Here is a 97,167-nt window from a genome sequence, read left to right as displayed (position 1 = left end):
CAGCGCCGCGGTCAAGTGCGGCGTCAAGCGCTTCATCTTCTCCTCGACCGCGGCCGTTTACGGCAATCCCGATTCCACGCCGGTCGCCGAAGACGCACCGACGCGGCTGCTGTCGCCGTACGGCGCCTCGAAGCTGATGACCGAAATCATGCTGCACGACATCGCGCCGGCCTATGGCATGGAATTCGTCGTGCTGCGCTATTTCAACGTCGCCGGCGCCGATCCGCAGGGCCGCACCGGCCTCGCCACCATGGGCGCGACGCATCTGCTGAAGATCGCCGTCGAAGCCGCCACCGGGCGGCGCAGCAAGATCGACGTGTTCGGCACCGATTACCCGACTCCGGACGGTAGCTGCATCCGCGACTTCATCCATGTCAGTGACCTCGTCCAGGCGCACCGTGCAGCACTGGCCTACCTGCGCGATGGCGGCCCCTCGACCACCCTGAATTGCGGCTACGGCCGCGGCTACTCGGTGCTGGAAACCATCGAGGCGGTCCGGCACGCCTCCGGCCGCAATTTCGCGGTTCAATATGCCCCCCGCCGCGACGGCGACATCATGACCATGATCGCCGACACCAGCCGGATCCGCGCCACGCTGGACTGGGCGCCGCAATATGACGATCTCGAAACCATCGCCCGGCACGCGCTGGCCTGGGAAGAGAAGCTCGCCCGCGAGCGCCATGGCATTGAATTGCTGGCCAAATCGGCCTGACGCCAGCCTTCCCTGGACCGATTTTGGCTTGAAATACCCCCATTTAGCGGGCAATGAGACGGCTGTTTCGCAAGCCGACTCTGACGCCCCGGCAAATCCCTGCCCGGCGCCGTCGCTGGAACGCGGATGGCCGATATTCCTCGCAAAATCACCGACGACCCCACCGGCGCCTGGGCGCTGATCCGCCGCCTGATCACGGAACAGGCGGCCGCCTACTGGCGCCGCTATGTGATCGCGTTTGCGCTGATGGCGATCTCGGCCGCCACGACCGCTGGCGCCGCTTACATGCTCGGCGAGGTCATCAACCAGGCCTATGTCGACAAGGACATCAACCGCATCGCGCTGTATTCCGGCGTCGTCGTGCTGATCTTCCTGATCAAGGGCGTGACGACCTACGGTCATACCGTGATCCTGTCGCAGATCAGCAACGCAATCCTCGCCAACAACCAGCGCCGGCTGTTCGCCAAGCTGATGAACGAGAGCATCGGCTTTTTCTCCGAGCGGCATTCGTCGGAATTCCTGGCGCGGCTCACCGCCGGCGCCAATTCGGTGACGCAGGTGCTCAGCCTGCTGATCAACGCGGTGGGCCGCGATCTGCTGTCGCTGATCGCGCTGGTCGGCGTGATGCTGATGCAGGACCCCTATATGGCGCTGCTCGGATTCCTGGTGGCGCCGCCGGCGATGCTGGTGCTGCGCAAGCTGGTGAAGCGCATCAAGGGTCTCGCGCACAACCAGTTCACCGGGACCGCCGACATCATGGAGACCATGCAGGAATCGCTGCAGGGCATCCGCACCGTGAAGGCATTCACGCTGGAACAGACCATGCGCGAGCGCATGGAAGCCAGCATCACCGCGGTGGAGCGCAACGCCAACAAGATGGCGCGAGTCTCGAACCGCTCCAGTCCGCTGATGGAGACGCTGGGCGGCTTCGCCATCGCCGGCTCGCTGCTGTATGGCGGCTACAGCGTGGTGGCGATGGGCGCCACGCCCGGCCAGTTCTTCTCCTTCGTCACCGCCTTCCTGCTCGCTTATGAACCGGCCAAGCGGCTGGCGCGGCTCAACATCGACCTCAATTCCAGCCTGATCGGCGCACAGATGTTGCTGGAGATCGTCGATAGCCCGGCCTCCGAGCCGAACGACGACGACAAGCCACCGCTCAAGCTCACCGACGCACGCGTCGAGTTGCACGACGTCACGTTCCGCTACCGCCCCGACGAAATCGTGCTGAACCGCATGAGCTTCGTCGCCGAGCCCGGCCGTGTGACCGCGCTGGTCGGCCCGTCCGGCGGCGGCAAGTCCACCGTGCTGGCGCTGCTGCTGCGGCTCTACGAGGTCACCGAAGGCGATATCACCATCGACGGCCAGTCGATCTCCAACGTCTCGCGCCGCTCGCTGCGGCAGCAGACCGCTTATGTCGGTCAGGACGTCTATCTGTTCCGCGGCACGATTCTGGAGAACATCGCGTTCGGCAAGGTCGGCGCCACCGAGGACGAGATCGTCGCCGCCGCCAAGGCTGCCTGCGCGCATGATTTCATCATGGGCTTTCCGCTCGGCTACCAGACGCCGGTCGGCGAGCACGGCGCGCAGCTCTCCGGCGGCCAGCGCCAGCGCGTCGCCATCGCACGCGCGCTGGTGAAGAACGCGCCGGTGATCCTGCTCGACGAGGCCACCGCGGCGCTCGACTCCGAGTCGGAAAAATCGGTGCAGGAAGCCATCGAGCATCTCTGCCGCAACCGCACCACCATCGTCATCGCGCACCGCCTGCACACCATCATGCATGCCGACGCCATCCTCGTGATCGAGGGTGGCGAGATCGTCGAGCGCGGTCGTCATGACGACCTGCTGCGCCAGAGCGGTCGCTATGCCTCGTTCTTCAAATTGCAACATCGTGATGCCAGTCCGCTGGCCCCGCTCGACGCTCCGGCGTAACACCTGTCGTCGTCATTGCGAGCGAAGCGAAGCAATCCAGCTAGCCCGCATTACAAGAACTGGATTGCTTCGTCGCTTCGCTCCTCGCAATGACGGTGAGTGTCGTTCAACCCTTTGAGAGCCGTCCATGACCGCATCGTTCGTTATCGCCCCTCCGCCGCAGGCCGCCATCGCCGTTCAGGGCGACGACAAGAAATTCCCGGTGCGCCGCGTCTGGTGCGTGGGCCGCAATTACCTCGAGCACATCCGCGAACTCGGCAATGACGAGCGCAACCCTCCCTTCTTCTTCGCCAAGCATGCCGACATGATCGTGCCGGACGGCTCCACGATCCCCTACCCGACCCTGACCAAGGACATGCAGCACGAAGTCGAGCTGGTCGTTGTGCTGAAGAGCGGCGGCCTCAACATCTCCGCCGACAAGGCGCTCGACCACGTCTGGGGCTACGGCGTCAGCGTCGATCTCACCCGCCGCGATCTGCAGACCATTTCGCGCAAGAAAGAGCAGCCCTGGGAGATCGGCAAGTCGTTCGACATGTCGGCGCCCACCGGCGCGCTGGTGCCGGCCGCAAAGGTCGGCCATCCCTCGAAGGGCAAGATCTGGCTGTCGGTGAACGGCACCGAGCGGCAGAAGGGTGATCTGTCCGAGATGATCTGGAACATCGCCGAGATCATCGCGAAACTGTCGCTGCAGGTCGAACTCGCCGCCGGCGACGTCATCCTGACCGGCACCCCGGCCGGCGTCGCGGCGTTGCTGCCCGGCGACAAGGTCGAATGCGGCGTTGACGGCATCGGCACGCTGAAGTTCGAGATCGCTGCTGCGAAGTAAAGCTCGACCGTTTCCCGGACGCGGTGCAGTGGCGATGCGCAGCATCGCTGCTGTACCGCAGATCCGGGATCGTCACGAACGCTCTCGATTGACCCGGCCCCGGATCTGCGGAGCACCACGCCGCCCCAACGATGCTACGCATCGTCAGGCGACGTAGTGCACCGCCTCCGGGGAACGAGACCACATCATTCCGGCCAGTAAATCTCCGGCACCGGTCGCGAAAAGCTGATGCGGCCGTGTTTCATGGCCATCAGCGGCTGCGCCAGTTCGGCGACTGCGGCGGAGGCGCTGGCACAATCCAGCACGACGATATCGGCCGGGTTGCCGACCACAATCCCATAGTCCTTCAGGTTCATCAGTCTCGCCGGCCCCGACGTCACCATGTCGAGGCACGCCGCCAGTTCATCGGCCTGGCCTGCCTGCGCGACATTGGCGTAGAGGTTGGCCATCCGCACCAGCGAGCAGTCACCGAACGGCGTGAACGGGTTGAGCACGTTGTTGGTGGAGATCGAACAGGTCACGCCATCGGCCAGCAGCAGATGCGCCGGCGCCACGCCGCGCGGCACCAGATGGTCGGCATCGCGCCCCATCAGATAGAGATCGGTCGCCGGCAGCACCGTGACGGCAACGCCGGAGCGCGCCAGCTTCATGCCGACGGTCTTGAGCGCCGCCGCATCGAGTGCCGAGAGCTTGCTGACATGGCCGATCGCCACCCGACCGCCCCAGCCGGAGGCATCGGCCTGCCGGCAGACTTCGTCGAGATGCATCCAGCTAGGATCGAGATCGAAATCGAGATGGAAATCGATATCGAGGTCGTAACGCCCCGCAAGTTCAAAGATGCGCGCGATCTGACCGTTCGGGTCGGAGTCGATATAGGGCACGCCGCCGATCGAGCCGGCGCCGTTTTCGCAGGCCTCGACCAATAGTTCGTCGCAACCGGGGTCGTTGAGCAGGCCCTCCTGCGGAAACACGCAGAGTTCGAGATCGATCGCCCAGCCAAAATCCCGCTTCAGCTTCGCAACGGCGTTAAAACCCTTCAGGCCGATCCGCGGATCAACCTCGACATGGGTGCGCATCCGCGTCGTGCCCTGCACGATCGCCTTCTCCAGCGTGCGCTTGCCGCGCGCATAGATGTCGTCCTCGGTGAAATCCCGTTTCGCGGCGGCGACCGAGGCGATCACCTGCTGCAGCGTGTTGGTGCGGCAGGTGCAGCGCTCCGAGATGCAGGACTTGTCGAGATGGATATGCGTCTCGATGAAGCCGGGCACGAGGAGCCGGCCATCGAGCGCGATATCGCGCGAGGCTTCGCGCGCCGCCATATCGGAGCGCGGCTGGATCGCAGCAACGCGGCCATCCAGCACGCCGATATCGACGGGATCGGCGCCCGCGCCGGCAATGCGCCCGTTGCGCAGGACGTAGTCGAACAACATGTAAAGCCTATCTATGCGGTTGAAGCGTCAGCCGTCGATGCCGTGACGGGTGAGGATGCGTTCGGCGCTGTCGTTCCAGACGTCGGTCTCGACGATCTTGCCGCCCCGCACGACGAAGCGATCGACATAGCGGTTGCCTTCGAACGGCGTGCCGTCCGGCCATTCGCCATACAGCGTGCCGATATTGTAGACGATGGTTTCGCCATTGCCGGGAGCGACGTCGCTGCGCTCCATCTTCTTCTTCACCCACTTGTAGCGCTTGGCGTTGAAGCCCGCGGTCTCGCGCGGATGCGACATTTTCCGCCCGCCGGTAAAGGTGATGACGACGTCATCGGTCATGAAGCCGGCCGCCGTTTCCGGATCGGGGATCATCGAAGCAACGAGATAACGTTCGACGATATCGGCAGCCTGCGCAGTTTCCTCGCTCGGCGTCGCCAGCATTGTGATCGGTTCGGGCATGATCGATTCTCCTGAATGAACAAACTAGCTAGCAGCAACCCTGGGTGCAAAACCATTGCGACACGGCGCGCTCGAACGGTTTCCAGGCGTGTTCCAGCTCACGGTATCGCGGCACATTGCTACGGTACATCGCGCGCAGCTCGATTTCCATTGCGTCGAGATCGACGCCGGTAGGCTTTCCATCGCGGCTGATGGTTCGGCCGTTGACGACGACATCGCGAACGCAGCTGGCGTTACCGCGGGCAAACAGCATCGTGAGCGGGTCGACCGGCATGATCGCGTCGCGGTCAAGTTGGCCGATATCCAGCACGGTGAAATCCGCCGGCGCACCGGCCTGCAGTGCACCGCTGCCGGGCGCGCCAATCGCGCGACGGCCGTTGCGCACCGCGAGCGCCAGAAATTCCTCGTTGCTCCAGGTGCGCTCGAAGCCCTGCCCGTCATGCGCCATCCGCACCAGCCGCATCTCGCGGATCGCGTCGTCGTCCTCGTCCAGCGCCACGCCGTCGATGCCGAAGGTGACCGGGCAGCCGCGGCGATGCGCATCCGCAATCGGCGCCCGGCCGGAGCGCAAGTGAAGATTGGAGGAGAAATTCGTGACGATGGTGGCGCCGGATTCCGCGATCAGATCGAGTTCGTCGGGCCGCGCGTGGATGCAATGCGCCAGCGTCAGCCGCGGCGACAGCAGGCCGATCTCCTTGAGGTAACGCACCATGCCGCCGGGAAAGGCACGGTCGGCCCAGGCGCGCTGGTAGATCGTCTCCAGCAGGTGCATGTGCACCCGACGGCCGGTTTCGGCGGAGCGCTCGGCAATCGCCTCCAGCAACGGCTGCGAGCACCATTGCACGCCGGCCGGGCCGAACTGCACATCGACCATCGGCCCGGCAATGGCCGCGTCGATCGCCTCGACCTGCGCAATATAATCCGCCGGCGGCATCGCCGGGCGGACGAACATTTTTTCGATCGTACTGCGATCGGCTGCCGGCAGAGACAACAGCACGTCTGTCTCGTCGCCATAGACGATCGGGTTCTGGTCACGCACCGCCAGCGCGAAGGCCAGCCGCACGCCGACATCGCCTGCCGCCCTCGCGATGGCTATCGCTTCCTCCACGATCGGCATCGTGCCGCTCGGTCGTGTGTAGTGGATCATCGCACCGCCACAGCCTGCCCGCACCGAGCGCGCCAGCGACACCGCCGCCGCGAGATAGGGATCCGGCGGCGTGCCGAACGCAGAGCGCGCGATCCAGGTCTCCAGCGGCATGCCCGACGCGCCGAACGAAGTCATCGACGGCCGGGCATGGTCGTGGGCATTGATCAGCGCCGGAATGACCAGCGTGTTGGCCGAAATCTCCCCGGCATCTGCCGCGATGTCCGTGATCAGGCCGCCGTCATGATGGACGGCTGCCCGAGCCACGACGCCGCGATCGGTGCCGGTAAAGATGTTGGTCGCCAACAAACGCTGCGTCATTCCGAAACGCCGTCTCAGTTCGCGGTGTAGGTCAGTTCACGCTCGGTGCGCGCCGGCAGGAACTCTCGCGAGAACACTTCCTTGGTGCTCGGGACACGCTTGAGGTCGTAGCCTTCGACCACCATGCCGATGGCGCGGGTCATGCGCTCATCCTTGATGTCGCCGACGCCGATTTCCTTCATCTCCGGCGACACGATCAGCTTGTCGAATGAATACTGCAGGCGGCGCTTCTCGACGGGCACATCGACCAGGTTGTCGAAATTGACGACCGAGGCCATCGCGGCGTTCTGGTCCTTGGCAACTGCGATCATGCCCTTGTTAATAGCGCGCACCAGACCGGCGACGGCCTTCGGATTTTGCGCGATCATCTTCTGCGAGACCATGACGCCGTTGGAGTACAGGTCCATGCCGTAGTCACCGAATGCGAACCACTTGAAGTCCTTGTCGGGGTCCTGGCGGTTCAGCACGAGGTTGAAGTAGCTGGTGATGTTGAAGACCAGAGCGGCGTCGATGTCGCCCTTGATCAGCATCGGCTCCTGAAGGTTCGGCGCCATGTTGGTCACCTTGATCTTCTCGCCTTCCAGCTTGTTGTTGCGGATGAAGATCGGCAGCAGCCGCGTCGTCGGCGTGCCCTGCGCACCGCCCAGCGTATGCCCCTCGAAATCCTTGATCGAGTTGATGCCGCTGGTCTTCTTGGCGACGATGGCGAAGGGAGGCTGGTTCCAGATCATGTAGACCATGACCGGGGCATCCTGCGGACGCGTCGAGGCGTTCTGGATGATGGCGTTGACGTCGCCGAAGCCGGCATCCCATGCGCCGGACATGATGCGCGTCACGGTGGCGCCGGAGCCTTCGCCCTGGTCGATGATGACGTTGAGGCCTTCTTCTTTGAAGTAGCCCTTGTCCTTGGCGTAGAAGAACGCTGCGTCGCTGCCCTGGGTCTTCCAGCCCAGAGTGAACTTGATCGTGGTTTCCTGGGCGAAGGCCGCGCCCGAAAGCAGGACGCTGCCGACCAGAACCGCACTCAATCGCTTTAACATGACATTCTCCTGCTTGGTGAAGGTGAGAGTTAGGTGACGACGAGATCGTTCTTGCGTGTGGCCCAACCGGTGACGCGGGCCTCGATCAGAGAGAAAATGACGTAGAGCGCGACGCCGAGGATCGCGAGGATGAACAGGCACGCGAACACCAGCGGCACGTTGAAGTTCGACGACGCGCTCATCATCACGTTGCCGATGCCCCGGTTCGACGCCACCGTTTCCGCCAGCACCGCGCCGACAAAGGCGTAGCTGACGGCGACCTTCAATGAGGCGAAGAAGAACGGCATGGTGCGCGGCAGGCCGACGTTCCACAGGATGTCGAGCTTGCTGGCGCCGAGCGCCTTCAGCACGTCCTCGAGTTCGGGCTCGGTGGTCGCAAGCCCCGTGGCGATGTTGACGACGATCGGGAAGAAACAGATCGACAGCGCCGTCAGGATCGCCGGCACCGTGCCGGAGCCGAACCACAGCACGAAGATCGGCACCACAGCCACTTTCGGGATCGAGGAGAAGCCGACCAGCAGCGGATATGCCGTGTCGTAGGCCACTTTCGATACGCCGATGATCGCGCCGAGCGCGACGCCGAGACCGACGCCGAGCACGAAGCCGGCCATCGTGGTGCCCAGCGTCTGCAGGATATGCGGCCACAGGATCGGGAATTTGGCGATCAGGGTTGCGATGATCTCGGTCGGCTTCGGCAGCACCAGATCCGAGACGCCCGACGCCATGCAGAACAACTGCCAGCCAATGAAGAAGATCGCGATCAGCGCGAACGACCAGATCTTCTGGCGCAGAGCGAGATTCATCATGACGTGCCCTCCAGGCTTGCGTCGGAGGGATCATCCGAGGATTCGACACCTCTGATATCGACGATCAGATCGCGAAGCCGCTGGTTGAGCGCCACGAATTCCGGCTCGAAGGTCATCTTGATGGTACGCGGCCGCGCAAAGGTCACCGCGCTGTCGTCGATCACCCGGCCCGGCCGCGGGCTCATCACGCAGATCCGGCTGGCGAGGAATGCAGCCTCGCGCAAATCGTGGGTGACCAGCAGCACCGTGGGCTTATGGGCCAGCCAGAGGTTCTGCAGGATGGTCCACAGTTCTTCCTTGGTGAACTGGTCGAGCGCGCCGAACGGCTCGTCGAGCAACAGCATCCGCGGCTCGTGGATCAGCGCGCGGCACAGATTGGCCCGCTGCAGCATCCCACCGGAGAGTTGCCAGGGAAACTTGTTCGCGAAGCCTTTCAGCCCGACCTGCGCCAGCAGTGCATGGGCCTTGTCGCGGAAGGCGAGCTTGCGCTGCTTCTTGAACTGCGAGCGGAACGGCTCGACGATCTTGAGCGGCAGCATGATGTTCTGCTCGATCGTCAGCCACGGCAGCATGGTCGGATTCTGGAACGCCATGCCGACGCGCAGCGCCCTTGCCGCGACCTCGCGACCGCCGACGACCACCACGCCGGACGTCGGCCGCACCAGCCCGCTCACCAGCCGCAGGATGGTCGACTTGCCGCAGCCGGACGGCCCGACCAGCGCGAGGAACTCGCCGTCGGGGATCGACAGGTTCGTTTCGGCCAGCGCCGGGGTCGCGGTCGGGCCGCGCCCGAACGTGACCGAGGTGGCCGACAGTTCAATCGCCGTCTGCGCCTTGGTCGGGGCAGCCGCGGGTTCGCCAACAATTTGCATACTGTTCATGGAACAAAGTGCATGCAATTGCGGTGCCAGCTCCGCCCCGCTGGAATTTCCGATCGTTTCGGAATAACGCTGTGCGTAGTGAAAGTTCTTTGGGCATCGCAGGGTCAACCTGCATGCAATTCGGGCGCATGGCCTTCCAGCCCGCGGCGCTATCGTGGAGCCTATGGACTTGGATACGACGAAGCCATTGAAATCAGCCGACAAAGTCGGGACGATCTGCCGCGCGTTGCGGCGCGCGATCATTGAGCAGGCGCTGGAGCCCGGCGCCAAACTGCCCGAGGACGCGCTCGGCGAACGTTTTGGCGTCAGCCGGACCATCGCCCGCCACGCGCTGGGCCAGCTGGCTTCCGAGGGGCTGGTCGAGCTGCGCCGCAACCGCATCGCGGTGGTGGTGACGCCGAGCTGGCAGGACGCCCGCGATACTTTCGATATCCGGATGGAACTGGAACGGCTGGTGGTGCGGCAGCTCGCCGGGCGGCTGAGCAAGGCCCAGGTCGCGCGCCTCAAGGCCCATGTCGAGGCCGAGAGCGTCGCCCGCGACGGCCCCAACCCGGTCTCGATCCGGCTCGCTACCGAATTCCACGTGCTGCTGGCGACCATGACCAACAGTCCGGTGCTGCTCCGTTACGTCAGCGAGATCGCCTATCGCTGCTGCCTGACGCTGTCGCTGTACAGCCGGCCGCATTCGGCCGAATGCGGCGTCACCGAGCACATGGCGATCATCGACGCGCTGGAGCGCGGCGACGCGGCCGGCGCGGTGGCCTTGATGCATTCGCATCTCGACCTCGTCGCCAACCGCGCATTGGTGACGCCGACCCCGGCCCGCGGCCGCGACCTGCTCGACGTGCTGGCGCCCTATGCCGACGAGAGCCCGGAGATTGCGGCCAAAGCACCCCTCCCCGCGATGAAGCCGCGCATCGTGCGCTGATTACGCCGGCAGCAGACCGGCCGTGCGATAGCTGTCGATCAGCGCGTCATAGAGCGCGATATCCGAACGGCTCCTCGCCATCAGCTGCGCGCCGGCGATCGCGGCGAAGATGGCGCGCGCGCGTCTTTCGCTATCCCCGGAACTCACCACGACCGCGGCAGCCAGAACCTTGCTCAGCCACGCCACATTGACGTCGGCAAAGGTCTGGACCTCTTTCTTCACGGCTTCCGGCAGGTCATCCACTTCGGCGGCCATGAAGCTGCCGAGGCACATGCGATTATCGCGCTCAAGCGCCCAGCGAAACGTCTCGGGATATCGCCGCAGCGCGCGGAGCGGATCCGGGGAATCGGCCAACAGAGTCTCCAGGGCAGTCGCGGTATCCTGCCAATAGCGCTTCGCGACCGCGGCGCCGAGATCGGCCTTGCTCGGGAAGTAATGGTAGATGCTGGCAGCCTTGATGCCGACTTCGGCCGCGAGATCGCGGAAATTCAGGCCGTTATAGCCATGCGCCTGCGCGGTCCGCCGGGCGGCTGCCAAAATGGCCTCTTTGGAATTCGAACTCATTTGCCGCCTCAATATCGCAACCTACCAAGTGATAGATAGACGTTGACAGCAGGATTTCAAAGCTCTATTGATCACCTATCAACTGGCAGGTAGGTAAATTGATTATGAGTACAGAGATCCTCGGTTTCGACGCGACAGGACCAGCCAAAATGACGATTTACGATTGGCCCACCGGTCCCTATCCGGCTCGCGTCCGTATCGCCCTGGCGGAGAAGAACCTGCGATCGCGCGTCGAGTTTGTGAGCGTCAATCTGTGGAGCGGCGAGCACAAGAAGGCCGAGCACCTCGCCAGGAACTACTCCGGCACGCTGCCGGTGCTCGAACTCGACGACCGCACCTTCATCGGCGAGTGCACGGCCATTACCGAATATCTCGACGCGCTCGACGGCACGCCCACGCTCACCGGCACGACGCCGCGCGAAAAGGGCGTGATCCACATGATGAACAAGCGCGCCGAGCTGGAGCTGCTCGACGCCATCAGCGTCTATTTCCACCACGCCACACCGGGGCTTGGACCCGATGTCGAGACCTATCAGAACGCCGAGTGGGGTTTTCGTCAGCGCGACAAGGCGCTGCGGGGCATGCACTACTTCGATGGCGTTCTGAAAACCCGGCCGTTCGTAGCCGGTGGCGAATTCTCGATGGCCGACATCACGGTGATCGGCGGCCTGATTTTTGCGGGGCTGGTGGAGTTGCGGATACCGGCGGAGTGCGAGGCGCTTCAGGCATGGTGGGCAAAGATGCAGGCGCGTCCCAGCGTCAAGAACCGGGTGACGATGTCGGAACAGGCAGACGCGGTTGTATGAGATCGCTGCCTGATGAAGCCCGGATTATGCTCGGACTTTCGCGTGTAGTGGCCGACGGCACGTGCAACACGCTTGTCGAAAACAAAAAGCCCCGGATTGCTCCGGGGCTTTTGTATTGGCAGCGTTGGTTCGCCGAAGCGGTCGCGCTCAGTAGCGGTAGTGATCGCTCTTGAACGGACCTTCCTGCTTGACGCCGATGTAGCTCGCCTGCTCCTTGCTGAGCGTGGAAAGCTTGACGCCGATCTTGGCGAGATGCAGACGCGCAACCTTCTCGTCGAGCGACTTCGGCAGCACGTAGACTTCCTTCTTGTACTTGCCATCCTTGTTGTTGGCGTAGAGTTCGATCTGCGCCAGCGTCTGGTTGGTGAAGGAAGCCGACATCACGAACGACGGATGGCCGGTCGCGTTGCCGAGGTTCACCAGGCGGCCTTCCGACAGCAGGATGATGCGGTGACCATCCGGGAAGGTGATCTCGTCGACCTGCGGCTTGATGTTGTCCCACTTCAGGTTCTTCAACGTGGCGATCTGGATTTCGTTGTCGAAGTGGCCGATGTTGCAGACGATGGCCCGGTCCTTCATCTCGCGCATATGCTCGATCGTGATGATGTCCTTGTTGCCGGTCGCGGTCACGAAGATGTCGGCGCGCGGTGCGGCGTCTTCCATCGTGACGACTTCATAGCCTTCCATCGCGGCCTGCAGGGCGCAGATCGGATCGACTTCGGACACCAGCACGCGGCAGCCGGCGTGGCGCAGCGACGCGGCCGAACCCTTGCCGACGTCGCCGAAGCCGGCGACCATCGCAACCTTGCCGGACATCATGACGTCGGTGCCGCGGCGGATGCCGTCGACCAGCGATTCACGGCAGCCGTACAGGTTGTCGAACTTCGACTTGGTGACGCTGTCGTTGACGTTGATCGCGGGCCACAGCAGCTTGCCGGCCTTCTGCATGTCGTACAGGCGATGCACGCCCGTGGTGGTCTCTTCCGAGACGCCCTTGATGGATTCGGCGACGGCCGCGAAGTAGCCCTTCGGCTTCTCCTTGAGCTGCTTCTTGAGCAGCGCGTAGAACACTTCCTCTTCTTCCGACTCCGGCTTGTCGAGGAAGGCGGTGTCGCCGTTCTCGGCGCGCAGGCCGAGATGCACGTACATGGTGGCGTCGCCACCGTCATCGAGGATCATGTTGGGATAGCCGCCACCGTGCCAGTCGAACATCTTGGCGGTGTAGTCCCAGTATTCGGTAAGGCTCTCGCCCTTGATCGCGAACACCGGAATGCCGGCGGCGGCGATCGCGGCTGCCGCATGGTCCTGCGTCGAATAGATGTTGCAGGACACCCAGCGCACGTCGGCGCCGAGCGCAACCAGCGTCTCGATCAGCACGCCGGTCTGAATGGTCATGTGCAGGGAGCCTGCGATGCGGGCGCCCTTCAGCACCTGCTTCGGGCCGTATTCCTCGCGGGTGGCCATCAGGCCCGGCATTTCCGTCTCGGCGATCGAAAGTTCCTTGCGGCCGAACGGCGCGAGCGCGATGTCCTTGACGATGTAGTCGGTGAAGCCCTTGGGCGCGGTCATGGGGTAATCCTTGTTGGAGTTGTCGTTCCGGGGCGCGCGCGCCTTCGCGAGCGAACCCGGAATCTCGACATGATAGTTACTTCTGGGTTCCGGGTTCGCATGCGCAAGAATGCGCATGCGAACCCGGAACGACGGATGAATCAGACGTTGCTCTTGAGCGCGTCGACGAGGTCGGTCTTTTCCCACGAGAAGCCGCCGTCCGCGTCCGGGGTACGGCCGAAGTGGCCATAGGCGGAGGTGCGGGCGTAGATCGGCTTGTTGAGGTCGAGATGCTTGCGGATGCCGCGCGGCGTCAGGTCCATCGAGTCGGCAACCGCCCTCTCGATCACATCGTCGGCAACCTTGCCGGTGCCGTGGGTGTCGACATAGATCGACAGCGGACGCGCCACGCCGATGGCGTAAGCGAGCTGCAGCGTCGCCCGGTCGGCGAGGCCGGCCGCAACGATGTTCTTGGCGACGTAACGCGCGGCATAGGCCGCCGAGCGATCGACCTTGGTGGAATCTTTACCGGAGAACGCACCGCCGCCGTGCGGGGCTGCGCCGCCGTAGGTGTCGACGATGATCTTGCGGCCAGTCAGGCCGGCGTCGCCATCGGGACCGCCGATGAAGAACTTGCCGGTCGGGTTGATGTGCCAGATCGTCTTGTCGGAGATCCAGCCGTCCGGCAGCGCCTTGCGCACATAGGGCTCGACGCAGTCACGAACCTGCTGCGAGGTCATGTCCTCGACCAGATGCTGATGCGAGACGACGATCTCGCGCACGCCGACCGGCTTGCCGTTCTCGTACTGCACGGTGACCTGGCTCTTGGAGTCCGGACCCAGCACCTTTTCGATACCGGCGTGACGGGCTTCCGAGATCAGGCGCAGGATCTTGTGCGCGTAATGGATCGGGGCCGGCATCAGCTCGGCGGTCTCGTTGGTGGCGTAACCGAACATGATGCCCTGGTCGCCGGCGCCCTCTTCCTGGTTGGTGCCGGGCTGCAGTGCATCGACGCCCTGCGCGATATCGGCCGACTGCGGATGCAACAGGATTTCGATATCGGCGGTCTTCCAGTGGAAGCCGGCCTGCTCGTAGCCGATGTCCTTGATCGCGGCGCGCACGACGGCCTCGATCTGGTCATTGGTGACGGAAGCGGGACCGCGGGTTTCACCGGCGATCACGACCTTGTTGGTGGTGGCCAGCGTTTCGCAGGCGGCACGGATCGCCCAGGGGTCCATGCCGGCCTTCGCGCCTTCGCGGAAGAACAGATCGACGATCTCGTCGGAGATCCTGTCGCAGATTTTGTCGGGATGACCTTCGGAAACCGATTCACTGGTGAACAAATAAGACGCGCGCATCAAGCAACCCCTTTTCCGCCCGTGGCGGCCTTTCATCGAATGATCAGGAATGTCAGTCGCGACGCCGCGAGATGACGTAGGACTCATCATAGAACCAGAGCCCGTTATGCTTGCGCAGAACGTCCCTGGTGGCATCCAGGTAGCGACCGCTCTGGGTGACTTCCGTCAAGCGATCATCCTCAATCTGGGCCACGTAAACGGCCGCGTTCCACGCTGCAAAAGCCGTCGAAGTTCCGATCAGGCCGGTGACCTCGTTCGGCAACGCTTCCATCGCGTACCGAAAAATCGACCGGTGGTCGGAATAGGCATTGAAGTTCAGATCGCGCCCCGCGGAGCCCAACTCGTATTTCACTGCGCGCAATAGCTCATGACGGCTCACAGCGAAAGGGTTTTCTTTGGGCCAGACGGCTTGGACGATCTCCATCCCGGGGTCCTGCCCATGCGAATGGATACCGATCAGGCGCCCCCCGGCCCGCAGCGCCCGCGCCAACGGCGCGATGATCCGCTTGGCCCGAAACGTCACCGAAGACTTCGCCCGGTAGGGCTGCGAGGCGATCACCAGGTCGAAATTGGCCTCGGTGCGGCCGGCCCGCGGGATGATCGAATCCAGCAAAAAGCGGTGATCCTCGCGGTAAACCACCAGCGCCACCGGCCTTTCATAGGTCGGCATGCCCGATCGCGGGTTGATGCTGGCGCGCCAGTTATCCTCAAGAAACGCTCCAAGTTCGGCGATCTGCGTCTCGAACTCGCCGGAGGAGGCTCCGCGCAGCGCCACCTCGTGCCAGATCATGCCGGCCGCCGCCGTGGGCGATGCAGGCGTCAGCCAGGGCGCTTCGGCGTAGTGCATGTTGGTCAGCACGAACACCGTAGCCGGGTGCTCGAACAGCCGGTCCGGAACCTTGTCCAGCGTCAGCCGGACGTCCTCGAGGCTCAATTCCTTGCCGGCGATGTAGAACGGCATATGCGGAAACCGGCCGTGCATCGTGCGCATCACCCGCGCCAGAACGGTGCCGTCGCCGACGCCGGCATCGAATACCCGCAAGGCCGGCGGCCGCGGATGGATGCTGCCCAGTTCGAGCCCGACCCGCTCGGCGATCACGCGCTTTTCGGAGCAGGTGTGGACGAACAGCAGGTACTTTTGGCGGTTTTCGAAAAACCGGAAATTACTGCGCGGATCGCGGCGCTCGAGCGGCATATCGAGCCGGCGCGGCGGCGGCGCGCCCTCCGGCATCGAGGCGGCGATAAAAGCGTGGATGCGGTCCAGCGTATCGATCGTGATGCGCTTGCCCTCGCGCAGTCGATTGACCAGCTTGCCGTCATTGACGGCATGACGGCCGAACGTCGATTCCGCCATATCGACCTGGCGGCAATAGTCCTGGATCTGGCCGAGCAGCTGGTCGTGTTTCATGAGGCGGACTTCTCAGGGCGGGGAAAGTGGGCAGAATGATGTCTGGCCCACTCCTTAGCACGCTCTGCCCACCAATGATATCCAGCCTGATTTGGGCCCACACCGTCGTGTGCGAGTCTTCCACATCTGCTATGACTATGACCCAACGCAACGACCCTGCCCGCACTCTCAAGACACAGGTTTTTCCATGCGTATCGCGATGATTGGCACCGGCTATGTCGGCCTGGTGTCCGGCGCCTGCTTTGCCGACTTCGGACATTACGTCACCTGCGTCGACAAGGACGCCAGCAAGATCGACGCCCTGCACCGCGGCGAGATCCCGATCTTCGAGCCCGGCCTGGACGCGCTGGTCGCCGCAAATGTGAAGGCCGGCCGGCTGGATTTTACCACCGACCTCACCGGCCCCGTGGCTGAGGCCGACGCTGTGTTCATCGCCGTTGGCACGCCGTCGCGGCGCGGCGACGGCCATGCCGACCTGTCTTATGTCTATGCCGCCGCGCGCGAGATCGCCGCCGTGCTGAAGGGCTTCACTGTCGTCATCACCAAGTCGACCGTCCCGGTCGGCACCGGCGACGAGGTCGAGCGGCTGATCCTGGAGGCCAATCCGGCGGCCGATGTCGCGGTCGCCTCCAATCCGGAATTCCTGCGCGAGGGTGCAGCGATCCGCGACTTCAAGTTTCCCGACCGCATCGTGGTCGGCACCTCCGACGAGCGCGCCCGCAAGGCGATCGGCGAGATCTACCGGCCGCTGTCGCTGAACCAGGCGCCGGTGATGTACACCGCGCGGCGCACCGCCGAACTGATCAAATACGCCGCCAACGCCTTCCTCGCCACCAAGATCACCTTCATCAACGAGATCGCCGATCTCGCCGAAAAGGTCGGCGCCGACGTGCAGGACGTCGCCCGCGGCATCGGTATGGACAACCGCATCGGCTCGAAGTTTTTGCACGCTGGTCCCGGCTTCGGCGGCTCGTGCTTTCCCAAGGACACCCGCGCGCTGGTCAAGATCGCGCTCGACCACGACGCACCCCTGCGCATCGTCGAGGCCGTGCTGGGGGTCAACGACAACCGCAAGCGCGCGATGGCGCGCAAGGTCTCGCATGCGCTGGGCGGCAATATCCGCGGCAAGACCGTCGCGGTGCTCGGCCTCACCTTCAAGCCGGACACCGACGACATGCGCGAGGCCCCGTCGATCCCGCTGGTCACCGGCCTGCTCGACATGGGCGCCCATGTGCGCGCCTTCGATCCGGTCGGCATGGAGGCGGCGAAACGCGAGCTGCCCGAGATCACCTATTGCGATGACGCCTATGACTGCGCCGAGGGCGCCGACGCGGTGGTGATCGTCACCGAATGGGTTCAGTTCCGCGCGCTCGACCTGTCGCGCCTGAAACTGGCGATGAAGCAGCCGATCGTGATCGACCTGCGCAACATCTACCGGCCGGAAGAAATGGCCACCGCCGGATTTATCTATGAAGGCGTCGGACGCGGGAAGGTGTGACATCGATCAAGAGTCGGTGCTCTCAGATTCTAACTTTGATGTACCTTCAACAGTAAGCGGAGTGGCTGGCGTGGGATCGATCAGAGACGCGATCCAAAATTGCGGCGGGACCGGCAACCGATAATGTCGACAGGCTGTTAGCACCACCGGCCAATAGCCAGATTTGTTCGCGCTCAGGGCGGCAAAACCTTCGCTGGATTGGCAGGCTTCGGAAATCGTTTGCAGTAGCTCACTTCCATCCCCAGCAAGCGGAAGATCGACCAGTGCGGCACCATGGCTATCATCGTTCAGATACAGATAATCTTCGCTTTCCTTCTCCGGAAGCCAAAGTTGCAGAGTGCAATGCTGCAAACCACCCACCTTTAGAGCAGTAAGCAGGTCTAGCGATTTACGGTCCTTGAAAGCGGCGAGCCAGGCAGCCAGAAGTGGAATAAGAACACTACCCTGCAAGGCGTCCTCGCGATATTCTTTGGTTGAGTTTTTTGGATGATCAATCAGATCCTGATAGTCCGTGAATCTGCATGGATATCGGCCGCTCGAGCGCACCGCTAAGTCAAGCCTTTGAGCCATCTCCTGAAGCCAAGCGTGGATATCGCGGTTGGACGCACCACTGCGTACGGCAAACATCAAGAACAGCCCCACTTCAATCGCCTGCTCATCTAGAAGCGGCAAGAACAGTACGGGATTATTGTTGATCATCTCCATGCCGGCATTGACCAGTCCGTCCAGAGCAGCTTGCAACTTGGGATCCGTCGGACGGCCGAGGGAGCCAGCCCAGAGCATCCAATGCCCTGTCATAGCCAGCCGACCCAACATGTCGAACATTTTAAGATTTACATCAACTGATGTGCGGGTAACTACCGCAACTGATAGAGTATGACGGCGACCAACATACGGCAGAATTTTTTTGTCCATCAACAGCGCACCAATCTGAATGTGGAGGTTGATGGCATGCTGGACGACGGTAACGACGGCTCTCGCATTCGCAGTTCTTTTGTCGATGAAGGGTTTGACCATTTCCCATAAATTAAGCAGCACCAATTCGCTACTGCGATAGGGTGCGTCAAGGTTGTCAATATCGCGGGCCCAGACAAACAGCACCCAAAGACAAATGTACATTTGTCGCGCGGCTCTTACGGCTCCCTTCTCTGTCTTGAAGCCAGTTCTTAGAGCCTTAAGCAGTCGCGCAAAATGCTCGTAAGAAATCTCAGGCTGATCGACCATCGCGACGGCCTTCTGGAAACTCGACCGCAGCGGCTTGGGTAGCAACTCTTCCCTTAAAACTCCGGTAAGGAGCAGTTCCGCAATTTTATCTCCATTCCACTCTTCGAACGAAATCTTTCCTTTGGTATGCCGCTTAGTGAACTGGGATAGTAGCGAGCGAGCACTTTCATGAACGTCCCCACCAAAGCAAAGAACGATCACAATCTTCAGGCTCTGATATGGAGCCGGTATCCGGACGGGAATGTATTCATCAATAATTTCATTGAGCGAAGAACGCACTTTTTGGGAATTACCATCCCATTCCTGGCGCGTCAGATCGCCAGGCTTTACAGTAAACAAATATAGCTTTTTCTTGCCGTTGGCGTCCTTACCAACTGCAGCAACATCGACACCGCGTTGGGCAGTACCACGCCCTGGGCGAGAAATTACGTTAAAGCCGAGTTCGCTCAGGAGATCTGGCAAAATGGCATCAAGCTCTTCGCGCTCTTTGAGGGACGCCACATAGTCGCGAATTAGGAGTTTCATTTGCGCCTTACGCTCCGAAGGGTAAGAAGCATTACACTTAGGCCAACTGGATCGATGACCTCACACCTTGGTAGCTCGAAGGAATGGCTGAAGGAATGCAGGTCCATACTTACAGGACGCCGTTTTCTGCCCGGCTCCTGTACATAGGTGATAGAGCGACGCCCGTATAGAAGAACGGAGCGGTGCACCAGATTGAATAATACCGAATGTTTCTCGGCGTCTTTTCGGATTTTTCTCATTACATCATGCGCGTGCCGCCGCTCAACGCTGCGCTGATACTCGGAGGGGCGCAACTCCTTGATCGGCTGGTCTATTTCAAGACCCTTAGCATAGGCGGCTGCAGCTTTAAGCGCAGCCTTGACTGGACCGTGGGCTAAGTCACCATTCTTGATAGTCTTTAGGTACTCGAACGCCTTTCCGCCGTAGTTCAATAACAACGGATCGAACAGCAAACTTCCGATGATTTTTGCTGTTGCTCGGTCACACCCACGTAGACAAGCAACAAGTATGGAGGCGGCAACGACATCGTTAAGAAACAGCCATCCTAGTGTTTTGTAAGCGAGAAAAATGTGATCCGCTCCGTTCAATCCGAGATCACCTGTGGTGTTTTGGAATGGAGCGGCATGCTCGCCAGCAGTCACAATCTGCTGAGCAGCTACGCCCAAATTAGAGTTGTCGGTGCTAAGCCAACGTACCAGTAGCCTAAACAGGCGATCCCGATCGCCGCTTGCCAAATCGTGCCTTACACTCTTGAATTGTTTCAGCTCAAAACCGTCATCACGCGCGAGGATTTCACAGAGAAAATGTAGAGCCAGATCTCCATTTGGAGTTTCTAGCAGCGTTTTTAATGCCTGGTCGACTTCATTTACTACGCCCCCTAGCGCCGGGTCGACCGTCTTCAACGCGTCCAACATGTACTTTATAGAGGAACGATCGAAGAGCTTAGCGTGTAGCCAGAGGGCTCGCGCTAGATTGAACTGCAGACCGGGCGTCGGCGATACCGTTGCTGCAACGATCGCCTTTGGTAGATAGACTGCGGCCAAATCAAGATATTGACAACAGATATTAAGCAGCGACATTAGAGCATTGTATCGCGGGGTTTCATCATAAGCAGCATCGACAAATGGCAACAAAACGCTAATGCTGTCTTCGGCATCTACCACGTCGACTGGTTTAATGCGGCCAAGAGCGAACATCGCTGATAACCGCCTCTCGTCGGAGTGTTTCTCAACGAACGAACGCGCCAACGTCGCATCGCCCAAGGCTGTAAACGCGAAGGTGACAAAGGCGGAGGCTTGAACGTCGCCGGCTTCAGCTGCGGCGATTATTGCATCGGATCGAGTGCGATCGGCAGCACACCAGTCGCGAAACGCTTCATAGGGTCGGTTCGCCATTAAATCGGCACCACCCCTCACGACCAAAGCCTTCACCGCTTGCATCAACAGAAGCGCTTGAGTCTGCAGCCGAGGAATCGCCTTGCAGAAAAAGTCCTGTCTTACAAAAAATTCAGACGTGGAGAGTGAATTGAACTGCGCGGTTTGCGTTAGAGCAAGCAAGTCGATCTGGCCAGCATTGTGAAGAGAAACGGAGCGATCGAGAAGCGAAGCCTCGATTCCATCGATATCGAAGCGGTCGATGTCATCGAGTAAAGCTCCAGACTGACAGCGGGAGATGATTTCGACATCGGAGAGCGCGGCGGAATACATGTGATTCTCCTCGCCTCAGTTGTACGACAGTTTGCAATTTTCGCTACTTTTAGTTGAATTACTCAATTGCGGCACCGACACAAACGACATGCGCGAAGCGCCGTTAATCCCGTTCGTCACCGGCCTGCTCGACATGGGCGCCCATGTGCGCGCCTTCGATCCGGTCGGCATGGAGGCGGCGAAACGCGAGCTGCCCGAGATCACCTATTGCACGGACGCCTATGACTGCGCCGAGGGCGCCGACGCGGTGGTGATCGTCACCGAATGGGTTCAGTTCCGCGCGCTTGACCTGTCGCGCCTGAAACTGGCGATGAAGCAGCCGATCGTGGTCGACCTGCGCAACATCTACCGGCCGGAAGAAATGGCGGCGGCGGGGTTTGTGTATGAGGGCGTCGGACGCGGCGCGGTCTGACACCCGCGATCACGGCAGCAGGTCTGCGGGCACATCTGCAAAAGTGTAGTCGCGCGGCCGGTTGCGGCGAAGCACGCCGCGAAGCTGCCAGGTGGCGAACACGGCAAAGCCGATAATGAACGCGACACCGGCGAATTCGCCGGTGACGAGCGCGCGGACCAGCAGCGCCACCATCGCCACGCCGACCAGAACCAGCGCGGCCACGATGGTCCAGTACAGCCCCGGCCGCAGCCCGCCATGCAGCGACGCATCGCTGCCGGCCGCTTCCATCTGCCGATGCAGTTCGAGGATAAAGCCGCGATAGCCGGCCTGCGGCTGCATCAGCGCCACGGTCTGCTTCGAGGTCGACATGATGACGATCCGGCTGCCGTCTTCATGCCGGAGATCGCAGCGAAACCGCTTGGCCTGCATCCCCATCGGCCGGTACGACAGCCGCACTTCCGCAATGTCGCGATAGCGCCATAGCCCGGCCTTGCGCCCGGTGCGCCACGACAGCCCGTCCGCGGCAAGTTCATAGAGATGCGCGGCGCCGACAAGCGACGCCTTGTAGGCGTAGGCATGGTCCGGCGCGGCGGCGGCGGCCACCGGCGCGTTGCGTCCCTTGAAAAGCGTCCTGAACAGAGCGTGTCCTCGCCAGCCACCGACAGGCGCTTGCTTGCGCGGCTGCCCCGGTGTCCCTTACAAGCCACGGAGACGCCCGCGTGCGCAAGACACCGCGCCGCAGCGCCGCAGCATGGGATCATCGATGGCCGAAACCAGCTATTTCCCGCGCCGCCTGATTCTCGCCGGCGCGATGATGTCGGGACTTCTACTGGCGCTTGCCGTGCATATGCTCGGCCAGCGCTTCGGATTGGACCTCGGCAGTCTGTGGCGCAGCGATGCGCAGGAATTCATGCCGGCCGGCGCCGCGATCGCGTGGTGGCTGATTGCTGCGATGGGCTTCGTCGGCGGCTACGTCACCGCGACGCTGCTGCACAGTGCCGCCTCCGGCGCGATCCCGCCGCGGATGCGCCAGTTCCTGATTGCGGTCGGTGTCCTGGTGCTTGCCGGCGCCGGACAAGCCGCCTCCGCGCCAAGCCCGGTCCCCACCGTCGCCGGCGTTGTCGCGGGTGTTGCCGCGCTGCTGCTCGGCGGAGTGATGGCCTTCTGCGGCGCGCATTTCGCGCTGCGAAAAGCGTAAGGCTGACCTGCGCGGCTATCCGGGAACCTGCCGTTCCCGCCTCTTGATGTGCGTCATGGAAAATTTGTCCTGGGCGCCTATATGTCCATAGGAGATCGGCGGCAGCGGCAAGATGGCGCGCCGCGCGGTACCATCCCCGGGCTTGTCAAGGGCTGCACACGGCGCTGTTTTTGCCGTAAGGGTTTCCCAACATGTATGAACTTCGCGTAAAGTGAATTGGTCGCCCATTGCCATCTTCTGACCCGATCGGCTTTCCACCTGTTCGCGCTCCGACGGGAGGACGAATGCAACGTATGATGACCGTGCTCGGGCGCGGTTTCAGGCATTACATCGGCTGGAAGCGGCTCGGTGTGGTGGCGAGCATCGCGATCATCGGCCTGGCGATCTCCCATCTGGTCCGCACCCTGAAGGGCGTGGACATGGGCGTCATCCTGTCCGCGATGGCCGAGAAGCCGCCGCACCAGATCGCGCTGGCCGCTCTGTGCGTGCTCGGCGCCTTCGGCACCCTGACGTTTTACGATTTCTTCGCGCTGCGGACGATCGGCAAGACCCACGTCCCCTACCGCATTGCCGCGCTTTCCTCCTTCACCAGCTACACCATCGGCCATAATCTCGGCGCCACGGTTTTTACCGGCGGCGCGATCCGGTTCCGGATCTATTCGGACTACGGGCTCAGCGCGATCGACGTCGCCAAGATCTGCTTCATCTCCGGCCTGACGTTCTGGCTCGGCAACACCTTCGTGCTCGGCATCGGCATGATCTGGCACCCGCAGGCAGCATCCGCGATGGACCTGTTGCCCGACGCGATCAATCGTCTGATCGGCTTCGCCGGCCTCGCCGGCATCGCTGCCTATCTGGTCTGGCTGTCGGTCGGCAAGCGCCGTCGCGAACTCGGCCAGAACGGCTGGAAGGTCGTGCTGCCCTCGGCGCGGCTGACGCTATTGCAGATTGCCATCGGTGTGGTCGATCTCGGCTTCTGCGCGCTGGCGATGTATCTGCTGATGCCGAATGATCCCGGCATCGATTTCGTCTCGCTGGCCGTGGTGTTCATTCTCGCCACCTTGCTCGGCTTCGCCAGCCATGCGCCGGGCAGCCTTGGCGTGTTCGACGCCGCGATGCTGGTGGCGCTGCCGCAATTCGGCAGGGAGCAACTGGTGGCGACGCTGGTGATGTTCCGCATCCTGTATTTCATGATTCCGTTCGCCGTCGCGATCGGCATCATGGGCGTCCGCGAACTCTGGCTCAATGTCGTCATTCCCTGGCAGAAGGGCCGCGCCACCGCGCAGGCCGAAGAGCTCGCCGCAGCGGCAGCCCGCAGCGTGACGACCCGGCCGGTGAAGCGCCAGGCGCAGCGCTGACCATGAGGCTGTGCCAGACAAGCGCACGGCCCTCGCTTCAACCTCTTACTTCCGCCCCATATGTGACGTTCATCGCGCCATGATCTGTCAACGCATCCTACGCCTCCTCACCCGCTCCGCTTTGTTGCTTGCCGCCTTCGGCGCCCTGCCGGCCGACTGGGCCGCAGCGCAGGCGGTCAACGGCCCCCTGCAGATCAGCTGGGAGGTCCGCAACCGCTTCCGGCTATTTCGCGAGGAGCGCGACTTCCAGCTCCACGCCGACACGCTGCGCAACCGCACGATCCTGGCCTCGGAACAGGCGCTGGGCGTGCAGAGCGACGGCCGCGGCTGGGCACGCAACACCGTCAACAGGTTGTGCATCGACATGGCCGGCAAGGTCAGCGAGCCCTGCACGCGCGACGCCGTCAAGGAGAGCTACCTGACGCCGACCGAGCATCCGGTGACGGTGCGGCTCACCGGCGAAGTCCCGGTTGGCGCGGTCTGCGCATGGACCTTCGATGATGGCGACGGCCCGCGGCAATCCAATTTCGACTGCGCCGAGCCGGTCAATTTCCGCGCCGCCTACGGCAAGCGCACGGTGGCCATCGTTGACGTCACCAGCGGCGCCGAAGCGCCGGTGCGCGTGTCCACCGAAATCGCGGTGCGCGACGTGCTGATCGCAGGCCTCGGCGATTCCATCGCCTCGGGTGAAGGCAACCCCGACCGCCCGGTGGCGCTGTCCGACGAAGGCTTCTGCTTCCGCTCCTATATCGGTTCGGATGTCGGCCAGTTCTATCGGCCGAGCCGCGCCGGCTTCAAGGGTGGCCGTGCCTGCGAAACCTATGATTCCCTGCAGGCCTGGCAGGCACAGGGGGCGCAGTGGCTGAGTTCGCCCTGCCATCGCTCGTTGTACAGCTACCAGACCCGTACCGCGCTCGCGATGGCCGTGCAGTACCCGCATATCGCCGTGACCTACCTGCCGCTGGCCTGTTCGGGCGCCACCATCGCTGAAGGGTTGCTCGGCAAGCAGCAGGCCAAAGAGTGCCTTACCACGAAGACTGCGACCAACTGCCAGGGCAGCGTCAACGCCCAGATGATCGAACTGCGCGAGGCGATGGCTGCCGCACGAAAGCGCCAGCCAAACCGCAAGCTCGACCTCGTGCTGCTCTCGGTCGGCGCCAATGATATCGGCTTCTCCAATCTTGTTGCCGATGTCATCGTCGACAACGACACAGAACGCGCGCTGTTCAAGCGTAGCGGCATTCTCGGCTCGGTGGACGATTCCCGCAGCGCCTTGACCCGCGACCTGCCGGCCGGCTTCGGCAAATTACGCGAGGCGCTGAAGCCGATGCTGTCAGGCGACCTGTCGCACGTGATCTTCACGGCCTACGCCAATCCGACCTTCTCCAACGGCGCGCCCTGCCCCGGCGGCCCCGCCGGCTTCGACGTGCACCCGTCCTTCAACGCCAATCCGCGGCGGCTGGCGAATGTCGCCAACTTCGTCGAAAACGAATTCCTGCCGCAACTGAAGGCGATCGCGCTGTGCCAGGGCGGCGTTCTGTGCCGCAATCCCGAAACCGATCGCATGACCTATGTCGATGCGCATCAGCAGACCTTCGCCATGCACGGGTTTTGCGCGCGCGCGGCGTCCGATCCGGAGTTCGACCGCGCCTGCTTCTCCGCCAAGGGCCAGAGCTTCGATCCGGACATCGTGGCGGCGGCATCGCAGCCGATGCTGTGCGGCCTTGGCGCCAGTCAGTTCCGCCCGTATCTGCCGCGCGCCCGCTGGATCCGCGACGCCAATGACAGCTACTTCTCGGCGATGACCTATCCGCAGGCCATGTCGGCGGCGATTCAGCCGTCCGATATCCATGACGCCACCTGGGGCATCCTTTCCGCCGTCTATGGCGGCGCGATTCATCCGACCGCCGAAGGCCACGCCGCGATGGCCGACGCGGCTCTGCCGGCCGCCACCGCCGTGCTGCGCCTCGGCGCCGAGGCGGAGGTCACCAGCGAGCCGTTGGGCGCGCCGGCGCAACTGCGATAGATTCACGGTTTAGAGGTTTTTGGATTTAGCCTACTCGCCGTCCTCATGGTGAGGAGCGCACCATTTGGCGCGCGTCTCGAACCATGAAGCGTTTGTCGCGCGTCTCCAGCGAATGGCGTTGCCATTCGCTGGAGACGCGGTCGAAGACGACCTCTCTTCAGGATGAGGAATTCTTGCGGAGAGAATGGCCCATCTCAAAACGAAGATGCTGTAGCGAACGGCAAACGCCGCTGTCCTTTCTCCCTCATCTGTACTTGGGAGAAAGAAAGGACAGCGGCGTTTCAACGATGGCTACGAACTTAGTGCGGAACAGGACCGGGCGCGGTGTTCTTCTTCGCCACGGCGACCGTCGGCTTCGCAGGCGCGACCGGTTTCATCGCGGCGGCCTGGGCCGGCAGGTATTTGGTGATCACGGCGGGATCGAGCTGCGCGGTCATGGTGTCGGGCAGCCGGTACCAGACCTCGTTCTTGCCGAGCAGCGCAATCCCCCAGTAACCGCGCACGGTGAGTTCCTGGCCGTCCTCGCTGACGCTCATCTTGGCCTTGTAGATCTTGCCGTCACGCGGATCGAGAATGTTGCCGTTCTCGTATTTCAGGCCGTCCTGCTTCATGTCGCGGATGAAGGAGATACCGAGCACCGGCGCGTTCTTGCGGTCATCGACGCATTTGGCGCAGGTGTCGTTGGCCGGCTCGTCCGGACTGGGGAAGGTCTTGGCGATGGCGCCTTCAAATACGCCGCCGCGGTCCAGCATCAGGACCCAGACCACAGGCTTGCCCTTTTCGACCTTCTGCCAGAGCCCGGCCGCGCTCGGCTCGGCCGCTTTCAGCGGACTGGAGAGTGCCGCCAGAACGGCGAGACCCGAAGCCACCGTGATCGCCAGTCTGGAATGAGCCCGTACCATCGTCGTCCCCTGGAAAAGCGCAATCACATTCATGCGGTTGCATCCATCATCCACGCTTGTTGCAGCGTGCCGAGCTTTAGTGGCTTTTGCAAGATTGCCGCAGATTTCCGATTGTGACAGCTGCCACATTTGCCACAACACGGTGACGAGCCGCATGGCATCTCGCGCAATCGCGCGGTACGGTCGGTAAACCCGGAGACCCATTCGTGAACGCACCCGCCCGCTCGCCGCAGCCCTTGCTTGAGAACTATCCCTACCGCCTCACCGACAATGTGCGCTTCGCCGATCTCGATCCGAATCAGCACGTCAACAATGCGGTCTATGCCAGCTATTTCGAGACCAGCCGGGTGATGCTGGTGAAGGACTTGCGCAACGGCCTGATGCCGACGGGGCTGAGCTGGGTGCTGGTCCGCCTCGATATCCATTATCGCGCCGAACTGCACTGGCCCGGTACGATCGAACTCGGCCTCGGCGTCAGCAAACTCGGCCGCACCTCGGCGACGTTCTCGCAGGTGGTGTTCTCGGAAGGCAAATGCGTGGCTTCGGCAACCTCGACTACCGTGATGGTCGGCCTCGAAAGCCGCGCGCCGACGGCCATTTCCGACGAAGTAATCGCGCGGTTCCAGCCCTGGATGCTGCGCGAGACGATGGCGCCATGATCAGCCGCGCGCTGCTCGCCTGCGCGATCCTCTGCGGGGCGATACAGGCCGTGCGGGCCGATGAACTGCACCGCGAGGACCTGCGGATTCCGATGGCCGCCGCAGGCCCGCGCGGCCTTGAAGCGATGCTGTTGCGGCCATCCGGCAGCGGACGCTATCCGCTGGCGCTGATCAGCCACGGCGCGCCGCGCGACGTCGCCGACCGCGCCGGCATGACGCCCTCCCGCAGTTATTCGCAGGCCGCCGAATTCGCCCGCCGCGGCTTTGCCGCGCTGGTGGTGATGCGGCGCGGCTACGGCCAGTCCGACGGCACCTACGCCGAGAACAGCGGCCCGTGCGACCGCCGCAACTACATGATCGCCGGCAAGGCGTCCGCGACGGATCTGCGGGCGGCGATCGCTGCGATGGGGCAGCGCGCCGATGTCACGACACAGGGCATGATCGCGGTCGGCGTCTCCGCCGGTGGATTCGCCAGCGTGGCGCTCGCCGCCGATCCGCCGCAGGGTCTGGCCGCGGTGATCAACTTTGCCGGCGGCCGCGGCTCGCGCGCCGACAACGACGTCTGCAGCGAAGCGGCGCTGGTCGAGGCCTTCGCCAGCTACGGCCGGACGGCGCGCGCGCCGATGCTGTGGATTTATGCGGCGAACGACAAGTTCTTCGGCCCCGACCTCGCTCACCGGCTGCACGGCGCCTTCACAGCCTCAGGTGGCCGCGCGCAATTCATCGATGCGCCGGCCTTTGGCAGCGACGGGCATTTCCTGTTTTCGGCAACCGGAATTGGAATATGGACGCCGATGGTCGATCGTTTTCTGCGTGAACAGAATCTCGGCACCCGCGACCTGATCTCCCTGCCCGTCGTCAATCTGACGCCACCGGCACATCTCAGCGACAATGGCCGCGCCAACTTTGCGACCTATCTGCGCAGCGGTCCGCACAAGGCCTTCGCGGTATCGCCGAAGGGCGCGTTTGCGTTCCGCACCGGAATGCGCAGCCCGGCAGAGGCGGAAGCCGAGGCGTTGGCCGCCTGCGGCAAATATTCGGGGAATTGTTCGATCTACGCGACCGACGACCGGCTCGCGCCGAAGCCCGTCGCGCGTTAGGCCTGACGCTCCGGCGTCATGATCACGAGGCCATCGAGCGCATCGGTGATCTTGATCTGGCACGACAGCCGCGAGTTCGGCTTGATGTCGTAGCCGAAGTCCAGCATGTCCTCTTCCATCGGGGTCGGCGCGCCGACCTTCTCGCGCCAGGCTTCATCGACATAGACATGGCAGGTCGCGCAAGCGCAGGCGCCGCCGCATTCGGCTTCAATGCCCGGAATCGAATTGCGGATCGCCACTTCCATCACGGTCGAGCCGGTTTCGGCTTCGATGGTGCGGGTTTCACCGGAATGATCGACAAAGTTTATCTTGGCCATGATGCTCGCGCTGCCGGAAGGAAGATACCGGTGTCCTATAACGGCTCGATCCGGATCGCGCCAGCGGGCCGGCGCGAAAAGCTGGGCGAAGCGCGGCGTTCAGGAGCGCCTGAGAATACCGTCAATCGCCGAGCGCGCCTCGGCCACCGCGTCGTTCAGCGCCATCAGGGCCTGCCCGGCATCGCTTCCTGCGGTTTCAAGCCATTCGGCGGCTTCCGCGACACGGAACGCGCCGACACCTTGCGCCGAGCCCTTCAGCTTGTGCGTCAGGGCGGCGACATTGGATGGGAGGCTGGACAGTTCATCCAGCAGACCGACGGCTTGCGCCGCGAACATCGCCAGTACCTCGCGCTCCAGCGCGGCATCGCCGAGCGTCATGCGATGCAGATGCGCACGGTCGATCGGACCATCATCGGGAGCGAGCGGCGGCGACGGCATCCATTGAACCTGTTCGATGTGCAACGCCATGATGATGACCCAGATGACCGTCCGCCGGGCGATCCGGCGGCGATTTTCGGCAGCCAACCACAGAATTGGTTAACGGAACGTTTCGCGTACATGACGTCGGTTCGACGTGTTTTTGACGAAGTTTCGCCACGGTTGAACGAAGAACCCCGGTTATTTAAGTAGCAGCAAGGTGTTACCGGCCTGCGCTGTTAACGATGATTAAGAATGTCTTAACCGAATCCATTTCATTCGCGCGACCAAGCCAATAGGATGTTTGCGGAAGTAGCGGACAAGCCGAGCGACCGGCAGTTCGTAACGATTCTCGCGGGGTACACCAGGGCAAGTTCCCTTGTGTAGCGAGTGATCGGGCGGTGTTTCCGGATGCGTAAACAAGGGGCGTGGGACAGAACATGGCAAACATTACAAAGAAGGCCAAGGATCCGACGGAAGTTGCGCTGTCTGCCATTCAGGAAGCACTGAACATCAGCGATGCACCGATGACCGATCGCGATCCATCCGCTGTTCGCCACGACAATACGGTTTCCAGCACGGCCTATGACGAAAGCGCCTTCGAGGCGCGCATCACCGACCGTCCGAGTTTCGACACGCCCGACGAAGCGCGCTTCTCGCGCCGCCCGGCCAATGACGACCGCGAAACCATCGGCCAGATCCTGCAAGCAATCCAGAAGGGCCGCCCCGCCCGCAACGTTTACACGCTCGCCACCCTGTTCGCCGGTGTCTGGATTGTCGGCGCCGGTTTGCTCACCATCGCGTTCCTGCCGTCGCTGCAGGCCTTCATCGGCCAGGGCTCGGGCGGCACGCTGGCGCTGGCCGGCCTCGCCGTGTTGTTCTTTGCACCCGTGCTGTTGTTCTACTTCCTCGCCAGCCTCGCCTGGCGCGGCCAGGAACTGCGCATGATCGCGCAGTCGATGGCGCAGGTCGCGATCCGCTTTTCCGAGCCCGAGGGCGCGGCCAGCGATTCGATGGTCACCGTCGGTCAGGCGATCCGCCGCGAAGTCGCGGCGATGGGCGATGGCGTCGAGCGCGCGATCGCACGCGCCGGCGAACTCGAGGCCCTCGTCACCAACGAAGTCTCCGCACTGGAACGCGCCTACTCCGACAACGAAGTCCGCATCCGCGCGCTGCTGCAGGACATCGCGCATCAACGCGACAATCTGGTCGGCCAGGCCGAGCAGGTCCGCAGCGCCATCTCCGGCGTGCAGATCGATCTGCGCCACGACATCGCACTGATTTCAGATGCGATCGCCTCGCGCGTCGATGAAGTCGCCAAGTCGATCACCGGCGCTCTCGAAGAGCGCGGCTCCCACATCACCAATGCGCTCAGCAATGCCGGCGACAACATGATCCTGGCGCTCGGCGAACGCGGCGGTGACCTGCTCGACCGGCTCGAAGAAGCCAGCGCGGAAACCACCCGTGCGGTGCTCGATGCCAGCGAACGCCTGACCACCAGCCTGAATTTCAAGACCGGCCATGTCCACGACGAATTCGTCGATCTCGCCGACCGCGTCCACGAGATGCTGAACGACCGCATCGACCGCATCACCAACGATTTCGAGGCGCGTTCCGCGGGCATCGTCGATCGCGTTTCGGATCGCACCGAGCAGGTCCACGACTCCCTGAAGAATTCCAGCGACTCCCTGCTGCTCGAACTGGAACTGCGCAGCAGCGATCTGGTCAGCAAGATCGACGACGCCGGCAATCGCTTGGCCACCCGCATCCTTAACAGCGGCGACAAGGCCTCCGAAGCGCTCGACGTCACCGTCAACGCGCTGGTCGCCAGGGTCGCCAGCCAGACCGAAACCGCGCACGACACGCTCGCGCTGCAGATGAACTCCTTCGACGAACTGGTCCGCGACCAGGGCTCGGAACTCGCCGAGAAGTTTTCGCGCGACAGCGGTACGCTCGGCGCGCTGATCACCCGCCACATCTCGGAATTCGACCGCACCGTGAAGACCTTCGGCGGCGAAGTCGTCGATCGCCTCGGCCAGCGTACCCAGGACATCAACGATACGCTGAAGAGCTATGTCGACACCTTCGACACCCGCGTGACCTCCAACAGCGGCGCCATCAGCGCCTCGCTGGATGCGCGCCTGGTCGAATTCGAAACCACGTTCGGCTCGCGCGTCTCCACGCTCGACACGTCGCTCGACGACAAGATCAAGACGTTCGACGAGAGCGTCGATGGTCGCCTCAAGAACCTCGAACAGGCCTTCGACGCCCGCGCGCAGTCGGTCACCGCAACCATTGAAGACCGGCTCGAGAACCTCTCGGTGTCGCTGTCGGACGGCGCGGTCCAGGCCGTCAATTCGGTCGATGCCCGTCTCACCCATCTCGCGTCCACCCTGACCGACGGCGCCAACCTGGCCGTCAGCACGGTCGACGCCCGCCTCACCCACCTGACGTCGTCGCTGACCGAAGGCGCCGTGCAGGCGATCCACGCGATCGACGACCGCCTCAGCTACTTCACCACGACGCTGACCGAAGGCACCACGCAGGCCATCGACGCGATCGACCGCCGCATCGGCGATGTGACCGAAGCGATCGACCACCGCAGCAACTACCTGACCGACAGCATCACCGCGCGCTTCCAGTCCATCCATCAGGGCTTCGAGACCCGGGTCAGCGTCGTCGCCGGCGAGATCGACACCCGCGTCGGCCAGTTCGAGGACCTGCTCGGCTCGCGCATCGAGGCCGTCGCCGGCCGCATCGAGACGTCCGGCCGCAGCGCCAGCGATTCGCTGATGGCGCGTGCCGAAGAACTCTCGTCCGGCATCAAGAGCCACGTCGAGGACGCCGAACGCTCGCTCACGCATCTCGTCGTCTCGACCAGCGAGACCATTCAGGCCGGCACCCGTGCCGCGCAGGAATCGCTGCTCTCCATCTCCGGCGATGTCGGCGGCCAGCTCAAGCAAACCGCGAGCGAAGTCGAGGCCACGTTGACCGCGGTCGGCGCCAACGCCGCCAGTTCGATCCTGTCGAGCGCCCGCGAAGCCCAGACCACGCTGATCGACTCCTCCACCGAGGCATCGCTGCAGATCAAGTCGCTGTCGGCCGATGTCGAACGCACCCTCATCGCTGCCGGCGCCGCCACCGCGGCCTCGATGCTCGGTGGGGCACACGACGCGCAGTCGACGCTGGTGGCCACTTCCACCGCAGTCGCCGGCCAGATCGAATCGCTGTCCGCCAACCTCGAGCGCACGCTCACCCTGGCCGGTACCAACACCGCAGCCTCCTTCACGACCGGCGCCCGCGAAGCCCAGTCGACCCTGCTGGCCACCTCGACCGAGGTCGCCAACCAGATCCAGTCGCTGTCGGCCGACGTCGAGCGCACGCTCACCGCCGCCGGTTCGGCGACCGCCGACTCCGTTCTCGCCGGCGCCCGCGCCGCGCAGAGCACGCTGGTCTCGGCCTCCAACGACGCCTCGCAGCAGATCCGCAGCCTTGCCGCGGATGTCGAACGCACGCTGATCGCCGCCGGCACCGCCACCGCGGAGTCGATCCTGGCCAGCAGCCGCAACGTGCAGTCGTCGCTGATCGACGCCTCGTCGGAAGCCTCCACCCACGTCCGCAATCTCGCAGCCGATGTCGAGCGCAGCCTGACCAGCGCCGGCAGCTCCACCGCCGACGCGATCATCGCCAGCGCCCGTGAAGCGCAGTCCACTCTGGCCGCGGTCTCGACCGAAGCCGCCGACCACGTCCGCAACCTCACCGCGGATGTCGAACGCAGCCTTACCGCCGCCGGCAACGCTACCGCCGAGTCCATCGTCGCTGGCGCCCGCGAAGCGCAGACCACGCTGGTCAATGCTTCCGCGGATGCCACCAGCCAGGTCAAGTCACTGGCCACCGACGTCGAACGCAGCCTGACGGCTGCGGGCGCCGACGCCGCCGCAGCGATCCTCGGCAGCGCCCGCGAAGTGCAGGTCTCGCTGACCTCGTCGTCAGCAGACAGCGCCAGCCAGATGAAGGCGATCTCCGCCGATATGGAGCGTTCGCTGACGGCCGTCACCGCCAACACCACCGAGAACATCCAGGCCAGCGCGCTTGCCGCGCAGACCTCGCTGGTCGCGGTCTCCAACGAGATCACCACCAAGATCAAGACGACGTCGTCGGAGATCGAGCGTTCGGTGTTCGCCGCCTCGGGCAGCTTCGGCACCACGATGACCGGCAAGACCGACGAGATCGTCACCTATGTGCAGCAGCAGACCGATCGTCTGTCGCAGATGGTCGATGCCAAGCGCGGTTCGCTGGTCGATGCGCTGGGCTCCAAGGCCAATCAGCTCACCGTCGATATCGACCGCGTCACCGCCGATGCGCTCAAGGCGATCGAGAGCCGCGGCCAGACCTTCGCCCAGACGATGGTCACCAACTCCTCGGATGTCGCCCGCAGCATCACCACCGCCGGCGAACTGGCCTCCGGCGCCGTCAACAAGTCGCTGAAGGATCTCGAAGCCAGCTCGCGCTCGGCCATCGAGCAGTCGCGACAGGTTTCGATCGCGGCCGTCACCGAGATGCAGGAAACCAGCAAGATCCTGCGCACCGACACCGTCGCTCTGTTCGAGCGGCTGCGCGAGGGCAACATCCTGCTGCAGGAAGTCCTCACCGGCGCCCACGACAACCTCAACTCGCTGGAGCGCGCACTCGTCACCCGCGTCGCCGACTTCGTGTCGACGATGAACGACGTGACCTCGCGCAACGGTCTGGCGACGCAGACGCTGGAAGACCAGCTCACGGTGTTCACCACCAAGACCTCCCGTGCGCTGGAAGATCTCGGCTCGCTGTCGACTGAATTCGAAAGCCACGGCCGCGCGCTGGTTGATGCCTCGGCCCTGGTCGAACAGAGCAACCGCAACACCACGGTCTCGGTCAACGAACGCAAGTCCGCACTGGAATCGCTGGTCACCACCATCGACGCGCGCACCAACGATCTCGATGAGCGCCTGACCCGCTTCACGGGCCTGCTCGACGACTCGCTGGCCGCGGCCGAAGAACGCGCCCGCGACATCGCCCGCATCGTCGCCGAAACCGCTGGCGCCGGCTCGACGGCGATCACCCGCCAGTTCGAGGCTGTGCGCACGGCCGCCGAGGAAGAGCGTCGCCTGACCTCGCAGTCGATGAACGAGATCTACCAGCAGGGCACCCAGGAAGCCGATGCGATGTTCAAGCAGTCGGCCGACAAGTTCGCCTCGATGGTGGCGAGCATGAAGTCGATGGCTGCCGAGATGCACAACGAGCTGGAAAACACCCGCGGCGAATTGCGCCGTGGCGTGTTCGAGATGCCGCAGGAGGCCGCCGAGAGCACTGCGCAGATGCGCAAGGTGATCGTCGACCAGATCGAGGCATTGGCCGAGCTGAACCGGATCGTTGCCCGGCACGGCCGCGGCGTCGACGTGGTCACGACCAACCGCGCCAGCGTGGTGCGTGAGGAAGAGCCCATGATGGCGACGGCAAGCTCGCGCAGCGAACAGAGCTCGCGTAGCGAACAGAGCGCGCGCAGCGAACCGGTTGCACGCCAAGAGTCGGCGCCGCGTCCCGCCCCTCGCGCCCCGATCGGCAGCGCGTCGAGCCTGCCGATGCCGGATATCGGCAGCCCGCGCCGCACCGAAGCGCCGCCGGTGGCCCCCGCCGGTTCCGACCAGGGCCGCGATGGCTGGCTGTCGGACCTGCTCGGCCGCGCCGACCAGGACGAGGAAGACCGCGAACCGCAGCGCCGCGCGCCCGCTCCGCAGCCCGCAGCCTCGGCCAATCCGCTGGAGTCGCTGTCGCTCGACATCGGCCGGCTGATGGACCGCACGCTGGCTGCCGAGATGTGGGATCGCTACCAGCGCGGTGAGCGCAAGGCCTTCAGCAAGCGGCTCTACACGCCGGCTGGCCAGAAAGCCTTCGACGAAGTCAGCCGCAAGTATCGTTCCGACCGCCCGTTCAAGCAGACGGTGGACCGGTACATCACCGAGTTCGAACGACTGCTCGACGAAGTCGCCCGCGACGAACGCGGCCCGGCGGCGCTGCGCGGCCACCTGACCTCGGAAACCGGGCTGGTCTACACCCTGCTCGCGCACTCCGCAGGACGCCTCGGATAGGCTCGGCGCATATCAGAACGAAAAAGCGGAGGCAGCGATGCCTCCGTTTTTTTGTGTAGTTGATGTCGGAAACGTGTGACGCCCGGCGGCCAATGGTCTCCCTCCCCTTTGCAGTGAGGGTCGGCCGAACGGAGGACGATGCGACAGCATCGTTCGGAGTGGAGGCCGGGGTGGGAGTGCCGCGGGCTCCGGCGCCTGCGGCACCCCCACCCGACCGGCCTTCGGCCGGCCACCCTCCCCGCAAGGGGGAGGGAAAAGAGACGGCGCCCGTGGCAACGCTTGCACCTGAAATATTAGCGCCAACCGCGCCTACAAAAAGCCAATGCGCTGCACGAAATGGCGGGTTTGCCCGGCCGCGATATGCATCACGCCGGGCTTGTCGGCGAATTCGCCGTCGAAATCCGCGGGGCTCGCCCAGCCCTGCCACGGCTCGATGCATAGAAACGGCGCGCCGGATGGCTTCGACCAGATGCCGAGTTCGTGGAAACCCTGCCAGTCCATCGCAATGGTCGGCCCACCCGGCCCGCTATAGCTCAGCGAGGTCGAGGCGAGTTGGTCGATGATGACAGCGTCCTCGGCAAACAGCGCCTCCGACAGCGCCAGCGCGCCGCCCTGCACCGGCGAGGGTTCGGACTGCGCACGCAGCAGCCCACCATCGAGACGGCGGATCGGCGCCGGCTCGGCCACGCCGAAAACGATGCTGTGGTCTTCCTTGTCGGCGCCCGCGACCAGCGGCCAGTTGAACGCCGGATGGGTGCCGATCGAGGCCGGCATCATCTCGTCACCGCTATTGGTGATCGCGTAGCGAATGACGAGATAGTCGCCTTCGGTCGCGTAAGCGACGTCGAGGCGAAACGCGAAAGGATATCTGGCGCGACTGGATTCATTGTCGCTCAGCGACAACGCGCAGGAAGCCGGCCCCTGCCCGGCCCAGGCAAAGCGCTGGTCCCTGGCGAAGCCGTGCTGGGTCATTGCATAGGACTGGCCGCGGTGACGCAGCACGTCGCCCTTGAGGCGACCGACGATCGGAAACAGGATGGGCGCGTGGCGGGGCCATTCGGGGCCGGCCTGCCACATCACTTCATGGCCGTGGATATTCTTCAGCGAGCAGAGTTCGGCGCCGTCCGCCTTGATGGTTGCGGTGATGCGCCCATTGCCGATGGTGTGACGGTCCATGTCATCCATAGATGCCATCCATGCGTCGCCCCCCGGTCACTACCGCCGTTTTTGCTCGGGCGCGGGGGCCGGCGTGCTGCCGTTGCCGGCGCCAAACAGCAGACGCGTCGGGTTGCGGTCAAGATTATTCACGGCGCGACTGATATCGCTCAGCGTGCGGCGGCCATCGAGGATCAGTGCGCCGGACCGCCTGTCGAGATTCTCGGTCAGCTCATGAAACGATTTCACGGCTGCCGTGAGTTCGCCGCCGTCCTTGCCGCCGGCCAGTGCATCGAGGCCGAGCAGGATGTTGTCGGTGCGCGCCACCACGCTGTCCGCCTTGCCCATGATCCCGTCGGTCTTGCCCATCACGCTGTCGATCTTCAGCATGATGCCGTCGATGACTTCGGAGTTGCGCGCCAGCGTCGCGGTAAAGGTCTCGACGTTGCGCATCGAGTTCTTCAGCGACTCCTGGTTCTCGTTGACCATGCGGTTGACGTTCAGCAGCGTCGCCTTGATGGCCTGTGAAATGTCCTGCACGGAATCCGGATCCGCGGTGAGCACGGGGACGCCGTCGGCATCCAGCGGGGTAGCCGGCGCGCTCTCGTCGCCGCCCTTCAGCGAGATCGCGGCAACGCCGGTCAGTCCCTGGAATTCGAGGCCGACCAACGTGTCCTTGCGGATCGGCGCGCTGTTCTCGACCATCGTCAGCGCGACCACGCGACGCGGATTGTCGAGCTTCACCGAGACCACCTCGCCAACCCGAATGCCGTTGAAGGTGACGCTGCCGCCGTTGCGCAGGCCGGAGGCAGAGCCTTCGAACACGATGCGCAGCGGAGCGCGCTGCTTGGTCGAGTGCAGATTCTGGAACCAGAGGACAAAGCCGAACGCCGCGGCAACCACCGCCAGCGTGAAAGTTCCGATCAGGACGAAGTTCGCCCGCGTTTCCATCAAACCAACTCCAGTATAACTAAGCGAGGACGGCGCGCGCGCGCTTGCCGTGGAAGTATTCCTGTAGCCAGGGATGCTGCGAAGCCAGCATGTCGTCCATCGTGCCGTGTGCGATGATCTTGCCATCGCCCAAAACCGCGATCCGGTCACAGGCAGTATGCAGGCTGTCCAGATCGTGGGTTACCATGAAAACGGTCAGGCCCAAAGTTCGCTGCAGCGTGCGCACCAGTTCGTCGAACTCGCCGGCGCCGATCGGGTCGAGCCCGGAGGTCGGCTCGTCGAGGAACACGATTTCAGGATCGAGTGCCAGCGCCCGCGCCAGCGCCACGCGCTTGATCATGCCGCCCGACAGTTCCGACGGCATCCGGTCGGCGACGTCGGCCTTCAGACCGACCATCGCCAGCTTGGCAATCGTGATCTCGTCGAGCAGTCGCTCGGATACTTTGAGGTATTCGCGGATCGGGAATTGCACGTTCTGCCGCACGCTGAGCGAGGAGAACAACGCGCCGTGCTGGAACAGAATGCCCCAGCGCCGCTCCACGCCGCGACGCTCCACGGTATCAGTGGCATCGAGATCAATGCCGAACACCTCGATGTTGCCAGAGACCTTCGGCACCAGCCCGATGATGGTCCGCATCAACACCGACTTGCCGGCGCCGGACGCGCCGACGAAGCCGAGAATCTCACCGCGGCTAACCTCCAGATCGAGGCCTTTGAGCACACGCCGTTCGCCGAAGGCGACCGTGAGGTCGCGGACGCGGATGATCGGGTCTTTCGTCGCAGCCAGCATGGTCAGATCCCGATCGCGGCGAAGAAGATCGCGAACACGCCGTCCATCACGATCACGAAGAAGATTCCCTTCACCACCGACGAGGTGGTGTGCTGGCCCAGCGATTCCGCGCTGCCCTGCACGGCCAGTCCCTCGACGCAGGCGACGATGCCGATCACGGCAGCCATCACCGGCGCCTTCAGCATACCGACGGTAAAGTGGTTGATCGAGATCGCATCGCGCAACCGCGCCAAAAACGCTTCCGGATCGACGCCGCCATAGGTCCATGCCACCAGCCCGCCGCCATACAGCGCAGCGATGCCGCCGAGGAAGGTCAGGATCGGCAGGCCGATCACCAGCGCGATCATGCGCGGCAGGATCAGTACTTCGATCGGATCGAAGCCCATGGTGCGCAGCGCATCGATCTCTTCGCGCATTTTCATCGAGCCGAGTTCGGCAGTGTAGGCGCTGCCGGAGCGGCCGGCGACCATGATCGCCACCAGCAGCACGCCGAGTTCGCGCAGAACCAGCACGCCCAGCATGTCGACGACGAACACGTCGGCGCCGAACTGGCGGAAATGAAAGATGCCCTGCTGGGCCACGATGCAGCCGATCAGGAAGGTGATCAGCACCACGATCGGCACGGCATTCCAGCACACCTGTTCGAGGTGGTGCACCATCGAGGTGAAACGGAAACGCGACGGATTGCGGATCACGCGCGCCAGTGCGGCAAGCACCGCGCCGATCATGCCGACCAGCGCGATAACGGTCGCGCCGACGCCGAACACGCTGCGGCCGATCAGGTCGAGCGTGCCGGTCAGCGGCGACGGTTTCGCCTGCGGCGCCGTCGCCGGCTGCACGCGACGCACCTCGTCGACCAGGCTGGAATAATTCGCCGACAGACCGGCGATCTCGGCCTCGGCCCCGCCGTTCGTCAGGCTACGGCGCAGCCGCTCGATCAGCCAGGCGCCGAACGTGTCGAGTTTGGAGACTTCGGAGACGTCGATGAAAATATGGGGGCGGCTGCCGGTCAGCTTCTCGGCATCGGACACGATCTGCTCGAGCGCCGGCGCGAAACGTGCCGTCCACGACCCCGAAGCGCACAACGCCAGACCATCGCCCTTGGCGATCTGTTCAAGTATCGGGCCGCCGTTCACACCTTGCTCCTGCATCTGGCCGCGCATCCGCGCAACCGGCCTTCCTGGCTCGATTCCAGACCTGTCAGACACTGATAATGCGACTCAAACAAGTTCGACCGGTCCTGATAGTCTTATACGCAGCTACGGTTCTATTCTGTTAACGCAAAGGTGGTCCGATACACCGCCTCTGGCACCACGAGACATTCCCTTGCCTGACCTCAAAATACCGGCCCCCGCCCTCCTCAGCGCCCGAATCGAACGCTGGCCGATCGCCGGCGCTTTCACCATCAGCCGCGGCGCCAAGACCGAAGCGGTCACCGTGGTCGCCGAGATCAGCCGCGGCGATTTTACCGGCCGCGGCGAATGTGTGCCCTATGCGCGTTATGGCGAGACGCCGGAAGCGACCCTGGCCGCCATCCTGGCCATGCAGGATCGCTTCAGGGGGGGCATCGACCGTCAGGCCTTGCAGGTGCTGATGCCGGCGGGCGCCGCCCGCAACGCGCTGGATTGCGCCCTGCTCGATCTGGAAGCCAAGGCGGCCGGACGGCGTATCTGGGACCTGCTCGGACGGGTCGCCCCACACCCCTGCACCACCGCTTTTACGATCTCGCTCGGCACACCCGATGCGATGGCCGCGGCGACGGCGAAAGCCGCCTACCGCCCGCTGCTCAAGATCAAGCTTGGCGGCGAAGGCGACGCCGCCCGCATCAAGGCCGTGCGCCGGGAAGCGCATGAGTGCGAGCTGATCGTCGATGCCAACGAGGCCTGGACGCCGGAAAATCTCGAACGCAACCTCGCCGCCTGCGAGGAAGCCGGCGTCACCCTTGTCGAGCAGCCGCTGCCGGCCGGACAGGACGACGCACTGGCCGAAATCCGCCGGCCGATGGCGGTCTGCGCTGACGAGAGCGTGCATGAATTGTCCTCGCTGCTCGGCCTGCGCGGCCGCTACGACGCCATCAACATCAAGCTCGACAAGGCCGGCGGCTTGACCGCGGCGCTGGCGATGGCCGACGCCGCACACGCGATGGGCTTCGAGATCATGGTCGGCTGCATGGTGGCGACCTCGCTGTCGATGGCCCCGGCCATGCTGATCGCGCAACAGGCGCGTTTCGTCGATCTCGACGGCCCGCTGCTGCTCGCCGGGGATCGCGACGGCGGCTTGCGCTACGACGACAGCACGATCTATCCGCCGGACGCCACGCTCTGGGGCTGATCGGCTGCGGCATAGGGCGTATCCGCGCGGTGCCGGCCGAACCACATCGTGGCGGCGCCGGCCAGCGCCAGCACCGCCATCGCGTAATAGGCGCCCTCGCCATAACGCGCATAGATCAGCCCGGAGACCACCGCCGCCGAACTCATCACGATACCGGTGCAGGCGGTGAGATAGCCCTGCGCGGTGGCGGTGAGGTGGCCGGGCACGTGGCGCACCAGCAGACCCATGATGCCGACCTGCGTCAGCCCGTAGGTCAGGCCGTGCATCAACTGGATCACCGAGAGCACCGCGATATCCGGCTGCTGCGCCGTGATCACCCAGCGCGTCAGGCCGCTGAGGCCGCCGAGCACCACCAGCAGCGCCGGCGACAGCGTGAAGCGCGGCGACAGGGCGAACACCACGATCTCCGCGATGACGCCAAGTGACCATAATCCCGCGATGGTCAGCCCGCCCACCCCCGCCCCCTGCCAGCTGATCGATGCGAAGGTGTAATAGGTCGCGTGGCTGCCCTGGATCAGCGCCGACGCCGCCATGATGGTGAGGAAGCCCCGCTCGCGCAGCAACGACGTGGCAGGGAGCATTACGCGCGCCGGCCCCGGTGCCGAAATCGGCTGCAGCCGCAGGCTGGACAGCGCGCCGACCGTCGCCATGCCGGCGATGATCCAGATCAGGTGCTTGGCCGCGATCACCTCGACCAGCAGCCCGCAGGCCAGCGCGCCGACCACGAAGGCCGCCGATCCCCACAGCCGCATCGGCCCGTAGTTCAGGCCATAGCGCGCCACGCCCTTCAGCGCGTAGCCGTCGGTCAACGGCACCAAAGGCGTCCAGACACAGGCGGTGAGCGCAAAGGCGATCAGGATCAGCACGGGCGTATCGAGCAAGCCGATCACCGAGAAGCCGAGCGCAGCGAGAAACGCCGTCGCCATCATCGCGCCGCGCAGCGCACGATGCTTTTCCGCGAGGCCCGTGATGAAGGGCAGCACCGTGAAGCGCGTCACCGACGGCACCGCTGTGATCAGACCGATCCAGGAGGGATCGATGCCGACCGCCTTCAGCCATACCGGAAAGAACGGCAGATAGGTGCCGACCGTGCCGAACACCGCGGCATAGAACAGCGCCAGCCGTGCGGCGAACCGCCGACCCGGCATTTGCGAAGCGATCAGGGCAGCGGATTCGGCTATCATCAGTTCCAGTGCGATTCGCTGGGGGTCGTGCTGACCGTACATACCGCGCAGCGATCTGCGCCGCGAGTTTATCCATGCCCGAAGAAGCATTTGCCCTGTCGCCGATTTCCGCCCGCCCCAACGTGCCGGGCGAAGCGGACTATGACGCGATCCGTGAAGCCTTCATGGAGACGGCGCGCGGCCGCTGGTTCCTCAACGAATACGCCAAGCGCAACCGCCACACCGACACCGGCATGGTGATGGAAGCCGTGGCGCGCATCGAAGCCAGCCTCAAGGCGGAGAAGCAGGCCCCCAAAGCTGTCAGCCTCAGCGACGCCCTCGGCGCAATCCGCACCGCGATACGCCAGGCCAAGGCCACCGCCATCGAATCGCTGCCGCGGCCCGAGGCCGACGACACCCTGACCGCAGCCCACAACGGCGCGCGGATCGTGCGCGAGATCGCCTGGACCTTGCGCGAATGCGGCGCGGACGCCCGAATCTGCGATCTGCTGGACACCCAGGTCAAGGCGATCGAGGCCGGCCAGCAGAACGCCAACAGCGACGGCCGAGAGACCGTGCTCGCCAGCTATGACTTGCTGATGCAGCGGATCGAACAGCTCGTCGATGGCAGTGCGACGAGCGCAAAGGCGGAAACGCCGCCCGCGACTGAGAAGCCCGTGCCGCCGGCCGCGGAAGCGCGCGCCTCGGTGACGCCGCTCTTCAAGGCGCCGGAGCCGGTCGTCGAACAGGCCGTGGCACCGAAGCCCGCTGAAGCCGCAGCCCCGATCGCGGAATCAACCACCGGAATCGCCGCCATCATCGCCGAAGTATCATTGGCCCAGGCGGTCGAAGAAGTGGCGATCGCCGAGCCCGGGATTTCCGAGACAGAGATTTCCGCGCCAGAGACCGCTGCGCTTGACGCCGAAGCCCACGACCTCGCCGTGCTCGACTTGGTGGCGATGGAAATGGCCGTGCAGGATTTCAGCGAGCCCGAGACGGCGGAGCTGGAAATCGACGAACCGGTGATGGACGAGCCGGAAATCAGCGGGCTGCATCCCGCCGAGACGGAAGTGACGCCAACTTACGCCGCGCCGGCGGCAACGTCGGCAGCCATCGCTTCGGCTCCGGCTGTACAAATCGCAGCCGTCGTGCCGGAACCGCAGCCCGAACTGGCCTATCATCCCTCGCTGGGCGCAGCGCTGATCGCCAATGGCGTGATCTCGAATCCCAACGCGCCGGCCGCCGATCCCCTCGCCCCGATCCGCCGCATGACCCAGGCCGAAAAGATCGCGTTCTTTTCGTAGAGTTCAATTCACCGCTCGCCAAGAACTTCGGCGTCGCCACTACCAGCTTTGACAGTGTCCGGACCCAAGCAAGAGCGAGGGAGGGCTCGGCCTGAGCCCGGCCCTGCACTTCAGCCAGCGTTGATAACCTTCGCGTACAGATCCGCATCGACGTTACCGCCGGACAACACGATCACCGCTACCTTGCCGCGTGCGTCGATCTTGCCGGTCATCAGCGCCGCCAGCGCCACGGCGCCGCCGGGTTCGACCACCAGCTTCAGATCCCGGAACGCAAACGCCATCGCTCTGCCTACTTCCGCATCCGTCGCGCTGACGCCACCGGCCAGCAGGCGGCTGTTGACCGCGAAAGTGAGTTCGCCGGGCATCAGGGCCATCAGTGCGTCGCAGAAGGTCTTGCCCTCGTTGCTATGCGCCACCGGTCGGCCGGCGCGCAGCGACAGCGTGTGATCGTCGAAGCCGGCAGGCTCGGCGACGATGATCGCGGTATCGGGAAACTTCGCCTTCACGGCCATCGCGATGCCCGCGACCAATCCGCCGCCGGAGGCCTGCGCCGCGACGATGTCGGGCGTAAGCCCCAGTGCAGCCATGTCTTGCGCGATCTCGCGGCCGACGGTGCCCTGCCCGGCCATCACGAACGGATCGTCATAGGGCTTCACCAACGTCGCGCCACGCTTGCCGGCGATGGCGGCGGCGATGGCTTCGCGGTCTTCGGTATAGCGATCGTACAGCACGACTTCCGCGCCGTAGCCCTTGGTGCGCTCGCGCTTCGAGAGCGGCGAATCCGCGGGCATTACGATGGTCGCGTGCATACCCAGGATCTGCGCCGCGGCGGCGACGCCCTGCGCGTGATTGCCCGACGAGAACGCCACCACGCCACCGGCGCGCTCGGCCTGCGGAATCGACGACAGCTTGTTGAAAGCGCCGCGGAACTTGAACGAGCCGGTTCGCTGCAGCACTTCGGGCTTCAGGAATACCCGTGCACCGGTCAGCGCATCGAGCGAGGGGGACGTCAGCAGCGGCGTGCGCACCGCATAGGGAGCGATGACGGCAGCGGCGGCATCGATATCGGCGGCTGAAATCGGCAGAGGGGAATTTGTCATCCCGCGTTGTATCGCGCGACACTGCGGGCGATCAAGTCGCGGCGGAGGGCTGCTTTGCAAGCGCTTCCGGGTCGCCGCTGAGTTCGGCGCGCACCCGGCTGATATTGCTGACAAAAGCCCGCGCGGAGGCTTCCCATGTGTGACTCGCGGCAAACCGCAGGCAGGCCTGCGGCAGCAATTTCAGCGCACCGAGACAGGCCTCCTGCAGATCCTCGCTGAGGACGCCGACCGGAGCCGCCCCGATCACGTCGCGCGGTCCCGTCACCGGAAATGCTGCCACCGGAACGCCACTCGCCAGCGCCTCCAGCAGCACCAGGCCGAACGTGTCGGTCTTGCTCGGAAACACGAATACGTCAGCGCCGGCATAGGCCGCGGCCAAAGCCTCGCCCTGCAACGCGCCGAGGAAGAACGCTTTGGGATATTTCGCCTGCAGCGCAGCGCGCGCCGGGCCGTCGCCGACCACGACCTTGCTGCCGGGCAGATCGAGTTCGAGGAAGGCTTCGAGATTTTTCTCGACCGCGACGCGACCGACCGACAGGAACACTGGCTTCGGAAAACCCAGATCGACCTTGCGCGGATGAAACATCGAAGCATCGACGCCGCGCGACCACAGCACCACGTTGCGAAAGCCGCGGCTGCGCAATTCATGGACCAACGCCGGCGTCGCCGCCATGACCGCGGAACTGGCACCGTGGAAACGACGCAGCGCCGCCCAGATCCAGGATTCCGGGATTGGCAACCGCGCCGAGATATATTCCGGAAAGCGGGTGTGGAAGCTCGTGGTGAACGGAATCCCGCGGCGCCGGCAATAGCCGCGCACGGCCATGCCGATCGGGCCTTCGGTGGCGATATGGATATTGTCGGGCCGCGCTTTCTCGATCAGCCCCGCGATCTCGCGACGGCCGGGAAAGGCAACGCGCAGATCGGCGTAACTCGGCAGTGCAAAGGTGCGAAACGATTGCGGCGTGAGAAAACTCACCTCGACGCCGAAACCCCTGGCGGCTTCCGCCATCATCGTCAGGGTTCGCACCACGCCGTTGACCTGCGGGTGCCAGGCATCGGTGGCGACGAGAATGCGCATCACGCGGCCTTTGCGGCGACGGCGCGCACCGGCGCGGCACGGTGCAACGGATCGGTCCAGGTGATGATCTCGAAGCGGCCGTCTTCATGCTCGACGAGCGCCGTGCAGCTCTCGACCCAGTCGCCGCAATTCATGTAGCGGATGCCGTGCTCGTCGCGGATCGTCGCATAGTGGATGTGGCCGCAGATGACGCCGTCGGCGCCTTGCCGGCGGGCTTCGGTGGCCAGCGTCTCCTCGAACGCGCCGATGAAGTTGACGGCGTTCTTGACCTTCAGCTTGGCCCATTGCGACAGCGACCAGTACGGAACGCCGAACCATTTCCGGAAGGCATTGACGAGACGGTTCATCTGGATCGCGAAATCGTAGGCCTTATCGCCGAGATGGGCGAGCCAGCGCGCGTTCTGCACCACGAGATCGAAGATGTCGCCGTGGATCACCAGATAGCGCCTGCCATCAACGCCCTCGTGGATCGCGGTCTCGACCACGTCGATGCCGCCGAAATGCGTGCCGTAATAATTGCGCAGGAATTCGTCGTGGTTGCCGGGCACGTAGATGATCTTGGCGCCCTTGCGCGCCTTGCGCAGCATCTTCTGCACGAAGTCATTGTGGGATTGCGGCCAGTGCCAGCCCGACTTCAGCGCCCAGCCATCGACGATGTCGCCGACGAGATAGATGGTGTCTGCGTCGTGGGTGCGGAGAAAATCCAGCAGCCGGTCGGCTTGCGAACCCCGGGCGCCCAGATGCACGTCGGAGATAAACAAGGTGCGAAAGCGTCGTTCGTTGCCTTCACTCATCACGTCTGTTTCCATATTGGAGCGACTAACAGAGCCTCATGACGCCTTGATGACGCTACGCCGCAAGCGCGGCCGCGCGTTCAAAAGTCACCAGCGTATAGATACCGAACGGCGCCAGCTTGCGCCGTTCCAGCAGGATCGATTCCGAATGGGACTGCGACCAGGCCTGCAGCCGCGCGAACGGAAACTCGGGCCGCAGCCCCATCGCGCGCGTCTTGACCGCGGCCCAGCGCTCCACCGCAGCGGCGAGGCCGGTTTCCGAATAGAGGTGGTTGACCAGAATGATCCGGCCACCCGGTCGCACCACGCGGTGGCATTCGGACAATACCTGCTCGGGATTTTCCACCAGCGTGATGACGAACTGCGCGACGACGCAGTCGAACGTCGCATCCGCAAACGCCATCGCATGCGCATCCATCTGCTGCACCGATTTGACCCAGGGATAACGTCCGCTCGCCATTTTGGCGCGGGCCTTGTCCAGCATCGGCGCGCTGAGGTCGATGCCGGTAATTTCGGTGGTCGCGTCGTAATCGTCGAACGACAATCCGGTGCCGACGCCAACTTCGAGGATTCTGCCGCCGACCCCGCGTGCTGCCGCGGCCGCCGCACGGCGGCCCTTCAGCATCACCGGCCCGCACACCGCGTCATAGATCGGCGCCCATTTGGCATAGGCGTTCGCCACTACGGAAGTATCGAGATCCAGCGTCGCCATGCGGCCACCCGTTCAGCAGGTCCGGAAGAATCGGACAATTCGATGCTGATCGGGTGGTATCAAGTCCGTGCGACATATCGACGACAGGATGTCGCAGATATCAATGACGAGGCCAGTTCCGTGGTCGATGGCAGATTTGACAAAGGCCGCGCTTCAGGGATCGAGCGACGCCACGTAAGCGGCCAGCGAAACGATGTCGTCTTGCGACAGCCCCTCGACCATTGGCTTCATCAACGCGCTCAGGTCTGACGTCCGGGCCCCGTGCTGGAAGTCGTACAGCTGACGCGCCAGATAGCTCGGCGACCGCCCTGCAATCCTGGGAATATCGGCAACCCCTCTGAGGTCCTCGCCGTGGCAGGTGGCACAGGGCTGGACGGCGCCGTTTGCGACAGCCGCCAGAGCCTTCCCCCGTTTGATGCTTCCAACAGGTACATAAGCGGTGAATTGCGATCGCGTGTCGCGGAGTTCAAATTGCACGACATCGTCAGGCACTTCGATGATGCGCGGACCGAGCGGCTCGGTGCCGCCAGCCGGCTGCTTGGCGAAAAACAGCCGGGCAACGTAGGTCTCGGGCACGGAATCGCTTTCGATGACCTTGATATTCTTCTTGAGCGTCAGCGCTGAAAAATAGTCCGCCGCAGTTTGCGATTCGGCTTCAGTCATGGCCTTGGCCACCGCGACCATCAGCGTCACAGCCGTCCTCGGCGGACCGGAGAATTTCCTCGTGCCATTTTTGAAATCGGCGATCTGCTGAACCATATAGGCCGCGGGCAACCCGGCGAGGCTGGCGTTTTCGGGCCCTCCCGCACCGTCCGCACGATGACACGATCCGCACGCCCGAACGTCGGGCTTGCGTCCCAGCGCGACGATCTCCGGCATCGGCGGATGATCGTCGGGATGCCAGTCCGGCGCCAGGAACAGATTGCGGGACTGCACCGAACTGTACGCCGCCGCGCTTCCCGGAAGACGCTGCAACACGTCATCGGCAGGCGGCGGATTGAAAGTAGTATCCCACGGATAGGCCCAGAAAAGGATCGATTCCGGTGGCGGCGTTGCCGACGGCGCAGATACGTTCGGCGCCTGTGCGCACGCGTTTCCGGAGATGAGCAACGTGAGGCTTCCACCTAGCACAAGCACCAGTCGGGCAACCGACTCTAACGCAGGTTTCAGGCGCATAAATCACCGCCTATCCTTCAAAAATGCGTTTTTGTTCAATAGTATCGAAATGAAAAAGCGAAGCGAAAGGCAGATCAAATCTCGCTAACCGAGATGCACACAGTCGCAACTTGTAGGTGCAATAGCAATCCTTTTCGAGTCGAAGCTCGGCAGATGGGCGCGTTGAGTTGCAGCACCGACGCCGATCAGCGGCGGTCGGCTTCAGTAATAAGCGTGGAAGTGATGCACCGGGCCGTGGCCGTGTCCGACGCTGAAACGATCGGCCTCGGCGATGGCTTGCGTGACATAGGCCTTGGCAAAATTCACCGCGACTTCCATCTCGCCGCCCTTCGCCAGCGCCGCGGCGATGGCGGAAGACAGCGTGCAGCCGGTGCCGTGGGTGTTTGATGTCGCGATGCGCTGCGCCGGCAGCGCCACCAGTTTGTCGCGCGTCACGAGATAATCGATGCTCTGCGCACTGGTCCCGTGGCCGCCCTTGATCAGCACCGCCTTGCAACCGAGCGCCAGCAGGCGCTGGCCCTGCGCTGCGATGTCAGCTTCGCTGACGGCGATCGGCTCGTCGAGCAAAGCGGCGGCTTCCGGGAGATTCGGCGTGATGATGTCGGCCAGCGGAATCAGCGTTGTTCGCAAAGCCTCGATCGCCTCGGGCGCCAGCAGACGATCGCCTGAAGTGGCAACCATCACCGGATCGAGCACCACATGCTTCGGCGTCCAGCGCCTCAGCCCGGCGGCAATTGCCGCGATTACGTCGCGCTGCGCGACCATACCGATCTTCACGGCGCCGACGTCGAGATCGTCGAACACCGCATCGATCTGTTCGGTGACAAAGCCGGCCGGCACCGGATGCACGCCGGTGACGCCGCGCGTGTTCTGCGCGGTCAGCGCGGTGATCACCGAGGCGCCATAGACGCCCGACGCGGCGAAAGTCTTGAGATCGGCCTGAATGCCGGCGCCGCCCGAGGAATCCGAACCGGCAATGGTGAGCGCAACGGGCGTGGACATCGGCAAACTCGCATGAACCCCGGCGGATGCCGCCTGATCCGGCAGTCCTAGCCCGCCCTGCATGGAGCGGCAACCACGCCGGCTGGCCGGCTTGCCACGGCCCCCTGTTTTGGGCTTGATGGCGGCCAAATCGCATATCTCCGGAGAATCCCGATGGTCCCCTTCTTTGTCCAGTTCAAGTGCAAGCTTGGCCAGTCCTATGCCGTCGCCAATGCACTGGCCGAAGCCGAAATCGCTTCGGAAATCTATTCCACCGCCGGCCACTACGACCTGCTGGTGAAATTCTACGTCGATAACGCCACCGATATCGGCCATTTCGTCAACGAAAAGGTGCAGACCATCCCGGGCATCCAGGACACCCATACGATCATCACCTTCAAGGCGTTTTGAGATCGAGCACGGACTTTGAGGTCGTCATGCCCGGCCCTGTGCCGGGCATCCACGTTCTCGCAGGACATCGTGGATGGCCGGGACAAGCCCGGCCACGACAGCCTACACCGCCATCTTCCGGTGCAGTACCGGCACGCCGCTGAGGCCCTCCGCCGCGTCGATGATAGCGTTGGCGTCGATGCCGTGGTGACGGTAGAGATCCTGCAGCGTGCCGGTCTGGCCGAAATGCTCGACGCCGAGCGCTTCCTGCCTGTGACCGCCGACGCTGCCGAGCCAGCCCAATGTCGCCGGATGGCCATCGATCACGCTGACGATGCCGCAATCGCGCGGCAGCGGCGCCAGCAGTTGCTCGATGTGGCTGCGGTGCTGCGGGTTGCGCCTGTCGCGGCGAATTTTTCGCGCGGCGGTCCAGCCGGCGTGCAGCCGGTCCGCCGAGGTGATCGCCAGCAGGCCGATGTCGCGGTGGCTGTCGCCTAGCAGGCCGGTGGCCTCGATCGCCTCCGGCGCCAGCGCGCCAGTATAGGCAATGACGAGGTCGCAATTGGCGCCCGGTTGGCGCAGCCAGTAGGCGCCGTCAGTGATGCCCTGCTGCAATTCAGGCGTCATCATGCGGGCGGGCTGTTCGATGGTCCGCGTCGACAGCCGCAGATAGACCGCGCCGCCGTCCTCCGCCTGCATATGCGCAAAACCCCAGCCCATGATGACGGCGAGTTCATCGACAAAGGCCGGCTCGAACGACGCCAGCCCGTCTTGCGCGATGCCGATCAAGGGCGTGGCTATCGACTGGTGCGCGCCGCCTTCCGGCGCCAGCGTGACGCCGGACGGCGTCGCCGCCACCATGAAACGGGCATCCTGGTAGCAGGCGTAGTTGAGCTGATCGAGCGCGCGACTGATGAAGGGATCGTACAGGGTCGCGATCGGCAGCAGACGGACGCCGTTGATCGACGACGACAGGCCGAGCGCCGACATCAGCAGAAAGAGATTGCTCTCGGCAATGCCCAGTTCGATGTGCTGACCCTTCGGCGAGAAGTCCCAGTTGAAAGTCGAGGGAATCTTCTCGCTGCGGAACAGGTCGGCCTTCTCCGCGCGCGCGAACAGCCCTCGGCGGTTTACCCAGGCGCCGAGATTGGTCGAGACCGTGACATCCGGCGAGGCCGTGACGATGCGCGACGCCAGTTCCGTATCGCCGCGCGCCAGTTCGTTCAGCACCAGGCCAAAGCCCTGCTGCGTCGACATCGACGGCGCCGGCTTGAAGGCGAGATGCGCGGGCACCTCGATGGCATCTGCGCTCAGCCGCCGCTTGCCCTGCTGGTTGAACGGCGCGGCGTCGAGGAACGCATCCAGCGTCGAAGCGTCCTGCGTCAGGCCCTCGTATCTGTCCCATTCATGGCCGGGGCGGATGTTCTGCGCCTCGCGCCATTTTTCCATCTGCGCCGGCGTCATCAGGCCGGCATGGTTGTCCTTGTGGCCCTGGAACGGCAGGCCGACGCCCTTGATGGTGTAGGCGATGAAGCACACCGGGCGGTCATGGTCGATCGCCTCGAACGCCTCGATCATGCTGGCCATGTCGTGGCCACCGAGATTGGACATCAGCGCCAGCAATTCCTCATCGCTGCGCGCCTCGATCAGCCGGGACACCGCGCCCTGATCGCCGATCTCGTCGTTGAGCCGCTTGCGGAACGCCGCGCCGCCCTGGAAGCACAACGCCGCATACATCGCGTTCGGGCAGTGATCGATCCAGTGGCGCAGCGCCTCGCCGCCGGGCTCGGCAAAGGCCGACTGCATCAGCCGGCCGTATTTCACGATCACCACGTCCCAGCCGAAATTGCGGAACATGGATTCGAACTTCTCCCACAGGCCTTCGCGGACCACCGCATCCAGACTCTGGCGGTTGTAGTCGACGATCCACCAGGTATTGCGCAAGCCGTGCTTCCAGCCTTCCAGTAGCGCCTCGAAGATATTGCCCTCGTCCATCTCGGCGTCGCCTACCAGCGCGATCATGCGGCCTTCCGGCCGGTCCTTCATCCAGCCGTGCGCGGACACGTAGTCCTGTACCAGGGAGGAAAACAGCGTCTGCGCGACGCCGAGCCCGACCGAGCCGGTGGAGAAATCGACGTCGTCGATGTCCTTGGTGCGCGACGGATAGCTCTGCGCGCCCTTGAAGCCCCGGAAATTCTCCAGTTTCTCGCGGGTCTGGTGGCCGAACAGATACTGGATGGCGTGGAACACCGGCGAGGCGTGCGGCTTCACCGCGACGCGGTCCACCGGCTTCAGCACAGAGAAGTACAGCGCCGACATGATCGTTGCGAGCGACGCGGATGAAGCCTGATGGCCGCCGACCTTGAGGCCGTCGGCGTTGGGGCGGATGTGGTTGGCGTTGTGGATGGTCCAGGACGACAGCCACAGCGCCTTGCGCGCCAATGCCGTCAGGGTTTGCAGACGTTGGGGCTCGATCGGCATGGCGCTCTCGCTTGCTGCGTGTTGATTACCCGCAGTCTAGCAGCGCCCCCGGGCGAAACTTCTCAAAGACACGCGACAAAGGCAGCTATATTGGGATAAATGGATGGTTCAAGCTTCCATTTCCCGGATTCATCCCAATGCCCGCGCTTGATGCCATCGACCGCAAGATTCTGGCCCAGCTCCAGGCCGACAGCCGCATGACGATGCAGGAGCTCGCCGAGAAGGTCGGGCTGTCGGTTTCGCCGTGCCACCGCCGCGTCAAGCTGCTGGAGGAGCGCGGCGTCATCACGCGCTACATGGCGCTGGTTGACCAGAAATCGCTTGGGCTGCACGTCAGCGTGTTCATCTCGATCAAGCTGGTCCGGCAGAAGGAAGAGGACCTCGAACGTTTCGCCAAAGCGATCTCCGGCTGGGAGGAAGTGCTGGAATGCTATCTGATGACCGGCAACCGCGACTATTTGCTGCGCGTGGTGGCGGCGGACCTGTCGTCCTACGAGACGTTCCTGAAGACCAAGCTGACCCGGCTCGACGGCATCGCCTCGATCGAATCGAGCTTCGCGCTCAGCCAGGTAAAATACTCGATCGCCCTGCCGGTGTGATGGCGCACGTCGCCTCCCCCGCCGACTATCCTGCGCGCTTCACCCTGGTATCCTTGCCGACCACCACGTTGCGGTAGTGCGCGATCGGTTGCGGGCGGCCGATCAGGTAGCCCTGGACCTCCGCGCAGCCTTCCGCAGCCAGGAACGCCAGTTGCCCCTCGGTCTCGACGCCTTCTGCGATCACCGGCAGATGCAGCGAGCGGCCGAGCCCGATGATGGCGTGGATGATCGCGGCGGATTGCGGGTTGTTGTCGATCTTGGCGACAAAGGTCTGGTCGATCTTGATCTTGTCGAACGGAAACGACTGCAGGTAGCTCAGCGACGAATAGCCAGTGCCGAAATCGTCCATCGCCACGCGGACGCCGAGTTCCTTGATCCGGCGCAGGATCGAGACCGCGCGGCCGACATCCTCGATCATCACGCCTTCGGTGATCTCGATCTCGACACGCTCCGGGCTGAGACCGGTCTCCATCAGCACGTTCATCAGCATGGCCACGACATCGCCACGACGGAAATCCACCGGCGACAGGTTGATTGCGATCGACAGGTCATTGGCCCAGCTCGCCGCCTCGCGACAGGCCTCGCGCAGCACCCATTCGTCGATCGCGCCGATCAATCCGGTCTCCTCCGCGATCGGAATGAAGATGCCGGGCGACACCAGGCCGCGCTCCGGATGATGCCAGCGGATCAGCACCTCGAAGGCAACGATGACGCCGTCAATCGTCGCCTGCGGCTGGTAGTAGAGTTCAAACTGCTTGTTCTCGATCGCCACCACGAGGTCGCGCTGCAGCAGGCGTTTCTCGCGGATGTCCTGATCCATCTGCGCCTCGAAGAAGCGAATGGTGCCACGGTCGGCTTCTTTGGCGCGGTACAGCGCGAAATCAGCATGCGCGACCAGATTTTCGACATCATCGCCGTCCTGCGGGAAAATACTGATGCCGATGGTGCAACTGACCTGGATCGAGCGGCTGTGGATCTGCATCACATTGTTCAGCACCGCCGACAGCCGGGCGCACAGATCCTCCGCGGTCCGCGGCTCAGCGCCGAGCAGGGACACGATACAGAACTCGTCGCCGCCGGGCCGCGCCAGGAATGCGCCGTTGCACGCATTCTTCAGCCGCTTCGCCAGCTCCGCGATCACGGCGTCTCCGGTGGCCTGCCCGAAGGCGTCGTTGATCTCCTTGAAGCGGTCGATATCCAGCCGAGCCACCGCAAATGAATTCTGCCCTGCGGAGGCCTCGATGAATATCTGCGCCAGATGCTCGTTCAAGGCGATGCGGTTGGGCAGATCGGTGAGAAGATCGTGCCGCGCCACGTGCACGATGCGGGCTTCGCTCAGCTTGCGCTCGGTGATGTCGGCATGGGTCGCCAGCCATCCGCCTGATGTCATCGGGCGGTAGCGAACGTTGATAATGCGGCCGTCGGACAATTCGGCGGTCTGGCTGCTCGGCACGCGTTCGCCGATCGCACCGCTCAACAGCTCGACATAACGGTCCATATTGACGAACTGCATACCCGCGGCACGCCGCGCCGCCATCGCCTGCTCGACCGTAGCGCCGACGAACAGTCCGCCCGGCGGCAACCGATACATCCGAACGAAACTGTCGTTCCACAATTCGAGCCGACCTTGCGCGTCGAACATGCAAAGGCCCTGGCCCATATTGTTGAGCGCAGCGTCGAGCTGCATGTTGCGCTTGGTCATACCGCGCCGGTTGCGACGGTCGGACATCGCACCGATCAGGCCGGTGATCACCACCGCGGCCGTGAAGGCGGCGATCGCCGCCGACAGCGCGACCGGCGACAACAGGCGCATATCGTCGAACATCCCGGCCTGACGGACCAGATCGATCGCGCCCATTCCCACGAAGTGATGCAGGATGATCGCCAGCCCCAGCAGTGACGCCGCGGCGGTTACGTTGAGCGGCGTGGCGCGGCGCTGGGCGACCATCATCGCCATCGCACCGAACAGCACGCCGATCAGGATCGAGGCCAGCACCAGACCGGATTGCCAGACGATGACCGCGGGAATCCGCAGCGACGCCATGCCCATATAATGCATGCAGCCGATTCCAGCGCCGACCAGCGCGCCGCCGGCCACCCCACCCTGTCGCGTTTCCGCAAACAGCGCGACGGCAAAGCCGGCAGTCGTGATCACCGTCGCCGCGATCAGCGAGCAGGCGGTGATCATCGGATCGTATTGCACGGGAAAGCCCGGCGTATAGGCCAGGATCGAGATGAAATGGGTAGCCCACACGCCGAAACCCGTCACCGTGCCGGCGACAATCAACGAGACAATGCGGGGTCGATTTCGTACCCGGCGCGCGCGCTGAAACAGCGTGATCGCCGTCAGGCTGGTGAGAAAACACACAGTCGCCGCCAGCAGCACCAGCCACCAGTCATGCTGCGTCTCAATGCAATTCCAAATTCTCAGCATGCCCACCAACGCGTGACGTTTCCCGTCCAACGTAGCGCAAGCATCGCTCGCAATACTTAAGCTTCACCGCAAAACGGCAGGGAGCGCAGGTTATTCTTAAGCTTCACTAAATCGCACGCAGCGAAAGGCAGCACCGCCCGTCAGTGCGTAGCATCATACGACGGGTTCGGATTTAACTACCGCGGCCGTCGCAGCCATCGAGCACAGGCCGCGCTTTTTCGCACGCCAAACGAATATAAATATTAAATTACAACCCAAAATATATAGGCCACCAAAGCTGCCGGGACAGCATCGGTGCTCGCTGCGACCCTGTCGAAGACAGCGGCGACCTACGCCCCCGGATAGGGCTCTGCCGGCATTGCGATGGCCGCGCGCCTGACGCGTTCGCGGTGGGCGGTGTAGACACCGCTGGAGATGATGATCGCCGCCCCCCCGAGCGTCCACAGGTCCGGCAGTTCGCCGAAAATCAGGTAGCCGAGGATAGTGACCCACAACAGCTGGCTGTAGGAAAACGGCGCCAGTACCGAGGCATCCGCATAACGAAATGCGCGCACCACGATCCAGTGACCGATGGTCGATGACACGCCGATTGCACAGCCGATGCCGATTTCGGGCCAGCTCGGAGTGACCCAGACGAAGGGCACAAACACCGACAGGATCAGGAAGCCGACCAGTGCCGCGAACGCCATGGTGGTGACGGCGCTGTCATGTCCAGCGATACGCCGCGTCAGCACCAGCGCACCGGCCCATCCCAGCGCGGAGAGGATCGGCAGGATCGCAGCCGGGTCAAACGCGGCGCTGCCCGGTCGCACGATCACCAGAACGCCGATCAGCCCGACGATGGTCGCAGCCCAGCGCCGCAGGCCGACCTTCTCGCCGAGAAACACGATCGACAGGCCGGTGACGAAGATCGGCGCCACGAAGGCGGTCGCGGTCGCCTCCGCAATCGGCAAAAAGCGAAGCCCGTAGATGAAGAGGATCGACGACGCCAGCATCGCCACGCCGCGCAGCACCTGGACGCCGGGGCGCGTCGAGCGCATCGCGCCCGGCGTCGCCAGCACCACGGGCAGCATGATCAAGACGAAGAACGCAAAGCGCAGCCACGCGATCTCGACCGCCGGCAGTCCGCGCGACAGATATTTGGCCATGGAATCCGACGAGGCCAGGAAGATCGTCGAGGCCATCACCATCACGATGCCCCGGAAAGGCCGATCGGCGTGGCCGGTCAGCACAGCGGCGACAGCGTTTTTCGGCGGCGGAACATGGCTCGTCACAGGGGGGGACCGATCGAGTGCTGGCGGGGCCCCGTGCAGTACGGCTCCCGAATCAAAGGCGAAGGCACCAAACGACGATCGCGGTTCCGCGACAAGTGACGATATCAGGGAGCTATCATGCACAGGCGATCGCGGCCGGATGTCATGCCATAGTGCGTTGCAGCGAGGGCGCTGCCTTACAGCATCGGCAGGCTGGACGGCTCGCGGCCAAGCGGACAGGCCTTGTCGATCTCCGCCAACTCGTCCTCGTCGAGTGTCAGCTTGCCTGCCGCTGCATTGTCGGCGGCATGCACCGCTGACGACGCCTTGGGGATCGCGAACACCGAGACGCTTCGCGTCAGAAACGCCAGCGCGACCTGGCGCGGGGTCGCACCATGCGCGGCGGCGATCTTCGCCAGCACCTGCCCGGCCGCCGAGCGGGCCCCCGGGAAATCATTGTGGCCGAACGGCGAATAGGCCACCACGGCGACGCCGTTCTGCTCGCACCACGGGATCACGCGATGCTCGATCGCGCGTTCCTGCAGATGATACAGCACCTGGTTGCAGGCGATGGCGCCACGCCCTGCCACCTTGGAGAGCGCGGCCAGATCATCCACGTCGAAATTGCTGACGCCCCACGAGCGGATCTTGCCGGCGCGCTTCAACTCCTCGAAGCCGGCGACCGTTTCGGCGAGCGGCGTCTGGCCGCGCCAGTGCAGCAGGTAGCAATCCAGCCGGTCGGTCTGCAGCCGTTGCAACGAGCGTTCGCAGGCGTTGATGGTGCCACGCTTCGAGGCGTTGCCCGGCAGCACCTTGGACACCAGGAACACCTCATCGCGCCGCCCCTTGATGGCTTCGGCGATCACCAGCTCGGCGTCGTCATACATCTCGGCGGTATCGATATGCGTCATGCCGAGGTCGAGGCCGGCACGCAACGCGGCGGTGGCGGCTGCGCGATCGCCGCGGTCGATGTACCAGGTGCCCTGCCCGATCACGGAGACGTTCGGGCCGTTGCCGAATTTCTGCTGTCGCACCAGAGCCTCCGCTGCCCGCGACCGCAATCTGGCGACCGGGATCAGTGTCTAGCGGATTTTGGGAGCGATGTCGCGGGGCTCGCTCTTTCTCGTCATCTCGGGCGCGTTCGCACAGCGAACGCGCCGACCTTCACGTCCGACGTCATTCCGGGGAGGGAGCAGCGCAAGCTGCGAGCGAACCTCAGCCGCTCCGATTGGAGCGGGGGGAATCGAGATGGCGATGAACACCTCGGGATTCCGGGTCTGCGCTCCCGCGGGCTCGCCGACGAAAGCGCATCCCGGAATGAGAGCGATGGGATCAATGGCTGATCATCCACGGCCGCGCGGTCGGAAAACTCTTCGCGCCGCTCTTGCTCTGCTTCACCAGCCGCGACGGCTTCTTGCTCGAGCAGCATCCGCAGCCGGCGCCGTGCGACGCCTTGTACTCGGCGGAGGTCTTCGGCGCGTGCGAACTGCGCTCGTTGGTGGCGTGGGCCTTGCGCTTGTCGGAAGGCATGCAGAAGAACGCCGGCGCCGTCAGGATCACGCGCGGCGCCTCGACGGTGCAGCCCGGGCAATCATGCGGCTCGTCGCATTCCGCCATCGGCCGCATCTCGGTGAACGGGCCGCAATCGTTGCAGAGATATTCATAGACCGGCATGAGCTTGCTCGATTCAATGCGATGAAAGAAAAGAGGCTGCGGGACGGCGACGTGATGTCCCGCAGCCCAAGGCGTTACTTGTCCGGCGACAGCGGCATCTGGATCGAGCCGTCGATGTGCTTGATCGGGCCTGCCGAGGACGGATTGATGTCGAAGTCGAAGATCTGCGTCGGCAACCAAAGCGTGGCGCAGGCGTTGGGTACATCAACCACGCCGGAGATGTGGCCCTGCACCGGCGCGGTGCCGAGGATCGAATAGGCCTGCGCGCCGGAATAGCCGAACTTCTTGAGATACTCGATGGCGTTCAGGCAGGCCTGGCGATAGGCTATGTGGACATCGAGGTAGTGCTGCTTGCCGGCCTCGTCGACCGAGATGCCCTCGAAGATCAGGTAGTCATTGTAGTTCGGCGTCATCGGCGACGGCTTGAACACCGGGTTCTTGATGCCGTATTTCGACACGCCGTCCTTGATGATATCGACCTTGATGTGCAGCCAGCCGGCCATTTCGATGGCGCCGCAGAAGGTGATCTCGCCGTCGCCCTGCGAGAAGTGCAGATCGCCCATCGAGAGGCCGCCGCCGGGCACGTAGACCGGGAAGTACACTTTCGACCCGCGCGACAGATCCTTGATGTCGCAATTGCCACCGTGCTCGCGCGGCGGCACGGTGCGCGCTCCTTCGGACGCCGCCTTGTCACGGGCTTCGCCCTTTAGCCGACCCATATGGGCGGTCGGGCCGAACGGCGGATTGGCGAGGCCGGGCACACGGGTCGGGTTGGTGTCGATCAGCGCCTGCTCGCGCTCGTTCCAGGTCGCCAGCAGCTTCGGATCCGGCAGGCAGCCAATCAGACCGGGATGAATCAGCCCAGCGAAGTTCACACCGGGAATGTGGCGCGACGAGGTGTACATGCCCTTGAAGTCCCAGATCGACTTCTGCGCCAGCGGGAAGTGATCGGTGAGAAATCCGCCGCCGTTTTGCTTGGAGAAGAAGCCGTTGAAGCCCCACTGCGAGTCCTTCATCGGGCCGACGTCGAGCAGATCCACCACGAGGAGATCGCCAGGCTCCGCGCCTTTGACGCCGATCGGCCCGGACAGGAAGTGCACGATCGACAGGTCGATGTCGCGCACGTCGTCGGCAGAATCGTTGTTCTTGATGAAGCCGCCGGTCCAGTCATAGGTCTCAACGATGAAGTCATCGCCCGGATTGACCCACGCCACCATCGGAATGTCGGAATGCCAGCGGTTGTGAATCATGTCGTTGTCGTAGGCCGATTGCGTGAGATCGACCTTGATCAGTGTATCCGCCATATATTGCTCCCCTCAGTTACTCTGCTTGGTGGTTGGAAACTCTAGACCGACAGGTATTTGGCGATCTGGCCGGCATCGATGCCGTCGCGCATCTCGTCGCTAACGATTTCACCATTCTCGATCACCAGCACGCGGTCGGCGACATCAAGTGCAAAGCTCAGCACCTGTTCGGAAACAATGATCGAGAGCCCCTTGGTGTCGCGGATCCGCTTCAGCGTCCGCGCCATCTCCTTGATGATCGAGGGCTGGATGCCTTCCGTCGGCTCGTCGAGCAGCAGCACCTTCGGCTTGGTGGCGAGTGCCCGCGCAATCGCCAGCTGCTGCTGCTGGCCGCCGGATAGATTGCCGCCGCGGCGGTCCTTCATCTCCAGCAGCACCGGAAACAACTCGTAGAGATCGCCGGGCACGTTCTTCTCGCCGGAGACGACGAGGCCGGTCTCGATGTTTTCCTTCACCGTCATGTGCGAGAAGATCATGCGGCCCTGCGGCACGTAAGCGAGGCCCCTGGCGACGCGCTCATAGCTCTTCAACGCGTTGATCTCGGTGCCTTCCATCGTCACCGACCCGCTTTTGGTCGGCACGATGCCCATCAGCGATTTCATCAGCGTGGTCTTGCCCATGCCGTTGCGGCCCATGATCGCGACGATCTCGTTGGGCTGTACGGCGATGTTGAGCCCGTGCAGCACCTCACTCTGGCCGTAGGCGACGTGCAGATCGTTAATGGCAAGCATGATGATGGTCCTTCAGCGCCGCTGAGAAATTAGTGGCCGAGATACACTTCAATGACCTTCGGGTCGTTCTTGACCTTCTCCATCGTGCCCTCCGACAGGATCTGGCCCTGATGCAGCACCGTGACCTTGTGGGCGATATCCTCGACGAATTTCATGTCGTGCTCGATCACCAGCACGGAGCGGTTCTTGATGATCCTGTTCAGCAGTTCCGCCGTCTTGATGCGCTCGCTGACGCTCATGCCGGCGACCGGCTCATCGAGCATCAAAAGATCCGGGTCCTGGATCAGCAGCATGCCGATCTCCAGCCACTGCTTCTGGCCGTGGCTGAGCAGCTCGGCCGACATGTTGAGGCGGTCCTTGAGGAAGATCATCTCCGCGACTTCCTCGACGCGGTCGCGCACCACGGCGTCGCGCTTGAAGGTCAGCGCACCGAACACCGAGCGGCCGCGCGGAAAGGAGATCTCCAGATTCTCGAACACGGTGAGATCGTCATAGATCGACGGCGTCTGGAACTTGCGCCCCACACCGGCCTGCACGATCTGGTTCTCCTTCATCTTCGTGAGGTCCTTGTCACGAAAATGGATGGCCCCCGACGTCGCCTTGGTCTTGCCGCAGATTAGATCGAGCACGGTAGTCTTGCCGGCGCCGTTGGGGCCGATGATGACGCGGATCTCGTTTTCCTCGACGTAAAAGGAGAGGTCGTTGACCGCCTTGAAGCCGTCGAACGAGACCGTCAGTCCTTCGACCGCGAGCAGGAAATCCTTGGGCTGGTGACCTATCAGCATGATCGTCTCCTATTCCGCCGGGGCGCCGTCGGCGACCGAGGCGTCGGTCCAGCCGTTCTTCTTCGAACCCTTCTTGCGCAGCAGCTTGTCGACCTGCGGCTGCACGTAGTCGCTCCAGATTCCGGCGAGCCCGTTCGGGAAGGCCAGCACCACCGCGATGAACAGCCCGCCGAGGCCGAACAACCAGAGTTCAGGAAAGGACTCCGAGAAGCTGGTTTTCGCGAAGTTCACCAGCAGCGTGCCGTAAACCGCGCCGAGGATCGACAGCCGGCCGCCGACCGCGGTGTAGATCACCATCTCGATGGAGGGAACGATGCCGACGAACGACGGCGACATGAAGCCGACCTGCAGCGCGAACATGGCGCCACCGATCGCGGCGAAGATCGCAGCGACGCAGAAGGCGAAGATCTTGAAGTTGGCGACGCTGTAGCCGGAGAACCGCACGCGGTCCTCCTTGTCGCGCATCGCCACCAGGATACGTCCGAGCTTGGAACGGCGGATGAACTGCGCGATGAAGATGCAGCCAAACAGGCAGGCCACCTCGAAGAAGTACAGCACGACCTTGGCGTGATCCGGCCGGATGTCCCAGCCGTTCAGCGTGCGCAAGTCGGTCATGCCGTTGATGCCGCCGGTGTAGCCCTGCTGGCCGACGATCAGGATGGTCAGGATCGCCGCTACCGCCTGGGTGATGATTGCGAAATAGGTGCCACCGACGCGGCGCTTGAACATCGCGGCACCAATGACGAAGGCGAAGAACGCCGGCACAAGGATGATCGCGATCACCGTGAACGTCAGGCTATGGAACGGCTTCCAGAAGAACGGCAGCGAGGTGATCTGATTCCAGTCCATGAAATCCGGGATGCCGGGGGTCGACTGGATCTTGGTGTTCGCCGGGCTGGAGGCCTCCAGCTTGAGGAACATCGCCATGCAGTAGCCGCCGAGGCCGAAGAACACACCCTGTCCGAGGCTGAGAATGCCGCCATAGCCCCAGCAGATCACCAGCCCGACCGCGACAAAGGCGTAGGTCAGATATTTCGCGACCAGATTGAGCCTGAAGACATCGAGGCTGAGCGGCAGGATCACCACCAGCAGCACCGCGAGCGCGACGATGCCGAGTAGCTCTGGCCGGTTAACGAGGCGTGCATTGTCGGACATGGCTTGAGCCCTTTTTGTTTGCTACTTGCGGACCTTGAGGGCGAACAGTCCCTGCGGGCGCAGCATCAGAATTCCGACAATGGCAAGCAGCGTGAGCACCTTGGCCATCGACCCCGACATGAAGAATTCCATCGTCGACTGCGCCTGCGAGATGGTGAAGGCGGAGGCGATGGTGCCGACCAGGCTGGCGGCGCCGCCGAACACCACGACCAGGAAGGTATCGACGATGTAGAGCTGGCCGGAGGTCGGGCTGGTCGAGCCGATCATGGTGAAGGCGGAGCCGGCGATCCCGGCGATGCCGCAGCCGAGCCCGAAGGTGTAGCAATCGACCCGCGCGGTATTGATGCCGACGGCGCCCGCCATGACGCGGTTCTGCACGACGGCGCGGACCTGGCGGCCCCAGCGCGATTTGTACATGATCCAGCCGACCGCCATGGTGATGAGCAGCGTCAGGCACATCACGAAGATGCCATTGATCGGGACTTCGATACTGTCGGTGATCTGCTGGGAGCCCATCATCCACTGCGGCAGCTCGACGCCGACTTCGCGGGCGCCGAAGATCGAGCGATAGGCCTGCTGCAGGATTAGGCTGAGGCCCCATGTAGCGAGCAGCGTATCGAGCGGGCGCTTGTAGAGATGGCGTATCAGCGCCCATTCCACCAGCATCCCCAGCGCGCCGGAAGCGATGAAGGCCAGAATCATGGCGACAAAGAAATAGCCGGAGAACAGCGACGGCAGATGGTTCTGGAAAAAGCTTGAGGTGAGCCAGGTGACGTAGGCGCCCAGGATCATGAATTCGCCGTGCGCCATGTTGATGACGCCCATCTGGCCGAAGATGATCGCCAGCCCAAGCGCCATCAGCACATAGACCGAAAACAGGATCAGCCCGGCAAACCCCTGCATTGCGAAAATGGCGCCGAGATCGCCAATCGAATAGTCGCCGAACATGGTCCGTCCTCCGTCAGGAAAAGGGCCCGCGTCGCAAGCGACGCGGGGTGGTGTTTCGCGGATAGGTCGTCCGCGTCAGGGAGAGAGTGAGGCTTACTGGTAGCCCTTGGGGAACGGATCCGGCTCGACCAGCTCGGCGGTCTCGTAGACCAGCTCGAACTGGCCATCGAGCTTGGCCTTGCCGACCCGGGTCTTCGACCACAGATGATGGTTTTCGTGGATCCGCACATAGCCTTCCGGCGCGCCCTTGAACTGGATGCCAGGCGACGCCGCCGCGACCTTGTCGATGTCGAAGGAGCCGGCCTTCTCGACGGTGGCTTTCCACAGCCACGGCCCAAGATAGGCAGCCTGGGTGACGTCGCCGATCACCGTCTTTTCGCCCCACATCTTCTTGAACGCGGCCACGAACTTCTCGTTGTTGTCGTTCTTCAGCGACTGGAAGTACTTCATGCAGGCATAGGCGCCGGCGATGTTCTCGCCGCCGATACCGTCGATCTCGTCTTCGGTCACGGAGATCGTCAGCAGCGTCTGCTTCGACAGGTCGATGCCGGCCGCCTTGAGCTGCTTGTAGAAGGCGACGTTGGAGCCGCCGACGACGTCGGTGAAGATCACGTCGGGCTTGGTCAGCTTCAGCTTGTTGATCACCGAGTTGAACTGGGTGTGACCGAGCGGGAAATACTCTTCGCCCACGACCTTGAGCTTGAGCATGTTCTCGATGTGCTTGCGCGCGATCTTGTTCGAGGTGCGCGGCCAGATGTAGTCGGATCCGATAAAGTAGAACGACTTCGCGCCCTTCTCCTTGGCGATCCAGTTGATGCCGGCGAGGATCTGCTGGGTGGCTTCCTGGCCGGTGTAGATCACGTTCTTGGATTGCTCGAGACCTTCGTAGAAGGTCGGGTAGTAGAGCATGCCGTTATACTGCTCCATCACCGGCAGCACGGCCTTGCGCGACGCCGAGGTCCAGCACCCCATGATGGCAGCGACCTTGTCGTTGACCAGCAGCTTCTTGGCCTTTTCGGCGAAGGTCGGCCAGTCCGAAGCGCCATCCTCCTGGATGATTTTGATCTTGCGGCCGAGCACGCCGCCCATCGCATTGATCTGCTCGATGGCGAGCTTTTCGGCCTGGATCGATCCGGTTTCCGAGATCGCCATCGTGCCGGTCGCGGAATGCAGGATGCCGACGGTGACTTCCGTGTCGGTGACCGCGAGACCCGTGGTATTGATCGCCGCAGTCGCCGGCGACTGCGCGAAGGCCCCGCGCGGCAGCATGGTCAGGGCGGGCAAGGCTGCCATCCCCATCAGCAGTTTTCGCCGCATCGGCGAGTGTAGACCCGGCTTCTTCTCGTCTGACATGTTTACCCCACTGTTTGTACGGACGCCTATTGGTGAGGCAACAATTGCTGAAGTTGTGCGGTGCACAGATACGCGAGATTGCGTATACTGCACCGCAAAATGGCGACGTAGATTTTTGGCGTCGCGCAATATGCGTAGTTCGGCGGGTCAGGAGCGATAGAGTGGCAGGGCGGCAGCGCATCGACCGTGTCCGGCGCCAGTACAATCAATGGGTCGCCAACCAGACGCTGGAAGACTATGCGCTGCGTTTCACCGCCAAAAGCGCCCGGCGCTGGTCCTCGGCACGGGTCGCCAATACCGCTCTGGGCGCCATCTCGTTCCTGGCGCTGGAGGCGATCGGCGGTACGATCACCATCAATTACGGCGTCACCAACGCCGCCGCCGCGATCCTCGTGGTCAGCTTCATCATCTTCTGCTGTGGCCTGCCGATCGCCTATCATGCCGCAAAATGCGGCATCGACATCGACCTCCTGACCCGCGGCGCGGGTTTCGGCTATATCGGCTCGACCATCACCTCGCTGATCTACGCCTCCTTCACCTTCATCTTCTTCGCACTCGAGGCGGTCATCATGGCCACCGCGCTGGAGATGTGTTTCGATATTCCACGCCCGATCGGTTATCTCCTTTCCGCGGTGGTGATCATCCCGCTGGTGATCTACGGCATCACGCTGATCAGCCGGTTCCAGCTGTGGACGCAGCCGCTGTGGCTGGTGCTCAACCTCGCGCCGTTCGTGGCGATCGCCTGGGCCAGCCGGCAGTCGTTTGTCGAATGGACCAAATTTCCCGGCGAACACGGCGATCCCGCAGGCAGTCTCGACCTGTTGCTGTTCGGAACCGCCGCTTCTGTGGTGTTCTCGCTGGTGGCGCAGATCGGCGAACAGGTCGATTTCCTGCGCTTCCTGCCGCGCGACCGCCGGGAGTCGAAGACCGCATGGTGGGTGGCGCTGCTATGTGCCGGGCCCGGCTGGATCGTGGTCGGCGCACTGAAGCTGCTGGCCGGTTCGTTCCTGGCCTACTTCGCGCTGACCCACGGCGTCACCACCGAGCACGCCGCAGAACCCGCGCATATGTATCTCGAGGCGTTCCGCTACGTGCTGTCGCAGCCGGATCTGGCGTTGGCGCTGACCGGAACCTTCGTGATCCTGTCGCAGCTCAAGATCAACGTCACCAACGCCTATGCCGGCTCGATCGCGTGGTCGAACTTCTTCTCCCGCCTCACCCACAGCCATCCCGGCCGCGTGGTGTGGCTGGTGTTCAACGTGCTGGTGGCGCTGCTGCTGATGGAAATCGGCGTCTACAAGGCGCTGGAACAGACGCTGGCGCTGTATTCCAATGTCGCCATCGCGTGGGTCGGTGCGCTGGTTGCCGATCTCGTCATCAACAAGCCGCTCGGCCTGCGCCCGCAGCACATGGAATTCAAGCGTGCGCATCTCTATGACATCAACCCGGTCGGCGTCGGCGCCATGCTGGTCGCCACCGTGGTATCGATCAGCGCGTTCTACGGCGTGTTCGGCCCGTTCGCCAAGGCGCTGTCGCCGTTTGTGGCGCTGGTCGCCGCCCTCGTCACCGCGCCGCTGATCGCTTGGGTAACGCAGGGAAAATACTACATCGCGCGAAAGCCGAAGCGAGCCTGGCAGAACCTGCCGGCAATCCAGTGCTGTATCTGCGAGCATTCCTTTGAGCCAGAGGACATGGCGCACTGCCCGGCCTATGCCGGCCCGATCTGCTCGCTATGCTGCTCGCTCGACGCCCGCTGTCATGACCTCTGCAAGCCGCATGCGCGCATCCAGGAACAGATATCGACCACGCTCGGCAAGCTGCTGCCGACGCCGATCTATGCCCGGATCAACTCCCAGGTCGGCCATTACCTCGGCGTGTTCGCGATGTCGGCTGGCCTGGTCGGCCTGACGCTGGCGCTGATCTATCTGCAGACCTCGGCGGCTGTGCCGGCCGATGAATTCCAGCTCTCCGATGTGCTGTGGAAAGTGTTCTTCGCGCTGACGATCATCATCGGCGTAGTCGCCTGGTTGTTCGTTCTGGCCAAGCAGAGTCGCACCGCCGCGGAGGCCGAGACCAAACGGCAGACCTCGCTCTTGATGCAGGAGATCGTCGCGCACAAGCGCACCGATGCCGAATTGCAGCGCGCCAAGGAAGTCGCCGAATCCGCCAACCTCGCCAAAAGCCGCTACGTCGTTGGCCTCAGCCACGAACTGCGCTCGCCGCTCAACGCCATCAGCGGCTACGCACAATTGCTGGAACAGGACGAGAGCCTGCAGAAACGACCACGCGATCAGGTCCGCGTCGTCAAGCGCAGCGCCGATCACCTCTCCGGCCTGATCGACGGCATCCTCGACATTTCCAAGATCGAGGCCGGGCGGCTGTATCTGTCGCGCGACGAGGTGCGCCTCACCGACTTCCTCGATCAGCTGGTCGGCATGTTCCGGCTGCAGGCCGCCGCCAAGGGCATCGACTTCGTGTTCCGGCGGCCAAACGTGCTGCCGGTCGTGGTCTATGCCGACGAGAAGCGGCTGCGCCAGGTGCTGATCAACCTGCTGTCGAACGCCATCAAGTTCACGCAAACCGGCAGCGTGCAGTTCGTGATCCACTACCGCAGCCCGGTCGCCGAATTCGAGGTGATCGACACCGGGCCCGGCATCCAGCCCGGCGATCTTGAGCGCATCTTCGCGCCGTTCGAGCGCGGCGCGCTCGGCGTCGCGCAGCCGCACACCGGCACGGGGCTCGGCCTCACCATCAGCAAGCTCCTGGCCGGCGTGATGGGCGGCGACATCCGCGTCACCAGCACGGTCGGCACCGGCAGCACCTTCCGCGTCAAGATGCTGCTGTCGGAAGTCACCAACCCGACTCGCATCGCGCCGGTCGACGCGCCGATCTTCGGCTATCACGGCCCGCGAAAAACCATTCTGATCACCGACGACGACCCGACGCAGCGCGACCTGCTGCGCGAGGTGCTGGCGCCGCTCGGCTTCATTCTGCTGTCAGCGCCCGACGGTCCGTCCTGCCTCAGCCTCGCGCTGCACTGCCGGCCGGACCTGTTCCTGCTCGATATCTCGATGGCCGGCATGGACGGCTGGACCGTGGCGCAGACGCTGCGCGCCAGCGGCCACCATCAGGCGCGCATCCTGATGGTGTCGGCGAGCGCGCTGGAAGCGCACGGCACGCCGCTGGCGCAGCCCTTCCACGACGGCTACCTGATGAAGCCTATCGACATCCCCCGCCTGCTTGAACTGATCGGACAGACCCTGAAAATCGACTGGCAATATGAGCGCGACGAGATCGTCACTCCGCCGCGCTGGACGCCGAGCGGCTCGCGCCCGCCGGTACGGCATGTCGAGGACCTCATCAGCCTCGGCCAGATGGGCCACATTCGCGCGATCCAGCTCAAGCTCGACGAGATCGGCACGGAGCATCCCGAACACGCCGATTTCGTCGGCGAGATGCGCGCCCTGATCGACCGCTTCGACCTCGACCAGTACATGGCAACGCTCAAGACGTTGTACAGCTATGATCACTGAGCCCCGCAAACGCGACGTAGCCCTGGTCGTGGACGATTCCCCGGAGACGCTGCGGCTCCTGACCGACGCGCTCGACGGCGCCGGCATGACGGTGATGGTGGCGATGGACGGCGCCGCCGCGATGCGGATCGTCGAGCAGATCACGCCGGACATCGTACTGCTCGATGCCGTGATGCCGGGCATCGACGGATTCGAGACCTGCCGCCGCCTGAAGCGCGACGCCGGCCTCGCCGACGTGCCGGTGATCTTCATGACGGGCCTCGCCGAAACCGAGCACATCGTGCGCGGCCTTGAAGCCGGCGGCGTCGATTACGTGACCAAGCCGATCGTCATCGAGGAAATGATCGCGCGGATACGCGTTCACCTCGCCAATGCCCGCCTGACGCAGAGCGCACGCGCCGCGCTCGACGTCTCCGGACGCTTCCTGCTGGCGGTGAATCGCCTCGGTCGTATCCTGTGGGCGACACCGCAGGCGCAGAAACTGCTCGCGGACAATCTCTCCGCTCAGGCCGACGACGCGCTGTTGCTGCCGCCGGCCATGCTGCAATGGCTGGAGCGCATGCAGAGCGCCGTGCCCGGCGCCAAAACGCAGCCATCGGCCGGCTTTCCCGACAACGAACTGCTGCGGCTGCAATATATGGGCAAGGTCGGCCCCGACGAATTCCTGCTGCGCCTCGCCAAGGACACCGCCGCCTATCTGCCGTCCGAATTCAGCCGCGAACTCGGCCTCACCGGCCGCGAGGGCGAAGTGCTTTCCTGGCTCAGCAAGGGCAAGAGCAACCGCGACATCGCGCAGATTCTCGGCCTCAGCCCGCGCACCGTAGACAAGCACCTCGAGCAGATCTACGCCAAACTCGGCGTAGAGAACCGCACCGCCGCGGCGACGATCGCAGTCAATGCGAGTCATCGGAAGGGATAGTCCTGTCGTCTCGGCAAACGAGCCTGCTAACCAGCGAAGCCAAGCCAAGACGACGGACTGGGAGTTCGTTGTTCTCTCGTCTACGTCGCGCTTGTCCCCCCAATCCATCGTGCTATGACTCGTGACGGCGCATTCCCGGTTCAACGGGGAGCGACCGTACATCGCCGCGATTCAGGCGGCTCGCAGGGAGGATGACCGATGGCCCCATTTGGCCCGACGCGCCGTGCTGTATTGAAGGGGACGCTCGCCACCGGGGCGCTTGGTCTCGTCGGGTTGCCGGCTTTCGCCGAACCGGCCTGGAAGAAATATGCCGGTACCACCATCGAGGCCAATCTGATCAAGGGCCCGCGCGGCGAGTTGCTGCAGAAATACGCCTCCGAATTCACCGACCTCACCGGTATCAAGGTCGAATCCGAAGTCATCCCCGAACAGCAGCAGCGCCAGAAGGCGGTCATCGAACTCACCTCCGGCAAGCCCAGTTTCGACGTCGTTCATCTCAGCTATCACGTGCAGAAACGCCAGTTCGAGAAGGCCGGCTGGCTCGCCGACCTCACCGGCTTCATGAAGGATCCCAATCTGACGGCGCCCGACCTGACGGTGGACGACTTTTCCGCCGGCGGTCTGAAATTCGCCAGGAACGACGACGGCGCCATGCATTCGCTGCCATGGTCGGTCGATTACTTCATTCTGTACTACAACAAGGAGCTGTTCCAGAAAAAGGGGCTCACGCCGCCGAAGACGTTCGAGGAACTGGCAGTCGCCGCCGAGAAGCTGAACGATCCGGCCAACGGCATCTACGGCTTCACCGGCCGCGGTCTGCGCAACGCCAACATGGCGCTGTGGACCAATTTCTTCCTCAACTACGGCGGCGAGTTTCTCGACGACAAGGGCAACATCCTCACCGATGGTCCTGAGGCCGTCGAGGCCACCAAGATGTATCAGCGCCTGATGACCAAATCGGCGCCTCCCGGGGTCGCCGGCTTCAACTGGATGGAATCGATGGCCTCGCTGACGCAGGGGCGTGCGGCGATGTGGATCGATGCGGACGGCTGGGCACCGCCGATCGAGGACCCCAACGCCTCCCGCGTCGTCGGCAAGATCGGCTACACTCTGGTGCCGGCCGGCCCCAAGGGCCAGTATTCCTCGACCTATGGCGACGGCATCGGCATCGCCAAGACCAGCACGAAGAAGGAAGCCGCCTATCTGTATTGCCAATGGGCGGTTTCCAAGACGATGGGCGCCCGGCTGCTGCAGAGCGGCGGCGGCGTGCCGTTCCGCAACTCGATCCTCAGCGACGAGAACGTCCGCAAGGGCGTCAAGACCCAGGAATGGCTCGACGCCGTGATCGGCTCCGCCAAGATCAGCAAGCTCGGCCTGCCGGTCATCGTGCCGGTTGCCGAATTCCGCGATCTGGTCGGCGCTGCGCTGACCGCGACGCTTTCGGGGGCAGATCCGGCGACCGAGTTGAAAAAAGCGCACGACCAGTTCCGGCCGATCCTGGAGCGCAGCGAAAAGACGTGAGCGAACTGACAGCCGTCCAGCGACTCGCCGTCGAGGTGGAGACCGCAAAGCACGCGTGGCGGCCGATCTCGTATTGGCCGTTCGTGATCCCGGCGATGATCGTGGTCCTCGCCGTCATCATCTTTCCCTGGGCGTATACGATCTGGATGAGCCTGCACGAATGGAAAGTCGGCTCGCAGCCGACCTTCGTCGGCTTTGCCAATTATCTCCGGCTGCCGTCGGACGCACGCTTCGTGGAATCGGTATGGCACACGCTGGTCTATACCGCGCTTTCCGTGGCGCTGCCGCTGATCCTTGGCACGCTGGCGGCTGTCATCTTCAACAGCAAATTTCCATTGCGCGGCTTCTTTCGTGGACTGTTCATCCTGCCGATGATGGCAACCCCGGTGGCGATCGCTCTGGTGTGGACGATGATGTTCCATCCGCAGCTTGGCGTTCTCAACTATTTGCTGGCGCTGGTCGGCCTGCCGCCGTCGCTGTGGGTCTTCCACCCCGCCACGGTGATCCCTTCGCTGGTGCTGGTGGAGACGTGGCAATGGACGCCCTTGGTGATGCTCATCGTGCTCGGTGGCCTCAGCGCGATTCCGTCCGAGCCCTATGAAAGCGCCCAGATCGACGGCGCCACGCCCTGGCAGACCTTCCGCTTCATCTCGCTGCCGATGATCATGCCGTTTCTGTTCATCGCCGCCATGATCCGCATGATCGACGCCGTCAAAAGCTTCGATATCATCTTCGCGATCACGCAAGGCGGCCCCGGCAGCGCCTCGGAAACCATCAACCTCTATCTCTACAGCGTCGCCTTCGTCTATTACGACGTCGGCTACGCCTCGGCGGTCGTGGTGGTGTTCTTCGCGCTGATCGTGGCCTTGGCCGGCGCGCTTCTGCACCTACGCCAGCGCACGCACTGGAACGATACCGGAGGCAGCGCCTGACCATGCGGACGCTTCTCAACAAGATCGGCCTGACATTTGCTGTCATCGTCATCGTCTCGCCGGCTGTATTGTTTTTCCTATGGATGCTGTCGCTGTCGATCAAATTCGAGATCGACAACGCCTCCTATCCGCCGGTCTTCATTCCCACCCGCTTCAACTGGGGCAACTACGCCGCGGTGCTGGAGTCCAAGCGGTTCGCGACCTATTTCTTCAACAGCCTGATCGTCACCGGTGCGGCCACCTTGTTCGCGCTGGTCGTGGGCGTGCCGGCCGGCTATGGCATCGCGCGTATGCGCGCGCGCAAAGCGGCGGTGGTGATCCTGATCGCCCGCATCACGCCCGGGCTGTCTTATCTCATTCCGCTATTTCTGATGTTCCAGTGGCTCGGCCTGCTCGGCACGCTGTGGCCGCAGATCATCATCCACCTGGTGGTGACCGTACCGATCGTGATCTGGATCATGATCGGCTACTTCGAGACGACGCCGATGGAACTCGAGGAGTCGGCGATCATCGACGGCGCCACACGCTGGCAGGTGTTTCGCCACGTGGCGCTGCCGATCGCGCGGCCCGGCATTGCCGTCGCCTTCATCCTCGCGGTAATCTTCTCATGGAATAACTTCGTATTCGGCATCGTGCTGGCCGGCCGCGAAACGCGCACCCTGCCCGTCGCCGTCTACAACATGATCTCCTTCGATCAGCTGAGCTGGGGGCCATTAGCGGCGGCCGCCTTGATCGTCACCCTGCCGGTGCTGCTGCTGACGGTTTTCGCGCAACGCCAGATCGTGGCGGGGCTGACAGCCGGCGCGGTGAAGTGACGACACTCTTGTGCCGTCATTCCGGAGCGCTCGCGGCGCCAGCCGCGTGCGAACCTCAGCCGCTCCAATTGGAGCGGCTGGGAATCCCGATATAGCTCCAAACATCTCGAGATTCCGGGTGCGCGCCATCCGGCTTTCGCCGTCTGTCGCATCCTGGAATGACAGTAGTCAATTCGCCACCACCAGTTTCCGTTCATCCCCTGTCGGCGCAGCCTCCTCCGCGCCCGCGATCAGCCGCTTCAATTCCGGAATGCACGAGCCGCAATTGGTGCCGGCCTTGAGCTGTGCGCCAATCTCCGCGGCGCTCCCGGCTCCCGTCGCAATCGCGTCGCAGATCGTGGTGCGTCCGACGCCGAAGCAGGCGCAGACGATCGGGCCAGCACTGGCGTGGCCATCCGCGGGTTTGCCGGACAACAGCAACCGGCGTTGCTCGTCATCGAGCGCACCGCTCGCAAACAGCGCCTTCATGGCGTCCCAATCGAGTGCGTCCTGCATGGGACCAATGAACAGGCAGGTCTCGATGCGGTCATCGACAAACGACACCGCGCGGAAAACGCTGCGGCTGGCGTCCTCGAATTCCGCGACGTCCTCACCCAGCAAAGGCTGCAGCCACGCGCGCCACGTTGCCAGATCGGCATTGGCAGAGATCAGGTAGCCGACGCCGCCGGTAACCGCCACGCGCGCCCATAGCGCCTTCTCCGGCAACGCCAGCGGCTTGCGCGACAACACAAAGCCGCGTTGCGCGAACGCAAAGGGCGCGATCGACACCGGCGTGGCCTTGTTCTCCGGCTGGCCCGAGAACGGATCGACAAATGGCGCCACCAGCGAACCGACGCGGGCAAAGGACGCGGTCTCGTCGTTCCAGTGGATCGGCGCGAACAGCATCCCGCGCTGCTGCCGCTCGCTGACCGCCACTTTCAGAATGCAGTGGCCGTATTCGGTCGTGAGCCTGGCGTGGCCGCCATCGGTCACGCCGCTGCGCACCGCGTCATCCGGATGGATTTCCACGAAGGGCTCCGGCAGATGCTGGCCGAGCCGCGGGCTGAGCCCGGTGCGCGTCATGGTATGCCACTGGTCGCGGACGCGGCCGGTGTTCAGCCGCAGCGGCCGCGTGGCGGAAATCTCGCTGCGCAGCGCCGGCATCTCGACCGCGATAAAGCGCGCGCGACGATCCCTGGTGTAGAAGCCGCCTTGCGCGAAAAAACGCGACTGCGGCTGCGTGGTGCCCTCGCGCACCGGCCATAGCACCGGCCCCATCGCCTCATAGCCCTCATCGGAGAGCTTCATCAGCCCGCCGATATTGAAATCGCGAAGGCCGTTGTTCTCGAATCCCGACAATGCGGCATGTTCACGAAAGATATCCGCGGCCGAATAGTAGTTGAACGATGCACCGAAACCGAGCCGCTTCGCAATCTCGCACAGGATCCACCAGTCCGGCATAGCCTCGCCAGCCGGCTTCAGGAACGCGCGCTGCCGCGACATCCTGCGCTCCGAATTGGTCACCGTGCCTGATTTCTCGCCCCAGGCCTGCGCCGGCAGCAGCACATGCGCACCGGCATTCACTGTGTCGTTCGAGCGCACGTTCTCCGACACCACGAATAGATCGAGCTTGCCCAGCGCCGCACGCACCGCGTCCGCATCCGGCAGAGACACCGCGGGATTGGTGCCGATCACCCACAACGCCTTGATCTCTCCACGGCCGATGGAATCGAACATCTTGATGGCCTTGAGGCCTTCATGGGTCGCAATGTGTGGCGCCTTCCAGAAGCGGCGGACACGGTCGATCTCGGCAGGCGTGAAGCCCATATGCGCGGCGAGCTGGTTGGCCAGGCCGCCGACCTCGCGACCGCCCATCGCGTTGGGCTGCCCGGTCAGCGAGAACGGCCCGGCGCCGACCTTGCCGATGCGGCCAGTCGCGAGATGACAGTTCAGGATCGCGTTGACCTTGTCGGTACCCTGCGCCGACTGATTGACGCCCTGCGAATACAGCGTCACCACGCGCGGCGTCTTGCGGAAAAGGTGAAAAAACGCCGCGACGTCGGCCTCGGCGAGGCCGGTCGCCAGCGCGGTGGCCGCAACGCTGCCGGCGATGTTTTTCGCGCGCGCCAGCGCCTCGTCGAATCCCGAGGTGTGAGCGTCGATATAGGCCTGGTCCAGCGCGCCATTGTCGGCAAGATGCGCCAGAAGCCCGCTGAACAGCGCCGTGTCCGTGCCCGGCTTGAGGCCGAGAAACAGATCGTCATCGGCCGCCGTATCGGTGCGGCGCGGGTCGATCACCACGATGCGCGCGCCGCGCGTCTGCTTGTTGGCCAGCATGCGCTGGTACAGCACCGGATGGCACCACGCCGCATTCGAGCCGACCAGCACCAGCAGGTCGGCCTCGTCGAGATCCTCGTAGCAGCCCGGCACGGTGTCGGCGCCGAAGGCGCGCTTGTGGCCGGCGACCGAAGAGGACATGCAGAGCCGCGAATTAGTGTCGACATTGGCGCTGCCGATGAAGCCCTTCATCAGCTTGTTGGCGACGTAATAGTCTTCGGTCAGCAACTGCCCGGACAGATAGAACGCCACCGAGTCCGGGCCATGCTCTTTGATAATGGAACGAAAGCGCTCCGCTGTGTGATCTAGCGCCGTGCTCCAGGCCACCTGCTGCATCGCACCGCTCTCGCTGCGGATCATCGGATGCAGCAGCCGCTCGCTCTGGCCCAGCGTCTCGCCAAGCGCAGAGCCCTTCGAGCACAGCCGGCCGAAATTGGCGGGGTGTTCGGTATCGCCAGCGATCGCGGCGCCACCGCTGCCGTCCGGCGTGGCCAGCACGCCGCAGCCGACGCCGCAATAGGGGCATGTCGTCTTCGTGGTGCGCAGGCCCGGATCGATCGCTGTCATCACGCCGCCTCGGCAAGCGCGCGGCCGAACATCATGTCCGATCGAAGGCGATCTATAGGCGCGCCGCTGCGGATCAGTTCGAGATACCACAATGCGTCCCGGGTATCGCCGACAAGCACCGCGCCTGTGAGCTGGTCGCCCGCGATCACCAGCTTCTTGTAGATGCCGCGGTGGATGTCATGCAGCAGCAGTGTCTCGCTTCCGTCCGCCGCCATGAAATCGCCAGCAGAGAACACGCTGACGCCGGATACTTTCAGATTGGTGGCGAGCACGCTGCCTGGATAGGCAGCCGCGCGGCCGGCGAGATGCCGCGCCAGAACTTTCGCCTGCTCGTAGGCTGGCTCCACGAGGCCATAGCAGGTGCCGCGATGTTCGGCGCATTCGCCGAGCGCGTAGATGCCCTCAGTGGCCGTCGCCATCCGGTCGTCGACCACGATGCCGCGGTTGACCGCGATGCCCGCGTCCCGGGCCAGCGATGCGTTGGGCCGGATGCCGGCGGCAAAAATCACCGCGTCGGCCGCAAGCCTGCGGCCGTCCTTCAGCTCGACGCCTTCCACACAGCCATCGCCATAGATGGTCGCGGTGTTGGCCTCCAGCAGCACCGTGACGCCCTTGCGCTCGACCTGCGTCTTCAGCAGCGCCGCCGCGGCGGCATCGAGTTGCCGCTCCATCAGCCGGTCCATCAGATGGATCAGGGTCACGCTGGCGCCGGCTTTGGCGAGACCGTACGCCGCTTCCAGCCCGAGCAGCCCACCGCCGACCACCACGACGCGCTTGTTCTGCGCGGCCAGCGTCAGCAGTCCGTCGACATCGCGGCTGTCGCGAAACGTGTGCACGCCGGAGAGTTCCGCGCCGGGCACCGGCAGCCGTAGCGCGGATGAGCCGGTGGCGAACACCAGTTTCGAGAACGGCACGCGCTTGCCGCAGGCAGTGAGCACCTCGCGCGCCGCCATATCGATGGCGATCGCGGTCGAGCCATATTTCAGCGTCACGCCGCGGTCGCGCCACCACGAAGCCGGGCGCAGCTCGATCTCGTCATGCGTCGCTTCACCGGCCAACACCGAGGACAGCAGCACGCGGTTATAGGCCAGCCGCGGCTCATCGCCGATCACGGCGATCGCGTAACGGCCGAGCGCGCACTGGGCGAGTTCATCGACCAGCCGTGCCGCCGCCATGCCGTTGCCGATGATAACCAGCGCTTCGCTCATATTCGTTCCTTATTCGGCGGCTTGCGCGCCGCTATTCGCTTCGGAAATCATGTAGCCGGACAGCGTGCCGTAGGCCGCGGACCAGGCCTCTGCAACATCGGACGTCCACGCATCGCCTAGCCCCTTCTCCAGCGTCCACAGCAACGCCGATCCGACGATCGGATAGTGCTCGGCCGTGACGCCGTAGTTGACGTGTCTCTTGGCCAACTTGCTGGCGGCGGGCAGCACGGTTTCCAGCCGCGTAAGGCCGGTGACGACGACGCCGAGCGTCGCCATCAGCATGCGGCGCTGATCCGCCATGTCGCCGCGAAACATCGGCTTCACGTCAGGCGCGATCTCGAACAGGCGGTCATAGAACAGCACCGCGGCCTGATCGGCGATCGGTGCGACCTTGGCAAAACTTTCCTGAACCATTTTGATTTGCTGCGGTGTCATGGCATTCCCCCTATGCTGGCATTGGCTGACGAAGGATCAAGTGATCGAAAGCGATGGCACCGTCAGTGCCACCGTCGTTGCGAGGAGCCCTTGCGACGAAGCAATCCAGTCATCGCTTGTGGCTTTCTGGATTGCTTCGCTTCGCTCGCAACGACGAACGCAACTCTGTCGCCCAGATTTATGCCGCCTCGACGAACTTGTGTCGCTCGTACAGGAACTCCAGCACGCGCTTGCGGCATTTGAGATAGGTCGCGTCGCTCGCCAGTTCGAGCCGTTTTCGCGGACGCGCGAGCGGCACGTCGAGCACCTCTCCGATGGTGGCGCTGGGGCCGTTGGTCATCATCACGATGCGGTCCGACAGCAGCACGGCTTCATCCACATCATGGGTGATCATGACGATGGTGTTGCCTAGCTTCTGGTGCAGCGCCATCACCGAATCCTGCAGATGCGCGCGGGTCAAGGCATCCAGCGCGCCAAACGGTTCGTCGAGCAGCAGCACTTTCGGCTCCATCGCCAGCGCGCGTGCAATGCCGACGCGCTGCTTCATGCCGCCGGAGATTTCGGAAGGGCGCTTGTCCTTGGCGTGGGTCATCTGCACCAGATTTAGATTGTGCATGATCCAGGCCGCGCGCTCCGCTCTGGTCTTCGATTTGGCGAACACCTTGTCGACGCCAAGCTGGACGTTCTGATAGACGGTGAGCCACGGCAACAGGCTGTGGTTCTGGAACACAACGGCCCGGTCCGGCCCCGGCGAGTTGACCTCACGATTCTCCAGCAAAACGCCGCCCATCGTCGCCGTCGTCAGACCAGCGATAATGTTGAGCAATGTGGATTTACCGCAGCCGGAATGGCCGATGATCGAGACGTATTCGCCCTGGGTCAGCGTCAGGTTGATGTCCTTCAGCACTTCGGACGAGACGTTGCCGCGGGTGAACACCTTGTCGATGTGATCGAGTTTCAGATAGGGCTTCATGCGATGTTCCTTAAGCGACCGGGTTCTTAACTGACGGAGGTGCCGTGGGTAACGAGCTTGCCGAGGCCGGCGATCATGCGGTCGAGGATGAATCCGATGATGCCGACATAGAACAGCGCCAGGATGATCTCGCTGATGTGGCTGGAATTCCAGGCGTCCCAAATGAAGAAGCCGATGCCGACGCCGCCGATCAGCATTTCAGCGGCGATGATGGCGAGCCACGACAGGCCGATACCGATGCGCAGGCCGGTGAAGATGAAAGGCGCCGCCGAGGGCAGCATCACCTTCCAGAAGAACTCAAGCGGATTGAGCTGCACGACGGCGGCGACGTTGCGATAGTCCTGCGGAATGTTGCGGATGCCGACCGCGGTGTTGATGATGATCGGCCAGATTGAGGTGATGAAAATCACGAAGATCGCGGACGGCTGGCCATCGCGGAAGGCGGCGAGCGCCAGCGGCAGCCAGGCCAGCGGCGGGATGGTGCGCAGCACCTGGAAGATCGGATCGAGCCCTCGCATCGCCCAGACCGACTGGCCGACCAGCGTGCCGAGCGCGATGCCGACTATCGCGGCCAGCGAATAACCCAGCGCCACGCGTTGCAGACTGGCAGAGAGATGCCAGTACAGACCCTTGTCGATGCCGCCGTGATCGAAGAACGGATCGAAAATCAGTTCCTTGGTGTCCTGATAGACCTTGGAGGGCGGCGGCAGGGTCGAGCCTGCGCGTCGGCATACCAGCTCCCAGAACACCATCAGCAGCGTGAAGACGACCAGCGGCGGGATCACCCGCACCGCTGCCTCCTTCGCCATCTTGGCGTATTTCTCGGTGTTGACGGGCTGCTTCGGAGACAGCACGACGCTCGCCACCGGCGGCTTCGCCAGTGCCGTTGCCGGCTCGGTCTTGATAGCTTGCATGTTCATCGCACTGATCTCCGTCATTTCAGTCAGGCTCGCGTCGGTCTCAGACTTCGACGCGCTTGATGGCGAGCGACTTCAGATAGGCGGCGGGGTCTTCGGGATCGAACACCTTGCCGTCGAAGAAAGTCTCCTTGCCCCGCGACGTCGAGGCCGGCAGCGCTGCGCCCAACTCCTTGGCGGCTTCTTTCCAGAGATCTTCGCGGTTGACCTTGGCAATCAGCGCCCTGGAGTCGAAGCCCGCATCATATTTGCCCCAGCGGATATCCTCGGTCATGAACCAGAGGTCGTGGCTCTGATAGGGATATGAGGCGAAGTCATCCCAGAACTTCATGATGTGCGGCGAGTTCTCGACAACGCGGCCGGTGCCGTAATCGAATTTTCCCTTGACGCGGTCGGTGACGTCTTCCACCGGGCAGTTGATCCACTGGCGCTTGGCGTTGATGGCGGCAACCTCGTCGCGGTTCTCGGCTTTCTCGCACCACTGCTGCGCTTCCATCACCGCCATCAACAGCGCTTTGGCGGCCTTCGGGTTCTTGTCCACCCAGGCCGCGCGCATGCCGAGCGACTTCTCCGGATGCTTGTTCCAGAGTTCGCCGGTGGTGATCGCGGTGTAACCGATGTTCTGGTGAATCAGCTGCAGATTCCACGGCTCGCAGACGCAGAAGCAATCCATGGTACCAACTTTCATGTTGGCGACCATCTGCGGCGGCGGCACCACGATGGTTTCGATGTCCTTGTCGGGATCGATGCCGCCGGCGGCCAGCCAGTAGCGGATCCACAGATCGTGCGTGCCGCCCGGGAACGTCATCGCCGCCTTGATCGACTTGCCCGAGGCTTTCTTCTTGTCGAGCGCTGCCTTGAACGGCGCGGTGTCCAGGCCGACCTTCACATCGGCGTATTCCTTGGCGACAGAGATGCTCTGCCCATTGAGATTCAGCCGCGCCAGAATGTACATCGGCGTCGGCACGTTGTTCTGCGTCACCTTGCCGGACGAGATCAGGTAAGGCATCGGCGTCAGGATATGCGCGCCATCGATGCCGTTGCCTTCGGAGCCGAGCACGAGGTTGTCGCGCGTGGTGCCCCATGAGGCCTGCTTTAATACTTCCGTGTCCGGCAGACCGTATTTGGCGAAGATGCCCTTTTCCTTGGCAACGAACAGTGGCGCTGCGTCGGTCAGCGCGATGAAGCCGAGCTTGGCGCCCTTCACTTCGGGACCGGCACCCTGCGCAAAGGCGCCAGCCGGGAAGTGCAGTCTGGCGGCCGCGAGGAGTGCAGCCGTTCCGGTGGCGGCCTTCAGAAGCTGGCGGCGGCTCAATTTGCGGCTGGGCGTCTGGGTCTCTGACTTCGTCATCGTCGCGGTCGTCCTTTCGTGGGCTGCTGCCACCGGCACCGCTTGCCCTCCGTCGCAGTGCCGTTCGAACCGAAAGGCAAAAGGACATAGCGGCGCGTCTGGGGGAGGCCCCCATGATGGCAATGCGGCTGGTGATGGATGGTGACGGCTACAATGGCGTCGATAAGAACTATTCAAACTTCGTGCCAGATCGCCGCGACGCGAGAATTCTATTCTTTACAAACAGTTAGGCTGCTGCACAGGCACCCTAACTGTCGTCCTGACGCATCCAAAAATTGCGAAGCGCTCAATTGTTGTGCGACGCACTCGAAACAAGCAGATCTGCCGACGGTGTTATTTTACAGCCGCCGGCAGGATGGGTATCGATGTTAAGAGGAGCGCCAATGCCACCACCGAGCGGACCTGACGATGCCCCACCCCGACGCCAGCCATGACCCCATCCCCGCCGCCTTGCGCGACGCCGCGACCACGCTGAAGGCCGCCATCGTGGTGTCGGCCGCAGCCATCCTGTCACAGGCCGACGCCGACCTCCGCGCCAATGCCGCCGCCGCCGTCGAGCACTTCGATTCCTTCGGGCGAAAACTCGACACGCTGCGCACCAATTCGCTCAACGACCGTATCAGCGTGGTCGCCAGCAAGACGGATATCGCCAAGACCACCCTGTTCGAGGTGGTCGGCAGCGCCGAACGCGAGGGGCTTGCGACCTTCGCCGAGCGCGTCGGCGAACTCGGCCAGGCGTTCAACGAGGTGATGGCGCAAGCAGGCCTCGCGTCGACGCCGCCGTTTCAATTCGACCAGTTCTTCCTGGAGAGCATGCACGACCTCGGGCAACGCGACTGGAGCGACGCCGGCTGAGCGGTGTCCGCGCGGCAACAGGCGTTGCCTTGAGTGCATCATGCCGTCTCGTTGTCCTGCATTTGCCATAGCGATGCTATCGCGCGATCATATCCGCTGGCGCGACAATCTCCGCGCGATACAAATCCCGGTGGCAGAGCGGCATCCGTAAAATGGTCTGGCAACAAACGTTGGAGTGACGTTGAAAATGCTGCGAAAGAATTCGCTATCCGCCCCCGCGCCTGAACAGACCGGTATGTCCCCTGCTGCATTGGCCCGCATCGACGCGCATCTGAAACGCAACTATATCGATGCCGGACGCTTTCCCGGCACGCAGTTGCTGGTCTGGCGACGCGGCCAGATCGCGCACCATGCCGTTCAGGGCTTCGCTGATATCGAACGCCAACGCGCACTGGCTGACGACAGCATTTTCCGCATCTATTCGATGACCAAGCCGATCACTTCAGTCGCTTTCATGATGCTGGTGGAAGAAGGCCGCGTCGCGCTCGACGAGCCCGTCCACAAATACATTCCGGAATGGGCCCACCTTGGCGTGTACCAGGCCGGCGTAACTGCGCCGTTCCTGACCAGACCGCCGGCGCGGCCGATGCTGGTGATCGACCTGTTGCGCCACACCTCGGGGCTCACTTACGGCTTCCAGCAGCGCAGCAATGTGGACGCGGCCTATCGGGCGCTGAAAATCGGCGAGATCGAGAAGGCCGGCACGATACAGTCCATGATCGAGGATCTGGCAAGCATTCCGCTGGAATTCTCACCCGGCGACGCTTGGAATTATTCGGTGTCCACTGACGTCATCGGCTATCTCATTGAGAAGATCGCTGGCCAGCCGCTCGACCAATTTTTGCAACAGCGCATCTTCGCCCCGTTGGGGATGACCGATACCGGCTTCTTCGTGCCGCCCGACAAGGCGCACCGCCTGGCCGCCTGCTATGCCGCGGACGGCCGCGGCGGCATGGTACTGCAGGACGATCCCCGCACCAGTTCGTTCCTCGAACAGCCGTCGTTCATCTCCGGCGGCGGCGGGCTCTGCTCGACAGCAGCCGACTATCTCACCTTCTGCCGCGCGCTGCTCAATCGCGGCGAAATCGACGGCGTGCGCCTGCTCGGCCCGAAGACGCTGGCGCTGATGACATCCAACCATCTGCCGGGCGGCCGCGACCTCACGGAAATGTCCAAGTCGCTGTTCTCCGAGGCCACCAACGCCGGCGTTGGATTCGGCCTCGGCTTCTCGGTAACGATGGATCCGGCCAGCACCATGATCGCGGGCAGCGCCGGCGAATACGCCTGGGGCGGCGCTGCCAGCACGGCGTTCTGGATCGACCCCGCCGAGGAGCTAATCGTAATCTTCATGACCCAGCTGCTGCCGTCCAGCGCCTATCCGGTACGACGTGAATTGCGAAGCATGGTGTGTGCGGCGATCACCGAGAGCAACCTGTGACACCTCGCCGCAAGCGGTCATGACCAGTCCAACCCGCCCGACAGGTCGCGGCGTCGAGCACCGTTCTGATAAACGGAACGCCACCCTGCTGCATCGTGAAGTTGGCCGGTAAATTGGGAAGCGGCCGGTATTCGCGGGAGATCCGTGGTGACGATGGTACCAGACCGACAGGTGGAAACGCCTGGTATCACCGATGCCAACATCGATCATCCGATTGCATCGTGCTCACATTCGCGCGGCACATTGAAACCTCGTTTCGGCAGCAACGTATCAATTATGAAAGCACAACATCGTGATGCACCTTATGGGCCGCACCGCCGTTAAAGGGTAACTGAAACTACAACGTGCGTCGATCCAAAGCCCTGTGATGCGAACGGCTGTCAACAGTGATCGCGTGGGCTGAGTCACACGGGATCGGCATCAGAACTGCAGAGACGTGTCTTTTGCATTTGCTGCGACAATTGTACCCACGAATTGATTTAAATCGTCGGCGGCGGTTTGGTTTGAAAGCGCACAGCAACCAGATACCTGCGCATCATCTGCAGCTCTATTCGGTTTCGCCAAATTTGTTGTTTCATGAATTTTTTTAGTGAAAAGATGAATTCATCCATTCCCGCGATCTCTGGCTGTGTATAAGAGCGAGCCTCGGCCAAGTGGGCCGGGGAGATTACCACGGTAAACAAAGCAATCAAAAAAAGCTAAAATTTTCCGTCTAAACAAACTGAATGGTGACGAATGAAGCAGCGTAGTGCCGGCAAACCCGACATCGAGATGGGCAAGAGAATCCGTCTTCGTCGTGTTGAGCAGAAAATTTCACAGGCGGATTTGGGCGAACAGTTGGGCGTCAGTTTCCAGCAGGTCCAGAAGTACGAAAAAGGCGTAAATCGCGTTGGCGCAGCCCGTCTGCAGCAGATTGCGACCGCGCTCGACGTGCCGGTGACGTTCTTCTACGACGGCGACGGCAAGACCCGCGAAGTCGAAAGCTTGCTGTTCCTGGACAGCGCATTCAGCCTGCGCCTGCTGCGGGCCTACAGCCGCATCAAGAGCCAGACCGTGCAGCGCCAGATGGTCGCCCTGATGGAATCGATCGCGGACGAAGAGAAGCTGCCCGCCTAAGACAGTTAACTTTTCTGATTCGCTAAATCAGATAGCTTTCTTCCTGATTGAGAAGACCCTACCCCGATCATGGCGTGCCGCGGCACGCCTTGACGCCCCGAGGTGGCAGGTTTGTTGCTCTGTTCTCCAAGCGAACGGAGAACCAATCATGGCGTCGCAGTCGGCATCGAAATGCAGCGCAAACCGCTGTATCATTCGCTTTTCGTGCAGGTGCTGGCCGCTCTGCTGCTGGGCATCGGAATTGGGGTGGCCTCGCCCGACTTTGCGGTGGCCTGAAATTCTTCAGCGACGCCTTTCTCAAGCTGATCTCGATGATCGTGGCGCCGATCGTGTTCTGCGTCGTCGTGCACGGTATTGCCGGCGCCGGCGACCTCAAGAAAGTCGGCCAGCGTCAAGGCGCTAGTCCATTTCGAGGTCATGACCACCGTGGCGCTGGTGGTCGGGCTGCTGCTTGCCTACCTATTCGGCGCCGGCCACGGCATGAACGTCGACACCGCCACGCTGGATGCCAAGGCGCTGGGCAACTACACCGACAACGCCCATAAATTGCAGGGCGGCGGCATCTGCAGCTTCTTGCTCAACATCATCCCGACCACCTCGTTCGACGCGCTGGCGCGCAACGATATGCTGCAGGTGCTGTTCTTCGCGATCCTGTTCGGCACCAGCATGGCGCTGGTCGGCGGCGATAAAGCCGCCCGCATCACCGCTTTCATCGACGACGTCTCGATCGTGCTGTTTCGCGTCGCCACCGTCGTGATCGGCGCTTGGGAAGGCGACCTCGACCATGCCAAGGCCAAAAGTGTGCTGGATGGCGAGGAACTGGTCGACGTGACGGCGGGGTGATTGAATGTCTTGTCCCGGACACGAAGCGATACTGCGTATCGCATCGCATCCGGGGCATGGATGCCGCTACGGCGTCAGCACTGCGCGGCCGACCAGTCTGCCGGCCTTCAGATCGTTCAGCGCCGCATTGGCCTGCTCGAACGGCAGCGTGATCACCGGGATCGGCGCGATCTTCTTGCTGCGGACAAGGTCGAGCAATTCCTGCGTCTCGCGGAGATTGCCGACATAGCTGCCCTGGATCGTCAGCGCCTTGATCGGGATCAGGGGCAGCGCAAAGGTCGCGCCGCCGCCGAACAGGCCGACGATGATCAGCTTGCCGCCCTTGGCGAGACAGTCGAAGCCGAGCTGCGTGGTGGCGCTGTTGCCGACCAGATCGATCACCGACAGAATCGGGCCGCCGGCGCTCTGCATCAGTTGAGCCAGCGCATCGGGAGCGGCACCATCGATGGCGGCCAGCGCACCGGCCTGCAACGCGGCCTCGCGCTTGCGGGCATCGATATCGACGACGATGGCTCCCATGCCGCCCAACGCTTTGAGCAGCGACAGCGCCATCAGGCCAAGACCGCCGGCGCCGAAGATCACGATCGGGTTGCCGAGGTCTTTCTCGACCTTCTTCAGCGCGCTGTAGGTGGTGACGCCCGAGCAGGCGTAGGGCGCGGCGGTGACCGGATCCATGCCCTGAAGGTCAAGCAGATAGCGCGGATGCGGCACCAGCATGTGATCGGAATAGCCGCCGTCGCAATGGACGCCGAGCGAGTTCGGCTTCAAGCACATGTTCTCGTCGCCCGCGAGGCAGGTCGCGCATTTCCCGCAACCGATCCACGGATAGACCAGCGCAATATCGCCAATCTTCACGCCGGGCTCGTTCTGCGCGTCCGGCCCGAACGCCAGCACTTCGCCGACGGTCTCATGGCCCATCGTGCGCGGCAGCGACACACCGCGATCCTTCAGCGACAGCGGCTTGCGGCCATGGCCGAGATCGTAGCCGCCTTCCCAGATATGCAGATCGCTGTGGCAGACGCCGGCAGCCTTGACGCGGATCAGCACCTGCGTGCCGGTCGGCTGCGGCGTGTCCATTTCCGCCAGTTCGAGCGGGGCATTAAAGTCGGTGACCTGATAGCTCTTCATGGCGTCTTTTCTCCAGAAAGTATTCTTGTTGTTGAAGGTTAGGCCGATGCCTGCGCGCTCTGGATCGCGTTCCAGATTTTCAGCGGCGACAGCGGCGTGTTCAGCTGGGTGATGCCCAGACCGCTTAGCGCGTCGAGCACGCCGTTGGTGATGCAGGGCGGCCCGCCGATCGCGCCGGATTCGCCGCAGCCCTTGGCACCGATTGGATTTGTGACGCAGGGCGCCGAGCCGTCGAGCGTGACCGACAAAGGCGGCACATCGGATGCACGCGGGATGCAGTAATCCTGATAGCTGGCGGTCAGGAGTTGCCCCTCGGCGTCGTAATGCACGCCTTCATAGAGCGCCTGGCCGATGCCCTGCACGACGCCGCCATGCACCTGCCCGGTGACCAGCATCGGATTCACCGCGACGCCGACATCGTCCACCGTGGTGTATTTCACCACAGTGGTGATGCCGGTCTCCGGATCGATCTCGACCTCGCAGATATGCGTGCCGTTCGGCCAGGTCGGGCCATCGGCCACGCCGGTGGATTCGACGCTGAGCTCCGCGTCCTTCTCCGCCTTGGCGATCTCGAAAAGGCCGATCCGCTTGTCGGTGCCGACCACGGTGAGGAAGCCAGCTGAATATTCGATATCGTCGACCGAGGCTTCCAGCATCTGCGAGGCCTTCTCGCGGGCCTTGGTGATCATGTCCTGCGCCGAAACCACCGCCGCGGTGCCGCCGACGAACAGCGAGCGCGAACCGACGCTGCCCATGCCGACAATGACGTCGGTGTCGCCCTGAATCACGTCGATCTTGTCCATGCCGATGCCCAGCGATTCCGCCACCAGCTGCGAATAGGCGGTCTGCAGTCCCTGCCCCATCGCCTGGGTGCCCGAATGCAGGATGACGCGGCCCTCACTGGTGGCGCGCAGCGTCACGGTCTCCTTGGTGCCGGGACCACCCGTCCATTCGATATAGCTGGTCAGGCCGCGCCCATAGAGCAGGCCCTTCTTCTTCGCCGCCTTCTTGCGCGCGGCAAAGCCGTCCCAGTCGGACAATTCGGACGCGCGCTCCAGCATGTGCGCGAAGGCGCCGCTGTCATAGGTCTGGCCGACCGCGTTCTTGTAGGGAAACTGCGTCGGCTTGATGTAGTTGACCTTGCGGATCGCCCGCGGATCCATGCCGATCTGGCGCGCGGCGGCGTCCATCAGGCGCTCCATGATGAACACGGCCTCAGGCCGCCCGGCGCCGCGATAGGCGCCGACCGGCGCGGTGTGCGTCATCACCGCCTTGATATCGTAATGCACCAGCTGCAGGTCATAGACGCTGGTCTGCACGAACGGGCCAAGCACCAGCGGAATGATCACGCCGGTGGGAGAAATGTAGGCGCCGGTGCCGCCGATCGACTTCACGCGGTAGGCCTGAATGCGGCCTTTGGCGTCGAGCGCGATCTGCGCGGTCGAGGTCAGGTCGCGGCCGTGGGTGCCACCGACGAAGTCGTCGGTGCGGTCGCCGCGCCAGCGGATCTTGCGACCAAGCTGCACCGCGGCGTAAGCGACGATGCCGTCTTCCGGATACAGGCTGGTCTTCTGGCCAAAGCCGCCACCGATATCGCCGACCACGACGCGGATGCTGTCCTTCGGTCGCTTCAGAATCGCATCCGCGAGAATGTCGCGGGTCGAGGCCGGCGTCTGGCTCTGCACGAACAAGGTCAGCCTGCCGGACTTCTTGTCGACTTCGGCGATGGTGCTGCGCGGCTCCATCGCGGAGGGAATCAGGCGCTGGCTGGTGATGTCGAGCGAGACGACGTGCTCGGCCGCCGCAAAGGCAGCGTCCACCTTGGCGGCATCGCCATAGCTCATTACGGCGGCGATATTGTCCGGCGCGTCCGGCCACACCGTTGGCGAACCGGGCTCCGCGGCCGTGGCGAGATCGACCACCGCCGGCAGCACTTCATAGGTGACGTCGATGGCTTCAGCCGCGAGCTGCGCCTGGCTGCGCGAGGTCGCGACGATGGCAGCCACCGATTCCCCGGCGTAGCGCACGGTCTCATGCGCCAGCAGCCGGCGCGGCGGAAAGGTCGCGGGCGAGCCGTCGGGCCGTTTGAAGATCGGCAGCGTCGGCAGCGTGCCTACATCCCCGGCGACCAGATCGGCGCCGGTGTAGATCGCCTCGACGCCCGGCATCGCCTTTGCGGCGGTGGTGTCGATGGATGTGATCTTCGCGTGCGCATGCGGCGAGCGCAGCACATGCAGCCACAGCGCGCCGTCTTCCGGTTTGTCGTCGATGAACAGGCCCTTGCCCGTGAGAAGTCGCTGGTCCTCGAGGCGCTTGGGCGACAGACCAGCGCCAAAACGCAAATTGCCGGGCAGAATGTTCATTAGGAGGTCCTTTGGCAGACAGGCTGTGGATTCGTTCTAGCCCATAAGCCTCACAGCCGCCAACAGCGCCGGCGCATGTCAGCCGATCTCCCGCAGCAGCGTTTCAATCACCTTGCGTTCGTCCGCAGTGAGCGCCGCCTGCGGCGCTATGGGATCACCGACCTCATAGCCCTGGATCGAAAGCCCGGTCTTGATGCAGGCCGCCAGATTGTATTTCGCAAAAGCCTCGTTGAACCGCCACAGCCTGCGCTGCAGCGCCATCGCTTCATCCCAACGACGTGCCTTGCACAGATCGTATAGCTCGACGCTCTGCTTCGGCGCCACGCAAGCCGGCCCCGCCATCCAGCCAACGCCGCCGATCAGCATCACCGCGGCGGGAATATGCGCGGACGCCGCGAACACTTCGAGATCGCTGCCGCAGCGGTTGATGATCGACAGCAACCGCCCGGTGTTGGTCGAGGCATCCTTGATGTAGCGGATCCGCGGATGCTCGGCGAGCCGCGCCACCACGTCGAGGGTGAGGTCGGAGCGCTGGAATTGCGGATTGGTGTAGATCACCACGGGGATATCGACGGCATCCGCAATGGCGCGGAAATAGGATTCGACCTGCGCGTCCTTGAGCGGGAAATACGCCTCCAGAATCGCCAGGATGCCGTCGGCGCCGAGCTTCTGGTACGATTTCGCCTGCGCCACCGCATCCACCGTCGAGGTCGAGGCGACACCGGCCACCACCGGCACCCGGCCCCTCGCGGCCTCGATCGTCGCCTGCACCACCGTGCGGCGCTGCTCGCGGCCAAGATAGGCGATCTCCCCCGTCGAGCCGAGCGGCGTCAGGCCGTGCACGCCGGATCCGATCAGGTCGTCACACAGCCGGCCAAGCACGTCGGTGCGAATTTCTCCTTCCGGGTCGGTCGGCGAAACCAGATAGGGAAACACACCGTGGAAATTCACCGTGTTCGCGGTCACGTCTTGTCTCCCAGGGTGACGCCGGCCAGCTTCTCGCTGAGCCTGGCGATCGCGGTGTGGTCCTCGCCCTTGCCGAGGGTCGCGGCAGCACTCGCCCACATTTCGCGGCACAAAGCCGCAAACGGCGTCGGCACAGCGTTGTCGCGACCGACCTCGAGCGCGATCGAGAGGTCCTTGACCATCAGATCGAGCCCGAAGCCGCTGTCGAATTTTCGCGACAGCACGAACTGCTTGAGCTTCTTCTGCGTGGTGTTGTTCATGCCGGTGGAAGCATTGAGCACGTCGGTCATGACAGCGGGATCGAGCCCGAACTGCTGGCCGATGACCAGCGCCTCGACCGCGATCAGGAAGCCGCCGGCCGAGACCAGATTGTTGAGCGCCTTCATCGCCTGCCCCGATCCGACCGGCCCGATGCGGTGGATCGTGTTGCCCATCGCCCGCAACAGAGGATCGACACGATCGAGCGCCGCGGGATCGCCGCCACTCATGATGGCGAGTTCGCCCGTAATCGCACGCGACACGCCGCCTGACACGGGGGCGTCCAACACGGTAATTCCGAGCGGCTCCAACTCCGCCGCGATCTTCTGCGTCGCCGCCGGTGCCCCCGAACTCATGTCGATCACGATCTGGCCCGGGCGCAGCCGGCTGCGGATCGCATCGATGATGCCCACGACATGCGCCGAGGTCGGCACCATCGTGATGATGACATCGGCGCCACCGGCCGCTGCGGCGACATCCGCCGCCGCTACGCCACCGATTCTGGCTGCGAAATCATCCGCACGCCCCGGCACGGCGTCACTCACCGCAACCTCGAAGCCGGCCTGCTGCAATCGCGCGGCCATCGGCCAGCCCATATTGCCGAGGCCGATGAAAGCGATCCGGCGGAGCGCGGCGCTCATTCGGCTGCGGCCTTGCCGAGCGCGCCTTCCGCCTTCAGCACTTCATGGGCGGCCTTGAAGGCCTCCAGGCCGGCGGGAATGCCTGAATACACCGTGGCGTGCAGCAGGATTTCCTTGATCTCCTCGACGGTGACGCCATTGGTCAGCGCGCCCTTGACGTGCAGCTTCAGCTCGTTCGGCGCCTTCAGCGCGGTCAGCATGGCCAGATTGAGCATGCTGCGCGTCTTGCGGTCGAGTCCGGGCCGCGTCCAGGCGTAGCCCCAGCACCATGACGTCGTGATGTCCTGGAACGCCATCATGAAATCGTCGGCGCGGGCGATGCTGCCGTCGACATAATCCTTGCCGAGTACCTCGCGCCGAACCTCAAGGCCCTGCTTGAAAATCTCGCTGTCGCTCATGGCGTCCTCCGGTTGTTGAAGTCTTGTTGGCAAGACCTTCGGAAGCCGGCGAGCGATTGTCAACGGCGGCAAGGGAACAGCAGGCGTGCGCGCGGGCCCCTACCCCTTCGCTTTAAAGTCCTCGATCAGCCGCAGCAGCACCCGCGCGCCAGCTTCGGCGTCGGTGAGATCGACGTGCTCGTCCGGGTGATGGCTGATGCCGCCGCGGCAACGCACGAACAGCATCGCGACGTCGGCTATGTCAATCATCGCCATGCCGTCATGGCCGGCGCCGCTCGGCAGCTCGAATACGCGATAGCCCTCGGCCTTCACCGCCTCCGCTACTTGCTTTTGCAGCCACGGCGCGCAAGGCACGGTGCGATTTTCATGGGTGACGTTGATCTCCAGCGTCAGATGACGCCGCTTCACGATTTCCTCGATCTGGCGGACGATGTCCGCCACCGCCAGCTTGCGATAGGAATCGCGGGGGCTGCGGATGTCGATGGTGAACGACACCATGCCCGGGATCACATTGGTCGCGCCGGGCATCGCATTGATGTAGCCGACGGTGCCGACCAGCCCGTCGCGGTCGGTCGCGCAGAATTCCTCGATCGCAACGATGCACTCCGCCGCGCCCGCCAGCGCGTCGCGGCGCAGCGCCATCGGCACCGTGCCGGCGTGGCCGGCCATGCCGCGCAACTCGACCGCCAGCCGCGTCGCGCCGGCGATCGCGGTGACGACACCGACCGGCAGCTTCTTCGCCTCCAGCACCGGCCCCTGTTCGATATGCAGTTCGACATAGCCGAGCAATTCGCTCGGCGCGCGCGCAGCCGCGCCGACATGGTCGGGATCGAGCCCGAACGCCCGCATCGCCTCGTACATCCGGATGCCTGTCTTGTCCTTGCCGCCCAGCGCGCTCTCGTCGAACGTGCCAGCGATGGCGCGGCTGCCGAGCAGCGTCGAGGCGAAGCGCACGCCCTCCTCGTCGGCAAAGCCGGTGACTTCCAGGGCGAACGGCAACTTCTTGCCACGCCGATGCAGGTCGCCGACGCAGGCGATCGCGGTGATGATGCCAAGCGGGCCGTCCCAGCGGCCGGCATCGCGCACGGTGTCGTAATGCGAGCCAAGCATCAGGCATGGCAGACCCGGCCGCTCGCCTTCGTAGCGCCCGCAGACATTGCCGATCGCATCGAGATGGGCTGCCATCCCGGCGTCGCGCATCCAGCCCATGATCAGTTCGGCGGCGGCGCGGTGCTCCGGTGTCAGGAAAATCCGCGTGATATTGTCCGGCATCTCGGAAATGGCGGCGAGCGCGTTGATACGATCGACAATCTCTGCGCCGAGCGACACGGCCGGGGCGACTTTCGCTTCCATCGCAATCATGCTTCTTTGGTGGTCGCGGCCGGGCCGCGATGAGGAACGTTTCGCAGCCAGTGTAATTCGGCGAACGGTTTCTGGCGAATCCGCGCAGCATCCGATCTCCAAGCGAACAGACGACAGAGGCAACGATGGACGAACAGGAAAATCGCGACGAATTCTACCTCCGCCGTTCGTTCGACGCCAGCCGCCGCGCCGTGGCCAACGGCAATCATCCGTTCGGCGCCGTACTGGTCGATTCCGGCGGCAAGCTGTTGCTGGAGGCCGAGAACGGCTTCATGCCGTCGCATGACGGCACCGCGCATGCCGAACGACTGCTGTGCACGGCGGCGGCCACCACCCTGCCCGCCGAAATTCTGGCACGCAGCACGCTATACTCCTCTGCCGAACCCTGCGCGATGTGCGCCGGCGCAATCTACTGGGTTGGCATCGGCCGCGTCGTATTCGGCCTCGGCGAAGCCAGGCTGAAGGCGATCACCGGCGCGCATCCGGAAAACCCGACCCTCGATTTGCCCTGTCGCACGGTCTTCGCCGCCGGTCAGAAGTCGATCGAAGTGATCGGCCCACTGCTGGAAGACGAGGGCGCCGCATTGCATGAGGGCTTCTGGGCGGCGCAGAAATAGCCGGCTGTCGTCGCGGCCTTCGCGGGGACGACAGCCCGGCGTGCGATAACTTCAAACGAAAATGGCGCCGCGATATCTCGCAGCGCCATCGATCGCTAAAGGTCAGCCCGGATCAGAACTTGACGGTGATGCCCGAGTAGAGCGATTCCTCGGTGCAGGTATTGGTGCTGCGGCCAGCCAGGGTGCAGACGCCCGGCGCGGCATTGTGGTCGAGGCCGAACTTGTTCTGCCAGTAGCGGTAGGCCACCCAGACGTCGACATTGTGCGAGTACTTGTCGCCCCAGATCGCCTTGCTGACGTCCATCGTCAGGCGGATCGGCTCGGAGTTGAGTTCGACTGCGGTTTCGGTGCCACCGGCAAGAGCGCCGAGCGAACCGTTCTGGTTGCCCTTCTTGCCGTACCAGCCGGCACGACCGCTGAGCGAGAAGTACTGCATGTTGGCGGGCAGGAAGCCGAGGTCCATGTAGTAGTTGACCTCAACCGCCCAGGTTCCCTTGTACTCCGTGTTGCCGTCGCTGCTGCAGGTCACGCCCGCGGTGCCGGGTCCGAACAGGCCGCACTGGATGAAGGCGTTGTGGTTTATTTCCTTGTAATACAAGGGCGCCACGTTGAGGAAGCCCTTGTAGGGCAGATCGAATGCGAACTGCAAACCAGCGACCACGTCACGCTTGGCGGGCGCCAGGAAAGTGTTTTCCGAATTGGCGTCGGCGCCGATTTCGAGCGACACGTTGCGCAGGTAGCCGTAGGTGAAGGCCTTGGTGCTGAAAATCTCGTTGAGGCCGAAGGTGCTGCGGATCAGGCCGTAGATTTCGGTAGCGCCGGCGCAATCGGCGGCCCCGCCGGTGATGGTGACGCCCGGAGCGGTGCACGGCGAAGCGGGATCGTTATGATCCGACTTGAACATCGAAATCGTGAAGAAGTTGGTGCCGTAGGCCCAGACGTCGAAGTGGGTGAACGAATAGACCGACTTGGCGGTCTTGCCGTTGATGCTGCCATCCGGGCGCACGGTGAAGGCGCCGGGATCGGTGCCGTCGAAGATGTAGGAATAGGTGACGCGGTTGTCGTTCACCAGGAAGAACGGCAGGTCGACGATCGGCTTCGCCTTCATCGGCATCGCCGCCATGTCAGCGGCGCTTGCCTGCTGGGTGGGTGCGAGTGCGGCTAGCGACAGCACGGTTGCTGCAGCCATTGCCCGGTAGCTGTAGGACATCAGAACTCCCCCAAATGATTGATAGCCAGAATGGATAGCAAGCCGCTCAATCGCGTCTCTGCGACGACATTGCCGCAACTACACATTCTGGGAAGCCCGATGTTTCTTCAGATGCTGCTGCAAGTTTCAGCAGAAAACACAACCATGTCGGAAATTTTGGCCATGACCGGAGCGCGAAAAAGGTGGCATCGCTGCCGCCATACACGCCCCGCGAAATTCAATTCGCGGCTGTAAAAACTGGCGTTTTGCGACGTTCTGCCACAGCCCACCAGGACGCACGCTGGTACAGGATTTGCGCTGCATTCTTGAAGCAAGCGCGGTGCCCATGTTATTGGCAGCGCCATCGAAGCGGCAAAACGATAGAAACACCGCGTCACAAATTTGCAACACTCTGTAGCGCCACCACCTCGCTACCGCTCTCCGGGTCGACCGAAAGCCGATCGGAAGCTGAACTCCGCCGCCTGAGCGCGAGTCGATTGAGCGATTCGCGCTCAACGGGATAATTGCTGAAACACTAAGCAACGGTTGGCGCTTTTTAAAGATTTACGTTGCATCCAAATGTGGCACACAATTACGCACTCCTTCCTCAAACGCGTGGTTGCGAATGTTAGATCCGACGCCTTCCAATCCGCGTGCCGGCCAGACGCCGCTGCTGCAGACCATCGGTCTGACCAAGCGCTACGGCAGCTTCCTGGCCAATGACGCCATCGACATCGAAATCTGGCCGCAGGAAATCCACGCGCTGCTCGGCGAAAACGGCGCCGGCAAATCGACCCTGGTGAAGACCATCTACGGCCTGATCCAGCCCAGCGAAGGCGAGATGCTGTGGCAAGGCGAGAAGATGGTGCTATCCGGCCCGCATGATGCGCGCGCCCGCGGCATCGGCATGGTGTTCCAGCACTTCTCGCTGTTCGACAATCTCACGGTGGCAGAGAACGTCGCGCTCGGTCTCGACGGCAAGGAATCGTTCAAGGCGATGTCGGCGCGGCTTGAAGAAGTCTCGCATGTCTACGGCCTGCCGCTCGATCCCAAGCGCGAGGTCTGGCAACTCTCGGTCGGCGAACGCCAGCGCATCGAGATCGTCCGCGTCTTGATGCAGAATCCGAAATTCCTGATCCTGGATGAGCCGACCGCGGTGCTGACGCCGCAGGAGGCGGACCAGCTGTTCGTCGTGCTTGAGCGGCTGAAATCCGAAGGCCGCTCGATCCTCTACATCAGCCACAAGCTCGATGAGGTGAAGCGGCTGTGCGACACCGCCACCATCCTGCGCGGCGGCAAGAAGATCTCGACCTGCAACCCGCGGCAGGAAACCGCCGCGTCGCTGGCACGGATGATGGTCGGCGCCGAGATCAAGCAAGTGAAGGCCGCAGCAGGTCGCCAGACCACGGTGCCACGGCTCGTCGTCAACGACCTCCATCTGGAGCCCGACGATCCGCACGGCGTCCACCTCAAAAACATTTCGCTGGAGCTCAAGGGCGGCGAGATCCTCGGGATCGCCGGCGTCGCCGGCAACGGCCAGGATGAATTGTTCGCCGCCCTCTCCGGCGAGCGGCTGGCGAAAGACCCCGGCACGGTGGTGATCGACGGTCACGCTGCTGGCCATCTTTCGATCACCGCAAGGCGCAAGCTCGGCGCGGCCTTCGTGCCGGAAGAACGGCTCGGCCACGGCACCGCGCCAAGGATGCGATTGTCGGAAAATGCACTGCTCACCGGCCACGCCGCGTCAGGCATGGTGCAGCACGGCTTCGTCAACACCGCCGCGACGCTCTCCACCGTTGATCGCGCAACCAAGGCGTTCGACGTCCGCAAGGCGAAGCGCGATCCCGAGGCCGCCTCATTGTCCGGCGGCAATCTGCAGAAGTTCATCGTCGGCCGCGAAATCCTGCGCAAGCCCGTGGTGCTGGTGGTGAGCCAGCCAACCTGGGGCGTCGATGCCGGCGCTGCCGCGGTGATCCGCCAGGCGCTGCTCGATCTCGCCGCCGAAGGCTGCGCGATCCTCGTCACCAGTCAGGACCTTGACGAACTCGCCGAGATCGCTGACCGCATCGCGGTGATGTTCCACGGCCACCTCTCCCAGCCGTTGCCGACCGCGGAGGCCAGCCGCGAAAAACTTGGTCTGTTGATGGGCGGCAGCACGCTCGCCGCCAAGGAGCCGCTCGATGCAATTGGTGCTTGAAAAACGCAGCGAGCGATCGACTACCATCGCTTTGGTCTCGCCGCTGATTGCGATCGGCCTGACCGTCGTGACGATGAGCGTCCTGTTCCTGCTGCTCGGCAAGAATCCGATCGCGGCGCTCGCGGTGTATTTCATCGCCCCGCTCACCGACAGCTATTCGCTGCAGGAGATCGCGGTGAAGGCCGCACCTCTGGTGATGATCGCGATCGGGCTGTCGATGTGCTACCTGGCCAATGTCTGGAACATCGGGGCCGAGGGCCAGTTCCTGGTCGGCGCGGTGGCCGGCAGCTGGCTCGCGGTGAAGACGCAGGGCACCGATGCCGGCATCTGGGTGATGCCGATGATGCTGCTGATGGGCGCTGCAGCTGGCGCGCTCTACGCGCTGATCCCGGCGATCTGCAAAGTGCGTTTCGGCGCCAGCGAAATCCTCACCAGCCTGATGCTGGTCTACGTCGCCGAACTGTTTCTCGATTATCTGGTGCGCGGGCCGTGGCGCGATCCGGCCGGCTTCAACTTCCCGACCACCGCCGAGTTCGATCCGGTCGCCACCGTACCGCTGATCATGGAGGGCGGCCGACTGCATCTCGGCGTGGTCATCACGCTGGTGGTGGTCGCGGCTGCCGCCGTGCTGCTCGGCCGCACCATCAAGGGCTTTGAAATCCGTGTCGTCGGCGCGGCGCCGCGCGCCGCACGGTTCGGAGGCTTCAAGTCGAACCGGCTGATCCTGCTGACCTTCGCGATCTCGGGCGCGCTCGCTGGCCTCGCGGGGATCATCGAGGTTGCAGGCCCCATTGGCCATCTGCAGCCGGGCATCTCGCCGGGCTACGGCTTCACCGCGATCATCGTTGCATTTCTCGGACGGCTCAACCCGGTTGGAATATTAATTGCAGGGCTTTTCCTGGCTTTGACCTTCATCGGCGGCGAGCAGGCCCAGATCGCCATGAAGATCCCGCTCGATATGACCAAGGTGTTCCAGGGCATCCTGCTGTTCTACGTGCTGGCCTGTGACTCGCTCATTCTGTACCGCATCAGGCTGATCATGCCGCAACGAAAGGCCGCCGATGGGACTGCTTGAAGCCATCATCCTCGCGGTGCTCGCGGCCTCGACGCCGCTGCTGCTCGCTGCCACCGGGGAATTGATCACCGAACGCGCCGGCGTGCTCAACCTCGGCGTCGAGGGCATGATGATCATGGGCGCGGCCTGCGGCTTCGGCGGCGCGCTGTATTCCGGCTCGATCTTCGTCGGAGCACTCTGTGGCATCGCTGCCGGCATCGCACTGTCGCTGGTGTTTGCGATGATGGCGCTCGGCCTCGCCGTCAACCAGGTCGCCACCGGCCTGGCGCTGACCATTCTCGGCATCGGCCTGTCCGGCCTGATCGGCGCGGGCTTCGTCGGCGAACGCATAACGCCGGCACCGCGCCTGTACATCCCCGGCCTTACCGACATTCCGCTGGTCGGCCGCATCCTGTTCGGCGAAGACGGCTTCGTCTATCTGTCGCTACTGCTGGTGGTCGCAGTCTGGCTGTTCCTGTACCGCACCCGCGCCGGGCTGATCCTGCGCGCGGCCGGCGACAACCATACTTCGGCGCATGCGCTGGGTTATCCGGTGCTGACCATCCGGCTCTATGCGGTGATGTTCGGCGGCGCCTGCGCGGGCCTTGCCGGCGCCTATCTGCCGCTCGCCTATACGCCGTTCTTCATTCCCGGCATGACCGCGGGCCGCGGCTGGATCGCGCTGGCGCTGGTCGTGTTCGCGTCGTGGCGGCCGGGCCGGCTCGTCATCGGCGCTTACCTCTTCGGCGCGGTGACGATCCTCCAGCTGCACGCGCAGGGCTGGGGTGTCGGCATTCCCTCGCAGTTCATGTCGGCGCTGCCCTATCTCGCCACGGTCATCGTGCTGGTGCTGCTGTCACGGGCGCGGACCGGCGGCTCGACCGCGCCGGCCGCGCTCGGGACGGTGTTCGTGCCCGACCGCTGATTTCATTTTCAGGGCGTGCGCGATGGGGCGCCGCGCTCTGGACATTAGGCTCACCCCGACTGTTTGGAGATTG

79 protein-coding genes and 2 pseudogenes are annotated in these 97,167 nt (G+C 63.6%); 30 read left to right on the top strand and 51 right to left on the bottom strand.

The window, feature by feature from the left end; genetic code table 11:
• From galE to JWQ24_RS22715, 3 genes are all read left to right on the top strand, one after another.
• Positions 1-712, top strand: a 712-nt coding sequence (gene galE / locus JWQ24_RS22725) for a UDP-glucose 4-epimerase GalE (RefSeq protein ID WP_299812789.1), incomplete at its 5' end; no start/stop codon positions are given.
• A 126-nt stretch (positions 713-838) separates the two neighbouring features.
• Positions 839-2,641: an ABC transporter ATP-binding protein gene (locus JWQ24_RS22720; RefSeq protein WP_299812786.1), complete on the top strand. Its 1,803-nt coding sequence runs from the start codon at positions 839-841 to the stop codon at positions 2,639-2,641.
• Positions 2,642-2,768: 127 nt separating this feature from the next.
• Entirely contained in the window at positions 2,769-3,467 is a 699-nt protein-coding gene (locus JWQ24_RS22715) for a fumarylacetoacetate hydrolase family protein (protein ID WP_299812784.1), read from the top strand.
• Positions 3,468-3,652: 185 nt separating this feature from the next.
• Here the strand turns inward: JWQ24_RS22715 and JWQ24_RS22710 are convergent, their stop codons facing one another.
• The 6 genes from JWQ24_RS22710 to JWQ24_RS22685 are packed head-to-tail and all read right to left on the bottom strand — an operon-like array spanning position 3,653 to position 9,548.
• Positions 3,653-4,897 carry an amidohydrolase family protein gene (locus tag JWQ24_RS22710; RefSeq protein WP_299812782.1) on the bottom strand — a complete coding sequence of 415 codons (1,245 nt, stop codon included), beginning with the start codon at positions 4,895-4,897 and terminating at the stop codon, positions 3,653-3,655.
• A gap of 27 nt (positions 4,898-4,924) precedes the next feature.
• A complete protein-coding gene (locus JWQ24_RS22705) occupies positions 4,925-5,356 on the bottom strand; it encodes a nuclear transport factor 2 family protein (RefSeq protein WP_299812779.1) in 432 nt (143 codons plus the stop codon).
• A 28-nt stretch (positions 5,357-5,384) separates the two neighbouring features.
• On the bottom strand, positions 5,385-6,821 hold the full coding sequence (locus tag JWQ24_RS22700) for an amidohydrolase family protein (RefSeq protein ID WP_299812776.1): 1,437 nt from the start codon (positions 6,819-6,821) through the stop codon (positions 5,385-5,387).
• A gap of 14 nt (positions 6,822-6,835) precedes the next feature.
• On the bottom strand, positions 6,836-7,861 hold the full coding sequence (locus tag JWQ24_RS22695) for an ABC transporter substrate-binding protein (protein ID WP_299812773.1): 1,026 nt from the start codon (positions 7,859-7,861) through the stop codon (positions 6,836-6,838).
• Positions 7,862-7,890: 29 nt separating this feature from the next.
• Complete coding sequence (locus JWQ24_RS22690; RefSeq protein WP_299812770.1) at positions 7,891-8,667, bottom strand: ABC transporter permease; 777 nt, start codon at positions 8,665-8,667, stop codon at positions 7,891-7,893.
• Entirely contained in the window at positions 8,664-9,548 is an 885-nt protein-coding gene (locus JWQ24_RS22685; protein WP_299812768.1) for an ABC transporter ATP-binding protein, read from the bottom strand. Before JWQ24_RS22685 ends, JWQ24_RS22690 begins: the two co-directional genes overlap by 4 nt.
• 163 nt (positions 9,549-9,711) lie before the next feature.
• Here JWQ24_RS22685 and JWQ24_RS22680 point away from each other — a divergent pair, with 163 nt between their 5' ends.
• Positions 9,712-10,476, top strand: coding sequence for a GntR family transcriptional regulator (locus tag JWQ24_RS22680; RefSeq protein WP_299812766.1), 765 nt, complete (start codon positions 9,712-9,714; stop codon positions 10,474-10,476).
• On the opposite strand, the gene JWQ24_RS22675 is transcribed toward JWQ24_RS22680, so the two are convergent.
• A complete protein-coding gene (locus JWQ24_RS22675) occupies positions 10,477-11,040 on the bottom strand; it encodes a TetR/AcrR family transcriptional regulator (protein WP_299812764.1) in 564 nt (187 codons plus the stop codon). It lies immediately after the preceding gene.
• A 149-nt stretch (positions 11,041-11,189) separates the two neighbouring features.
• Between JWQ24_RS22675 and JWQ24_RS22670 the strand changes: the two genes are divergently transcribed.
• Positions 11,190-11,846 (top strand): glutathione S-transferase, encoded by a 657-nt coding sequence (locus JWQ24_RS22670; RefSeq protein ID WP_299812762.1) that lies wholly within the window; start codon positions 11,190-11,192, stop codon positions 11,844-11,846.
• Between the two features lie 147 nt (positions 11,847-11,993).
• Here the strand turns inward: JWQ24_RS22670 and ahcY are convergent, their stop codons facing one another.
• The 3 genes from ahcY to JWQ24_RS22655 form a co-directional block, all read right to left on the bottom strand.
• Positions 11,994-13,415, bottom strand: a complete 1,422-nt coding sequence (gene ahcY / locus JWQ24_RS22665) for an adenosylhomocysteinase (RefSeq protein ID WP_299812760.1) — start codon at positions 13,413-13,415, stop codon at positions 11,994-11,996.
• Positions 13,416-13,555: 140 nt separating this feature from the next.
• The gene (gene metK / locus JWQ24_RS22660; protein WP_299812758.1) at positions 13,556-14,752 is read right to left on the bottom strand and encodes a methionine adenosyltransferase; all 1,197 of its coding nucleotides are present in this window, start codon (positions 14,750-14,752) and stop codon (positions 13,556-13,558) included.
• Positions 14,753-14,804: 52 nt separating this feature from the next.
• Entirely contained in the window at positions 14,805-16,160 is a 1,356-nt protein-coding gene (locus JWQ24_RS22655; RefSeq protein ID WP_299812756.1) for a hypothetical protein, read from the bottom strand.
• A gap of 187 nt (positions 16,161-16,347) precedes the next feature.
• On the opposite strand from JWQ24_RS22655, the gene JWQ24_RS22650 reads away from it, so the two are divergent.
• Positions 16,348-17,658, top strand: a complete 1,311-nt coding sequence (locus tag JWQ24_RS22650) for a UDP-glucose/GDP-mannose dehydrogenase family protein (protein WP_299812754.1) — start codon at positions 16,348-16,350, stop codon at positions 17,656-17,658.
• 6 nt (positions 17,659-17,664) lie between these two features.
• Here the strand turns inward: JWQ24_RS22650 and JWQ24_RS22645 are convergent, their stop codons facing one another.
• Both JWQ24_RS22645 and JWQ24_RS22640 read right to left on the bottom strand, forming a co-directional pair.
• A complete protein-coding gene (locus JWQ24_RS22645; RefSeq protein WP_299812752.1) occupies positions 17,665-19,407 on the bottom strand; it encodes a hypothetical protein in 1,743 nt (580 codons plus the stop codon).
• Positions 19,404-21,113 carry a hypothetical protein gene (locus JWQ24_RS22640; protein ID WP_299812750.1) on the bottom strand — a complete coding sequence of 570 codons (1,710 nt, stop codon included), beginning with the start codon at positions 21,111-21,113 and terminating at the stop codon, positions 19,404-19,406. Before JWQ24_RS22640 ends, JWQ24_RS22645 begins: the two co-directional genes overlap by 4 nt.
• 76 nt (positions 21,114-21,189) lie before the next feature.
• Here JWQ24_RS22640 and JWQ24_RS22635 point away from each other — a divergent pair.
• Positions 21,190-21,525: pseudogene (locus tag JWQ24_RS22635) on the top strand (UDP binding domain-containing protein); the annotation flags it as partial.
• 9 nt (positions 21,526-21,534) lie between these two features.
• Here the strand turns inward: JWQ24_RS22635 and JWQ24_RS22630 are convergent.
• A complete protein-coding gene (locus tag JWQ24_RS22630; RefSeq protein WP_299812748.1) occupies positions 21,535-22,110 on the bottom strand; it encodes a hypothetical protein in 576 nt (191 codons plus the stop codon).
• A gap of 160 nt (positions 22,111-22,270) precedes the next feature.
• On the opposite strand from JWQ24_RS22630, the gene JWQ24_RS22625 reads away from it, so the two are divergent.
• From JWQ24_RS22625 to JWQ24_RS22615, 3 genes are all read left to right on the top strand, one after another.
• Complete coding sequence (locus JWQ24_RS22625) at positions 22,271-22,705, top strand: hypothetical protein (RefSeq protein WP_299812746.1); 435 nt, start codon at positions 22,271-22,273, stop codon at positions 22,703-22,705.
• A gap of 284 nt (positions 22,706-22,989) precedes the next feature.
• Positions 22,990-24,063 (top strand): YbhN family protein, encoded by a 1,074-nt coding sequence (locus JWQ24_RS22620; protein ID WP_299812744.1) that lies wholly within the window; start codon positions 22,990-22,992, stop codon positions 24,061-24,063.
• A gap of 79 nt (positions 24,064-24,142) precedes the next feature.
• A complete protein-coding gene (locus JWQ24_RS22615; RefSeq protein WP_299812743.1) occupies positions 24,143-26,089 on the top strand; it encodes a hypothetical protein in 1,947 nt (648 codons plus the stop codon).
• A gap of 299 nt (positions 26,090-26,388) precedes the next feature.
• Here the strand turns inward: JWQ24_RS22615 and JWQ24_RS22610 are convergent, their stop codons facing one another.
• Positions 26,389-26,991 carry a DUF2147 domain-containing protein gene (locus JWQ24_RS22610; RefSeq protein WP_299812741.1) on the bottom strand — a complete coding sequence of 201 codons (603 nt, stop codon included), beginning with the start codon at positions 26,989-26,991 and terminating at the stop codon, positions 26,389-26,391.
• Between the two features lie 206 nt (positions 26,992-27,197).
• Between JWQ24_RS22610 and JWQ24_RS22605 the strand changes: the two genes are divergently transcribed.
• On the top strand, positions 27,198-27,650 hold the full coding sequence (locus JWQ24_RS22605; RefSeq protein ID WP_299812739.1) for an acyl-CoA thioesterase: 453 nt from the start codon (positions 27,198-27,200) through the stop codon (positions 27,648-27,650).
• Positions 27,647-28,750: a CocE/NonD family hydrolase gene (locus JWQ24_RS22600; protein ID WP_299812737.1), complete on the top strand. Its 1,104-nt coding sequence runs from the start codon at positions 27,647-27,649 to the stop codon at positions 28,748-28,750. The genes JWQ24_RS22605 and JWQ24_RS22600 overlap by 4 nt, the downstream gene beginning before the upstream one ends.
• Here JWQ24_RS22600 and JWQ24_RS22595 read toward each other — a convergent pair.
• Both JWQ24_RS22595 and JWQ24_RS22590 read right to left on the bottom strand, forming a co-directional pair.
• Positions 28,747-29,067 carry a 2Fe-2S iron-sulfur cluster-binding protein gene (locus JWQ24_RS22595; RefSeq protein ID WP_299812735.1) on the bottom strand — a complete coding sequence of 107 codons (321 nt, stop codon included), beginning with the start codon at positions 29,065-29,067 and terminating at the stop codon, positions 28,747-28,749. The genes JWQ24_RS22600 and JWQ24_RS22595 overlap by 4 nt on opposite strands.
• Positions 29,068-29,166: 99 nt before the next feature.
• Positions 29,167-29,535, bottom strand: coding sequence for an Hpt domain-containing protein (locus JWQ24_RS22590; protein ID WP_299812733.1), 369 nt, complete (start codon positions 29,533-29,535; stop codon positions 29,167-29,169).
• A gap of 389 nt (positions 29,536-29,924) precedes the next feature.
• Here JWQ24_RS22590 and JWQ24_RS22585 point away from each other — a divergent pair, with 389 nt between their 5' ends.
• Positions 29,925-35,612 (top strand): methyl-accepting chemotaxis protein, encoded by a 5,688-nt coding sequence (locus JWQ24_RS22585; protein ID WP_299812731.1) that lies wholly within the window; start codon positions 29,925-29,927, stop codon positions 35,610-35,612.
• A gap of 309 nt (positions 35,613-35,921) precedes the next feature.
• Here the strand turns inward: JWQ24_RS22585 and JWQ24_RS22580 are convergent, their stop codons facing one another.
• Genes JWQ24_RS22580 through JWQ24_RS22565 form a run of 4 tightly spaced genes read right to left on the bottom strand, consistent with a single transcriptional unit; the run spans position 35,922 to position 39,644 of the window.
• Positions 35,922-36,797 carry an aldose 1-epimerase family protein gene (locus JWQ24_RS22580; protein ID WP_299812729.1) on the bottom strand — a complete coding sequence of 292 codons (876 nt, stop codon included), beginning with the start codon at positions 36,795-36,797 and terminating at the stop codon, positions 35,922-35,924.
• A 30-nt stretch (positions 36,798-36,827) separates the two neighbouring features.
• Positions 36,828-37,718: an MlaD family protein gene (locus JWQ24_RS22575; RefSeq protein ID WP_299812727.1), complete on the bottom strand. Its 891-nt coding sequence runs from the start codon at positions 37,716-37,718 to the stop codon at positions 36,828-36,830.
• A gap of 19 nt (positions 37,719-37,737) precedes the next feature.
• On the bottom strand, positions 37,738-38,508 hold the full coding sequence (locus JWQ24_RS22570; RefSeq protein WP_299812725.1) for an ABC transporter ATP-binding protein: 771 nt from the start codon (positions 38,506-38,508) through the stop codon (positions 37,738-37,740).
• Positions 38,509-38,510: 2 nt separating this feature from the next.
• Positions 38,511-39,644 (bottom strand): ABC transporter permease, encoded by a 1,134-nt coding sequence (locus JWQ24_RS22565; protein WP_299812804.1) that lies wholly within the window; start codon positions 39,642-39,644, stop codon positions 38,511-38,513.
• Between the two features lie 190 nt (positions 39,645-39,834).
• Here JWQ24_RS22565 and dgcA point away from each other — a divergent pair, with 190 nt between their 5' ends.
• The gene (dgcA, locus tag JWQ24_RS22560; protein ID WP_299812724.1) at positions 39,835-40,839 is read left to right on the top strand and encodes an N-acetyl-D-Glu racemase DgcA; all 1,005 of its coding nucleotides are present in this window, start codon (positions 39,835-39,837) and stop codon (positions 40,837-40,839) included.
• On the opposite strand, the gene JWQ24_RS22555 is transcribed toward dgcA, so the two are convergent.
• Positions 40,809-42,023, bottom strand: a complete 1,215-nt coding sequence (locus JWQ24_RS22555; RefSeq protein WP_299812722.1) for an MFS transporter — start codon at positions 42,021-42,023, stop codon at positions 40,809-40,811. The genes dgcA and JWQ24_RS22555 overlap by 31 nt on opposite strands.
• A 74-nt stretch (positions 42,024-42,097) precedes the next feature.
• On the opposite strand from JWQ24_RS22555, the gene JWQ24_RS22550 reads away from it, so the two are divergent.
• Positions 42,098-43,306 carry a hypothetical protein gene (locus JWQ24_RS22550; protein WP_299812720.1) on the top strand — a complete coding sequence of 403 codons (1,209 nt, stop codon included), beginning with the start codon at positions 42,098-42,100 and terminating at the stop codon, positions 43,304-43,306.
• Positions 43,307-43,416: 110 nt separating this feature from the next.
• Here the strand turns inward: JWQ24_RS22550 and JWQ24_RS22545 are convergent, their stop codons facing one another.
• From JWQ24_RS22545 to thiD, 6 genes are all read right to left on the bottom strand, one after another.
• Positions 43,417-44,406 (bottom strand): threonine/serine dehydratase, encoded by a 990-nt coding sequence (locus JWQ24_RS22545; RefSeq protein ID WP_299812718.1) that lies wholly within the window; start codon positions 44,404-44,406, stop codon positions 43,417-43,419.
• A 31-nt stretch (positions 44,407-44,437) separates the two neighbouring features.
• Entirely contained in the window at positions 44,438-45,487 is a 1,050-nt protein-coding gene (locus JWQ24_RS22540; protein ID WP_299812716.1) for a glycosyltransferase family 1 protein, read from the bottom strand.
• Positions 45,487-46,296: a UDP-2,3-diacylglucosamine diphosphatase gene (locus JWQ24_RS22535; RefSeq protein WP_299812714.1), complete on the bottom strand. Its 810-nt coding sequence runs from the start codon at positions 46,294-46,296 to the stop codon at positions 45,487-45,489. Before JWQ24_RS22535 ends, JWQ24_RS22540 begins: the two co-directional genes overlap by 1 nt.
• 40 nt (positions 46,297-46,336) lie before the next feature.
• Entirely contained in the window at positions 46,337-46,993 is a 657-nt protein-coding gene (locus JWQ24_RS22530; protein WP_299812712.1) for a class I SAM-dependent methyltransferase, read from the bottom strand.
• Between the two features lie 153 nt (positions 46,994-47,146).
• The gene (locus JWQ24_RS22525) at positions 47,147-48,169 is read right to left on the bottom strand and encodes a c-type cytochrome (protein ID WP_299812710.1); all 1,023 of its coding nucleotides are present in this window, start codon (positions 48,167-48,169) and stop codon (positions 47,147-47,149) included.
• A 201-nt stretch (positions 48,170-48,370) separates the two neighbouring features.
• The gene (gene thiD, locus JWQ24_RS22520) at positions 48,371-49,171 is read right to left on the bottom strand and encodes a bifunctional hydroxymethylpyrimidine kinase/phosphomethylpyrimidine kinase (RefSeq protein WP_299812708.1); all 801 of its coding nucleotides are present in this window, start codon (positions 49,169-49,171) and stop codon (positions 48,371-48,373) included.
• Between the two features lie 153 nt (positions 49,172-49,324).
• Between thiD and JWQ24_RS22515 the strand changes: the two genes are divergently transcribed.
• On the top strand, positions 49,325-49,561 hold the full coding sequence (locus JWQ24_RS22515) for an Lrp/AsnC ligand binding domain-containing protein (protein WP_068735543.1): 237 nt from the start codon (positions 49,325-49,327) through the stop codon (positions 49,559-49,561).
• A 102-nt stretch (positions 49,562-49,663) separates the two neighbouring features.
• Here JWQ24_RS22515 and JWQ24_RS22510 read toward each other — a convergent pair whose 3' ends face one another.
• Positions 49,664-52,021, bottom strand: a complete 2,358-nt coding sequence (locus JWQ24_RS22510) for a transketolase (RefSeq protein WP_299812698.1) — start codon at positions 52,019-52,021, stop codon at positions 49,664-49,666.
• Positions 52,022-52,158: 137 nt separating this feature from the next.
• On the opposite strand from JWQ24_RS22510, the gene JWQ24_RS22505 reads away from it, so the two are divergent.
• Positions 52,159-52,620, top strand: a complete 462-nt coding sequence (locus tag JWQ24_RS22505; RefSeq protein WP_299812696.1) for an Lrp/AsnC family transcriptional regulator — start codon at positions 52,159-52,161, stop codon at positions 52,618-52,620.
• A gap of 25 nt (positions 52,621-52,645) precedes the next feature.
• On the opposite strand, the gene JWQ24_RS22500 is transcribed toward JWQ24_RS22505, so the two are convergent.
• The 10 genes from JWQ24_RS22500 to urtA form a co-directional block, all read right to left on the bottom strand.
• Complete coding sequence (locus tag JWQ24_RS22500) at positions 52,646-55,054, bottom strand: EAL domain-containing protein (protein WP_299812694.1); 2,409 nt, start codon at positions 55,052-55,054, stop codon at positions 52,646-52,648.
• Positions 55,055-55,383: 329 nt separating this feature from the next.
• Positions 55,384-56,244 (bottom strand): DMT family transporter, encoded by an 861-nt coding sequence (locus tag JWQ24_RS22495; protein WP_299812801.1) that lies wholly within the window; start codon positions 56,242-56,244, stop codon positions 55,384-55,386.
• Positions 56,245-56,504: 260 nt separating this feature from the next.
• Complete coding sequence (locus JWQ24_RS22490; protein ID WP_299812692.1) at positions 56,505-57,341, bottom strand: aldo/keto reductase; 837 nt, start codon at positions 57,339-57,341, stop codon at positions 56,505-56,507.
• Positions 57,342-57,639: 298 nt separating this feature from the next.
• Positions 57,640-57,981 (bottom strand): zinc ribbon domain-containing protein, encoded by a 342-nt coding sequence (locus tag JWQ24_RS22485; protein ID WP_299812690.1) that lies wholly within the window; start codon positions 57,979-57,981, stop codon positions 57,640-57,642.
• Positions 57,982-58,055: 74 nt separating this feature from the next.
• Positions 58,056-59,285 (bottom strand): formamidase, encoded by a 1,230-nt coding sequence (gene fmdA / locus JWQ24_RS22480; RefSeq protein WP_299812687.1) that lies wholly within the window; start codon positions 59,283-59,285, stop codon positions 58,056-58,058.
• A 41-nt stretch (positions 59,286-59,326) separates the two neighbouring features.
• Complete coding sequence (gene urtE, locus JWQ24_RS22475; RefSeq protein WP_299812685.1) at positions 59,327-60,016, bottom strand: urea ABC transporter ATP-binding subunit UrtE; 690 nt, start codon at positions 60,014-60,016, stop codon at positions 59,327-59,329.
• A 29-nt stretch (positions 60,017-60,045) separates the two neighbouring features.
• Positions 60,046-60,801: an urea ABC transporter ATP-binding protein UrtD gene (gene urtD / locus JWQ24_RS22470; protein ID WP_299812683.1), complete on the bottom strand. Its 756-nt coding sequence runs from the start codon at positions 60,799-60,801 to the stop codon at positions 60,046-60,048.
• Positions 60,802-60,810: 9 nt separating this feature from the next.
• On the bottom strand, positions 60,811-61,956 hold the full coding sequence (gene urtC, locus JWQ24_RS22465) for an urea ABC transporter permease subunit UrtC (RefSeq protein ID WP_299812681.1): 1,146 nt from the start codon (positions 61,954-61,956) through the stop codon (positions 60,811-60,813).
• 21 nt (positions 61,957-61,977) lie between these two features.
• On the bottom strand, positions 61,978-62,904 hold the full coding sequence (urtB, locus tag JWQ24_RS22460; RefSeq protein WP_299812679.1) for an urea ABC transporter permease subunit UrtB: 927 nt from the start codon (positions 62,902-62,904) through the stop codon (positions 61,978-61,980).
• Positions 62,905-62,997: 93 nt separating this feature from the next.
• A complete protein-coding gene (gene urtA, locus JWQ24_RS22455; RefSeq protein WP_299812677.1) occupies positions 62,998-64,257 on the bottom strand; it encodes an urea ABC transporter substrate-binding protein in 1,260 nt (419 codons plus the stop codon).
• A 161-nt stretch (positions 64,258-64,418) separates the two neighbouring features.
• Between urtA and JWQ24_RS22450 the strand changes: the two genes are divergently transcribed.
• From JWQ24_RS22450 to JWQ24_RS22430, 5 genes are all read left to right on the top strand, one after another.
• Positions 64,419-67,790, top strand: a complete 3,372-nt coding sequence (locus JWQ24_RS22450; protein WP_299812675.1) for an ATP-binding protein — start codon at positions 64,419-64,421, stop codon at positions 67,788-67,790.
• The gene (locus JWQ24_RS22445; RefSeq protein ID WP_299812673.1) at positions 67,780-68,709 is read left to right on the top strand and encodes a response regulator; all 930 of its coding nucleotides are present in this window, start codon (positions 67,780-67,782) and stop codon (positions 68,707-68,709) included. The genes JWQ24_RS22450 and JWQ24_RS22445 overlap by 11 nt, the downstream gene beginning before the upstream one ends.
• 198 nt (positions 68,710-68,907) lie before the next feature.
• Positions 68,908-70,230: a sugar ABC transporter substrate-binding protein gene (locus tag JWQ24_RS22440; protein WP_299812671.1), complete on the top strand. Its 1,323-nt coding sequence runs from the start codon at positions 68,908-68,910 to the stop codon at positions 70,228-70,230.
• 95 nt (positions 70,231-70,325) lie between these two features.
• Positions 70,326-71,162 carry a sugar ABC transporter permease gene (locus tag JWQ24_RS22435; RefSeq protein WP_299812798.1) on the top strand — a complete coding sequence of 279 codons (837 nt, stop codon included), beginning with the start codon at positions 70,326-70,328 and terminating at the stop codon, positions 71,160-71,162.
• Positions 71,159-71,977, top strand: a complete 819-nt coding sequence (locus tag JWQ24_RS22430; protein WP_299812795.1) for a carbohydrate ABC transporter permease — start codon at positions 71,159-71,161, stop codon at positions 71,975-71,977. The genes JWQ24_RS22435 and JWQ24_RS22430 overlap by 4 nt, the downstream gene beginning before the upstream one ends.
• A 168-nt stretch (positions 71,978-72,145) precedes the next feature.
• Here JWQ24_RS22430 and JWQ24_RS22425 read toward each other — a convergent pair whose 3' ends face one another.
• From JWQ24_RS22425 to JWQ24_RS22400, 6 genes are all read right to left on the bottom strand, one after another.
• On the bottom strand, positions 72,146-74,860 hold the full coding sequence (locus JWQ24_RS22425; protein WP_299812669.1) for a nitrate reductase: 2,715 nt from the start codon (positions 74,858-74,860) through the stop codon (positions 72,146-72,148).
• Positions 74,860-76,068 carry an FAD-dependent oxidoreductase gene (locus JWQ24_RS22420; protein WP_299812667.1) on the bottom strand — a complete coding sequence of 403 codons (1,209 nt, stop codon included), beginning with the start codon at positions 76,066-76,068 and terminating at the stop codon, positions 74,860-74,862. Before JWQ24_RS22420 ends, JWQ24_RS22425 begins: the two co-directional genes overlap by 1 nt.
• A 9-nt stretch (positions 76,069-76,077) precedes the next feature.
• Entirely contained in the window at positions 76,078-76,503 is a 426-nt protein-coding gene (locus tag JWQ24_RS22415; protein ID WP_299812665.1) for a globin family protein, read from the bottom strand.
• A gap of 178 nt (positions 76,504-76,681) precedes the next feature.
• Positions 76,682-77,476: an ABC transporter ATP-binding protein gene (locus tag JWQ24_RS22410; protein WP_299812663.1), complete on the bottom strand. Its 795-nt coding sequence runs from the start codon at positions 77,474-77,476 to the stop codon at positions 76,682-76,684.
• 26 nt (positions 77,477-77,502) lie between these two features.
• A complete protein-coding gene (gene ntrB, locus JWQ24_RS22405) occupies positions 77,503-78,396 on the bottom strand; it encodes a nitrate ABC transporter permease (protein WP_299812661.1) in 894 nt (297 codons plus the stop codon).
• Between the two features lie 40 nt (positions 78,397-78,436).
• Positions 78,437-79,744 carry a CmpA/NrtA family ABC transporter substrate-binding protein gene (locus JWQ24_RS22400; RefSeq protein ID WP_299812659.1) on the bottom strand — a complete coding sequence of 436 codons (1,308 nt, stop codon included), beginning with the start codon at positions 79,742-79,744 and terminating at the stop codon, positions 78,437-78,439.
• Positions 79,745-80,152: 408 nt separating this feature from the next.
• On the opposite strand from JWQ24_RS22400, the gene JWQ24_RS22395 reads away from it, so the two are divergent.
• The 4 genes and pseudogenes from JWQ24_RS22395 to JWQ24_RS22380 form a co-directional block, all read left to right on the top strand.
• Positions 80,153-80,599, top strand: coding sequence for a hypothetical protein (locus tag JWQ24_RS22395; protein WP_299812657.1), 447 nt, complete (start codon positions 80,153-80,155; stop codon positions 80,597-80,599).
• Between the two features lie 187 nt (positions 80,600-80,786).
• The gene (locus JWQ24_RS22390; protein WP_299812792.1) at positions 80,787-82,037 is read left to right on the top strand and encodes a serine hydrolase domain-containing protein; all 1,251 of its coding nucleotides are present in this window, start codon (positions 80,787-80,789) and stop codon (positions 82,035-82,037) included.
• A 735-nt stretch (positions 82,038-82,772) separates the two neighbouring features.
• Positions 82,773-83,153, top strand: a complete 381-nt coding sequence (locus JWQ24_RS22385) for a helix-turn-helix transcriptional regulator (RefSeq protein ID WP_143574650.1) — start codon at positions 82,773-82,775, stop codon at positions 83,151-83,153.
• Positions 83,154-83,324: 171 nt separating this feature from the next.
• A pseudogene (locus JWQ24_RS22380) lies at positions 83,325-83,897 on the top strand (cation:dicarboxylase symporter family transporter); the annotation flags it as partial.
• A 165-nt stretch (positions 83,898-84,062) separates the two neighbouring features.
• Here JWQ24_RS22380 and JWQ24_RS22375 read toward each other — a convergent pair.
• From JWQ24_RS22375 to JWQ24_RS22350, 6 genes are all read right to left on the bottom strand, one after another.
• Positions 84,063-85,124, bottom strand: coding sequence for an alcohol dehydrogenase (locus tag JWQ24_RS22375; RefSeq protein ID WP_299812656.1), 1,062 nt, complete (start codon positions 85,122-85,124; stop codon positions 84,063-84,065).
• A gap of 38 nt (positions 85,125-85,162) precedes the next feature.
• Complete coding sequence (locus JWQ24_RS22370; protein WP_299812655.1) at positions 85,163-87,487, bottom strand: xanthine dehydrogenase family protein molybdopterin-binding subunit; 2,325 nt, start codon at positions 87,485-87,487, stop codon at positions 85,163-85,165.
• A 78-nt stretch (positions 87,488-87,565) separates the two neighbouring features.
• Positions 87,566-88,453, bottom strand: a complete 888-nt coding sequence (locus JWQ24_RS22365; protein ID WP_299812654.1) for a dihydrodipicolinate synthase family protein — start codon at positions 88,451-88,453, stop codon at positions 87,566-87,568.
• Positions 88,450-89,352, bottom strand: a complete 903-nt coding sequence (locus JWQ24_RS22360) for an NAD(P)-dependent oxidoreductase (RefSeq protein WP_299812652.1) — start codon at positions 89,350-89,352, stop codon at positions 88,450-88,452. The genes JWQ24_RS22365 and JWQ24_RS22360 overlap by 4 nt, the downstream gene beginning before the upstream one ends.
• Positions 89,349-89,750, bottom strand: coding sequence for a carboxymuconolactone decarboxylase family protein (locus tag JWQ24_RS22355; protein ID WP_299812650.1), 402 nt, complete (start codon positions 89,748-89,750; stop codon positions 89,349-89,351). The genes JWQ24_RS22360 and JWQ24_RS22355 overlap by 4 nt, the downstream gene beginning before the upstream one ends.
• A gap of 99 nt (positions 89,751-89,849) precedes the next feature.
• On the bottom strand, positions 89,850-91,103 hold the full coding sequence (locus JWQ24_RS22350) for an allantoate amidohydrolase (RefSeq protein ID WP_299812648.1): 1,254 nt from the start codon (positions 91,101-91,103) through the stop codon (positions 89,850-89,852).
• A gap of 134 nt (positions 91,104-91,237) precedes the next feature.
• Here JWQ24_RS22350 and JWQ24_RS22345 point away from each other — a divergent pair, with 134 nt between their 5' ends.
• Positions 91,238-91,729, top strand: coding sequence for a nucleoside deaminase (locus tag JWQ24_RS22345; RefSeq protein WP_299812646.1), 492 nt, complete (start codon positions 91,238-91,240; stop codon positions 91,727-91,729).
• A 112-nt stretch (positions 91,730-91,841) separates the two neighbouring features.
• Here JWQ24_RS22345 and JWQ24_RS22340 read toward each other — a convergent pair whose 3' ends face one another.
• Complete coding sequence (locus JWQ24_RS22340; protein ID WP_299812644.1) at positions 91,842-92,939, bottom strand: hypothetical protein; 1,098 nt, start codon at positions 92,937-92,939, stop codon at positions 91,842-91,844.
• Between the two features lie 604 nt (positions 92,940-93,543).
• Between JWQ24_RS22340 and JWQ24_RS22335 the strand changes: the two genes are divergently transcribed.
• Genes JWQ24_RS22335 through JWQ24_RS22325 form a run of 3 tightly spaced genes read left to right on the top strand, consistent with a single transcriptional unit; the run spans position 93,544 to position 97,094 of the window.
• A complete protein-coding gene (locus JWQ24_RS22335) occupies positions 93,544-95,115 on the top strand; it encodes an ABC transporter ATP-binding protein (protein WP_299812642.1) in 1,572 nt (523 codons plus the stop codon).
• Positions 95,099-96,190, top strand: coding sequence for an ABC transporter permease (locus tag JWQ24_RS22330; protein ID WP_299812641.1), 1,092 nt, complete (start codon positions 95,099-95,101; stop codon positions 96,188-96,190). The genes JWQ24_RS22335 and JWQ24_RS22330 overlap by 17 nt, the downstream gene beginning before the upstream one ends.
• Positions 96,177-97,094 (top strand): ABC transporter permease, encoded by a 918-nt coding sequence (locus tag JWQ24_RS22325; protein WP_299812639.1) that lies wholly within the window; start codon positions 96,177-96,179, stop codon positions 97,092-97,094. Before JWQ24_RS22330 ends, JWQ24_RS22325 begins: the two co-directional genes overlap by 14 nt.
• Positions 97,095-97,167: the final 73 nt, after the last annotated feature.

This window comes from Tardiphaga sp., assembly GCF_028290495.1.
GTDB lineage: Bacteria > Pseudomonadota > Alphaproteobacteria > Rhizobiales > Xanthobacteraceae > Tardiphaga.
This window is presented reverse-complemented; position numbering and strand designations above follow the sequence as displayed.

Excerpts from the sequence above, each read along its gene's own strand:
- JWQ24_RS22720 (WP_299812786.1), top strand. The coding sequence starts at position 839 with ATGGCCGATATTCCTCGCAAAATCACCGACGACCCCACCGGCGCCTGG.
- JWQ24_RS22715 (WP_299812784.1), top strand. The coding sequence starts at position 2,769 with ATGACCGCATCGTTCGTTATCGCCCCTCCGCCGCAGGCCGCCATCGCC.
- JWQ24_RS22710 (WP_299812782.1), bottom strand. The coding sequence starts at position 4,897 with ATGTTGTTCGACTACGTCCTGCGCAACGGGCGCATTGCCGGCGCGGGC.
- JWQ24_RS22705 (WP_299812779.1), bottom strand. The coding sequence starts at position 5,356 with ATGCCCGAACCGATCACAATGCTGGCGACGCCGAGCGAGGAAACTGCG.
- JWQ24_RS22700 (WP_299812776.1), bottom strand. The coding sequence starts at position 6,821 with ATGACGCAGCGTTTGTTGGCGACCAACATCTTTACCGGCACCGATCGC.
- JWQ24_RS22695 (WP_299812773.1), bottom strand. The coding sequence starts at position 7,861 with ATGTTAAAGCGATTGAGTGCGGTTCTGGTCGGCAGCGTCCTGCTTTCG.
- JWQ24_RS22690 (WP_299812770.1), bottom strand. The coding sequence starts at position 8,667 with ATGATGAATCTCGCTCTGCGCCAGAAGATCTGGTCGTTCGCGCTGATC.
- JWQ24_RS22685 (WP_299812768.1), bottom strand. The coding sequence starts at position 9,548 with ATGAACAGTATGCAAATTGTTGGCGAACCCGCGGCTGCCCCGACCAAG.
- JWQ24_RS22680 (WP_299812766.1), top strand. The coding sequence starts at position 9,712 with ATGGACTTGGATACGACGAAGCCATTGAAATCAGCCGACAAAGTCGGG.
- JWQ24_RS22675 (WP_299812764.1), bottom strand. The coding sequence starts at position 11,040 with ATGAGTTCGAATTCCAAAGAGGCCATTTTGGCAGCCGCCCGGCGGACC.
- JWQ24_RS22670 (WP_299812762.1), top strand. The coding sequence starts at position 11,190 with ATGACGATTTACGATTGGCCCACCGGTCCCTATCCGGCTCGCGTCCGT.
- ahcY (WP_299812760.1), bottom strand. The coding sequence starts at position 13,415 with ATGACCGCGCCCAAGGGCTTCACCGACTACATCGTCAAGGACATCGCG.
- metK (WP_299812758.1), bottom strand. The coding sequence starts at position 14,752 with ATGCGCGCGTCTTATTTGTTCACCAGTGAATCGGTTTCCGAAGGTCAT.
- JWQ24_RS22655 (WP_299812756.1), bottom strand. The coding sequence starts at position 16,160 with ATGAAACACGACCAGCTGCTCGGCCAGATCCAGGACTATTGCCGCCAG.
- JWQ24_RS22650 (WP_299812754.1), top strand. The coding sequence starts at position 16,348 with ATGCGTATCGCGATGATTGGCACCGGCTATGTCGGCCTGGTGTCCGGC.
- JWQ24_RS22645 (WP_299812752.1), bottom strand. The coding sequence starts at position 19,407 with ATGAAACTCCTAATTCGCGACTATGTGGCGTCCCTCAAAGAGCGCGAA.
- JWQ24_RS22640 (WP_299812750.1), bottom strand. The coding sequence starts at position 21,113 with ATGTATTCCGCCGCGCTCTCCGATGTCGAAATCATCTCCCGCTGTCAG.
- JWQ24_RS22625 (WP_299812746.1), top strand. The coding sequence starts at position 22,271 with ATGGCCGAAACCAGCTATTTCCCGCGCCGCCTGATTCTCGCCGGCGCG.
- JWQ24_RS22620 (WP_299812744.1), top strand. The coding sequence starts at position 22,990 with ATGCAACGTATGATGACCGTGCTCGGGCGCGGTTTCAGGCATTACATC.
- JWQ24_RS22615 (WP_299812743.1), top strand. The coding sequence starts at position 24,143 with ATGATCTGTCAACGCATCCTACGCCTCCTCACCCGCTCCGCTTTGTTG.
- JWQ24_RS22610 (WP_299812741.1), bottom strand. The coding sequence starts at position 26,991 with ATGGTACGGGCTCATTCCAGACTGGCGATCACGGTGGCTTCGGGTCTC.
- JWQ24_RS22600 (WP_299812737.1), top strand. The coding sequence starts at position 27,647 with ATGATCAGCCGCGCGCTGCTCGCCTGCGCGATCCTCTGCGGGGCGATA.
- JWQ24_RS22595 (WP_299812735.1), bottom strand. The coding sequence starts at position 29,067 with ATGGCCAAGATAAACTTTGTCGATCATTCCGGTGAAACCCGCACCATC.
- JWQ24_RS22590 (WP_299812733.1), bottom strand. The coding sequence starts at position 29,535 with ATGGCGTTGCACATCGAACAGGTTCAATGGATGCCGTCGCCGCCGCTC.
- JWQ24_RS22585 (WP_299812731.1), top strand. The coding sequence starts at position 29,925 with ATGGCAAACATTACAAAGAAGGCCAAGGATCCGACGGAAGTTGCGCTG.
- JWQ24_RS22580 (WP_299812729.1), bottom strand. The coding sequence starts at position 36,797 with ATGGATGACATGGACCGTCACACCATCGGCAATGGGCGCATCACCGCA.
- JWQ24_RS22575 (WP_299812727.1), bottom strand. The coding sequence starts at position 37,718 with ATGGAAACGCGGGCGAACTTCGTCCTGATCGGAACTTTCACGCTGGCG.
- JWQ24_RS22570 (WP_299812725.1), bottom strand. The coding sequence starts at position 38,508 with ATGCTGGCTGCGACGAAAGACCCGATCATCCGCGTCCGCGACCTCACG.
- JWQ24_RS22555 (WP_299812722.1), bottom strand. The coding sequence starts at position 42,023 with ATGATAGCCGAATCCGCTGCCCTGATCGCTTCGCAAATGCCGGGTCGG.
- JWQ24_RS22550 (WP_299812720.1), top strand. The coding sequence starts at position 42,098 with ATGCCCGAAGAAGCATTTGCCCTGTCGCCGATTTCCGCCCGCCCCAAC.
- JWQ24_RS22545 (WP_299812718.1), bottom strand. The coding sequence starts at position 44,406 with ATGACAAATTCCCCTCTGCCGATTTCAGCCGCCGATATCGATGCCGCC.
- JWQ24_RS22540 (WP_299812716.1), bottom strand. The coding sequence starts at position 45,487 with ATGCGCATTCTCGTCGCCACCGATGCCTGGCACCCGCAGGTCAACGGC.
- JWQ24_RS22535 (WP_299812714.1), bottom strand. The coding sequence starts at position 46,296 with ATGGAAACAGACGTGATGAGTGAAGGCAACGAACGACGCTTTCGCACC.
- JWQ24_RS22530 (WP_299812712.1), bottom strand. The coding sequence starts at position 46,993 with ATGGCGACGCTGGATCTCGATACTTCCGTAGTGGCGAACGCCTATGCC.
- JWQ24_RS22525 (WP_299812710.1), bottom strand. The coding sequence starts at position 48,169 with ATGCGCCTGAAACCTGCGTTAGAGTCGGTTGCCCGACTGGTGCTTGTG.
- thiD (WP_299812708.1), bottom strand. The coding sequence starts at position 49,171 with ATGTCCACGCCCGTTGCGCTCACCATTGCCGGTTCGGATTCCTCGGGC.
- JWQ24_RS22515 (WP_068735543.1), top strand. The coding sequence starts at position 49,325 with ATGGTCCCCTTCTTTGTCCAGTTCAAGTGCAAGCTTGGCCAGTCCTAT.
- JWQ24_RS22510 (WP_299812698.1), bottom strand. The coding sequence starts at position 52,021 with ATGCCGATCGAGCCCCAACGTCTGCAAACCCTGACGGCATTGGCGCGC.
- JWQ24_RS22505 (WP_299812696.1), top strand. The coding sequence starts at position 52,159 with ATGCCCGCGCTTGATGCCATCGACCGCAAGATTCTGGCCCAGCTCCAG.
- JWQ24_RS22500 (WP_299812694.1), bottom strand. The coding sequence starts at position 55,054 with ATGCTGAGAATTTGGAATTGCATTGAGACGCAGCATGACTGGTGGCTG.
- JWQ24_RS22495 (WP_299812801.1), bottom strand. The coding sequence starts at position 56,244 with ATGGTGATGGCCTCGACGATCTTCCTGGCCTCGTCGGATTCCATGGCC.
- JWQ24_RS22485 (WP_299812690.1), bottom strand. The coding sequence starts at position 57,981 with ATGCCGGTCTATGAATATCTCTGCAACGATTGCGGCCCGTTCACCGAG.
- fmdA (WP_299812687.1), bottom strand. The coding sequence starts at position 59,285 with ATGGCGGATACACTGATCAAGGTCGATCTCACGCAATCGGCCTACGAC.
- urtE (WP_299812685.1), bottom strand. The coding sequence starts at position 60,016 with ATGCTTGCCATTAACGATCTGCACGTCGCCTACGGCCAGAGTGAGGTG.
- urtD (WP_299812683.1), bottom strand. The coding sequence starts at position 60,801 with ATGCTGATAGGTCACCAGCCCAAGGATTTCCTGCTCGCGGTCGAAGGA.
- urtC (WP_299812681.1), bottom strand. The coding sequence starts at position 61,956 with ATGTCCGACAATGCACGCCTCGTTAACCGGCCAGAGCTACTCGGCATC.
- urtB (WP_299812679.1), bottom strand. The coding sequence starts at position 62,904 with ATGTTCGGCGACTATTCGATTGGCGATCTCGGCGCCATTTTCGCAATG.
- urtA (WP_299812677.1), bottom strand. The coding sequence starts at position 64,257 with ATGTCAGACGAGAAGAAGCCGGGTCTACACTCGCCGATGCGGCGAAAA.
- JWQ24_RS22445 (WP_299812673.1), top strand. The coding sequence starts at position 67,780 with ATGATCACTGAGCCCCGCAAACGCGACGTAGCCCTGGTCGTGGACGAT.
- JWQ24_RS22440 (WP_299812671.1), top strand. The coding sequence starts at position 68,908 with ATGGCCCCATTTGGCCCGACGCGCCGTGCTGTATTGAAGGGGACGCTC.
- JWQ24_RS22435 (WP_299812798.1), top strand. The coding sequence starts at position 70,326 with ATGATCGTGGTCCTCGCCGTCATCATCTTTCCCTGGGCGTATACGATC.
- JWQ24_RS22425 (WP_299812669.1), bottom strand. The coding sequence starts at position 74,860 with ATGACAGCGATCGATCCGGGCCTGCGCACCACGAAGACGACATGCCCC.
- JWQ24_RS22420 (WP_299812667.1), bottom strand. The coding sequence starts at position 76,068 with ATGAGCGAAGCGCTGGTTATCATCGGCAACGGCATGGCGGCGGCACGG.
- JWQ24_RS22415 (WP_299812665.1), bottom strand. The coding sequence starts at position 76,503 with ATGACACCGCAGCAAATCAAAATGGTTCAGGAAAGTTTTGCCAAGGTC.
- JWQ24_RS22410 (WP_299812663.1), bottom strand. The coding sequence starts at position 77,476 with ATGAAGCCCTATCTGAAACTCGATCACATCGACAAGGTGTTCACCCGC.
- ntrB (WP_299812661.1), bottom strand. The coding sequence starts at position 78,396 with ATGAACATGCAAGCTATCAAGACCGAGCCGGCAACGGCACTGGCGAAG.
- JWQ24_RS22400 (WP_299812659.1), bottom strand. The coding sequence starts at position 79,744 with ATGACGAAGTCAGAGACCCAGACGCCCAGCCGCAAATTGAGCCGCCGC.
- JWQ24_RS22395 (WP_299812657.1), top strand. The coding sequence starts at position 80,153 with ATGCCCCACCCCGACGCCAGCCATGACCCCATCCCCGCCGCCTTGCGC.
- JWQ24_RS22390 (WP_299812792.1), top strand. The coding sequence starts at position 80,787 with ATGCTGCGAAAGAATTCGCTATCCGCCCCCGCGCCTGAACAGACCGGT.
- JWQ24_RS22385 (WP_143574650.1), top strand. The coding sequence starts at position 82,773 with ATGAAGCAGCGTAGTGCCGGCAAACCCGACATCGAGATGGGCAAGAGA.
- JWQ24_RS22375 (WP_299812656.1), bottom strand. The coding sequence starts at position 85,124 with ATGAAGAGCTATCAGGTCACCGACTTTAATGCCCCGCTCGAACTGGCG.
- JWQ24_RS22370 (WP_299812655.1), bottom strand. The coding sequence starts at position 87,487 with ATGAACATTCTGCCCGGCAATTTGCGTTTTGGCGCTGGTCTGTCGCCC.
- JWQ24_RS22360 (WP_299812652.1), bottom strand. The coding sequence starts at position 89,352 with ATGAGCGCCGCGCTCCGCCGGATCGCTTTCATCGGCCTCGGCAATATG.
- JWQ24_RS22355 (WP_299812650.1), bottom strand. The coding sequence starts at position 89,750 with ATGAGCGACAGCGAGATTTTCAAGCAGGGCCTTGAGGTTCGGCGCGAG.
- JWQ24_RS22350 (WP_299812648.1), bottom strand. The coding sequence starts at position 91,103 with ATGGAAGCGAAAGTCGCCCCGGCCGTGTCGCTCGGCGCAGAGATTGTC.
- JWQ24_RS22345 (WP_299812646.1), top strand. The coding sequence starts at position 91,238 with ATGGACGAACAGGAAAATCGCGACGAATTCTACCTCCGCCGTTCGTTC.
- JWQ24_RS22340 (WP_299812644.1), bottom strand. The coding sequence starts at position 92,939 with ATGTCCTACAGCTACCGGGCAATGGCTGCAGCAACCGTGCTGTCGCTA.
- JWQ24_RS22335 (WP_299812642.1), top strand. The coding sequence starts at position 93,544 with ATGTTAGATCCGACGCCTTCCAATCCGCGTGCCGGCCAGACGCCGCTG.
- JWQ24_RS22330 (WP_299812641.1), top strand. The coding sequence starts at position 95,099 with ATGCAATTGGTGCTTGAAAAACGCAGCGAGCGATCGACTACCATCGCT.
- JWQ24_RS22325 (WP_299812639.1), top strand. The coding sequence starts at position 96,177 with ATGGGACTGCTTGAAGCCATCATCCTCGCGGTGCTCGCGGCCTCGACG.